The organism is Xanthomonas translucens pv. undulosa, assembly GCF_017301775.1.
Lineage (GTDB): Bacteria > Pseudomonadota > Gammaproteobacteria > Xanthomonadales > Xanthomonadaceae > Xanthomonas_A > Xanthomonas_A translucens.
Map to the genome: position 1 here is coordinate 1,090,090 of NZ_CP063993.1, position 111,996 is coordinate 1,202,085.

Genomic DNA, 111,996 nt, shown 5'->3' on the forward strand with positions numbered 1-111,996 from the left:
CGGCGCGATGCGTTACGGAGATCGGCACGCGCCTTCCGGGAGGCCGACAACACGCAGCATGCGTACAGCGCCCGCGCCAATTCCGCGCGTCACGGCAGCCACCACACCAGCAGCGCGCTGATGGCGGCCAGCGCCAACAGCGACAGCGCGCCCGCGGCCAGCACCCTGCCGCCGGACGCGAGCACCGAACGCAGGTTCACAGACAGGCCCAGCGCCGCCATCGCCAGCAGGGTCAGCAGCACCGAAACACGCTGCGCCGCGTCCGCCAGCGCCAGCGGCAACAGACCTGAGGAGCGCAGCAGCATCATGCCGACGAAGCCCAGCACGAACCACGGCAATACACGGTGCAGCGGCAGCCGCGCAGCGCCCGGGCGGCCACCGAGCAGCCCGAGCAGCAGCAGCACTGGTCCCAGCATCAGCACCCGCATCAGTTTGACCAGCGCGCCGACCTGCGCGCTGATGGCACCCACCGGCAGCGTCGCCGCCAGCACCTGCGGCACCGCGTACACGGTCATGCCGGCGAGGATGCCGTAGTGCCGCTGATCCAGTCCGAACAGCGGCAGCGCCAAGGGCAAGGCCAGCACCACCACGATCCCCAATGCCGCGGTGAACGCGATCGAGGCCGCCACCTCGTCCGAATCGGCGTCGATCACCGGCGCGGCGGCGACGATCGCCGAGTTGCCGCAGATCGCATTGCCGCAGGCCACCAGCGTGGCCAGCCGTGCCGGCAACCCGAGCAGGCGGCCAATGCCGTAGCCGATGCCGATCGCCAGCAACACGGTGGCCGCGATCAAGCCCAGCAGCACGCCGCCAGCCGCACCGACCGCACTGAAGCTGACCGATGCGCCGAGCAGCACGATCGCTACTTCCAGTGGCAACTTGGCAGCGAAAGCGATGCCGGCGTCGGCATGCGCCGGCAGCGGCGACGCGGTGCGCAGCAGCGTGCCGAGCGCGATCGCGAACACCAGCGCATCGATCCACGGCCGGCCCAGCCAGCGCAGTTGCATGCGTTCCACCAGCATGGCCAGCGCCGCGACCGCAACCGCCAGCAGCAGCCCCGGCAGCAGCGCCATGAGGTTACCCGATGTCTTGTGCATGGCCGCCCCCCTGTCGAAGTGGTCGCAGGATGCACCCGCCGATCCTGTCATTCCATCGCATAATGCTGGATAGTTCGTTCGGTCCAATCGAACGATCCCGCCGTGACCCTGGAACAACTCGCCCTGTTCGTCGCCGTCGCCGAACGCCAGCACCTGACGCTTGGCGCGCAGGCCGCGCATCGCACGCCGTCGGCGGCCAGCGCCGCGATCAAGGCCCTGGAAGCCCAGTACGGCGTGCCGCTGTTCCACCGGGTCGGCCGCGGCATCGTGTTGACCGCTGCCGGTACGGCATTCTTCGAGGAAGCCAAGGCGATCCTGGCGCGTACCCGCGCCGCGCAGTTGGCCTTGAGCGAGTGGCGCGGCGTGCCGCGCGGCACCCTCGACCTGCACGCCAGCCAGACTGTGGCCAGCTACTGGCTACCGATGCGGCTGATGGCATTCCATGCGCGCTTCCCGCAGATCGAAATCCGCCTGAGCGTCGGCAACACCGAAAGCGTGGCGCGCGCGGTCGCCGCAGGACGTGCGGAACTGGGGTTCGTCGAGGGCGGCGTGCACGACCCGCAGCTGCAGTTGTCCGTGCTCTGCCAGGACCGCCTGGTGCTGGTCGCCGCGCCGACGCACCCGCTGGCCGGACGCCTGCGCCTGGGCCTGGCGCGACTGGCCGAGGCCAGCACCTGGATCATGCGCGAACCCGGCTCGGGCACGCGCTCGGAATTCGAGGCGGCGCTGCGCGCGGCCGGGGTCGCGCCGGAACGCCTGCGCGTGGCGCTGACCCTGCCCTCGAACGAAGCGGTGCTGTCGGCGGTGCGCGCCGGCCACAGCCTGGCGGCGATCTCGCAACTGGCCGCGGCGCCCTGGCTGGAGAGCGGCCGCCTGCAGCGCGTCGGCGCGGCGCTGGGCGCGCGTGCGTTCCATGCGCTACGCCATCGCGAACGCAGCCTCGGCGCCGCCGCCGCAGCCCTGCTCGACAGCGGCGGCGAGAGCGCCGCACGCGGCTGACGGCGATCGCGCACCGGCAGCAAATGCTTCATTCGCAATGTCCTCATGGTGATAACCCTGCGACCTTCCAGCGCGGCCCCGCCGATTGCGTGGCGGAACGATGGCGACGCATGCAGAGGGGGAGGCGCTGACGCTTCACCCGAAACCGATCTTCAACGCCTCCGCCGCATCTCCAGCACGCGAAACTGCATCGCACCAGCGATGCATGCCCCCCCACCGCGCATGGCGGTGAGGGATCGCAAGCCGTCAGCGCAAGCGCGAGAATGCACCGATCCCGGCGATCGCCAGCCGCTCGGCGGGCAGCGCGGTTTCGGCGAACGATAGCCGCAGGTAGCGGACCTGGCGGACCTCGGGGAAATTCAGCCGCTGGGTCGAGAGCGCATAAGCGATATTGGCCAACTCACCGGCGCCGGCCGACTGCCAGTGCTGGCCATCTTCGCTGCTTTCGGCGCGATAGCCTTTCGGCGGCGCCGCGCCCTTCAGCACCGTGCGCAAGGGGGTGAGGCTGAAGCCGGCGACCTGGCGCAGCGTGCCGAGGTCGATGGTCACCTGCGCCGGATGGTCAGGCGTGGGCGCGGGCGCGATCCAGACCGTGCCGGCATCGTCGTCGAGCAACGTGTCCGCCCCCGGCGCGCTGGCCTCGACGATTCGCCAACCCGCAGTGGACAGCACGTCCGGCGCGTTCGCCGTCGGCCGCGCGACCGCAACTGGGGCGACCGCGCGGAACAGCGCGACTTCGCTGATCGCCGGGCAGACCGGCGCCTCGAGCACGAGCAGGCGTACACGGCGCGCGGCGACCGGGCGATCGAGCCGCAGGATCCGCTGCGCACCGATGCATTGCGCTTCGGCCAACCGCCGCCATTGCCCATCGACCTCGGCTTCGATCGCGAAGCGGGTGACGCGCACACCCAGCGGCAGGTATTCGCGCAGCCGGATCAGGTCGAAGCTGCGAACAGCCGACAGTTCCAGCGTCAACGTCGGCGTGGTGACGTCGTCCGGCGTGGACCAGTAGCTGTCCGGCTGGCGGTCGAGCACGCGCGCCGGCTCGAATCCGGGACCGCGAGACGCGCTGGCGCTGGCCTTGGCGCCCTTGGCCAGATCGATGGCGAAGCTGGCACGGATCGCGTCGCCGAAGCTGCGCAGCACCGCCACGTCGTGGTCGGCGATGCGGCCGCGCCGGTCCGGCGGAAGATTGAGGTTCATGGTGGTGCCGCGCGCGACGGAGGTGTCGAAATAGCGCACCAGATTCTCCGGGCTGCGCACCTTGCCGTCTTCATCGGCATGGTAGAACCAGCCCGGGCGGATCGAGGTGTTGGTTTCGGCGGGCCACCACAGGGCCGCCCCGCGCACGCCGGCGTTGCCGTTTTCCTGGGTATAAGGCGTATTGGGCATGGTCGGCCAGCACGGATCGCCGGCAACGCCGTCCTCATTGCCAACCCAGCGGATATCCGCGCCAAGCGGGTCGAACGTGCAGGCCATTGGCTGGTGCTGGTGGACCAGCTCGATCATCCGCGGCCAGTCGTAGTAGGCGGGCGCATCGAGCTTGCGCGTTTCGCGCGCGCCGCCATAGTAGCCATCGCCGCCATTGGCACCGTCGAACCAGAACTCGAACAAGTCGCCATAGCCCGTGCACAGTTCGACGATCTGCTTACGGAAATAGTCGAGATAGGCAGGACGACCATACTCGGCGTGGTTGCGATCCCAAGGCGACAGGTAGACACCGAAGGCCAAACCGGCGCGTCGGCACGCCGCTGCCATTTCGCCGACGATGTCGCCCTTGCCGTTCTTGTAGGGCGAATTGCGAATGCAATGCTCGGTCAGGCGTGTCGGCCAGAGGCAGAACCCGTCGTGGTGCTTGGCGGTAAAAATGATCCCTTTCAGATTGCCGGACTTGGCAGCGGCAACGATTTGATCGGCGGAGAAATCGCTGGGATCGAACTTGCGCGGATCTTCGTCGCCGTAGCCCCATTCCTTGTCGGTAAAGGTGTTCATCGCAAAATGCACGAACGCATATTGCTCCCACCGATGCCAGCGCAGCTGCCGCGCGCTGGGCACGGCGCCCCACGGCGCCGGCCCCTTCGGGCGCGGCGCAGCCGCGATCTGGGCGGCGGATGCGCTGAAACCTGCGGCGACGGCCACAACACCCGTGGCAAGAAAGGTACGACGATCGATCATTGGCGCCTCCGACTCTACACAAGCGCGGATCTTAGCTTTTCCGACGGCGCAAGGGTTCTGCCGCGAAGCCATGGATGGTGACGCTACGCCGGAGTGGCGCCACCCTGTCATTTGGTGGCTGCACACGTCCATACTTGCCCACAGTCAGTCATCCCGAAATCCTTCAAGCCATTGAATTCGATGCAAAATAGAGAGAAACCCCAAGTCCCTGGAAGCGCGGTGGAACATACTCCGCTGATGAAGCAGTTCTTCGCCGCCAAGTCCGAGTACCCGGACCTGCTGCTGTTCTTCCGCATGGGCGATTTCTACGAACTGTTCTACGACGACGCGCGCAAGGCGGCGCGGCTGCTGGACATCACCCTGACCCAGCGCGGCAGCTCCGGCGGCGCGCCGATCCCGATGGCCGGGGTGCCGGTGCATGCCTACGAAGGCTATCTGGCACGGCTGGTGGCGCTGGGCGAGTCGGTGGCGATCTGCGAGCAGATCGGCGATCCGGCGCTGGCCAAGGGCCTGGTCGAGCGCAAGGTGGTGCGCGTGGTCACGCCGGGCACGGTCACCGACGAGGCACTGCTCGACGAGCGCCGCGACACCTTGCTGATGGCGATCGCGCGCAACAAACACGGCTACGGCCTGGCCTGGGCCGATCTGGCCGGCGGCCGCTTCCTGGTCAACGAGGTCGACAGCGAGGACGCACTGGAAGCGGAGCTGGCGCGATTGGAGCCGGCCGAGCTGTTGGTACCCGACGAGGACCAATGGCCGGAGTTCCTGCGCGAGCGCCGCGGCGTGCGCCGCCGCGCGCCGTGGCTGTTCGACGCCGACAGCGGACGCCGCCAGTTGCTGCACTTTTTCCAGCTGCACGACCTCAGCGGCTTCGGCATCGACGACAAGCCGCGCGCCACCGCCGCCGCCGGCGCCCTGCTCGGCTATGTGGAGGAGACGCAGAAGCAGCGCCTGCCGCACCTGACCGCAATCGCGATGGAAACCGCCGCCGAGGCGATCGCGATGAACGCGGCCACGCGCCGCCACCTGGAGCTGGACACGCGCGTGGACGGCGATACGCGCAACACCTTGCTCGGCGTGCTCGACAGCACGGTCACGCCGATGGGCGGGCGCCTGCTGCGGCGCTGGCTGCACCGCCCGCTGCGCCTGCGCGAGGTGCTGGTGCAGCGTCACCACGCGGTCGGCACACTGATCGATCGCGGCGCCGATGCCGATCTGCGCGATGCGTTCCGCGCGCTCGGCGATATCGAACGCATCCTCACTCGCGTGGCGCTGCGCTCGGCGCGGCCGCGCGATTTCTCCACGCTGCGCGACGGCCTGGGTCTGTTGCCGGCAGTGCGCACGATCCTGGCGCCGCTGGATTCGCCACGGCTGGCCGCGCTGGCCGCGGAACTGGGCCAGCACGACGAGATCGCGCACCTGCTGGCCTCGGCGATCGCCGAGCAGCCGCCGCTCAAGCTCAGCGACGGTGGCGTCATCGCCGCCGACTACGACGCCGAACTGGACGAACTGCGCCGGCTCAGCACCCACGCCGACCAGTTCCTGATCGACCTGGAAGCGCGCGAGCGCGCCAGCAGCGGCATCGCCACGCTGAAGGTCGGCTACAACCGCGTGCATGGCTACTACATCGAGATCAGCAAGGGCCAGGCGGACAAGGCGCCGGTGCACTACACGCGGCGGCAGACGTTGACCAACGCCGAGCGCTACATCACCGAGGAACTGAAGAACTTCGAGGACAAGGTGCTGTCGGCGCGCGAGCGCGCGCTGTCGCGCGAGAAGCTGCTCTACGAAGCCTTGCTGGATACCTTGGGCGATCGCCTGGAACCGCTCAAGCGCGCCGCCGCCGCGCTCAGCGAACTGGACGTGCTGGCCGGCTTCGCCGAACGCGCGCAGGCGCTGGACTGGGCGCAGCCGGAACTGCACACCGCGCCATGCCTGCGCATCGAACGCGGCCGCCATCCGGTGGTGGAAGCGGTGCGCGAGCAGCCGTTCGAACCCAACGACCTGGACCTGCATCCGGACCGGCGCATGCTGGTGATCACCGGCCCGAACATGGGCGGTAAATCCACCTACATGCGCCAGAACGCATTGATCGTGCTGCTGGCGCACATCGGCAGCTACGTGCCGGCCACGCGCGCGGTGATCGGCCCGATCGACCGCATCCTGACCCGCATCGGCGCCGGCGACGACCTGGCGCGCGGCCAGTCCACCTTCATGGTCGAGATGGCCGAGACCAGCTACATCCTGCACCACGCCAGCGCGCAGTCGCTGGTGCTGATGGACGAGATCGGCCGCGGCACCTCCACCTACGACGGCCTGGCCCTGGCCGACGCGGTGGCGCGCCACCTGGCCCACCACAACCGCTGCTACACCTTGTTCGCCACGCATTATTTCGAGCTGACCGCATTGGCCGACGAATCGGTCCAAGGCGGTGCCAGCGGCATCGCCAACGTGCACCTGGACGCGGTCGAGCACGGCGACAAACTGGTGTTCATGCACGCGGTCAAGGACGGCCCGGCCAATCGCAGTTTCGGCCTGCAGGTGGCGGCGCTGGCCGGCTTGCCGAAGTCCACTGTCGCGCAGGCGCGGCGGCGGCTGGCGGAACTGGAACAACGCGGCGGCGAGAGCCACGCCTCGCAGATGGCGCCGCAGGCGCTGGACGCGCCGCAGCAGTTCGGCCTGTTCGCCGCCGCCCCATCGGCGGCGCAGGACGCGCTGGCGGCGCTGGATCCGGACGAACTGACGCCCAAGCAGGCACTGGAAGCGCTGTACCGGCTCAAGTCGCTGCTGTAGCGCGGCGCGTCTTCAGCCCCTCTCCCTTCGGAGAGATGGGTTTGGGTGAGGGTACGGCGCGAAGCGTCTCGCGGCGTTTGGGTGCACGAGGCTGCGCCCGGACCCTCACCCGCGCCTGCTGGGCACCGTCCACCGAAAGGAGGCCATGGTCGCGACGGGAGAAGGAACAGCCGCTAGGTGGCCGCTGGCGCCACGCGGGGCGGCATGTCCGGCTTCGGATGCGCCGCGATCAATGCAGCGTCGATCGCACTGGCGCGCAGCAATGCAGGACGATCGCCATGGCGCTGCGCGAACGCGGTGAATGCCGGGCGCGGTTCGAGCAGGCCGATGCGCATGTAGTACGCCAGGCATGCGGCGGTATACAGGTCGGCCGCGCTGAAGCGGTCGCCGGCCAGGTACTCGCGGTCCGCGACCGCCTGTTCCAGGGTCTGCATCAGGTCGGCCTCGCGGCCATAGCCGGCGCTGCGTGCTGGTGCCAGCGCGCCACCGTCCTTCGCGGTCAACAGTCCCTCTACCGGCCCGGACATGAAGAACAGCCAGCGGTAGTAGTCGGCGCGCGCCGGCGATCCCGGCGGCGGCGTCAGTTGCCGCTCCGGCACCAGATCGGCCAGGTAGGCGCAGATCGCCGCGTTCTCGGTGACCACGGTGTCGCCGTGGCGCAGCGCCGGCACCTTGCCCATCGGATTGATCGCCAGATACTCCGGCGCCTTCATCGTGGTGTCGTAGTCGAGGATGACCGCCTGGTATGGCAGGCCGGTTTCCTCCAGCATCCAGCGGGCAACGCGGCCGCGCGACAGGGGGTGGGTGTAGAGCACGAGTTCGGTGGACATGGGCAGATTTCCGTGGTGAACAGCCTGCAGTCTGGCCCTGCCATGCTGACAGGTGTTGTCAGTGGTCGGCGCCGTAGCCGGTGGCCGCGCGCCAGCGCTTGATCAACAGATGCCGGCGCGAAGGATAGCGTTCGCCGTCGTCGGCCAGGGCCAGTACCCGGTCGGCGCGGAAGTGGCGGAAATCGCGGCGCAGTTCGCACCACGCGGCGATCATGCCGTAGCCGCCAAAGAAGGCCATCGCGAACGGCCAGATCAAGCGTTGCGAGGCCGTGCCGTTGGCATCGGTGTAGTCCATGCGCAGCACGTGCTCGAGGCGGATGCCATGGCGCAGCACCGGCAGCCACGGCGCCGGCGGCGGCAGGTCTGCGGCGGCGGGCACCAGCAGCCCGCTGGTCTCGATCGACAGGCGCAGATTGCCGGGCAGCGTGGCCGCGATCCGCGCCACCGCGCGCTGCGCCGCCTGCGCCAGTTCCGGATCGGCCTGGCACGCCACCCAACGCGCGCCCAGGGTCAACGCCTCCAGTTCGTCCTCGGTGAAATTCAACGCCGGCAGCAGGAAGCCGGGACGCAGCACGTAGCCGACGCCGGGATCGCCGAGGATGTCGGCGCCCTGCTCGCGCAAGGTCGCGATATCGCGGTACAGCGTGCGCAGGCTGACGCCCAGCGCGGTGGCGAGCTCGGCGCCCGCCACCGGCCGGCGGCGTCCGCGCAGGGCGTCGAGCAGGTGCAGCAAACGGGTCGCACGAATGGTCATCGCCACAGGATAATGGGCTTTGCCGTTTCCGATCGCCGTGGAGGTTCGCCGTCGCGCCGCACAATGCATCCGATACGCGAGTCGCCCCCGCGCTGCAGATCACCGATCCCCACACCGGCAGGCGACATATGTGCGCGGGCGAGTTATCCGGCGAGTGCCAAGGCGGGTCGGTAAAAGCCGGTCAAAACCCGGACATGCTCCACCGCGATCCTCGAACCGCTACGCACCGCCATCCCATAGGCGCCACCTATCGATTCCGTAGAATCATTCGAATTCCCTACCGCAACGTCCCCGCCTATCGTGTCCTCCAATCGCCGCGCGTCCTGCCTGCACTCCTTGCATCCAACCGCCCGGCCCCCGCAATCACGCGCACCGCACGATCACGGCGCGCGGCCACCCAGCGTCCATCAAGGTAGCCCTAGCCATGACCAGCGAATCGAAGTGCCCGTTCCACAGCGCCGCCAGCAGCGGCACCACGAACAAGGACTGGTGGCCGAAGCAATTGCGCGTGGACCTGCTCAGCCAGCACTCGTCCAGATCCAATCCGCTGGGTGAGACGTTCGATTACGCCAAGGCCTTCAACGCGCTCGATCTGCAGGCGCTGAAGCAGGACCTGCACGCGTTGATGACCGATTCGCAGGACTGGTGGCCAGCCGACTTCGGCCACTACGGCCCGTTGTTCATCCGCATGGCCTGGCATAGCGCCGGCACCTACCGCACCGGCGACGGCCGTGGTGGCGGCGGCCGCGGCCAACAGCGCTTCGCCCCGCTCAACAGCTGGCCGGACAACGTGAACCTAGACAAGGCGCGGCGCCTGCTGTGGCCGATCAAGCAGAAGTACGGGCAGGCGATTTCCTGGGCCGACCTGATGATCCTCACCGGCAACGTCGCACTGGAATCGATGGGCTTCAAGACCTTCGGTTTCGCCGGCGGCCGCGAAGACACCTGGGAGCCGGACCAGGACGTGTACTGGGGCCGCGAAACCAGCTGGCTGGGCGGCGACGTGCGCTATGCGCATGGCTCGGACGGCGTGGACAAGGCCGGCGGCGTGCTGGTGTCCGACGACGACGCCGATGGCGACGTGCACACCCGCAATCTGGAGAACCCGCTGGCCGCGGTGCAGATGGGCCTGATCTACGTCAATCCGGAAGGCCCGGACGGCAATCCGGATCCGCTGCTCGCCGCAAAGGACATCCGCGACACCTTCGCGCGTATGGCGATGAACGACGAAGAGACGGTGGCGCTGATCGCCGGCGGCCACACCTTCGGCAAGACCCATGGCGCCGGCCCGGCCGACCACGTCGGCGCCGAACCGGAAGCCAGCGACCTGGGCGCGCAAGGCCTGGGCTGGCACAACAGCTTCGGCAGCGGCAAGGGCGGCGACACCATCACCAGCGGCCTGGAGGTCACCTGGACCACCACGCCGGCGCAGTGGAGCAACGATTTCTTCGAACACCTGTTCAAGTTCGAGTGGGAGCTGAGCAAAAGCCCGGCCGGCGCGCACCAGTGGGTAGCGAAGAATGCCGAGGCGCTGATCCCGGACGCGCACGATGCGGCGAAGAAGCATCTGCCGACCATGCTCACCACCGACTTGGCGCTGCGCTTCGACCCGGCCTACGCCGCGATCTCGCGCCGCTTCCTCGAGCACCCCGAGCAGTTCGCCGATGCCTTCGCCCGCGCCTGGTTCAAGTTGACACACCGCGACATGGGCCCGCGTGCGCGCTACCTCGGCGCGGACGTGCCGGCCGAAGAACTGCTGTGGCAGGATCCGATCCCCACGCTGGACCACGCGCTGGTCGATGCGCAGGACATCGCCGCGCTCAAGCAGACGCTGCTCGGCTCGGGCCTGAGCATCGCGCAACTGGTCTCGACCGCGTGGGCCGCGGCCTCCTCCTTCCGCGGCTCGGACAAGCGCGGCGGCGCCAACGGCGCGCGCATTCGCCTGGCGCCGCAAAAGGATTGGGAGGTCAACCAGCCCGAACAGCTGGCGCAGGTGCTGGCCACGCTGGAGCGCATCCAGGCGCAGTTCAACGGTGCGCAGCGCGGCGGCAAGAAGATCTCGCTGGCCGACCTGATCGTGCTCGGCGGTGCGGCGGCGGTCGAGCAGGCGGCCAAGAATGCGGGACAGACGCTGACCGTGCCGTTCGTGCCGGGGCGCATGGATGCCACGCAGGCGCAGACCGACGTCGCATCGTTCGCGGTGCTGGAGCCGATCGCCGATGGCTTCCGCAACTACAGCAAGCGCCGCTATGCGGTGCCGGCCGAGGCGCTGCTGATCGACAAGGCGCAGTTGCTGACCCTGACCGCACCGGAGATGACCGTGCTGGTCGGCGGGCTGCGCGTGCTCGGCGCCAATGTCGGGCAGTCGGCGCATGGCGTCTTCACCAAGCGCAGCGACACGCTGAGCAACGACTTCTTCGCCAACCTGCTGGACATGGGCATCGAGTGGAAAGCGACATCGGACACCAGGGAGGTGTACGCAGGCCGCGACCGCGCCAGCGGCGAACAGAAGTGGACCGGCACCCGCGCGGACCTGGTGTTCGGTTCCAACGCGATCCTGCGCGCGCTGGCCGAAGTGTATGCCAGTGCCGATGCGCAGGAGAAGTTTGTGCGCGACTTCGTCGCCGCGTGGAGCAAGGTGATGCAGCTGGACCGTTTCGATCTGGCCGCGTGAAGTCGACGGCCTGCCTGGTGCATCGGGCAGGCTGATGGTCGGTCGGGTCTGCCAAGGATGATCCGGGGCCGGTCGGCGGCCGCATTTTCTGCGCCACGCGACACACGCGAACGCTCTGGCTTGCCGGGGCGGTTTTGCGTGAGCGTCGTGGCATGGATATCACGACGGTACGACTGATGCGAAGCTGGTTTGTGGAAGTGACTTGGGATTAATCTCAAACCATTGCGTCCCGACGCTCTCCAACACTGACAGGCTCACCGCTTCGTTCGTCACTGCTGAAGCCGCTCCTACAGGGGATCTGCGGCGTGCTGGCTGGGTGCACTGTAGGAGGGACTTCAGTCCCGACACTCTCCAACACCGATCGGTTCACCGCTGCGTTCGTCGCGGCTGAAGCCGCTCCTACAAAGGGGTAGGCGCGGTAAGGGCACACCGGCCCTTCGATCGTACTCCGCTTCTACAGCGCGTCCAGATCGCCCAGCGCGCGGATCAGGCGCCGTGCGCGCTTGTCAGGCTTGCCATCGGGGGCCCGGTAGCCGTTGCGTTCGGCGTGGCGTTGCGCGCGTTGCTGCGCGCGCCGCTCGCGCGAGGCGTCGCTTTCCAGGTACAGCGTCTGCGCGACGCTGGCCGGGCCGCGGTCGTCGCTGAGCGCCAGCACCTGGATCTCGAACACCTCCTCGCCGCGCTCCACGCGCAACTGCTCGCCCACGCGCACCGCGCGCGAGGATTTCGGCCGCTGCCCGGCCACGCCGACCTTGCCGGTTTCCACCGCCTGCTTGGCCACGCTGCGGGTCTTGAAGAAGCGCGCGGCCCACAGCCAGACATCCAGCCGGACCACGCTCGGTTGCGCTAACGGTTCATTCATCGTGCTGACGGAAATCCACCTGCATGGGTTGGGTGTCGGGTCGCTCGCCGGACCACCGCAGCGACGGCTGCGGATGGCGGCGCTGCCGGCGCTGGCTGAGCGCCAGGCCGTCGGCGCGCGGCGGCAGCGCGCTATCGTCCTCGCCGACCAGGCATTGCGGGCGCTCGCCGGGCCGCACCTTGGCATCGCCCCAGCGCGCGCTGTCGGCGCAGCCAGCCAGGACCAGCACCAGCGCGCTGCATCCGATCCACTGCAGATGGCGGCGCGATTTGGGCATTGCAAGTTCCTCTGCTTGGTCATGTGTGCCGCCAGCTGTGCCAGCCACTGCAAGCCGCCCCCCCGCATCGACGCATTCAGCCTAGGACGTTGCCGGCCACGCCACACCTGCCATGCGTTGCCTCCCCGGAGGCGCGTGCAGGTGTTAATGTGCGCTGCTTCACGTTCCCGTCCTGCAGGCACGCGATGCCCAAGTCCGCCGCGCTCACCGAAGGCCCGATCGGCCGGCAGTTGCTGCTGTTCGCGCTGCCGATCCTGGCCGGCAACATCGCGCAGTCGCTGAACGGGTCGGTCAATGCGATCTGGGTGGGCCGCTACCTCGGCGAGGCGGCGCTAACCGCGGCGGCCAACGCCAACAGCATCATGTTCTTCCTGATCGGCTCGGTGTTCGGCATCGGCATGGCCGCCACCATCCTGATCGGCCAGGCGATGGGCCGTGGCGACGTGCTGCAGGCGCGACGCGTGATGGGTACCAGCGCCACATTCTTCCTCGGCATCTCGGTGTTGATCGCGGCCGGCGGCTGTTGGCTGGCGCGGCACCTGCTGGCGGCGATGGGCACCCCGGCCACCTCGCTGCCGCTGGCCGAGGCCTATCTGCGGGTGATCTTCCTGGCGATGCCGCTGCTGTACGCGTTCGCGTTCCTGTCGGCGGCGCTGCGCGGCACCGGCGACTCGCGCACGCCGTTCCGCTTCCTGCTGCTGTCGGTGGCGCTGGACATCGGCTTCAATCCGCTGCTGCTGTTTGGGCTGGGGCCGTTCCCGAAACTGGGCATCGCCGGCGCCGCCTGGGCCACGCTGATCGCGCAGGCCATCGCCCTGAGCGGGCTGCTACTGTACCTGCGGCACAAACGCCATGTGCTGTGGCTGGGCCGGCAGGACGCGGGGCTGTTCCGCATCGATACGACGATCCTGCGCGCACTGGTGGTCAAGGGCGTGCCGATGGGCCTGCAGATGGTGCTGATCTCGCTGGCGATGATCGTGATGATTTCGATGGTCAACGGCTACGGCACCGATACCTCGGCCGCCTACGGCGCAGCGATGCAGTTGTGGACCTATGTGCAGATGCCGGCGATGGCGATCGGCGCGGCGTGCTCGTCGATGGCCGCGCAGAACGTCGGCGCGCAGCGCTGGGACCGGGTCGCGGCGACCGTGCGGCAGGGCGTGCTGTTCAACTTCCTGCTGACCGGCGCGCTGATCGCGCCACTGATCCTGCTCGACCGCTGGACTCTGTCCCTGTTCCTGCCGCCGCACAGCGCGGCGCTGGAGATCGCGCGCCATCTCAACCACATCGCGGTGTGGTCGTTCCTGTTCTTCGGCGTGACCTTCGTGATCTCCGGCGTGGTCCGCGCCACCGGCGCGGTGATCCCGCCGCTGCTGATCCTGGCGCTGTCGCTGTGGGGCATCCGCGTGCCGTTCGCGCAGCTGCTGCAGCCGCAGTTCGGCGCCGATGCGGTGTGGTGGAGCTTCCCGACCAGTTCGATCTGCGCGATGTCCTTGTCGCTGGCCTATTACCGCTGGGGCAACTGGCGCAAGGCGCGCATGCTGAGCCAACCGCGCGCGGAGGAAATGGCGCATCCGGCGGAAGTGCCGGCGGCGCCGCCGGCCGCGGTCGCGGATGTGTCGATCGCGCAGGATCCGGCGCGCTGAGCGCCCGCCTTTCGATCGAGGCAGTCGCCTGTGGGAGCGGCTTCAATGGCGACGGACTCTCTCGGGAAGTCCCGTCGCCACTGAAGCCGCTCCCACATACAGCTTGCGGCGACTCCGGGAAAGCGCTCTCGCTTCGTTTCGGCCGAAGCGGCATCGAGGGAACGCGGTCGGCATTGAAGCACCCGACGCTCTAGCTGCGTGGATGGTCCGCGGCTGCGCTCGGTCGCGGTTGAAAACCGCTCCTACAGGGACTTACGGCGGGCTGTCTGGAGCACTGTAGGAGGGGCTTCAGCCCCGACCGGAACCTCCAGCCCGCATCATGCCCAGCGCGCAAGCCCGACACATCGAGCGCAGCCACCGCGCATCGCAGACACCCCGCCCACAAACGCAAACGGCCGCCCGAAGGCGGCCGTCGCGGCAGCGACCGGAGTCGCTGTGGGATTACTCGGCCTTGGCGGCGGCCGCAGCGGCCTGGCGCGCGACCTTGGCCTGCGCAGCGGCGGCCAGATCTTCCTTGATGCGGGCGGCCTTGCCTTCCAGGCCACGCAGATAGTACAGCTTGCCGGCGCGGACCTTGCCGCGGCGCTTCACTTCGACCGAGTCGATGATGGCGCTGTGGCTCTGGAACACGCGCTCCACGCCGAAGCCGTGCGAGATCTTGCGCACGGTGAACGAGGAGTTCAGGCCGGCGTTCTTGGTGCCGATCACCACGCCTTCGTAGGCCTGGACGCGCTCGCGGTTGCCTTCCTTCACCTTGACGTTGACGACGATGGTGTCGCCCTGGTTGAACTCCGGCAGCTTGCGCTGGATCTGGGCGGCTTCGAAGTCGGCCAGGATGGTCTTGTTGAGCTTGCTCATGGTGGGCACCGCTTGTGTCTGGTGAGGTGGTCCGGCAGTCGCCGCACGGCGATTGCGCGAGGCGATTACGCGATATCGGGGATGGGCCAAGACGCAGAGGACTTGACCGGAAAGCCGGGCATTTTAACCCAGTCGTGCGGCCATGGCTAGGGCTTGGAGGGATTTTCCTGCACAGGGGCCGGATCGGCCTGCAGGCCCTGGCGGAATTCCTGCAGCAGGCAGCGGTCGGCCGCGCTCAGCGCCGCTTCGTCCAGGAGGTCCGGGCGCCGCAGCCAGGTCCGGCCCAGCGCCTGCATGCGCCGCCAGCGCGCGATCGCGGCATGGTTGCCAGAGCGCAGGATGGCCGGCGCTTCGCCCAGCGCGTGTTCGCGCGGATGGGTGTAGTGCGGGCAGTCGAGCAGCCCGTCCGGGCCTTCGAAGCTGTCCTGGGCGGCGGACTCGGCATCGTTCAGCGCGCCCTCCTGCAGCCGGGTGACCGCATCGACCAGCACCGCCGCGGCCAGCTCGCCGCCGGACAGCACGTAGTCGCCGATCGAGATCTCCTCGTCCACCGCGGCGGCGACGAAGCGCTCGTCCACCCCCTCGTAGCGCCCGCACAGCAGCACCAGCCGCGGCAGCGCCGCCAGTTGGCGGGCCTTGGCCTGGGTCAGCGGCGCGCCCTGCGGGCTGAGGTAGATCACCGGCGCCGGTTGCGGGTCGGCCTCGCGCACCGCCTGCAGGCAGGCCTGCAGCGGCTCGATCATCATCACCATGCCCGGGCCGCCGCCGAACGGACGGTCGTCCACCTTGCGGTAGCCGCCGCTGGCGTAGTCGCGCGGGTTCCAGCCATGCAGCGCCAGCAGCGCGCGCTCCTGCGCACGGCCGACCACGCCGAACGCGGCGCACTGGGCGACGAACTCCGGAAACAGGCTGATGACGTCGATGCGCATGGGCGGACTCGGGACTCGGGACTCGGGACTGGCAGAGCGTGGGCGGCCGCTGGATCGGCGCAAGCCCCGGCACCCTCAGAATTCTGGATCCCAGTCGACCACGATCAGATTGGCATCGAAATCCACCGACTTGACGCAGTCCGGCTGCACGAACGGCAGCAGCCGCTCGCGGTCGCCGCGCACCACCAGCACGTCGTTGGCGCCATTGGAGAACAGGTGCGAGACCTGCCCCAGAGCCACGCCGTCGACGGTGCGCACGTCCAGACCTTCCAGGTCCACCCAGTAGTATTCGTCGGGCTTGGGCGGCGGCAAGGTATCGCGCGCCACGTAGATCTCGGTGCCGCGCAGCGCCTCGACCGCATCGCGATCGGTGACGTCGGGCAAGGTGACCACCAGATGCTTGCTGGATTCGCGGCCACGCACGCCGCTGAGGCTGCTTTCGCTGCCGTCGGGCTTGCGCACGATCCAGGGCTGATAGCGAAAAATGGCGAGGCGCGGCTCGGTCCACGACTCGAGCTTGGCCTCGCCACGTACGCCGAAGGCGCCCAGGATCCTGCCCAGTAGGATACGGCGCTGACTGTCTTTCATAGGTGCAAAAACCGAAGGACCGCGCCAGGCGCGGCCCGCAGGATCAGGCCGCGGTGGCCTGGGCCTTGGTCGCTTCGCGATACAGGTTGCGCACCTTGTCGGTCAGCTGCGCGCCGTTGGACACCCAATGGTCCACGCGCGGCAGGTCGAGCACGATGCGCGGCTCGGCGCCCTGCGCGACCGGGTTGTAGTAGCCCAGGCGCTCGATGTTGCGGCCGTCGCGCGCGCTGCGCACGTCGGTGACGATGATGTGGTAAAAGGGACGCTTCTTGGCGCCGCCACGGGTAAGGCGAATCTTGACCATGGTTGAGTTTCCGGTGTTGCCCAGTCGCCAGGATGGCGCGGTAAGCCGGCGATTATAGCGGGCGGGTGGAACGCTGCCAAGTCGCTCCCCCCGACCCGTCAGATGGCTTGCCAGGCTTGGGTCTCGAGCGCCGCGTCCAGCATTTGCAACAGCTCCGCGACCGGCCCCAGTGCCTGCCCGTCCACCGCGGCGATGGCCTGCTGGCCGCGCGCGTTGCAGGCGAAGGCGGCCACAGGCCCGGCCAGTTCGCGCAGATGCAGCGGCCGCACCTGCTGGGCCACGCCGAGCGCGGCCAGACCGACCTGCAGCAGCCGCTCCTGGGTGCCGCGCAGGGCCGGCGCCTGCGGCCACAGCACGCTCCGCCCGTCCCAGGCGCCCAGGTTCCAGGTCGAGCCCTCGGCGACCAGGCCCTGCGCATCCACGAACAGCGCATCGTCGAAACCGGCTTGCAGCGCCAGCCGGCGCTGGTGGAACAGGGCAAAGCTGCCGGCGTGCTTGATCTGCGGCAGTTCACGCGCGAACACCGCACTGCGCAGCCGCAATGGCGTGGCGTCCGCCTGTACGGGCGCGGCCAGCGACACCAGCAGTTCCGGCGTGCAGGCCGCATCGGCACGGCGGAAATCGAAGTCGCGCGCGAACACGCTGGCGCGCAGCGACGCAGCGCCGCTGCCGAATGCCTGCAGCGCCGCGCGCAACTCGGCGCGGATCCGATCGGCCGGCAGTTCGCTGCCGAACAACGTGCGGGTGGCCTCATCGAGCCGCTGCAGATGCAGGTCGAAGCCGCGCACCGCGCCGTCGCGCACCTGCATCGTGCTGAAGTGGCCGTAGTTGACCAGCGCCGGCGCGGCCAATGCTTCCGCGCTCGCTGGCCTCCCGTGACAGAACAGCCTGGCGCTCACAGCAGCGCCTGCGCCTGGTCCCACCAACTGTCGAGCAGGGTCGCCGCCGGCTGCGCCGGCGCCATCCATGCCGACTGCCCTGCCCAGGCCTGCATCGCCGCCAGGCGGCCTTGCCGCGCGGCGGCCTGACGCATCGGCGCTGTCAGCCCGCGCTGCACCGGGTAGGGCCGCGGCGGCGGCGCGGCGGGTTCGGCCGCGGCACGCACGTAGTCGGTGACCAGCGCGCGGCCGAGGCGGCCGGAAAAGGCGCGGGTCAGCGCGGTCTGTTCCGGCCCGGCACCTGCCAGCGCCTCGGCCCAGGCTGGCGCCAGCGCCGCTTCCGGGGTGCGCAGGAACGCGGTGCCGATCTGCACCGCGCTGGCGCCCAGGGTCAGCGCCGCGGCGATGCCGCGGCCATCGCCGATGCCGCCGGCGGCGATCACCGGCACGTCAAGCCGGTCGGCCAGCCGCGGCAGCAGCGCGAACAGGCCGCTCAGCTGCTGCTCGGCGCGCGCCGCATTGAATACACCGCGGTGGCCGCCGGCCTCGGCGCCTTGCGCGACCACCGCATCGGCACCCGCCGCCTGCGCCGCCAGCGCCTCGTCCAGCGTGGTGGCGCAGGCGAACCAGGCGATGCCGGCCTGCTTCAGCTGGGCGACGAAGGCGGGCGGGAACAAGCCCATGATCGAGGACGCCACTGCCGGGCGCGCGTCCAGCAGTGCGGCGCATTGCGCGGCGAAATCGGCAGGACCGGCATCGCCGGCCGTGGCCTCGACCGGCGGCCCCCATTGCGCGAGGAACGCGCGGGTGGCCGCCTCGGCGGCGGCATCGCGCAGCGGCGGCGGATCGGGCACCCACAGGTTGACCTGCGCCGGCCCGTCGCTGCCGTGGCGGAACGCCTGCATCCAGGTGCCGATGTCCGCGGCCGAGGACAGCACAGCGCCCATTGCGCCCATGCCGCCTGCCTGCGCGACCGCCACCGACAACGGTACCGGACAGGTGCCGGCCATCGGCGACAGCAGGATCGGCAGGCGCAGGGCGAAGCGCGTGCAGAACGCGGTGACGCGGTGGTGCAGCGAATCGTTCATGGCGGGTCGATGCCGCGGTGGCGGCGTGGCGGATGGCGCAGCGGATGATGCCAGTTTCTGCGCGGCGGCTGCGGGGTGCGGCAAGCAGGGCGCACGCGGGGTGAAGGCTGCACTCGGGACGGGTGACGAGGTGGCTTCGCCACCTCCCCACACCCTCGCCTCTCCATGCATGGCGAGGTGGCTGTTCCTTCTCCCGTCGGGACCATGGCCGCCTTTTCGGGTGAAGGTGCCCCGCAGGGGCGGATGCGGGTACGGGGCCTCGTGCGCCCAAACTCCGCGAGACGCTTTCCCGCCCGCCCCTCCCCCAACCCCTCTCCCGGGGGAAAGGGGCTACTTTCCAAGCGCTGTGAGGGGGCTCAGCGGAACGGCAGGCCGCCGCGGCCGCCCATGCCGCCCATGCCGCCCATCATGCCTTTCATGCCGCGCATCAGGCCCTTCATGCCGCCACCGGCCATCTTCGACATCATCTTCTCCATCTGCTGGTACTGCTTCATCAGCTTGTTGACGTCGGCCGGCTGGGTGCCGGAACCGCGTGCGATGCGGGCGCGGCGCGAGCCGTTGAGCAGGGTCGGATTGCGCCGCTCCTTCTTGGTCATCGAACCGATGATCGCGATCATCCGCGGCACGTCCTTGTTGCCGGCGACCTGCTGCTTGAGGTGCTCAGGGATCTGGCCCATGCCCGGCAGCTTGTCCATCAGCCCGGAAATGCCGCCCATGTTCTGCATCTGCTCGAGCTGGTCGCGCATGTCGTTGAGGTCGAACTTCTTGCCCTTGGCGACCTTCTCGGCCAGCTTCTGCGCCTTGTCCTTGTCGACCTGGTGCTCGACCTGCTCGACCAGCGACAGCACGTCGCCCATATCCAGGATACGGCTGGCCAGGCGGTCGGGATGGAATACGTCCAGGCCGTCGGGCTTCTCGCCCACGCCGATGAACTTGATCGGCTTGCCGGTGATGTAGCGCACGCTCAGCGCCGCGCCGCCGCGGGCGTCGCCGTCGGTCTTGGTCAGCACCACGCCGGTCAGCGGCAGCGCCTCGCTGAACGCCTTGGCGGTGTTGGCCGCGTCCTGGCCGGTCATCGCATCGACCACGAACAGGGTCTCGGCCGGGTTGATCGCGGCGTGCAGCGCCTTGATCTCGGCCATCATCGCCGCGTCGATGGCGAGGCGGCCGGCGGTGTCGACCAGCAGCACGTCGACGAAGGACTTGCGCGCGTCGGCGATCGCGGCGCGGACGATGTCCACCGGCTGCTGCGAGGCTTCGGACGGGAAGAACAGCACCCCGACCTGCTCGGCCAGGGTCTTGAGCTGCTCGATCGCGGCCGGGCGGTAGACGTCGGCCGAGACCACCATCACCTTCTTCTTGCGCTTTTCCTTCAGGTGCTTGGCCAGCTTGCCGACCGTGGTGGTCTTGCCCGCGCCCTGCAGGCCGGCCATCAGCACGATCGCCGGCGCCGGCACGTTGAGGTTGAGGTCGCTGGCGGCCGAACCCATCACCGTGGTCAGCTCGTCGCGCACGACCTTGATCAGCGCCTGGCCCGGGGTCAGGCTCTTGAGCACTTCCTGGCCGACCGCGCGCACCTTGATGCGTTCGATCAGCGCCTGCACCACCGGCAGCGCGACGTCGGCCTCGAGCAGCGCGATGCGCACCTCGCGGGTGGCTTCGCGGATGTTCTCCTCGGTCAGGCGGCCGCGGCCGCGCAGACGCTGCATGGTGCCGGAGAGGCGTTGGGTGAGGGATTCGAACATGCGGGCGGGTCGCAGACGGGAAACGGTCGCCGATTATAGCCGCGCCCGTTGTAGCCGCGCCCGCCGGCGATCGCGGAGACGGCGGCGTCCCGGGTCCGCCGCCGCGCGCGCAGCACGGCACCCGCGCCACCAGTGCCGGCCCGATATGCGAAACTGACGCGATGTTCCTGATCCTCGTCGCGACCCTGCTGTACCTGAGCGCCACCGGCCTGCTGGTCGGCTCGGTGGTGCGCGACCGGGTCGAGCGCAGCCGCGCCTGGCTGTGGGCGGCGCTGCCGGCGGTGGCGCTGCATGCCGGCTATCACGTGCAGGTGGCGCTGCACACCGCCGGCGGGCCGGACATGCATTTCTTCGCCGCGCTGTCGCTGGTCAGCCTGGGCATGGCGCTGATGACCGCGCTGGTCGGCGCCAGCGGGCGCATGGCGGCGCTGGGCGTGGTGGTGTTCCCGCTGTCGGCGGCGCTGCTGCTGGCCTACCACTCGCACGGCCACGAACCGGCGCCGGTGCTGGACTGGCGGCTGCAGCTGCACGCGTGGATGGCGCTGCTGGCCTACGCCACGCTGGGCATCGCTGCGCTGCTGGCGGTGATGCTGTGGCTGCAGGAGCGCGCGCTGCGGCGCCGCGATTTCCACCCGTGGCTGCGCGCGCTGCCGCCGCTGACCGCGCTGGAGACGCTGCTGTTCCGCACCATCGTGGTCGGCTTCATCCTGCTGACCCTGACCCTGCTGACCGGGGTGCTGTTCGTGCAGGATTTCCTGGCGCAGCGGCTGGTGCAGAAGACCGTGCTCAGCGTGCTGTCGTGGATCGTGTTCGGCGCGCTGCTGTTCGGCCGCTGGCGCTACGGCTGGCGCGGGATCAAGGCGGTGCACTGGACCCTGGCGGCGATGCTGTTGCTGCTGCTGGCGTTCTTCGGCAGCAAGTTCGTCATCGAACTGGTGCTGGGCCACCCGCAGTAGCGGCTGCGCGGTAGCCCCGGAAGCGCCCTGCTTCCTCTTTAGGAGCGGCTTCAGCCGCGACAGGACCTCCGGTTAGAACCTGTCGCGGCTGAAGCCGCTCCTACAGGGAGCGCGATGTCTGCCGGCAGACCGGTATCGCGCCTCAATCGGCCAATGCCGCCTCCACCGCGGCCCAATCGGCATGCGCGCCGACCTCGGCGAAGCGGTATTCGATGCGGTGCCGGTAGATCTGGCCGGGGCGCAGGATGGTGTCGGGAAAGCCCGGCTGGTTCGGCGCATCCGGATAGCCCTGCGGCTCCAGGCACACGCCGCGGCCCAGGCCGGGATGCTGGCGGTCCAGCCAATGCCCTTCGTACAGTTGCAGCGCCGGCATCGCACTGGCGATGCGCATGGCCACGCCGCTGTGCGGCGAATACAGGATGGCGCTGCAGTCGCGCGGTTCGGCCAGCACCAGGCAATGGTCGTAGCCGCCGCTCAGGCGCAGCTGCGGATCGGCGGCGCTGTCCTTGTCGGCGATCGCGCGCGGGCTGCGGAAGTCGAACGGCGTGCCGGCCACCGCGGCGACCTCGCCGGTGGGCAGCAACGCGGCGTCGGCCACCGGCAGGTAACGGTCGGCCGGCACCCGCAGCCATTGCGCGGCGGCCGCCACACTGGCGTCGCCGGCCAGGTTGAAATACGGATGATGGGTGAGATTGAGCGGGGTCGGCGCGTCGGTCTGCGCGGCGAACTGCAGTTCCAGGGTGCGGCCGTGCAGGGTGAATTCGGCACTGACTCGCAGCGTGCCCGGATAGCCTTCCTCGCCGGCCGGCGAGTCGTAGTGCAGTTGCAGGTGGTGCTCGGACTGCGCCTGCACCGACCACACCCGGCGCCCGAATCCGCGCGCGCCGCCATGCAGATGATTGGTGCCCTCGTTGGCGGCGACCGCGTAGCGTTGTCCGTCCAGGTCGAAGGCCGCGCCGGCGATGCGGTTGCCGAAGCGGCCGACCAACACGCCGAGATAAGCCGGATCGTGCAAATAGGCGTCCAGCGTCGGCAGGCCGAGCACCAACTCGGTACGGCCGCGCGCGGTGTCCAGGCTGAGGCTGCGCAACAGGCCGCCGTAGGTCAGCAGCTCCGCGCACAGGCCTGCGCCGCTGTACAGCACCACGCGTTGGATAGCGGTACCGTCGGGAAGCTGGCCGAAGATCGATGACATGCAGGGTTCCTGGTTGGGTGGGCGCGTTCCACGCATGCCGCGCAGCATAACCAGCACAGCCGCCCGCAAGCCATCGTCGCGCACGCTGCTGCAGCGATGCAGCACGCCGCGCGCTTGCCGCTGCCATTGCACGGCGCTGCGCGGCGCAATCCCCGCACGCAATCTGCGGCATCGCATCATTGCAATCCCCATATCGCCAGGCCGATTTAAATCATTGGTCGGCGATCTGTCGCGCGCCTATCCTCGCTGCGCGCATCGGGAGCGCAACGGCAACGCACGACGCCGGACCGCCGCCGCAGCAATGCGAATCGGCTATAGCAGCGAGGATTTAAGTGATTGGTCGCAATGTGCCGGCCTGCCTATGCTCGAACCATGGCCGGGACCCGCTGCCGTGCCGCCGCACCCTCACCGGTCACAAGGATTGCGATCTGCACCGCTACCGCCCCCCCTGCCGCGCACTGCCAGCCTCCACCGCCACCGCCGCCGTTCGCCATGCGTGCGCCAGCCTCCATCGGATTACATGCGCCGCACACGGCGAATGCCGCCCTTCACCGACGCGGCGCCCTTGCGGGCCGCCGCCGCCCCACCGACCCAGGAGACCCACGATGCTCTCGACCCGCTCATTGAAGAACGCCGCGCTGCGCTGGCGGCGACGCCTGCCGCTGGCCGCCGCGGTGGCCGCGCTGACGCTCGGCGCCGGACTGGCGCAGGCCGCCGACGTGGAGGTGCGCGGCACGCTGCATGTCGACCAGCCGGGCGCGCAGGTTTCGCGCAACCTGTTCGGGCAGTTCGCCGAACACCTGGGCAACGGCATCTACGGCGGCGTGTGGGTCGGGCCGGACTCGAAGATCCCCAACACCCGCGGCTACCGCAACGACGTGGTCGCGGCGCTGAAGGCGCTGGACGTGCCCAACATCCGCTGGCCCGGCGGCTGCTTCGCCGACGAATACCACTGGCGCGACGGCATCGGCCCGCGCGCCAAGCGCCCGACCAGCATCAACACGCACTGGGGCGGCGTCGAGGAACCGAACAGCTTCGGCACCCATGAGTTCATGGACTTCACCGAGCTGCTCGGCACCCAGGCCTACGTGGCCGGCAACGTCGGCGACGCCGCGCCGGACGAAATGGCGCAATGGGTGGAGTACATGACCGCGCCGACCAAGTCCACGCTGGCCAACCAGCGCCGCGGCAACGGCCGCCAGGCGCCGTGGAAGGTGCCGTACTTCGGCGTGGGCAACGAGCTGTGGGGCTGCGGCGGCAACATGCGCGCGGAATACGCCGCCGACGTGTACCGCCGCTACCAGACCTTCGTCAAGGCGCCGGCCGACCAGAAGATCATGAAGATCGCGCCCGGCCCCAACGATTCGGACTATCACTGGACCGAAGTAATGATGCGCGAGGCCACCAAGTTCATGGACGGCCTGAGCCTGCACTACTACACCTTCCCAGGCGGCTGGCCGCCGCGCGCGTCCTCCACCGATTTCAACGAGAACGACTGGATCGAGACCCTGTCGCGCACGCTGGTGATGGATGAGCTGCTGACCAAGCACAGCGCGATCATGGACAGGTACGACCCCGACAAGAAGGTCGCGCTGGTGGTGGACGAATGGGGCACCTGGTACAAGGGCTTGCCCGATGTCAATCCGGGCTTCCTGCGCCAGCAGAACACCTTGCGCGATGCGCTGGTGGCTTCGCTCAACCTGGACATCTTCGTCCAGCACGCCGACCGCGTGCGCATGGCCAACATCGCGCAGATGGTCAACGTACTGCAGGCGATGATCCTCACCGACGGCGACAAGATGCTGCTGACCCCGACCTACCACGTGTTCGCGATGTACAAGCCCTACCAGGACGCGACCGCGCTGCCGCTGCAGATCAAGGCGCCCGACTACACGCTCGGCAAATACACGGTGCCGTCGGTGCACGGTTCGGCGGTCAAGGCCAAGGACGGCCACGTCTATGTGGCGCTGACCAACCTGGATCCGAACCACACCGCCGAGGTCGTGGTGCAGGTCGGCGGCGTGCAGGCCGGCGGCGTCAGCGGGCAGATCCTCACCGCACCGAAGATCACCGCACTCAACACCTTCGAGCAACCACAGGCGCTGCAGCCGGCCGCGTTCAACGGCGCCAGCCTGCAGGGCGGCACGCTGAAGGTGGCGCTGCCGGCCAAGGCGATCGTGATGCTCAAGCTGCAATAGACGCGATAGTCGCGGACGTCTTCGCGCCTACCCTCCCGCTGCAGGGCGCGGGCTGGTCGTCCAAACCACGTCGACGCAGGTCGGCGTGGTTTTTTTATGCGCCGCGTTTATTCCGGCGTGTTGGACAGCCGCGCGAACAGCGAGTCGCCGTCCGGCGAGATCAGGTCGCTGACCGCCCAGCAGCCGTTGCCGCGGCGCTGCAGTTCGATCTTCACCGAGCCGGGTCTGCTGGCCGTGCCGTGCAGCGCCAGCCGGTAGTCCATGCGCACCTCCAGCACGGTCGCCAGGGAGCCGCCGGACACCAGGGTGAAGCGTGGCGCGCCCTGGATGGCGCCGTCCTGCGCATGGGTCCACGGGTCGTCCGGACGCCGTCGCGCTCGGCGCAGGTGAGTTCGGTCTTGATCGCGTAGGCGAAGGATGGGGTCAGCAGCCCGTCCAGATTCTGCGGCCGCCGATAGAAATCGCGTGCCTGGTACAGCCGCTGCGCCACCTGCAGCGCCGTCGCGCATGGCGGCGCCTGCGCCGCGGCGAGCGCAGGCAGCAAGGCGAGAATGGCAACGAATCGAGGCATGCGCGGCTCCGGGGTCGGGGCTCCCATCAAGCCCGGATCGCGGCGCGCGCGCATGCGCCGGGCAAAAAACCGGCGCCGGCGAACCGGCACCTCGACCTGCCGCGATCCGGCCTGGCGGTAACGCGCCCGGCGGGCACCCACAGCCCCGCCACGCCGCTTCGCATGGCACTGCATCCGGCGCGCAACGGTCGCCGCCTAAACTAACAGCGGCGGTTCGCCGCAGCGACCGGCGCGCATGGCGGGGCGGACGGCATCCATGGATTTATGCGCGATGCGCTCCTATCATCCGCCGACCTATCGAGGATGCGTACCCAATGACCACCCCGCAGATGTCGGTGTATTTTTTTCTGCAGGCGGCGGCGATCCTGTTGATATGCCGCCTGGTCGGCCTGCTCGCCAGGCGCGTGGGCCAGCCGCAGGTGGTGGGCGAGATGATCGCCGGCGTGGCGCTGGGGCCGTCGCTGTTCGGCCTGGTGCTGCCGGAGTTGCAGCAGGCGCTGTTCCCCAAGCAGACCCTGGACATGCTGTACGTGGTCGCGCAGTTCGGCGTGGGCCTGTACATGTTCCTGGTCGGCACCGACTTCCGCAGCGAGCATTTCCGTGCGCGCTACCGCAGCGCGCTGAGCGTGTCGCTGGCCGGCATCGCGATGCCGTTCGTGCTGGCGTTCGCGCTGGTGCCGTGGCTGCTGCATACCCCCGGCCTGTTCTCGGCCAAGGCCAAGATCCTGGAAGCCTCGCTGTTCCTGGGCGCGGCCATCGCCATCACCGCGTTCCCGATGCTGGCGCGGATCATCCACGAGCGCGGCCTCACCGGCAGTTCCCTGGGCACCCTGGCGCTCACCGCCGGCGCGGTGGACGATGCGGCAGCGTGGTGCATCCTGGCCATCGTGCTGGCCAGCTTCGGCGGCAGTTGGAACAGCGCCTACCTGGCGATCGGCGGCGGCGTGGGCTACGCATTGTTCATGATGCTGGTCGGCCGTCATTGGCTGCGCCGCCTGGCCGACCACGTGCGTCCCGACCAGCCGCTCAGCGCCAGCGTGCTGGCGGTGGTGCTGATGCTCTTCTGCACGAGCGCCTGGGCGATGGACGCGATCGGCATCCATGCGGTGTTCGGCGGCTTCCTGCTGGGCGCCTGCCTGCCCAAGGGCGCGCTGACAGAAAAGCTGCGCGAGCAGTTGCAACCGTTCGTGGTGGTGTTCCTGCTGCCGATGTTCTTCACCTTCTCTGGGCTAAAGACCCAGCTCAGCGTGCTGCTGGACCCGCAGATCCTGATCGCCGCGGTGGCGATCCTGCTCGCCTCGTTCCTGGGCAAGGGCATGGCCTGCTGGGCCGCGGCGCGCGTCAGCGGCGAGAACAATCGCGATGCGATGGCGATCGGCGCGCTGATGAACGCACGCGGGCTGATGGAGCTGATCATCATCAACATCGGCCTGCAGGCCGGGGTCATCGAGCAGGGCCTGTTCTCGATCCTGGTGCTGATGGCGATCGTGTCCACCTTGCTGGCCACGCCGCTGTTCAACTGGGTGATGCGCCGCGCCGCCGCGCGCGAGGCGGCGCCGGCAGCGGCCGGCGGCCGGCTGTAGCGCGCCGCGCTGAGGATTTGGGTACCGTCTGTGCGCCTAGCGTGTCATGAAGCGTGTTGGCGATGGGACTTGCCGGTGCAGTCCTGTCGCGGCTGAAGCCGCTCCTACAGGTGCGGTTGCACGGAAGAGAGTGTCGGCCTCACAACGGCGTCAGCCGCCATAGCCCGTAGGGATTGGCGAACAGGTCGCCGGGCTGGAACTGGGCGCTGGGTTCGGCATCGAGCCGGTAGCGCGGCGCATCCTCCGCGACAGCAAAGGTGTGGCCCTCGCGCATCGGCGGCGCTTCGGTGAACAGATACCAGGTGAAGGTGTGCAGCAGCGCGACCGGGTCGTCTGCCGCCTGCGCCGCGACGATCGCGTCCTTCATGCCGAAATGGTGCATGCCGCAGGAATGCACCTGCTCGCCGGTGAGGTTCGATACATACGCACGATGGGCGCTGAAGAAGGCCAGGTCCGCGCACAGCTGACGCCACGCGCCCGGGCCGTGCGCCACGCCGCTGCTCTCGACCTTCACCCCAAGGCCGCCGGCATCCAGCAGCGCCGCGGCCGCCCGCATCATCGCCTCGGCGCGCACCCTGGAACCGCCATCGCCGATCAGATACACGACCGAGGCATGCGCGTGGATGCGCGCCATGTCGTCGGAATCGAGCCAATGCGGCCCGGCGGCGGCGAACGCGTCCGCCATGCCCGGGTCGCGCGGCTCGTATTGCAGTTCGAAGGCGTCGCCGCTTTCCGTGTGCAGCAGAACCTGCCCGGCGAACAGATAGCCGCCGCTGTCGCGGACGATGCACGCGAGCAGATCCGGGCGGTCCGGCCATGGGCCGGGAATGCACAACACGATTTTGGGAGTGTCGATCAAGGTGGCGGCTCCTTGCCGTCAGGTAGCGGATGCGCGCGAGCGGAATGGCCGCTGCAGCGAAACAGGCGCGGCAACGCTGGCCGCAGGCCACACCATACTCAGGTCAGCGCCGTCATCACGCCCTTGCGGTAGGCCGGACGCTGCTGCAGGCGTGCGTACCAGTCCTGCAGATGCGGCAGCGCCGGCCGTTCGATCGGCATCTCGAACCAGGCGTAGGCGAAGCTGCCCAGCGGGATGTCGCCCATCGCGAACTGCGCGCCCGACAGCCACGGCTGCTGCGCCAGCGCCGCATCGGCCATGCCCAGCAATTCGCCGCAACGCGCCAATGCGGCGGCGATCTTAGCCGCGTCGCGCGCTTCGGGCGCGGTGCGCAGCGTGCCCCAGAACAGATCGCGGAACGCGCCGGCGAAGCTGGAGGTGGTCCAGTCCATCCACTTGTCGCCACGCGCGCGCGCGGCCGGATCATGCGGATACAGCGTGTCCGGCGCATAGCGCGCGGCCAGGTAGCGCACGATGGCGTTGGATTCCCACAGCGCCAGGCCGTGGTCCTCGATCGCCGGTACCAGGCCGTTGGGATTCAATGCGCGGTAGGCCGGATCGGCGGTCTTGCCGAACGCGCCGCCGGCCTCGATCGACGCGTAAGGCACGCCGATTTCCTCGGCGCACCACAGCACCTTGCGCACGTTGCTCGAATTGTGACGGCCCCAGATCTTCAGCATGGCAGCGCTCCTGTCGCGAGCGCCAATTCTATGCTGGCGCGTGCCGGCCTGCGCCGCCGGCAGCGGCGCGCGCGCTCAGTCGAACTGCAGCAAGAAGCCGCCGCGCGCCGGCACTGCCACGTCCACGGTCTGCGCCGGCCCTACCTCGATGCGACGACTGGCCAGCCCCAGCGGGCCGTCGCCATCGGCGATCAGGCGGGCGCCACGGCCGGCCACGCCCAGCTCCGCCAGGTTCAGGCGCAGCGTGCGCGGTTGCGCATCGGCGGTGATGCCGGCCACGTACCAGCGCGTGCCGCCGCGCCGCGCGAGCACCGCGAAGCGGCCGGGATAGCCGTCCACATAGCGGCTGTCGTCCCACACCGCCGGCAATTCGCGCAACAACGCGCGCACCTCCGGCGCGGCCTTCTCCAGATTCTCCGGGGTCTCGGCGTAATGCTGGATGCCGGACACGAACAGCACCGTCTCGGCCAGCTCGAAGCCCGGCGTGGTGCGGCGCTGCACCTTGTCGTTGAGCTTGACCAGGGCCAGCGGGGTGAAGTCCATCGGGTCGAACACGTTGCGCGCGAACGGCAGCATCGCCGCATGCGCCGGCACCTGGTCGGCATTGGCCTGCTCGAAGGTGGCGAATTCAAGGCCACGCACCGCCTCCATCGTCATCAGGTCCGGCCAGGTGCGCTGCCAGCCGCGCGGCAAGGTGGCGCCGTGGAAGTTGAGCATCAGCCCGTACGGCGCGGCATCTTCCATGATGTCCAGGTAGTAGCCGATCATCGACTGCCCGTCGCCGCCGAAGAAGTCGATCTTCACCCCGGCCACGCCCATCGCCTTGAGCCGCGCGAACGCGCGGATGCGGCTGGCGTGGGTCAGCATGCGGTCGCGCGGGGTCTGCGGCGCGTCGTTCCAGCTGCCGGCCGAGTTGTACCAGAGCAGGATGGCCACGTGCTTGCTGCGCGCGTAAGCGATCAGCTCGCGCATCCTGTCTTCGCCGATCTGCGAGTCCCACAGGGCGTCGATCAAGGTATAGCGCCAGCCCATGCGCGCGGCGAAGTCGATGTAGCGCTTCTGCACGGCGAAGGTGGTGGCGCCGTCGCCGAGCAGCGGCCAGCTCCACGCCGCCTTGCCCGGCTGCGGCGGCGCGACCGGCGCGACCGCGGGCGGGTCGGCCAGGTCGGTACCGAGGGTGGACTCGGCGATGGTCTTCAGGCTGCCGACCGCGACGATGCGCCACGGCGAGCGCCATGGCAGCGCGAAGCGCGGATTGGCGGCGCCGCCGGGCAGCACCTCGCGCGGATCGGGCATGCCGATCGCGTACTCGCCGGGCACGTCGGCGACCTCGCGCAGGCGGCTGCCGGCATGGCCGCGGCCGAGCGAGCCCTCGCTGAGCAGGACCCAGTCCGCCGCATGGCGGAACAGGGCCGGATACACCCAGCCGGCTGCGAGCGGCGACGGCGTGCCGACGCCGATGTCCTGCAGGTAATACTCCTCGTACGAGGGATTGGTCCTGCCGAAGCCGGTCTTGGCCGGCGACATCGGCTGCAGCCAGGCGCGCGTGGCGGCGGCGAAGCGGAACGTGGTGGCGTCCTCGCGCAACTCGCGGATCGTCGGGTCGCGCTGCGGGAAAGCGTAGCGGAACGCGACGCCGTCGTCGGAGACCTGGAATTCGATCTGCAGGCGCTCGCCGTTGGCGCCGCGCCAGGAGAACATGCGGCGGTTGGCGTAGTAGTCGTTGATGCGCCGCTTGCCGGTCAGCAGTTCGTAGCGATCGTGCACTGGCGCGACCGGCGACACCGCGAGCAGGCGCAGGCCCTTGGAGAAATCGGCATCATCGCGGATCAGGCCCAGTCGCGAGCGCAACAGCACCTCGCGGCCTGCGCGCAGCACGCGGTAGTGCGCGCTGCCGGCCGCGTCCACACTCACTTGCGCGCGCAGCGTGGCGTCCGGGCTGAGCACTTCGCCGACCATGCGCTCGGCGGCCAGCGCCGGCAGCGCGCACAGCAGCAAGGCGCAGGCCGCAGCGATCATCGCCGACGCCCTGCGCCAGCGGCTCAGAACTGCGGATTCTTTTCCCATACCGGCCTCGCTCGGCAATAGACCGCATAACGCTCGTGGGCGATGCGATAGAACGGTATCAGCGTGATCGGGCCTTGGATGCCGTCGGCCTCGAACACCTGCTCGTGGCCTTCGCACTTGCGCGCCCACAGCTTTTCCGGCGCGAAATACACCGCCGGCAGCTGGCGGCCGACGATCCGGTTCAACGACGGCCGCTGGTCGGACACGTGCAGTTGCGCCGGATCGATGCCGTCGCTGCCCAGTTGCGCGGCCAGCACCAGCGGGCCGTACATCATCGCCTGCAGACTGGGTTCGTCGGGCAGCGGCGCGGCATGCAGCGCCATTGGCAGATCCAGTTCGATGCGGTCGCCGTCGGCGAAGCGCCGCTGCAGCGCCAGGTAGCTGCCCGGGGTCGCTTTTATCGCCTGCGCCTTGCCGTTGATGCGCAGGCGCACGCCCTGGGTGGCCCAGTACGGGATGCGCAGACGCAGCGTCATCTGCTGCGGGCGCTTGCACTGGAACACCAGCGCGGTGCCTTCCTGCTGCGGGAAGCGGGTGCGCTGCACCACGCGCAGGCCGCGCTCGGGCCAGTCCAGCTGCGAGGCGATGAACAGGTTGACGGTGAGGCCGGCAGCGTCGCGGAAATAGATGCTGTCGTTGCTCTTGGCGAACTCTTCCACGCCGGTGCCGGTGCAGCACCAGAACGAGGCGAACGGCGTGTTGTAGAGCTTCCAGTAACCGGCATCCATCGGCACGAAATACATCAGCATGCCGGCTTCGTCCTGGGTGCCCAGGCGCGCGTTGAACAGCACGCGCTCGTAGTAGTCCATCAGCGCCGCGTCCGGCTGCCAGGTGTACAGGTGCCGGGTCAGCTTGAGCATGTTGTAGCTGCAGCAGCACTCGTGGCTGTGCCCGCTCAGGCGCCCGGCGAAGTGGTCGGGCTTGCCGAACAGCTCGTAGTCGCTGGTGCCGCCGGTGCAGTAGGCATGGTGGCCGCTGACCGTGCGCCAGAAGAAAGCGGCGATGTCGCGCTGGCGGGGGTCGCGGCCGATCTCGTAGGCGCGCGCGGCAGCGACGATCTTCGGGATCTGGGTGTTGGCGTGCAGGCCGGCCAATGCGTCGCGCTGCTGCGCCAGCGGCTCAAGCAGCGCAGGTTGCGCGTAGCGCGCGGCCCAGCGCTGGTACTTGGGGTCGCCGCTGAGCAGGTATAGCTCGAGCAGCGACTCTTGCACGCCGCCGAACTCCACGCCGAGGATGTGCTGCCACTGTGCGTCGTCGCAGCCGTCCATCCACGCGCCCAGCCAGTCGGCGAAGCGCTGCGCGCTGCGCAGCGCCTGGGCGTTGCCGGCATGGCGGGCCATGTCCAGATGCCCGGCCAGTATCTTGTGCGCGGTGTAGAGCGGCACCCACACGTCCTCGCCGCGGCGCAGCCGCGCGTAGAACGCGGCCGGATAGGCACCGAGATAACCGTCCTGGCGCTGGCAACGCGCCAGTTCGGCGACCAGCGCATCGGCCTTGTCCTTCAATGCGGCATCGCCAGTGGCGGCGTACAGCAGTGCGCAGGCGGACAGGTAATGCCCCCCGGCGAAATGCCCGCGCAGTTCGCACTTAGGCGATTCCCAACCGCCCAGCGGTTCGGCATCCGAGGAAAGGCCCGCGACAAGCCGAAAGTTGTGCAGCAGGCGCGCATTGGGAATCGACATCAGGTAGCGGCGGTTGCGCTCGCGCGCCTGCAGGAACGGGCCGTCGAGCAATTGCACCTGGCCCAGCGCGAACGGTTGCTCGCGCAGTTGCACGAACGGCTGCCGCTTCGGCTGCTCCGGCATGGCGGCCGATGCTGCCGCGCCCAGCGCCTCGCCCTGCGTCAACAGGCCCAGCGCAGCCAGCGAGGCGCCGCCGTAGTGCAGGAAATCGCGGCGTGTGCAGGCCAGGCCTGCGTCTTCATGCTCCGTCATGGGTCCGCTCCCGCATCCGGCGTGCGCCGGGTCAACAACCGCTGCATCAGGCAGAACAGCAGCAGCAGCGCGCCGATCACAATGCGCGTCCACCACGAGCTGAGCGTGCCGTCGAACACGATCAAGGTCTGGATCACGCCCAGCATCAGCACGCCGAACAGCGTGCCGATCACATAGCCGCTGCCGCCGGCCAGCAAGCTGCCGCCGATCACCACCGCGGCGATCGCATCCAGTTCCAGGCCCAGCGCATGCAGGCTGTAGCCGGACAGCATGTAGAACGTGCACACCACCCCGGCCAGCGCCGAACAGAACCCGCTGAAGGCGTACACCTTGATTTGCGTGGCCGCCACCGGCAGCCCCATCAGCCGCGCCGAGGCCTCGCTGCCGCCTAGCGCGTACACGCAGCGACCGAAGCGCGTGCAGTGCGCCAGCCACATGCCCAGCGCCACCGTGACCAGCGCGATCAGCGCGCCGATCGACAGCGAGGCGCCGGCGCCGATCGGCACGCGGAACTGGGCGATGGCCACGTACAGCGCATCGTCGATCGGGATCGAATCGACGCTGATCAGGTAGCTGGCGCCACGCGCCAGGAACATGCCGGCCAGGGTCACCACGAACGGCTGCAGCCGGTAGCGCTGGATCAGCGTGCCCATGAACGCGCCGAACAGCGCCCCGAGCAGCATCAGCAGCGGGATCGCCGCCAGCGGCGACCAGCCATGGCGCTGCACCAGCGACGCCGACAGCACCGTGGTGAAGGCGATCACCGCGCCCACCGACAGGTCGATACCGCCGCTCAGAATCACGAAGGTCATGCCGACCGCGGCGATGCACAGGAAGGCGTTGTCGATCAGCAGATTGGCGAACACCTGCGGCGACAGGAAACCGTCGTAGAGCACGCCGCCGGCGCCGACCATGGCCACGAACAAGGCCACGGTGATCGCCAGCGGCAGGCGCGCGCCGTGCAGCAGCGTGCCGGCGCGGCGCAGGCCGCGTGCGGTCTGGATCGGCGCCCCGGCCGCGCTCATCGCCGCGCTCCCGGCTCGGCACGCCGCACCCAGCCGCGCACGCTGGCGCGGAACTGCGGCGATTGCAGCAGCATCACCGCGAACACCAGCAGCGCCTTGATCAACATGTTGACCTGCGCCGGCACGCCGATCGCGTAGATCGTGGCGGTCAGGGTCTGGATGATCAGCGCGCCGATCAGGCTGCCGGCCAGGCTGAAGCGGCCGCCGTCGAGCAGCGTGCCGCCGAGGGTGACCGCCAGGATCGCGTCCAGCTCCATCAGCTGGCCAGCATTGTTGGCGTCGGCGCTCTTGACGTTGGAGCTGATCAGCAAACCGGCCAGGCCGGCGCTGAACGCGCAGAACACGTACAGCAGCACCGCGATCAGCCGCGCCTTGATCCCGGCCACGCGCGCCGCGCGCGGGTTGTGCCCGATCGCGCGCACGAACAGGCCCAGCGCGGTGCGCCCGAGCAGCAGCTGCAACACCGCGAACACCGCCGCGACCACGAACAGCGCGAACGGCAGGCCGAGCAGGAAGCCGTTGCCGAGATAGAAATACGGCGGGTAGTAGATGGTCAGGATCTGGCCGTCGCCGATCAGCTGCGCCACGCCGCGCCCGGCCACCATCAGGATCAGCGTGGCGATGATCGGCTGCATGCCGACCTTGACCACCAGCAAGCCGTTCCACAAACCGCATGCGGCGGCAACCAGCAACGGCGCCACGATCACCGCCCACAGCGGGAAGCGGCTGTGTTCGCCGCCGCCGATCATCCACGCCGCCACCGTCGCGGCGATCGCTACCACTGCGCCGACGGAGATGTCCAGGCCGCGCACCGCGATCACCAGGGTCATGCCCAGCGCGACCAACGCCAGCGGCGCGGCGCGGTTGCCGATATCCACCAGGTTGCCGTACAGGTGCCCGTCGCGCCATTGCAGCGCCAGGAAGCCGGGATTCCACAGGCCGTTGCCGAGCAGCAGCAGCGCCAGCGTCGCCAGCGGCCAGAACAGCGGATGGGCGACGATGCGTGCCGGCAGCCGCGGCGCGCTCGGCGATGACGTGGCCGCCGCGCTCATGCCGCCGTGCTCCCGGCGATCAGTTGGAACACCGCGCGTTCGCCGCAGCCGCCCGGCAGTTCGCCGACCAGGCGGCGTTCGCGCAGCACCGCGATGCGGTCGGCGATGCGCTCGATCTCGGCGACCTCGGCGGAAATGAACAACACCGCCATGCCCTCGCGGGCCAGCGCCAGGATGCGGGTCATGATGTCCTGCTTGGCGGCGATGTCGATGCCGCGGGTGGGTTCGTCGAGGATCAGCAGCCGCGGCCGCGTCGCCAGCCAGCGCGCCAGCACCACTTTCTGCTGGTTGCCGCCGGACAGCAGGCCGACCGGCGTTTCCACGCTGGCGGTCTTGATGCCCAGCGCGTCCACGTAGCCCTGCGCGATGCGCACCTGTTCGGCCAGCGGCAGGAACCGGCGCAGGCCCATGCGCGCCTGCAGCGCCAGCACGATGTTCTCGCGCACCGACAGCTCGGCGACGATGCCGTCGGTCTTGCGCTCTTCCGGACACAGCGCCAGGCCGTGGCGGATCGCGTCGGGCGGGCCGAGCAGCGCCACGGCGTGGCCGTCGATGGACACCCGGCCGCAATCGGCGCGGTCCAGGCCGAACAGCAGCCGCGCCAGTTCGGTGCGGCCGGCGCCGAGCAGGCCGGCCAGGCCCAGCACCTGGCCGCGGCGCAGTTGCAGGTCGATCGGGTGCAACTGGCCGCGCCGGCCCAGGCCCTGCGTCTGCAGCAGCACCGGCGCGTCCTCGGCCGGCGCGGCGTCCACCGCGGCGGCGGCCGCGGCGGCCACGTCCAGTTCGCGTCCGACCATCGCCGCGATCAGCCGCGGCGCCGGCAGCTCCGCGGCCAGGTATTCGCCGACCAAGCGGCCGTTGCGCAGCACGCTGATGCGGTCGGAGACCGCATACACCTGGTCGAGGAAGTGGGTCACGAACAGGATCGCCATGCCCTGCTCGCGCAGGCCGCGCATCACCCGGAACAGCTCGGCGACCTCGCCTTCGTCGAGGCTGGAGGTGGGTTCGTCGAGAATCAGCACCCGCGCCGACACGCTCAGCGCGCGCGCGATCGCCACCATCTGCTGCACCGCCACCGGATAGGCGCACAGCGCGCGGCGCACGTCGATGTCCACGCCCAGCCGCTGCAGGCACTCGCGCGCTTCGCGCTCGACCCGGCGCCAGTCGATGCGCCGCGGCCAGCCCTGCAGCGGATAGCGGCCGGCGAAGATGTTCTCGGCCACCGACAGGTTCGGGCACAGGTTCACTTCCTGGTACACGGTACTGATGCCCAGCTGCTGCGCCTGCAGCGGCGAGGCCGGCGCGATCGCCTCGCCGCCCAGCGCCATCCGCCCGGCATCGGCGGCGACCGCGCCGGTCAGCAGCTTGATCAGGGTGGATTTGCCGGCGCCGTTCTGGCCCATCAGCGCGTGGATCTCCCCGCCGCGCAGGCACAGCGCCACGTCGTCCAGCGCGGCGACGCCGGCGTAGGCCTTGCTCAGTCCCTGCGCATGCAGCACCACCGGCGTCATCGGCAGGCTCCGTCAGTACTTGCGCTTGGGCAGCTCGGCGGCGGCCTGCGCCTGGGTGTACACCGATTCCTCGACCACGATGCGCTTGGGCAGCGGCTTGCCGGCCTTGGCATCGCGGATCGCCTGCACCAGTTGCGGGCCGAGCAGCGGATTGCACTCCACGGTGACGTTGAGCTTGCCGGCCTGCATCGCCTCGAACGCGCCCTTCACCCCGTCGATCGAAATCACCAGGATGTCCTTGCCCGGCTTCAGCCCGGCTTCCTCGATCGCCTGGATCGCACCGATCGCCATGTCGTCGTTGTGCGCGTAGAGCACGTCGATGTTGCGCCCTTCCGACTTCAGGAACGCCTCCATCACTTCTTTGCCCTTGGCGCGGGTGAAGTCGCCGCTCTGCGAGCGCACCACCTGGAAGCGCGGGTTGGCCGCGATGATGTCCTTGAAGCCCTTCATCCGGTCGATCGCCGGCGCCGAGCCGACCGTGCCCTGCAGTTCGACGATGCGCACCGGCTTGTCGCCGTCCTTCAGCGGCGACTGTTCGAGCAGCCAGCGCCCGGCCTTGCGCCCTTCCTCGACGAAGTCCGAGCCGATCAGCGTGGTGTACAGGCTGTCGTCGGAGACCTTGACCGCGCGGTCGGTCAGCACCACCGGGATGTTCGCCGCCTTGGCTTCGCGCAGCACGGTTTCCCAGCCGGATTCGACCACCGGCGAGAACGCGATCACGTCCACGCGCTGGGCGATGAACGAGCGCAGCGCCTTGATCTGGTTCTCCTGCTTCTGCTGCGCATCGGAGAATTTCAGTTTCATTCCCGCCTGCTCGATCGCCTGCTTGACCGAGGCGGTGTTGGCGGTGCGCCACTCGCTCTCGGCGCCGACTTGGCTGAAGCCGACCGTGATCTGGCCCGGCTTGGCGGCCGCGTCCTTGCCGCCGCCGGAACACGCGCTCAACGCCGCGCCCAGCAGCACCACCATTCCCAGCACCGCCGCACGCATACCTGACTTTCGCATAACCCCTCCTCGTTGATTGCACGCTGGCGGTCGCGCGGCGCTAGTGCCGCGGCGGCCGCCCACCCTCCCAGGCAGGCGCGCGAATGGATCGATCAGTTCATCCCGCGAATGTATAGGCCGTCTTGACCGTCGTGTAGAACTCCACCGCATAGCGGCCCTGCTCGCGCGGGCCGTAGCTGGAGGCCTTGCGCCCGCCGAACGGCACGTGCGGATCGACCCCGGCGGTGGGCAGGTTGACCATCACCATGCCGGCCTGCGCATGCCGCTTGAAATGCGAGGCGTGCTGCAGCGAGCGCGTGGCGATGCCGGCGCACAGGCCGAACTCGGTGTCGTTGGCCAGCGCCAGCGCGTGCTCGTAGTCGTCGGCCGGCATCACCGCCGCGACCGGGCCGAACACTTCCTCGCGCGCGATGCGGTGCTGCGGCTGCGCAGCGATCAGCGCCGGGCGCATGTAGTGGCCCCGGTGCTCGCACTCCAGCGCCTCGCCGCCGTAGACCAGCTCGGCGCCTTCTTCCTGGGCGATGCGCACGTAGTCGCGGTCCTGCGCGAACTGGCTGGCGCTGGCGACCGGGCCGATGTCGATGCCGGGGGTCAGCGCATGGCCGATCTTCAGCGTGGCCAGGCGCTTGCTCACGCGTGCGACGAATTCGTCGTACACCGCGCGCTCCACGATCAGCCGGCTCGATGCGGTGCAGCGCTGACCGGTGGAGAAGTACGCGCCGTTGACCGCGATCTCCACCGCCAGGTCCAGGTCCGCATCGGCCAGCACCACCAGCGGATTCTTGCCGCCCATTTCCAACTGGATCTTCAGCCCGCGCGCGGCGGCCTGCGTGAGCAGATGATTGCCGGTGGGCACCGAGCCGGTAAAGCTCAGCGCGTCGATGCCGCGGTCCTCGACCAGCGCCTGGCCGACGGTGCGGCCGCTGCCGATCACCAGGTTGAACGCGCCGCTGGGCAGGCCGGCGCGGCTGAGGATCTCGGCCAGCGCCCAGGCGCAGCCGGGCACGATCTCGGCCGGCTTGAACACTACCGTGTTCCCGTAGGCCAGCGCCGGGGCGATCTTCCACGCCGGAATCGCCAGCGGGAAATTCCACGGCGCGATGATGCCGACCGTGCCGACCGGCTCGCGGGTGATCTCCACGTCCACGCCGGGGCGGGTGGAGGCGAGTTTTTCGCCGGGAATGCGCAGCGCCTCGCCGGCGAAGAACTTGAAGATCTGCCCGGCGCGGGCGGCCTCGCCGATGCTCTCCGGCAGGGTCTTGCCTTCTTCGGAAGCCAGCAGCGTACCCAGCTCCTGTTTGCGCGCCAGGATCTCGCTGCCGACGAAGTCCAGCGCGTCGGCGCGCTGCTGCGGCGTGCTCGCCGCCCACTTGGCCTGCGCCGCGTTGGCCGCGGCGATCGCGCCACGCACCGCGTCGGCATCGACGCTGCCGACCTCGCCCACCGGCGCGGACAGGTCGGACGGATTCTCGTCCGCCGTGATGTCGCTGCCGGCCACCCACTGGCCGTCGATATAGCTCTGGAAACGCTGGCTCATGCCGTTCTCCTGTTCGGTTACAGCGCGCGCACGCCGCCCAGGTCGAACCCGGCCGACACCCGCTGCAGCGGATTGACCAAGGCCGCGCCCAGTTCCGGCAGTTCGATCTCGAAGCGGTCGCCCGGCTCGGCCTGCACGCCGTCGGCGAAGCTCAGCGTGGCGGTGCCGAAGAAGTGCAGATGCACGTCGCCGGGCACGCGATGCGCGGCGTATTTGAAGTGGTGGTATTCCAGATTGGCCAGCGAGTGGCACATGTTGGCCTCGCCGGTGACGAAAGGCTTCTCCCAGATCAGGGCATCGCCGCGGCGGATGCGGCTGCTGCCGCGCAGGTCGCGCGGCAGCTCGCCGCTGCGCAGCTCCGGCCCCACCGCGCAGGCGCGCAGCTTGGAATGGGCCAGGTACAGGTAGTTCTGGCGTTCGGTGATGTGGTCGGAGAACTCGTTGCCGAGCGCGAAGCCGAGCCGGTACGGCACGCCGTCGGCACCGATCACGTACAGCCCGACCAGCTCCGGCTCCTCGCCGCCGTCCAGCGCGAACTCCGGCGACGGCAACGGCGCGCCCGGCGCGACCAGGATGCTGCCGTCGCCCTTGTAGAACCATTCCGGCTGCGCACCGGGCTGGCCGTCGCACGGGATGCCGCCTTCCACGCCGAGCTGGAAGATCTTCATCGAATCGGTGAGCGTGCCCTGGTCGGCCTGCTGCTGCAGGTTCTGGTGCATCGCGTCGCGGGTGGCGGCGCTGCCTAGGTGGGTCAGGCCGGTGCCGGTGACGCGGCAGTGCGCCGGGTCCGGATGGGTCAGCGGCGACAGCACGCGGTGGTTGGCCAGCAGTTCGGCGTAGTCGAGCACGATGTCGCCGAGCTGATGCGTGGCGTAGGCGTCCAGGCCGAGGCCGGCGGCGAGCGCGGCGTTGGCCAGCGCATAGGTCGAGCCGACTTCGCGCAGCAGGCGCACCTGGGTGCCGTCCGCCTCTACGGCGCCCACGCTGGGGATGCCGGACTCGTCGAGCAGTTGGATCAATCGCATGAATCGGTCGCCTGTCGGAATACGAAAGAGCGGCGCGGCAACACAGACCGCCGGTGCCGCGGATGCGGTTCTATTCTGGCCGGATGACCTATATGCAACAAATATCGTTTTTGGCTTAATGTATACGAACATTCATATGCATAGGGCCGACATGCCTGCCGCCACGCCCTGGTTCGTCCGCGCCCGCCTGAAGACCCGGCAATTGATGCTGCTACTGGCGATCGAGGAGGAAGGCAACATCCATCGCGCCGCCGAGACCTTGAATATGTCGCAGCCGGCCGCGTCCAAGCTGCTCAAGGACCTGGAAGACATGATGGAGGTGCCGCTGTTCGAGCGGCTGCCGCGCGGCATGCGCCCGACCTGGTACGGCGAGGCGATGATCCGCCATGCGCGCATCGCCCTGTCCAGCCTGGGCGAGGCCGGCGCCGAGATCGAGGCGTTGAAGGCCGGCTATTTCGGCAACGTCAGCGTCGGCGCGATCGCCGGGCCGGCGATGACCCTGCTGCCGGCCGCGCTGGCCCGGGTCACCGAGCAGCATCCGCTGCTGCGGGTGACGCTGCGCGTGGACGGCAGCGACGTGCTGCTGGAGCAACTGGCGCAGAACAAGCTCGACATCGTGGTGGCACGGCTGTTCGCGCGCCACGACAAGCGCAACCTGCACTACCAGGCGCTGGCCGAGGAAGAGGTGTGCGCGATCGCCCGTCCCGGCCATCCGCTGCTGGCGATGCCGCGGCCGGCGCTGCGCGAGCTGGCCGCGGCCGGCTGGATCGTGCCGCCGGACGGCAGCGTGCTGCGTCACCGCTTCGAACTGATGTTCCAGAACGCCGGGCTGGAGCCGCCCAAGCGGGTGGTGGAGACCTCGGCGCTGGTGGTGCTCCCGCAACTACTGCGCCATGGCGACTACCTGGCAGTGGTCCCGGTGGACGTGGCCCGGCATTTCGCCGACCACGGCAGCGTGGCGATCGTGCCGGTGGAGCTGTCGTGCCGGATGGACGCCTTCGGCATCGTCACCCGCACCGACTGGCTGCTGTCGCCGGGCGCGCGGATCATGCTGCAGGCGCTGCAGGCCGCCGCCGGGCCGGTGTACGGCTACGTCGCGCCGGCCGAGGATGCGGTGACACCGGCAGATGCGCGAACCGAAGAGTGAGGTCGGGGCTGAAGCCCCTCCCACAGTGCACCCAGCCGGCCAACCGCAAGCCCCTGTAGGAGCGGCTTCAGCCGCGACCGAACGCAGAAATCAACATTCCGTCTTCGGACACCGTCGGGGCTGACGCCCCTCCTACAGTGCACCCAGTCGGCCTGCCGCAAGTCCTTGTGGGAGCGACTTCAGTCGCGACGAGCGGAGCCCGGAATCGCGACCGTTTCAGTGACCGGTCGGGGCCGAGGCCCCTCCCGCATGGCAGCAACGCATCCGCCGCTCAGGTCCAACCCGCATCCACCACGAACTCTTGCGCGGTGATCGCGCGCGCCTCGTCCGAGGCCAGGAACAGCGCCATGCGCGCGATGTCCTCGGGCATCACCTTGTCCGGCAGGCACTGATTGCGCGCCAGTTCGCGCTCGCCGGCCTCGTCCAGCCACAGCGTGACCTGGCGTTCGGTCATCACCCAGCCCGGGGTCAGCACGTTGATGCGGATCCGCGCCGCGCCCAGTTCGCGCGCCAGGCCGCGGGTCAGCCCGTTCACCGACGACTTGGCGGTGGCGTAGACCGGATAGCCGCCGGTCTTGGTCTGCCAGCCGGTGGAGCCGAGGTTGACGATCGAACCGCCGCCGAGCCGCTTCATGCCCGGCACCACCGCCTGGATGGCGAAGAACGCGGCGCGCTGATTGATCGCCACGCAGCGCTCCCAGTAAGCCGGGGTCACCGCGTCCAGCGCGTGCCGGTCGTCGCTGCCGACGTTGTTGAGCAGCACATGGAAATCGCCCAGCTCGGCGGCGGCCGGGCCCAGCGCCGCCTGCAGCGCGGCCACGTCGGTGACGTCGCAGCGGCGCCACCACGGCCTGGCCAGGCCGGCCGCGGCCAGCCGCTCGGCCAGAGCCGCACTGGCCTCGGCCGCCACATCGACGAAGGCGACCTGCGCGCCCTGCCCGGCGAAGGCCTCGACCAGCGCAGCGCCGATGCCCGACCCGCCGCCGGTGATGAAGACCCGGCGTCCGTGCAGGCTGCCGTAGGTTGCGTTGCCGGTGCCGGGAGACGCCGCGTTTGCCGTGTTGTCCATGCCGTTTCGCTCTAGGTGGATGAGATTTTGATATATGAAAACAAATATCAATAGTCAGATATTTGTTATTTTTCATGTATCAATATGCCCGCTAGCATCGCCGACGTAAAGCACCCCGGGCGACGCCGTGCAGGCACCGATCCGGGCCGATCAGGTCTCGAGGAATCCGCCAGCATGGGCTCACCCACCAAACCGGTCCGCCGCAGCCAGGCGTGGTTCGGTCGCGAAGGCAAGCAAGGTTTCTACTACCGCAGCTGGCTCAAGAGCGCGGGCCACCCGCACGACATGTTCGACGGGCGCCCGGTGATCGGCATCTGCAACACCTGGTCGGAACTGACTCCGTGCAACGGCCACCTGCGCGAGCTGGCCGAGCACGTCAAACGCGGCGTCTACGAGGCCGGCGGCTTCCCGCTGGAATTTCCGGTGATGTCGCTGGGCGAGACGCAGATGCTGCCCACCGCGATGCTGTTCCGCAACCTGGCCAGCATGGACGTGGAGGAGTCGATCCGCGCCAATCCGCTGGACGGCGTGGTGCTGCTGATGGGCTGCGACAAGACCACCCCGTCGCTGCTGATGGGCGCGGCCAGCGTCGACCTGCCGACCATCGGCCTGTCCGGCGGCCCGTCGCTGTCCGGCAACTGGCGCGGACAGCCGCTGGGTTCGGGCACCGGGGTGATCCAGATGTCGGAGATGGTCCGCGCCGGCACCCTGAGCCAGGACGAGTTCGTCGAGGCCGAGGCCTGCATGCAGCGCTCCAAGGGCAGCTGCATGACCATGGGCACCGCTTCGACCATGGCCAGCATGGTCGAAGCGTTGGGCATTTCCTTGCCGGAAAACGCGGCGATCCCCGCGGTCGATGCGCGCCGCGCGCGGCTGGCGCGGCTCAGCGGCCGGCGCATCGTGCAGATGGTCGAGGACGACCTGCGCATGTCGCAGGTGCTGACCCGCTCGGCGTTCGCCAACGCGATCAAGGTCAATGCGGCGATCGGCGGCTCCACCAACGCGGTGATCCACCTGCTGGCCATCGCCGGGCGCCTGGGCGTGCCGCTGAGCCTGGACGACTGGGACCAGTTGGGATCGCGGCTGCCGTGCCTGGTCAACCTGAAACCGTCCGGCCAGTACCTGATGGAAGATTTCTACTACGCCGGCGGACTGCCGGCGGTGATGCGCGAACTCGGCGCCGAGTTGGAGCTGGACGCGCTCACCGTCAACGGCCGCACCCTGGGCGAGAACGTGGCCGACGCGCCGTGCTGGAACCGCGAGGTGATCCACGCGCTGGACACGCCGTTCCGCGAGCAGGCCGGCATCGCCGTGCTGCGCGGCAACCTGGCCCCGGACGGCGCGGTGATCAAGCCCTCGGCGGCCTCGCCGCACCTGCTGCAGCACCGCGGCCGCGCGGTGGTGTTCGAGAGCATCGAGGACATGAAGGCGCGCATCGACGACGAGGCGCTGGACATCGACGCCGACAGCATCATGGTGCTGAAGAACTGCGGCCCGCGCGGCTACCCGGGCATGGCCGAGGTGGGCAACATGCCGCTGCCGCCGAAGCTGTTGCGCGCTGGCGTCACCGACATGGTGCGCATCTCCGACGCGCGCATGAGCGGCACCGCCTACGGCACCGTGGTCCTGCATGCCTCGCCCGAAGCCGCCACCGGCGGCACCCTGGCGCTGGTGCGCGACGGCGACATGATCGAACTGGACGTGCCCGGACGCTCGCTGCACCTGGAAGTCAGCGACGAGGAACTGCTGCGCCGGCGCAGCGAATGGACCCCGCTGCCGACGCCGCTACGCGGCTGGAGCAAGCTGTACGTGGAACACGTGCAGCAGGCGCACCTGGGCGCGGACCTGGATTTCCTGGTCGGCGGCAGCGGCGCCGACGTGGCCCGCGACTCGCATTGAATCCGAATCGCAACGCGCCGGCGCCCGGCTCGAACGCTCGCACAGCAGAGCAACCGATACAGGTACCGCAGGCGGATATGCTACCTGCGGTACCACGCGGGACAGAGCGCAGATGCCCAGCTTGCGCGCGCCAAGGCATGCCTCAGCGCGCTGTTCAACACGCAGCAAGATCCTCGAACAGGCAGCGATCGTCTTCCGGAGGCGGCCGCTGCCGTAGCATCTGCTCGGCGATCTGCACCGGATCGCTCCCGACCGCCGACTGACGCCTTACTGGCGCCTGCTGCGCCTGCTGTGGCTGCGACTGCTGCTGCGCGCGGTCAGGCTGGACATCCGCACGCGCCATGCGCATGTCCTGTCCTTGCGTCAGCGGCCCCGACGACTGTTCGAAGCGCGCGAACCGCTGGTCCGATTCCAGGATCTGGCGTACCGAACGCGCGTAGCGATCGCGCTCGGCCGGCGTCTCCGAGTGGTAGGCGCCCACCGCCGCCCAGCTATTGCCGTACTTGTTCATCATCTGCCGCAGATGCCAGGCCGCCACATAGGTGCTTTCGCAGGGATCCATCAGCTCGCGCACCGAGACCCCGTACTGCGACAGGCGCCGCAGATGGATCGAATTGATCTGCATCTGCCCATAGTCGATGCTGCCGTTGGCGTTGCGATGCACCGTCTGCGGCCGGGCGCGCGACTCCTGCCAGGCGATGGCCTTGAGCACGCGCGCATTGACCTGCTGATAGGCAGCGGCCTGCTCAAAGCAACCGGCATGTGCCAGCGGCGTGGCTAGCCATGCCGCAAGCAGCCATCCTATCCGTCGCATACGGGCTACACCGCACGGAGCTGGAACGACACGTCCGCCGAGGCGGAAAGCGCCGGTTCGCCGAAGAGTGAAGCCAGCAAGCCTTCTTCCAGGCCGGATTGCTTGTCCTTCCCTTCCATGGCATCCGCCAACTGGCGCGCAATCGCATCCTCCTGAGCCTCGGACAGCAACGGCGTATCGCCGCTCCCGTTCTGTGTCGAGAGATTGACCTGCCCGCCGGATTGCTCATCCTTCCTTTCCATGGCATCGGCCAACTGGCGCGCAATCGCATCCTCCTGAGCCTCGGACAGCGGCGGCGTATCGCCGCTCCCGTCCTGTGTCGACAGATTGCCCTGCAGGGCATCGGCCAACTGGCCCGCAATCGAATCCTCCTGAGCCTCGGACAGCAACGGCGTATCGCCGCGCCCGTCCTGTGTCGACAGATTGTCCTGCAGGGCATCGGCCAACTGGCCCGCAATCGAATCCTCCTGAGCCTCGGACAGCAACGGCGTATCGCCGCGCCCGTCCTGTGTCGATTGCTTGTCCTTCCTTTCCATGGCATCGGCCAACTGGCGCGCAATCGCATCCTCCTGAGCCTCGGACAGCGGCGGCGTCTGCGATTGCGCCGTCATGTCGCCCTGGACCGCCAAGCCCGAGGCAACGGCCGCTTCGGCCAACGTGCGGCTGATGCCGTTCTCCGCTTTGTCCAAAGTGCGGTCGACGGCGGCGTCGGCAGAGGCCAGATCCTTTTTCAGCGGATCCAGCAACGGCTCGGCCACGTCCTTGGCGCCGTCGCGCAGCATCCACAGCGGCTTGCGCGCCATCGTGTCGCCGACGACATCGGCGTACTTGGACAGGGACGTGCCATCCATAAACGAACGGGTGAGATTGGCGCCGACATTGGCGGCCATGCCTTCCGGCGTCAGCGAGGTGCACACGTTGAACGCATTGCTCGCCACGGACAGGCTATCTTTGCCCAAGCGATCGAAACGGCCATGTACCGCGTCATCGGCGAAACGCGCGCCGCCGGCCACCACGCCTTCAGCGGAATCGACGACTTGGTCCACGCTTTTATCGACCGCGTCGCGGGCCTTGTCCATGCCGCGCTTGGCAGACTGGGCGAGCTTGGTGAGACCCTTGCTCAGATGCGCATCGGCCACGGTGCCCAGGGCCAGATCGGTCATCGCCCCGCCAACGGCCAAGCCGAGCTTGAACTCGGCCTTGGCGGTATCGCCCACGGCCTTGCCCGCCTGTCCCAATTCATGAAGGCTGCCCTTGAAATCCCCCTGCATGACATCGCCTACGGCATTGACACCATGCTCTACCACACCTTCCACACCTTTGGCTACGTCTTTTGCCCCCTGCTCGACGCCGTGCGCGACATCTTCGGCGGCATGGGCGATGCCATGCCCGACGCTTTTAAAGAAACTTTTAAAGCTCATCGCAAAGTCCTCTTGTTTGTCGGAGTGAACCGGTGCCGGCCCGGCCCAGCGACCGACCAGACGGCCGCGATCGAACACTAAGCCCACGCACGCGTGCGCTGGCCGCTGCAACCGAACCAATCGCTCCCTCTGCGAAACAAGGCTGAAAGATCCGCGCATCGATGCCCAGTGGCACGATCTTTCTTCGCTCACGGCGGTCCGATTTCGTACATCGACAGCAAGACCGCGGATCAGGCGTCTAACTTAGGACCGGGCTAGATGCCCAGACCATCGTGGTCGATATCACTCAACCATAGCCATGAGATAGTCACTATGAGCCTTCTAGACGTTAACTTCGGTGCTTCCGCTCAGCGCGTCCCTTCCGATCACAACATTGACCAATCTTCCTGCAACGCCAACGGCGGCGGCAGTAACAGCATGTCTGCCGAGCTCGATCAGCTGATGATGGCGTTGATCATGGTGCTGCAGCAGATGCAGCAGTCACAGCGGGGACAGCAGGATCAGGGCGGCGACTCGGGCGGCGGCGCGCAGGGCCCCGGCCAGGGCGGCGGCGCGCAGGGCGCCGGCCAGGGCGGCGGCGCGCAGGGCGCCGACCAGGGCGGCGGCGCACAGGGCGCCGGCCAGGGCCAGGGCCAGGGGCAGGGCCAGGGCATCGACTTCATCGGTCAGGTGCTGATGTCCATACTGATGAATATGATGCAGCAGATGCAGGGCGGCGGCAGCGGCGGCGGCGGCTTCGGCGGCGGCTTCGGCAGCAACAGCTTCGAGCAAGGCCCCGGCCCCCAGATCAACTGAGTGCCATCTGCGCCTCGCTCGCGACTGCGAGCGAGGCGCTACCGCGCGGCAAACTCAGGGCGAGACCACGTGCGGCGTCAGCAGGAACAAACGTTGTACGCTACTGCGCTGCTTGGAGCGGTGCTGGAATAGACGGCCCAACACCGGCACCTTCGACAATCCCGGCACGCCGGTCACGCCGCTCTCGTCGTCGTTACTCTCGTAGCCGGCAATCAGCAGGCTCTCGCCGTCGTTTATGAAGGCCTCGGTATTGATCTGACTGGAAGAAATCACCGGAATCTGGTCCACCGTCTTCGACGTCAACTGCCCGTCCTCGATATGCACGTCGAGGCGAATCTGTTTGGCCTCTGAATCGGGCACCACCGTGGGCAACACCCGCAGCGAAATGCCGGCCGACAACCCGTAAAGATCCGCGCTCTGATAGCCTGCCACACGCACGAAGAAGCGTTGCCGCTGGTCCATGATCGCCTCGACGTTGTCCAGCGTCGCCACTTTCGGCGTGGACACGATCTTGGCGCGATTGCTCTGCTCCAGCGCCGACACCCGCGTCATCAGAAAACGACCGGCATCGCCGAGCACGGCAGTGAGCATGCCGCCGCCGGGAGTCAGCCCGTCGGCACTGTCGCCCAGCCCCGGGTTGGCGCCGGGAGCACGGTAGCCCAGCGCGTCGCCCTTTCCGTCGCCGTTCTGCAGGTCCAGATGGCGATTGTGCAATCGCCAGTCCACGCCGAGATCGCGCAGTGCACCGTCCTGTACCTCGATGATCGTCGCATCGATCTGCAGCAGTTGCGGACGCGAGTCCAATTGCTGGATCAGCGCCGCGTAACCGGCCATGCGTTCCGGGCGATCGCGGATCACCACGGCGTTAACGCGCGGATCGGCCTGGATGAAGGGAAGCTGCTCCGAGGCGCCCCCGGCGCCCTGCTCCGCGCTACGCGCAGGAGCGCCGGCGCCGGCGCCATAGTCCGCGCCAGCCTGGGCGGGTGCGGATGCGGCAGTGGAATCGGGGATCGGCCCGCCGCTAGGCAACGGGGGCCGCACCGGCGCCTGCCCTCCGCCCAGACCGAACCAGTTGTTGGGCAGCCCCACGCCGGATGCTCCGCCGCCGGGATCGCTGCGCGCCCCGTTATTGATACTGTCTTCCAACGAGCGCAATCGCTGCTTGTTGGCGAGCGCACGCTGGATGAGGTCGGTCGAAAACGGCAGTCCGCCGAGGCTCTGCGAGGTATGTGTGTACATGCCGCGCAGCAAGGTGACCATCCCGGGGATCTGCACGCTCTGGCCATCCATCTGAACGGTGCGATCGGCGGCACGGGCATAATGCAACGGGAAGACGCGCATCTCCGTACCGTCATGCATCGCACTGCTGTGATCCACCGACCGCACCACGGCCGACACGGTTTCCACATAGCCGGGCGGGCCGGAGACAAGCAGCGTTCGCGCTTTGTCGTCATAGCGGATCGGAAAGCGCCGATCGGCGACACCCATGCGCTCCAGCGCCTCCTTCGCCTGGTCGGTGGTGGCAGCGGACAGGGTCAAGGTCGTGCTGGTGACTTCGTTGCCTCCCCACACGCGCAACACCGTACCGTCGTAATACCAGACGAATCCGTAGCTGGACGCCAGCGTGTCCAGGAACTTCTGCGGCGGGGTGGCGAACTTGCCGCTGACCGTGCCACTGACCTCGGGCGAAATCCAGGTCATCACCCCCTGGCTGGAGGCGAAGTCGCGCAAGACATCCTTCAAGTCCTTGTTTTCGACCACATATTGGAAGTTGCCGCGATGCCATGGCACCTCGGCCGCCGTCGCCGAAGTGGCGGCGGCGTGCACCGCGATCGCCAACGCCACTGCCAAACACGCGCGCGGCATTGCCGCCGATCGCGAACGATTCTGTTTCATTGATCCTCCTGTCAACGCTGCAAGGTTTCGGCCGGGACTTCGTCGAACTGCCGCCGATAGCACTTGACCAGCGCCGAACGGCTCACCACGCCCCAATGCTCGGCTGCCTGCAGCACCCCGCCGCAGCCGGATTCGGACAGCAGTTCGTCGCGAATGCCCTGCATGCGGTAACGGCGCAGCACCTGGGTCGGCGACATGCCCGTGGCGGCCTTGAAGGCCAACTGCAAGGCGCGCCCAGTCACCCCGATCTGCGCTGCAACTTCGTTGATCGACAGGTCGGGGCGATGGACGTTTTCCAGCATGTAGGCATAGGCACGACGGTACTTGGCAGGCAAGCGCGCCGAAATGTCGTCGCTGCACTGCGCCGCAGAGCCGTCTTCCAGCGATCGCGCAACCTGCACTTCGCTGCGCAGGCATTGCACCGCATCCAGCGCATAGCGATTGTACAGGCGCAGGGCTTGCTCGGTACGCCCAGCCGCATGGCAGATCTTGGCCTGGCAATATTCCAGTTCCAGATCCCAGCGCATCGATACCTGCCTGACCACGCCGGCCAATGCGCGCTCGGCCAGGTCGGCGCGACCGGCGGCCAGAGCGGCCAGGGCAAGCTCCAGCTTGGGGCCATGGCGCGAGTTGCGGCCGCACGTGGCCGCGGGCTGCGGAATCGCGTCGTAGACCGCGTCGAAGCTGTTGACATCTCCGCTGGCGATCCGCAGCAGGGAACGCACGAAATGCAGCCGCCGCGCCAGGATCGGCATCGCGGCGGCGACCTCGGCGGCGCAACGGTCGATCTCGTCCGCATCGAAGGTGCCGGTCCATTTCTCGTTGCACGCCGCCGCCTGCCAGAAGACATGGTCGATCAGCCGCTCGGAGCGGCGGATGCTCAGCTGCGCGAGCATGTCCAGGCGCAGGGCATGAACGACCGGAAGCAGAAGCTTGGCAATATCGGCCTCCATCGCGGCTTCGTGGGCACGATCCACGACCTGCAGCGCCTGCATGCTCTGGCCCAGATGGAAGTGCGACAGCGCCTTGCCCATCAGGCTCTCCACGCGCAGCAGCTGATCGGCATCGCGGTCCACCACCAATTGGCCGAAACAGTTCAACGCTGCACTGAGCCTGCGCTGCTGCAGCATCTGCCAGGCGGTGTTGCGACAGGAGAGCAGGCGCAGGTCCGCGCCGCCGTTGCGCATGCGCTTCTGGGCCAGGCGGTAGGACTCCTCGGCTTCCTCTTCGTATTCCATCATCAACAACCCATCGCCGATGGCGCACAACAGGCTCGCCTCGCCGACGCCGTCCTCATGCTCCTGATCGCGACGATGATGCAGGTATTGCAACGCCTGCGGCCAAGCTCCGTCCAAAACCTTCTTCGAATAATTCGGTAAATTTTCGTTGTGGGTTAATGCAGAGATCGCAGCGAGATAAGTAGTCAAAAACATAACGTTTTCTCTCCGGGGGAATGAGAGGAAGAACCGCAGGAAACTTCTGAAAGCACATGCGGTGCGATGGCGCAATTCATTGTAGGTAGACGCCGCAACAGAATCCCTTAATTAACCCCAGGACGATGATCAAAAAATCTCATTCTGTCGTCGTTCGCAGACAAATATGCCCAACCCATTGATTTCTCAAGGCGACTAACGATAAAGAGCGCAACTCGTACATTTGGCGATGATCAATAATTGAATAATCTGCAAAATACAGGCTTGATTCATCGAGCGCCGCGATGCAGGCCGCGAGCGCAGCCTGACGGTACTGGTGGGGTGGCGGCGAAGGCCGAGGCGGCAGCGACGATGCTGCGCACGCGCGGCGGCGTGCGCTCAATGGGTCGCGGCGGACCCGCTCAGGAACTGGCCGATCTTGGCCTGGAAATGCACGAAGGACAGCTCGTCCAGCAACTGCGAAACGAACACTTGCATCAGCAACGCCAGCATCAGCAAGGCCAACGCCCCGCGCACCGGCTGGCTCAGATTGGACGGCTCGAGCTTGTCGGCGCTGCGCGCGACAAGGCCGAAACCCAGGTCAACCAGCACCAGCACCAGCATCACCGGTGCCGATAGCTTGACCGTCGCCGTCATCATGTTGTCGGTACTCTGCAGCACGAACTGGGTGGCGAGCTGCCTCGTATCGGGCTGCAGCGTCGCCAGCGGCCACAAGCGGTAGGATTCGAACACCGCCCCCAGCAACATGATCATTCCACCCAGCACATAGAACAGGGTGATGGAGGTCTGCAGGATCGTGTTGGAGACCGGGGTGCTCTGGTCTCCATGCAGCGGATTGCTCATCTGCACGTTGTTGAAACCGGCCAGGTCGTCGATCACCGTGCCCACGTTCTGCGCGACCCAGAAGATGGTCGATGCGGCGTAGCCGATCATCAGGCCGACGAACGCCTCCTTGCCGACCAGCCCAAACAGGGTCAGCGGATCGATCCGTGCCAGCAGATCCGGCGGCTGGCCATAGGCGACGAAGCCTCCCAACAGGTACACCACGCCGTTGCGTGCGGCTCCCGGAATGGCATCTTGCCCGGTCGCCGGCAGCACCATGAACAGCACGAAGCAACGCACGCTCGCCAGGACCAGCAAGAACACCAACCCGATACCCTGCGAGTGCAGCCATACCAGCGCTTGGCCGGCATCGGACACGTTCATCGGCGCCCCGCACGCATGCCTGGGTGCAGGCGCGCACGCGCCACCACGGCCTCGGCGATCTCCTCGTCCTCGGCAAGTTCGCGCTGTTCGGCGCATTGCCGCGCGAGGCGATCGGCGCGCTCCTGGTATTGCTCTGCCTGGGATGTATGGCGCGCCAGGCGGCGGCGCACCGCCGCCACCTGCTCCTGTTGCGCCTCGCATGCGTTCTGCGCTTGCTGTAACGCCTGCTCGGCAGCGTGCAGTTGCCGGGCGAGATCCTCGCGATGGCGCTCGCCCTCCAGCCACGACGCAATGCACAGGCGCGGCGCGGCGATCAGCTGGGCCTGTTGCTGCGCCTGCTGTTCGCACTGCTGCAGTCGCTGCGCTCGCTGCTCGCGTTGACTGTCAAGCGCATCCTCGAGCGATTGCAGCTCGCGCAAAGCCTGGCGCAACTCCGCCTCCACCGCCTCGCCACGGCGACGATGCAGCCCCGCCAGCAACCGCCACGGCGCCCGCTTCTCACTCATACAGCGCCTGCTGCAAGTGCCACAGCGACTGCTGGAAATCGGCCACATCGGCGGTTTCCTGGGCAAGGAAGGCGCGGATCGCATCGATGCGCGACACCGCCTCGTCGGCCACCGCGTCGCTCCCGGCACGGTATTCGCCGACCTGCAGCAGCGGTTCGATCTCCTGGTATTTGGCGAGCAGCCGACGCAGCTGTCCGGCCAGATCGAGATGCTCGCGGCCGACGATCTGGGTCATCACCCGGCTCAGGCTGTTCAGCACGTCCACTGCCGGATACTGGTTGCGCGCGGCCAATTCGCGCGACAGCAGCAAATGGCCATCGAGCAGACCCCGCACCTCTTCGGCAACGGGGTCGGAACCCGACTCGTCTTCGGCCAGGACGGTATACAGCGCGGTGATGGAACCGTTGTCGCCCATCCCGGCGCGCTCCACCAGCCGCGGCAACTCGGCGAACACCGACGGCGGGAAGCCGCGCCGCGTCGGCGGCTCTCCGCTCGCCAGGCCGATCTCGCGCTGCGCGCGTGCGAAGCGGGTCAGCGAATCCATCATCAGCAACACGCGCATGCCTTGGTCGCGGAAATGCTCGGCGATCGCGGTACCGACATAGGCGGCCTTGGCGCGCTCCACCGCCGAACGATCGGAGGTGGCGCAGACGATGACGCTACGCGCCATGCCCTGCTCGCCCAGGATGAACTCGATGAATTCGCGCACTTCGCGGCCGCGCTCGCCGATCAGCACGATGACGTTGACGTCGCAGCTGGTGCCGCGCGCGAACATGCCCAACAAGGTGCTTTTGCCGACCCCGGCCGGCGCGAAGATGCCCAGGCGCTGGCCCTCTCCCAGGGTGGTCAGCGCATCCACCAGGCGGATGCCGGTGGATAGCGGCGCATCGATCAGGCGCCGCCGCATCGGGTCCGGCGCTGAGGCATGGATCGGCACCTGCGCGTCGCACTGCACCGGGCCACGCCCATCGGCCGGCTCGCCCAGGCCATCCAGCACCCGCCCCAACAACTGTTCTCCCACCGGCACCGACAACGGGCGCCCCTGGCCGATCACCCGGGTGCTCGCGGACAATCCGAGCATCGCCCCGAATGGCGCCAGCACCGCCTGATCGCGCGCGAAACCCACTACCTCGGCGCGTTGCAGCAAACGGCCATCGGGATTGCGCAATTCGCACACTTCGCCCACGGTGACGGCCAACCCCTCCACGCGCAGCAGGGTGCCGACCAATTCCACCACCTTGCCGTAGCGCACTCCCGGCGCCAGCGTCTCCAGCTCGCGCTGCAGCACGCTGCGGTCCAGGTTCAGCACGTGACCGCCTCTGCGTCAGCCTCCTCGGCCGCTGCGCATTCCACCGCCGCGTCGTTGCCCAGCACTTTGTGCAGCACATCGCGCAAGCTGTCCAGTTGCAATTGCAATCCGGTTTCGAATACGCCGCTGTCCCACTCGCAGCGGCATTCGCCCTGTGCAAGCGTCGTGCATTCGGCCACCTCCACGCGCAACCCGCCGGACTGCGCGGCGAACCGGGCGAATGCCTGCTGCGCCGACGCGAGTTCGCCGGGCGCAACCTGCACCTGCAGGAATTTCGCCTCGGCGCAAGCCTGCTCCAGGGCATGCGCCGCCCGTCGATACAGCGCACCGCGGTCTTCGCCCAGCATCGCGGCGCACGCATCGACGACGACCTGCAGCAGCCGCTCGCGGCCGCGAAGCCATTGCTGGCGCTCGTCGTGCATCGCGCGCACCGACCGCATGTTCCATTCGCGCAACGCGCTACGCCTGCCGGCGGCATAGCCGAGCCGAGCAACGCGCTGGAAGCGTGCGCGCGCAGCGCTGCGCAGGCGCTCGGCTTCCCGCTGCGCGTTGTGCACCAAGGCCTGCGCCTGGTTGTGTGCGCGTTCGGCGTCTTCCAGCAACCGCTGCCGGTGCTGGGCCTCGGCACGGTCCAGCTCCAGCACCGTGGACAATTCCTCGCGCCGCACGATGTCGTCGTCTATCGCAACGTGGCTTTCTGTACGCAACCGCATCATGCCGCGTTCTCCCATATCGTGTTGTACTGCGCGAAAATGCGCCATTGAGCAATGAAATCGCGGCTACCGCCATCGCCCGCCAGCACCGCACTGTCCGGGTCCAGGCCGGCGCTGGCGGCGGCCAGACGCGCCAGGCCCGGCCACGGCCACAGGCCGTCGGCGACCAGGCGACACCAGCCGTCCTGGCACCACGCATGCGCGTGGGCATCGTTGCCGCATTCCAGCAACGGCACCCACGTGGGCGATGCCGGGCAGCCACGCAACCACTGCCACACGGACGGGCCAAGGCGCTCGGCGAGCCACTGCCGCCGTGCGCGCTCGATGCAGTGGCGCAACGCATCCGACCGCGCATAGAGCGCGCGCGCCAACAGCAGTTGCTGCAGCGGCGCAGGTTCCAGTAGCGCCAGTTCGCTATCCGCATCGTCGAAGCACGCCGCCGGCAGCCCATCCAGCTGCAGGGCCGCGACCACGAGCTCCTGACGGCGCAATGGCACCGCGCCGGCCCATGCCCGTCGAAACGCGGCCTGATCGCACAACGGCGGCGGCGGGGACGCCTGCCCCGCCAGCGCCTGCACCCGCGCCCGATAGCGCAGCAGGCGCTGCGCTGGCGCCGCCAGCGCGTTCATTGCGCCGCGTCCCTGGACCTGGGCGGCCGCAGGCGTTGCAGCAACGCTCGCCAGCCGCCATCGCGACGCGCCAGCCAGAACGCGGCGGCGCCGGCCGCGGCCAGCAGCAGCGCGCCCAGGCCCAGCGGCAGCCACCCCATTCCATGCATGGGCGTGGCTTGCGTCGCATCCAGCAGTTGCGACGGCACCATGGTAACGCTGACGTTGTCGTAGCTGAGTCCCTCGACGCTGTGCACCACCAGGTTCTTGATGCTCGGCACCAGCGGCTCCACATCGGTCCCCGGCCGGTACTTGACGAACACCGCGGCACTGGAAGGCTTGACCACATTCGACAGCGGATCGTTGTTGGGCAGCACGATCTGCACATCGGCCACGACCACGCCGTCGATCTCCGACAATGTCTGCGACAGCTGTTGCGAGACGCCGTAGATGAACCGCACCCGCTCCTCGGTGGGCGTGGAGATCAGGCCGTCCTTCTTGAACATGTCGCCGAGATTGGCGTGCTTTTCGCGCGGCAACCCGTGTGCGCGCAAGACTTCCAGCGCGTCGGCCATTTGTTCCTGTGGTGCAGACACCGTCCAGGTCTTGCCGTCGTCGGGACTTTCTTTTTCCGCTTGCACGCCCTTGCGCAGCAGCACCACCAGCATTTCGTTGGCGTCGTTTTCGGTCAGGCCGCTGTACAGCGCAGAACCGCAACTGCTCAGGCACAACGCCAGCAGCGCCACGCACAGCCACCTGCAGACGCCCCGGCAAGGCACGGCAGCACCCATCATTGGTTCTTGAAGAGAGTCTGCACCGCGGACTTGCCGCCCTGCGCCACGGCGGTGCCGATGTTGAGCTGCATCATCGTCATGGTCATGCGGTCCATCATCTGGATCTGCCCGGCCGCCAACTGGGCCATGTCCATGGTCGGTGCGCGCGCGGCGAACTCCTCGGCTTGGTCCATCACGCTTTGCATCGCCTTGTCTTCAGCCCTGACCAGCCGACCGATGGCCGTAGGGTGCTGGGAGATCTGCAGATCCGGCGCGACCCGATGGCCTTGCTGCATCAGCGCTTGAAAGTTATGGACGGAAGCGGCCGACGGGGCCGCCTGGACCGGCGTTGCGGCGCTGCCCGTCATGGCGGCAGTCACCGGACTGATTGGCGCGATAGGCGTCATCTGACTTCTCCTCAGGCGCGAACATAGCCGAGCGTTGAGATGTCCACGGCGGCACTGGCTGCTGGTTCGCCGTCGGCCGCACTGCGCTCGCGCGGCTCCACCGGCTGCCCGCTGAGCATCTTGACCAGCGCCACCGCATCGGGGTCGTTGTTCTCAAGAATCACCTCGTTGGCGCTGATGGTCCAGTCGGAGTCGCCGATCGCGAACAGGCAACACGCACGCAGCGCCTTGCTCATGGGCGGCGCGCTCTTGTCTCCGTCGAAATTGCGCAACATGCGTGCCGCTTCGGCGAAGCGACCGTGCTTGATCGCCAGCCAGGCATCGATGCCGTCCAGCGCCGTGATATTGGGGCGAAGCAAGCGTACGGCGGCCAGCACCGCCTCGGCTTCGACCAATTGGTTGCGCTGCATTGCCACGGTAATGATTTCGATCAGACCGTTGGTGAGCTGGTCGTTGGCCTTGAACGTACTCATCGTCGGTATTTCCTGCAGGATTGGTCGAGCCTGCAGACTAGCGCAGCCACTTCCGGCACTCTCCAGGCAAGGCGAAATCCACGACACGTTGGCGAAACGATTCACGACCGCGACCGCATTTCGGCTTCGCGTACGCGTCAGCGCGTTCGCGGCATGCAAGGCCGGGCCGCCGACAGCGCCGCACAATGCATTGCCCCAGCTTGGCCTCAAGGCAATGTCCGAAGAGAAGACCGAACAACCGACGGAAAAGAAGCTGCAGGACGCTCGACGGGACGGTGAGGTCGCGTTCAGCCAGGATGTGGGCATGGCCGCCAGTGCGATCTGCGCAGTGCTGGCCATGCAGATCTCCTCAGGCTTCCTAGGCGCGCATCTGCGCGCCTTGCTGCACCTGGCGCTGGACATGGGCAACAGCCGCAACGATACCGCCATGCGCCAGGGGATGCTGCGCATGGGCGTGGAAGCCGTCTGGTTGGCACTTCCACTGATGCTGGCGATCGTCGCAGGCCCGCTGTTACTCGGCCTGTTGCAAACGCGCTTCAACCTGTCCTTCAAGAAACTCGAACCGAAACTGGACGCACTGAATCCGGTAACCGGCATCAAACGCATCTTTTCGGCCCGCACGCTGACCGACTTGATCAAGATGCTGGTCAAGGCGGTGGCGATCGGCGCGGTCATGTGGAAAGGCGTGGAAGGGCTGATGCCGCTGCTGTTGGGCACAGCCTACCTCCCGCTGCTGGATATCGCCCAGATCGGCTGGGAGGTGCTGGTGCGCCTGCTAGCCATCACCTGCGTGATCCTGCTGATCATCGCCGGCATCGACATAGGACTGCAGCAGTGGCTGTTCATCCGCGATCACCGGATGAGCAAGGACGAGGTCAAGCGCGAGCACAAGGACGTGGAAGGCGACCCGGAGATCAAGGGCCAGCGCAAGCAGTTCGCGCAAGAGCTGCTGTTCTCCGACCCGCGCCAGCGTCTGTCCAAGGCCAAGGCGGTGGTGGTCAACCCGACCCATTACGCGGTAGCGATCGCCTATTCGCAGGAGTTCGGCGTGCCGCAGGTGGTCGCCAAAGGCGAGGACGAGGCCGCGCTGGTGATACGCGAGGCGGCAATGGCGCAGGGCCTGCCGATCATCGCCAATCCGCCATTGGCGCGCGCGCTCTACAAGGTCGAGCTGGACGCAGCCATTCCCGACGAACTGTTCGCGGTCGTGGCGGCCGTCCTACGCTGGGTCGATGGCCTGGTGCAGACGCCGCCCGACGCCGCGCCCGACCTTCACTAACCACATAGGACCTTCCGCATGCAACTGACTCGTGGACTACGCTACGGCGGCGAGGCGGCGATCGCGCTGTTGGTCGTGGCGGTGGTGGCGTTGATGATCTTGCCGCTCCCCACCACATTGATCGACGCGCTGCTCGCCGTCAACATCGGACTCAGCGTGGTGCTGCTGATGGCCACAATGTACGTGCCGGACTCGCTGGCGCTGTCCTCTTTCCCGTCGCTGCTGCTGTTCACCACCTTGTTGCGGTTGTCGCTGAACATCGCCTCCACCAAGTCGATCCTGCTGCACGCCAACGCCGGCCACATCATCGACAGCTTCGGCAAACTGGTGGTCGGCGGCAATCTGGTGGTCGGCCTGGTGATCTTCCTGATCATCACGACGGTACAGTTCATCGTCATCGCCAAGGGATCTGAACGCGTCGCCGAAGTCGGTGCGCGCTTCACCCTGGACGCGATGCCCGGCAAACAGATGAGCATCGACGCGGACCTGCGCAACGGCAGCCTCACCGCCGACGATGCGCGCGTCAAGCGCGCGCGGCTTGCCATGGAGAGCCAGCTGCACGGCGGCATGGATGGCGCGATGAAGTTCGTCAAGGGCGATGCCATCGCCGGCCTGGTCATCACCTTGGTCAACATCGTGGCCGGCATCATCATCGGCGTCACCTACCACGGCATGAGCGCAGCAGAAGCGGCAAACCGCTTTGCGATCCTGTCGATCGGCGATGCGATGGTGTCGCAGATCGCGTCGCTGTTGATCTCGGTCTCGGCCGGCATCATGATCACCCGCGCCAGCGGCGAAGACGACGACAGCTCGCTGGGCAACGAAATCGGCAAGCAGCTCACCCGCAGCACCCAGGCGCTGTTCTGCGCCGCCGGCATGCTGGCCTGCTTCGCGCTGGTGCCAGGCTTCCCGGCGATGCTGTTCCTGCTGCTGGCCACGGCCATTGCCGGCGGCGGCTTCTGGTTGCGGCACAAGCGCCGCGCCGCCACCGGTCCGGTGCGCGCGCCGGTGACCGGCGCCGCGCGCCGCGGCAGCAAGGGACAGACGCCGACGATCGCCGATCATGCACCGGACTTCGCCGCAGCCTTGTCGGTCCGGCTCGCGCCGGACCTGGCCGACCGCCTTGAAGCGGACACGCTCAGTCGCGCCATCGAGCACGAACGCACGCTGCTGGTCGAGGAGCTGGGGCTGCCGTTCCCCGGGGTGAGCCTGTGGCGCGCGGCGGAATTGCAGGCGCATGAGTTTGAAGTACTGGTGCACGACGTGCCGGTGCAGCGCGCCTCCCTGCCGCCGAGCGCGCAGCCGGAAACCGAACTGGCGCAGCAGGCGACGCGTCCGCTGCGCGAGCGGGCACACCAGTTCCTCGGTCTGCAGGAAACCCAGTGGGTACTGGAGCAGATCAGCGGCGACTATCCGGGCCTGGTCGCGGAAGTGCAGAAGGTCGTGCCACTGCAGCGCATCGCCGATGTGTTGCGGCGCCTGCTCGAGGAGCGGGTTCCGATCCGCAACATCAAGCTGATCCTGGAAAGCCTGGTGATCTGGGGTCCGAAAGAGAAGGATCCGGTGATGCTCACCGAGTACGTCCGCGGCGATCTGGGCGCCTTCTTGGCGCACCGGGTCAGCGGTGGCGCCCCGCAGTTGCCGGCATTGTTGCTGGAGCAGGCGCTCGAGCAGATGATCCGCCAGGCGATCAAGCCGACCCCGGCGGGCAATTTCCTGACCATGGCGCCGGAAGACGCGAAAATGGTGACCGACCGCATCATCGCCATGGCCGGCGACACGCCGAGCGCACCGCTGGCGCTGATCACCTCGATGGACATCCGCCGCTATATCCGGCGGATGATTGAACCGCGAATCGACTGGCTGCCGGTCCACTCCTACCAGGAGTTGAATGGGCATGTCGAACTGGCGCCGATCGGGCGCATCGGTGTATAGCGATGCGCCGCCCGCTGCGCCCCACCATCATCGGTAGCGCGCCACTGGCGGCGCCAGGTGGAAAGTGTGCGCCGCCATCAGCCGCGCGTATGCGCTGGTCACTGTATGGCACGCGCTCCCGCAGTACATGCCGCAACGAGAAGGAAGATCGGGAATGCGAGGACGAGAATGCGCCCGCCATCCTGTCCATGCTTGCGCCGGAACCGGACATGGCAGAAGAACGCGTCCAGACAGATGCGCCTGAGCAGGCATCTCCCGATGCAGCGGCACCGGATCATCACGATCTCGCCCAGCCAGTCCTCCCGCCGCCAACCGCGCCCGCAAATATCGAACGCCGCATCGCAAACGCCGTGCTGCACGACAGCCACGCACGCCTGGCGATGCAACGGGTGGCCAACCACGTAAGCGAGTTCTGCAATGCCGCACCGGTACGCGAAGGCGGCCTATGGGAAGCGCAGCTGGACCTGCGCGAGGACGTCCTGCCGGCCACCAACCTGTGGATGCGCCTTTCGCCTGGCTCGCTGTTACTTCGCTTCCGCTGCGGTACGCCGCTCGCGCAGCAGCTAGTGTGCACCGGTCGACAAAGCCTGCACAAAGCGCTGGATGCTGTGCTGGATGAGCCTTGCGACGTGGATATAGAAGTCGTTTGATCCCCTCCCCCTGTCGATGCCCATGTCCAGCCCAGCGATCGCACCCATCTCGCAGCTGCAGACCCGTCTGCCGCGCATCGCGCGCTCCGCGGTCCGGCTGGGACGCTTGTTGTGTCGCCAGCCGCTGGCCGACGCGGCGGCACTGACGCTGCAGCACGGCCTGCCCGAGTCGGGAATCTACGCACGGCTGGCCGTGGAGCTTGGCAGCGCTGGACGCTTGACGCTGTGCATGGACGTCGGTGCCGACCCCGCTTTGCGCGCGCTGCTGGTCGATGGCGGCGCGACGCAAACCGCCTTGGCCGCGCTGTTGCTGGACACGCCGTTGGCGGCGCTGGATAGGCTTGGTCTGGGCCAGCCGCGGGTCGTCGACTTCGCCGCCTGGCCGGCCCCCTTGCCTAGCGCATGCGGTCCGCTTCTGGTCCTGGGCGATACGGCGTTGCCATTGCCGTGCATGCCGGTGGATGCCTGCGCCAGCGCCATGCAGGCGCTGGAGTCGGCCTGTGGCGGCATCGACGCAGGGGCGGTGACCACCGCAACGCTGCGGTCGCTTCGGCTGTGCGCGTATCCGTGCCTCGGCGAGCGCCGCTATCGCAGCGAGCGACTGGCCTCGCTGCGCCCCGGCGATGCGCTGATCGCGCCGCTGCAACGCCGCCATGGCGGCTATCGCGCCTGGCTGCGCTGCGGCATGGCCAGCGGCCGGCAGTGGCGGCTGCCAGGCCATATCGAATGCAACACCTTCCACATAGAGGACAGCGCAGACATGGCACAGATGAGCGATGCCACCACGGCGGCCGAACCTGGGCAATCCGTCCCTCCGTCCGCGCCCGTGCCGGTCGAACAGGTGGATGTTCCGGTCCAGCTGGAACTGGATCCGCTGGTGCTACCACTGGGCGAACTGGGCACGCTGCACCCTGGCCATGTGCTCGAGTTGAACACCTCGCTGGAAGACGCACGCGTGCACCTGATGGTCTACGGGCAGAGCATCGGCAACGGGCGCCTGATCGCCATCGGCGACCATCTCGGCGTGCAGCTGCTCAGCGTGAACGGACATCCGCATGCAGACGCCTGACTTCGGCTCGCTGCTGCTGTTGGTGGTGCTGCTGGCACTGCTGCCGTTCGCAGCCATGGTGATCACCTCCTACACTAAGATCGTGGTGGTCCTGGGCCTGCTGCGCAACGCCATCGGCGTGCAGCAGGTACCGCCGAACATGGTGCTCAACGGCGTGGCCCTGATCATGTCCTGCTTCGTGATGGCGCCGGTGGGCATGGAGGCGATGCGCATCGCCCGCGCCGGCGGCGGCACCGCACCCGGCACCAGCGAGGTGGTGGTGATGATGGACGCGGCACGGCAACCATTCAAACGCTTCCTGCTGGCGCATACCCGCGAGCGCGAAAAGGCGTTTTTCATGCACTCGGCACGGCAGATCTGGCCCAAGGACCAGGCCGACGCGCTCAAGCCGGACGACCTGATCGTGCTGGCCCCGGCCTTCACCATGACCGAGCTCACCGACGCCTTCAGGATCGGCTTCCTGATCTACCTGGCCTTCATCGTGGTCGATCTGGTCATCGCCAATGCGCTGATGGCGCTCGGGTTGAATCAGGTCACCCCGACCAACGTGGCGATTCCCTTCAAACTGCTGTTGTTCGTGGCGCTGGACGGCTGGTCCACGCTGCTGCACGGCCTGATCCTGACCTATAGGTGATGCCATGGGTGCCGACGATCTGGTCCGCTTCACCTCCGATGCGCTGATGTTGTGCCTGATGGTCTCGCTGCCGGTGGTTCTGGTCGCCGCGGCCTCCGGCCTGGTGATCGCCTTTTTTCAAGCGGTGCTGTCGCTGCAGGACGCATCGATCTCCTTCGCATTGAAGTTGATCGTGGTCGTCGTCAGCCTGCTCATCGCCGCGCCATGGGGCGCCGGCGCGGTGCTGGAGTTCGCCAAGACCATGTTCGGAGCAGCCTTCCCATGATCAAGCCCCGTTTCGGCCGCATCACCAGATTCGGCACGCAGATCGACTCGGCGGACGGGACGCCGCCAGAGTGCCCCGCGTCCGACGCGCATGCGCAAGAATCCGGCGAGAGCGAGAGCCCCTGGTCGGGGGCCGTAACCTCGTCGGCGCGGTTTCCGCCGAGCTGGCGCAAGCGCAGGCGCCTGGTCGGCGGCCGCCATGTAGAAGAAGAAGGCGAATTGCCGGAACCGCCCTCGCTGGCGCTCGAAACCGAACGCGACATCGATGCCGCCTCGCTCAAGGTCCATGCCGGCGCCCAGCAGCAACCGAACCAGGAATCGGACGCACGCCACAACCCAGGCGGCGGACCTGCGCACGATGCCACGAACGAGGCCGTACCGTCCTCTCAGGCGGACGAAGTGCCGGCGCCAGCCGCGGCCGCGGCGGCGGCGGCGCAACTTTCCGAGAGCGATTCGGCCTTCGAGCAGATCCTGAACGGCTATCGCAGCGCCGCCGGCGATCAGGCCCCGCCAGCACTGGCACGCGCGCTGCTGCAGGTGCGCGACCGCGTCCTCGATCGCTCGTTGCCGACGTCCTTCAACATCGCCAGCTGGATCCTGCTGCGCGAACACATCGCCCGAACCACACCGGCCAACGCGACAGCGACGCCGAGCAAGTCGCTGGAACAGGTGCGTACGCAGCTGAGGGAGCTGGTAAAGCCCACCTCGAAGATGCCGGAGCCGGCTACGCAGACGTTGCACCTGCTGCTGCCGCTGCTGTTACTGCATGCGGACCGACCGCGTAACGCAAGGCACCGGCAACGCGCCATCGCAATGCTTGACATCGCCTGTACCGGAATGGGAGGAGTTCGCGCATGAACGCCGAGATTCGCATCTTGACCGGGCGCCACGCCGGCGCGCGGATACCGTTGTCACCAGGACGTTACCAGCTCGGCCCGGAAGACAACGCCGACCTGCAACTGACCGATTGGACCGGCCCCTCGCTGACCTTGGAGATCGACGCAGATGCAAACGTACGCTATGCCGACGACACCCAGGCGGATGTGGCGCAAGCGCTGCAGCCCTACGTGCCGGTGTGCTTCGACGCTATCGTGCTGTGCACCGGGCCGTCGGACCAGCCATGGCCGGACGAGCTGCAACTGCTCCGCGATGCGCTGCAACCGCGACCGGCCAGCCCGCCTGCCAGCGCTCCCGCCGCAGCGCCGCCTTCGCAGCGCAAGCGGCGCTTCGCATGGATCGCGGCAGTGACCGTGCTGGCCCTGTCCTTGACCGCCTGGCGCTACGATGCGCCAAGGGCGAATGCCAAGTCCGCGGCGCAGACGCAAATGGCGCAGGCGCAGCAGGCCTTCGCGCGGATGGGACAGACGGAGCTGCGTCTGCGCGCTGCCCAGGATCGGGTGGAGATCGAGGGTATGGTGCGCAGCACGTCCGATGCGCAGCGCGTGGAGCATTGGCTGGAGCGGCATCCAGGTCCATGGCAGACGCATTTTGGCGTTGCCCAGACCCTGATCGAATCGATGAACGAATCGCTGCACGAGCCGAACCTGAAGATCCGTTACCGCGGGCATGGCGTGTACGAGGTCAACGGCGCAAGCGAACACCCCGACACCGTGGCGCAGCGACTGGAGCAGCTGCGCCACGACATGGGGCCGCATGTGGTGCGGATCGACGCCAGACTGCGCGCGCTGGACCCGCGCGACGCGTTGCCCAGCACCTACGACACGGCCCTGTCCGTGGACGAATTGCACTACGTGGAGACGCCTGACGGCTCCAAGCATTTCACCGACATCTCCCCCTGACACTGGACGACACCGCCATGTTCGAGACATTCGATAGCAGCATCGGCAACGATCTGAACAAACTGCTGGAGACGCGCCGCGAGGATCCTTCGGGTCAACGCCTGAACCGGGCCATCACTGCACTGCGCGACGCAGCAGAGCAAGCCAACCAGCACAGGATCTCGGCGGCAGACGCCAACGAGCGCAATGAGGCGAAGGTATTGCACGAGGGATTGCTAGCAGCCGCTGAGGTAGTGACTCAAGTGCTCGAAGCCGACGCTTAGAGAATGTGCGGTCGCCATAACGTGAAGCCACTTGAAATCTGTACATAGACGCTGACGAGTGCAGAGGTAAACAGCGTTAACGAGCCAATGGCGTCCGCTCTTTGGCCCTAACGGGCCAGCAACGATCCGCGCGGCAGATGCCGTGGGGAGCCACGCGCAAGCGTGTTCATTAACCGCGACAACCTCCAGGAGAAAACTTATGTCATTCCCCTTTAGCGCTTTAGGCCACGGATCCAGCACAGGTATTGCAGCTGGCTCCTTCGGTATGGGTCTTAAGGACCTTGGCATCTCCGGCATGTCCGGCATGGGCAACAACCTCATAGCCGGAGGCCAGATGGGCGGCATGATTGGAAACATGAGGACAAACGTAAGCGAGCAGGAAGCGATGATGGATCAAGTCACCGCACTGCAAAACGAATTGAATTTTCATATGGCGATGGATTCGCTCGCGAAGCAGGCCGGCTCCAATGCAAAGCAGCTGACCTCTGGTTCGTGATAGATAGCCGCACTGCGATATGCAAGCGGCGGCGAGGCTTCCACCGGATGCCTCGCCGCCTATACAACTCCAATTGAACACCGGTTCGCGCAACGATGAACCAACCGGCTTTTTCGAGGCTGATAGACGATCTTTGCGCGGAACTAGGCATGGTCCCGGCCAATGTGGCTGGGACCCATTTTTCGTTCGAGAACGACGGTTTCCAGGTTACCCTGCGCTATCCGGACGAGGCCGCTCTGGCCGAACCCGATGCGGCGATGTACCTGCTGATCGGGTTCGGCGTGATGCCGCCCGGGCGCACACTGCAGGTCTTCCGGCTCATGCTGGAGGCCAATCTTTCCGTCTATGCGCAGGACCAGGCACAGCTGGGGCTGGAGCCGGCCAGCGGTGAAGTGGTGCTGATCGCCAGGGTGGGTCTGGACGCCGACATCCATGGCGGCTGGCTCGCCGATCTGGTCACCCACTATGTCCAACACGGGCGCTACTGGCGCGACACCATCTTTGCCTGTACGGACGAGATGTACTCGGCGCTGTGCACCGGCGAGTATCTCTGGATCCGCGCCTGACCCATTCGCCTGGCCCGTGCTGCCAGACCACGCCCGCGCCTGAATCGCCCATGGCGCGCACTGCATTGGCCGGTCGCCGGCGCCCCTCCCCCCGCCCCCCACCCTGAAACGCTCTACGGCACACGGGCGCCGCGATCGCCGCCCGGGCGCACCGCCCTGAGGCCCGTCATCGCGTGCGCATCGGCCTGTGCGATGCCGCAAAAAGTGATCGTCGGCACATAAAATCCCCTCAGCACTTCGTTCATCCCGTCTGCTGTGCTCGACAGCGCGAGCCACCATGCCTCGCCCCTTCCTGGCTCCCGTGCTGACGGCGACTGCATGCCGGCCGGCCCGCGCGGCGACGCCGATGTAGAAGCCGGCAGGAGTCAGCTTGCAGGCACCGGAGCGGCCGCGGCATCGCATCACCCGTCCCTCAATCGACCCGGCAAGTGCCGCCGTTACCGCTACCACCATGGCTACCAACACGACCGACCCGCACACCATCGGCCGCGCACTGGCGGCTGAATCTACGCCGTTCGGAAAGGCCGAACCACAGTCGGAGGCTGACCGCAAGCTAAAGCAATCGATGTCATAAACAGAAATTTGAGACAGAGTGTTGCTTATTTCTTGTCTTTCTCGCGATTATGTCAAGCCAGTGTTGCTAGGACGCGCCATTGTCTACCTCCCCCGATAGCGACTTCGCGATATTTTCTATGCGCCCTGACCCCATCCTCTGCCCCCGCTCTTGCGCCTCACCACGTCCCGCCGCAATGGCCACCTGCCCGTCCGGCGGCACCGCTGCCGACGCACCTTGGAGAACGCGATGATGAGTCCGGATTGGGCACCTCGGGGACAGCACTACGCGCTGCTGAGCCGCGACCCGGCGCTGATCGCCCAGGTCTCCGAAAGCCTGCGCTGCCTGCGTCCGGAACTTCAGGTCTTCAGCGAAGAGCTCGAGGTGTTGCGCGCCCTGCGCCAGTCTCCGTGCGAATTGATCCTGTTCGACGCGAACTGTGCCTCGCCGGTGGACAGCGCGGTGCTGGCCTGGCAGCACTGCCATCAGGGCCGGCCGATCCCGCTGATCGTGATCGGCCGCTTTCCGACGTGCACGGCGATCTTCGACTGGTACCGTGCCGGCGCGCTGGATGTGCTCAGCATTCCGTTCAACACCAACGAACTGCACGTACGCGCCGCGCTGGCCACGCGCATGCTGGAGCCGGCCGCCAACGACGACCAGCGCATCCGTGTGGGAGCCTATCTGCTGGATCGCCCCAGCAGCACGGTCTATCTGAACGATGAGCCGATCAAGCTCACCGCGCGCGAGTTCTGTATCGCGTGGCTGCTGTTCTCCAATGCGGGCGTCTGCCTGCGTCGCTGCCAGCTGGCCAAGACCATCTGGGGCAGCGTCAGCGACTTCACCGACCGCACCCTGGAGCAGCACATCTACAAGTTGCGCAAGAAATTGCAGCTATGCAGTACCGGCAGCGTGCGCATCCGCACCATCTATTCGCATGGCTACCAGCTCGAGCTGATCGAAGGCGAGCGCCCGTGCGAGCCACCCTTGCCGCCCTTGGCGCCGCTGCCGGCAACCCTGGCCAGCGCGTGAGCCCCCGCGCTGGACGCCTCCGCATCCAGCGCGGCTGCAGCCGTGCGTAACTGCAACGGCCTGCGCGCACCGCACCTTCGCTGACGGCGGCGGTAGCATGCGACCGCGCGGCTCACGCCCGCCCGCTGTCGGCCAGCACGTGCACGCATCGGCGCCTGGCGCGCGCGCCGCAACCGCTCGCTAGCGCGCACTGCGATCCGCGCATGACGCCGGTATTGCAAAAGTGATGAAGTCCACACTTTTTTCCAGCGCCGGCCGTCGCCGCGCGGTTTGCTTCGCTTGTCCGACATCGGCTTCGCCTGCAGCGGTTCCGATCCTCGAGGACACGACTCAAATGTTCTTCAGCGGCCACAAGGCATGCACCCCAGCATCAGCTCATCACCAACTGATGACTGCATACGCTATCCATCCCAGGTGAACGCTCCATGTCGAGTGAAAGCGAAGTACCCCCGCCATCCGTTCCGCTGGATGCTGTGTTCGCGCAAATCGGTTTGCACCTTGGCATCGATGCACAGCTCATGCAGGCGGCCGCAGGCGGCGAGCCGTTCGTCGCTCCGTCCGGATTGCTGTGCCGGCTGCACAGCGAACCGCACGGGGCGACGTGGCGCGTTTATCCCGAAGCGCTGCTGCCGCTGACCGGAGCCGAACTGGGCGGCGCGGACGTCGTCCGTCTGCTGGCGATCCAGGACCTCATGCTGACCGAGCATGGCCTGCGCCTGGGCCTGGCCGATGAAGGCATGTTGTCGCTGCGCCCGCTGCTTTATGCGGACGGCATCGACCAGGTGGTCACGCAGCTGGATCAGGTCCAGGCGCTGGGCCGGGCGATCCTGTTCGCGCTGCTGGACGACGCCCCGGCCGCGCACGCGCAGGAGGCGACGCAATGAGAACGTCGTCACCCATCTCCGCCACCACCTCGCCGACGCGCGTTGCGCACGAGATGGCGTCCACGCCCCCGCAGGAATCGATCCAGCCCTCACCGCCCGCCGACATCCAGACCGAGGCGCTCTCGCAGCGCGCGCCGCGCCCAGGGTCGCAGCGCAGCGGCCGCCTTCAGACAGGCGGTTCGCCCACGGCGGAGGGTGCGACGCCGTCAACCGCAAGCAGCTCCGTCCCAGAGATTCGCCTGTGGATCGGATCGCAGGACCCAGATCGCGCCGCCACGCTGCCTGTTGCCGCCCGTCTTCAAGAGCAGCCGGAACCGTCCTCTCGTTCCGACGTCGCGTCGCTGTCGCAGCTGCAGCGCCCCGCTTCGACGCAGGCTTCGGGCGCCAGCCGCAGCCAGCCGCCCCCTGCATTGCAGCGTCGGGCGTTCGTCAACCAATTGCGTATTTACCTGAACGAGTACCCCGCAACCGCGGACACAGACGATGCGCCGGAAACCCAGGAGCAACTGGAAGAGGAATACGTGGAGTGGGCGGCCGACCGATTGCAGCAGCGGCACGAAGCTTACGGCCCGAACGGCGGCTATCGCTTCAACGAAAACATGAGCGCGGCGGGCACCGCGGCGGCGTTGCCGGCAGCCTATGAGACGCTGAAGGGATTTCTCTCCTCCGCACTGCGAACGCCTCCCGGCAGCGCCACTGCGACCAAGTACGACCAGCAAGACGGCAGCCTCACCACCAAGGTCGGCCCGACAGCGGTCGGCGGGGCCACCTCCGGAATCACCTCCTACTTCACAGAGCAGATCCTGTTGAGCGCCATCGAACGCCGCGCGCGCCTGGCCAACATGCCCGCGTTCAAGCCCATTGCGCCGTCCATTCTCAGCCCGGAGCCCGGACCGGTGCAAATGGAGATCACCGCGGAGGGGAACAAGCACTTTTGGCGGCCACTGCGCGACGAGGAGGTCTCGCACCTCGAACACGAAAGCGACCGACCGACCTTCGGGAAACTGCAGAGCATCGCACGCAACCGGCAACGGCAGCTGTTGGAGCGACAGAAGTTGATGGACGGCAAGGCCGAGGCAACCTTCCTGAAACCGGTGCTGACCGGCACGCTCAACGGGGTACGGCGCAGCCTGAGCAGCACCGCAACCCTGCTGTCACCGCCCCTTGTGTTGGGCACATCGATGATCGGCTCCGGCACCTCCGGTGCGCTCGGCAAGGCCATCCTCGAAACCGGCAAGGCGCTACCTCGGATCGGCCAGACCCAGGTGGACAATCTGGTCGGCGGCACCCAGACGGTCAATCTGTTCCGGCTCGCCCGCCACGACGAATCGGCGCCGGCGCTGCGCTGGAGCGACGCGCGGCGGTTGCATCACACGCTTGTGGAGATCGCGCAGGAAGCAGGCGCCCTGGCAACGCTACCGTTCACGTCGCCGCTGATGGCGGTGCGCAGCGTACGCGACCTGCTGCTGCGCCATATGGGCGGTAATATCTTGACCAGTTGGGTCGCCACCGGCGGAGGCCTGGTCCTGGCGTCGCTGGTGCGCGGCAGCTACGGCACGCCTGCGACCAATGAATCCCTGTCCTCGCCCGGCAGCGTCGTCCAGCAATTCGGCCAGTCCTTCTCCAACGACGCGGTCTGGAATGCGACCAATAGCGCACTGAGCGATACCAAGCACGACCTGGCCGTCAACCTGGACGGGCATCGCGACAACAAACAGGCCAGGCTGAGGTCGAGGGCATTGACCATCCAGGCCGGGTTGCAGCCGGAGATCGACCTCATTCGCAATGCAGCCGAGCAGACCCAGAATGCGCGCCTGCAGCAGGTCGCTGCCGCGCTGGAGCAGTCGCTGCAGCATGGGACGGGCGTGCTCGAACGAAGCAGATTCGAGACAGCCCTCGCCACCATCGGCGCCACCATCGGCCAGGTGCTCGACGCGCCGGACGGCATCGAGCAGCAGACCCTGAATCGGCTGCGCACACTGCAAGACCAGGTCACCGACGTGCGTGGGCTGCTGATGCAGCGCCAAGCGCTGCTCGATTGGCGCAATGGGCGGCCGCGGGCCAGCACGTAGCGCCCAGCGGCGATCGCCCTGGAGCGCCCTGCCACACTGCGTTGTGTTTCCTAAAAGAAAGGCCTATGCGCCGTTGAACACGCCCTCTAACGCGCCCGCATCGTGGGGGCAGCACGTGCAATCTTCGGCCGGCCCCATCAGCTTCCTGCGCGAAATCAGCGGCGAGGCGCTGTTCGCCGCCCTGCGCAAACTTGCGCCGGAAGCGGTGATTCCACCCACTGAGGGGAAAGGCGCAAGACCAATCGTCGCATCATGCGCCTGGCGTGTCGTGGCGCGCTGGACCGCGCTGGGCAGCCAGCTCGATCGGCAGCGCCGACCGCCACCGAAGCTCGGTGGCGGCAGAACGACTCAGCGCAGCGCGAAAGAACCCGAGTGCAGCGAACCGCTGTATCCGAAGTTCGTGCCCGGCTCCATCGCTGCTCGATTGAACTCGTTGAACTTCTCGCGCACTGCTTCGATTTCTGCAAGATAGTCGTCAGGACCGCGGCTTCCAAGCGAGCCTGCCAACTTGCCGCGGATTTTCCGGATAGTTGTCTCCAATGACTCCAGGGTCGATTGCAGACCCGGCTCCCCCTGCTGGACCTGTTCATCGATCTGACTATGCAATTCTTCCGCCTGGCGAAGCGCCCCCTGCAGACCGGCCACGTTAATTGCCTGGCCCCTCTGATGTACCGGCGCGTTCGAGACGCGGGGTCGCAGGCCGGCAAGCGCCTGATCGTTCGATACAATCGGCTGGTAGGGATCGCGCTCATGTGGCGCGCCCGGCGTGGCAGACCCTTGTGCGTGCTCATCTTGCTGGTAACGCGCACTGGACGACCCACCGGAACCAAAACAGCGATTTATATTTCCCATCATTGTTTCCTTCGTAGAAATCGAAACAGGACATCCATTTTGGATCGGCGTGAAACCGCGCGCGCCATGAACCACGAATTTCCGGAAAGCAAACCGAATACAGGCGACCGGCGAGCGGGCTTGCAGGCGGCAGGGCCGGCCCGCACCGCCACGTCATCGTCATGTCATCTGCGCCAGCGAGGCTGACCCGCCGTGCGCCGAACGCAGGCGATGACCGGCAACGCCAGACGCGCGTGGACGCAGATGGTCGACCAGCACGGTCCGGTGCTGCGCGGCTTCTTCGTGCGCCGCGGCGCCAGCGAGGACGCTCTGAGGACATGGTGCAGGAGACCTGCCGATGCATGCCTGGTGGCAGCGGCCGCATCGTGTTCCGCGACGAACCGCTGGCCAACGTGGCCGAAGATTTCAATCGGCTCAATCGCACCCGCCTGCTGATCGACGATACCGCCGCCGGCGCGATGCGCCTGACCGGCAACCTCCGCGGCGACGATGTCGCCTCGCTGCGCGCGTTCCTCGCCGAGCAGCGGACGCTGCGCGTCAGCGCCAGCGCCAGCGCCGATGTCATCCGCGTTGGCAGCCGCGCCGCCGGGCGCGCACTAGCCACATCGCCGGTGCCAGACACGGCGATCAGCACTGTCACGCCGATGGCGAACGCTGCGTGCAATGGCGAACGCTCGCATACTGCTGCCGACGACGCACTGCGCGCCGCACGATCGGCGCGCGCCCCGATCACGCCGCGCCGTTCCGATCGCGCAGGCGTGGACCGCAGCGAACAACCTCCACCCGCGCTCGCCCACCACACCTGTCACAGAAAATTCATCGAAAACCGGTGCCCGATCGTCGCTGTCGATCCTCGTAGTCCAGGCACAACGCAGCATTGCGCCCTTCGCGGCGGCGCTGCGCCCGCACCTTCTGCTCCCAAGAAGGACTGACGCATCGCGGCGGCGCGCGCGTTCGCGCACAAACGAGAACGGCGCTCGCAAAAGCGAGCGCCGTTTCAGCTACGCGGATTGTCTCTGCGCGCTGCACGCCGGCGAACGCCGCTACGCCGCTACGTCCCACCGCTACGCTCCGGATCGGGGTGCCGCGATTTGCAGCGTCGATGCCCGGCATCACCGCAAGCAGCGCATGCACGCCAATGCATCGATCGGCAGCGGCCGGGTCGCGGGACCCGGCCGCTACAGGATCGGACGCGGCTCAGGCCTGCTTCGGATCCGGGCCGTAAACGTTGGCGCCCCTGGTGCCCTCCATCAACATGAAGACCAGCACCACGACACCGCCCAGCCAGGGGATCAGGCCCAGCAGCACGTACCAGCCGGACTTGCCCTGATCGTGGAAACGGCGCACCTGCACAGCAAACGACGGCACCAGCATGGCGAGCGAATACAGGCATACCAGCACGAACGCAGCCATCGACAACGCACTGGTCCCGTCCTGGCCGCCGAAGCCGCCGCCGATGCCGACCAGCACCATCAACACCGTGATCACGATGATGTTCAACAGCGTGAACATCCAGTACTCCTTGCGCCGCGAACGCCCGGAAAAATCCGCGTAGCGCTTGAGCGGCATCAACATCCATTCCATTGTGTTTCCTTTTCTCGAACCGCTGCGTCACTGCAGCGGCGGCATGGTGGCATAAACCCTGCCGCAGGGAAACGCTTGCAGCTACTCGCTCGCCGCCTCCAGCGCCTGCGACAGGCGCTCCACCGCGATCACCTCCATGCCCTTGACCACGCCGGTCTTGGGCGCATTGGCCTTGGGCACGATGGCGCGCTTGAAGCCGTGCGTGGCCGCCTCGCGCAATCGGTCCTCGCCGTTGGGCACCGGGCGGATCTCGCCGGACAGACCGACCTCGCCAAAGGCGATGGTCTTCTCCGCCAGCGGCTTGTCGCGCAGCGAGGACAGCACCGCCAGCAGCACCGGCAGGTCGGCCGCGGTCTCCTGCACGCGGATGCCGCCGACCACGTTGACGAACACGTCCTGGTCGCCGACCACGATGCCGCCGTGCCGATGCAGCACCGCCAGCAGCATCGCCAGGCGGTTCTGTTCCAGGCCCACCGCCACGCGACGCGGATTGGACAGCGGCGAGGCATCGACCAGCGCCTGCACTTCCACCATCAGCGGCCGCGTGCCCTCGCGCGTGACCATCACGCAGCTGCCGGGCTGGTTGGCGCTGCTGCCGGACAGGAAGATCGCCGACGGATTGGAGACTTCCTTCAGTCCCTTCTCGCCCATCGCGAACACGCCCAGCTCGTTGACCGCGCCGAAGCGGTTCTTGAACGCGCGCAGCAGGCGGAAGCGGCTGCCGCTCTCGCCCTCGAAATACAGCACCGCATCGACCATGTGCTCGAGCACGCGCGGCCCGGCAATCCCGCCTTCCTTGGTCACGTGGCCGACCAGGAACACCGCGGTGCCGGTCTCCTTGGCGTAGCGCACCAGCCGCGCCGCGCTCTCGCGCACCTGGCTGACCGAACCGGGCGCGGCGGTCAGCGACTCGGTCCACAGGGTCTGCACCGAGTCGGCCACGATCAGCTTGGGCCGCGCCGCGCTGGCCTGCTGCAGGATCTGCTCGATGCCGGTCTCGGCCAATGCGTTGAGACCGTCCAGCGGCAGGTCCAGGCGTACCGCGCGGCCGGCGACCTGGGCCAGCGATTCCTCGCCGGTCACGTACAGCACCGGCAGCGTGCTGGCCATCTTCGCCAACGCCTGCAGCAGCAGCGTCGACTTGCCGATGCCCGGGTCGCCGCCGATCAGCACCACCGCACCTTCGACCAGGCCGCCGCCGAGCACCCGGTCGAACTCGCCGATGCCGGTGGACACGCGCGCCTGGTCGCGATGCTCCACGTCCTTGAGCGCGGTGATCTTCGGCGCCTCGGTCTTGCCGGCCCAGCCGCTGCGCCGCGCCGCGGCCGGCGCCTTGGCCGCCGCCGCGCTCTCCAGCACGATCTCGCTCAGCGAATTCCACGCCCCGCATTCGGTGCACTGGCCCTGCCATTTGTTGTACTCGGCACCGCACTCGCCGCAGACGTAGGCGGTTCTGGCTTTGCTGGCGGCGCTCTTGGCCATCGGAACTTCCGGAAAAGCGGTGGGAGCGCTACTGTAGCCGCGCGGCGTCTCGCCGGGCGAGAACGGCGCCGTGCGCAGGTGCCGCGGCGCTATGCCTGCGCGCGCAGGCGCGCATCGCCATGCGCGTGCTCGCCCCAGATCCGGTCGATGCCCTCGGCCAGCCGATCCAGGTCCTGCTCGGTATGCGTGGCCATCACACTGATACGCAGGCGCTCCTGGCCGCGCGGCACCGCAGGGAAGTGCACCGGATTGACGAACAGCCCCAACTGCTCCAGGCGCATCGCCGCCGCCTTGGCATCCATGCCCGGCGGGGTATGCACGATCAGGATCGCCGAGGGCGTGGACACCTCCAGTCCCCAGGGCAGCGCATTGAGCCGCGCGCACAGGCCGGCGGCATTGGCGTGCAGCTGGCGCATCCGCTCAGGCTCGGCGGCGATGACGTCCAATGCGCCATGCGCTGCCGCGATCGTGGCCGGCGGCAATGCGGCGGAGAACATGTACGAGCGCGAGATCCAGCGCAGATACTCGATCAGCGGACGCGAAGCGCACACGAAGCCGCCATTGACCGCCAAGGTCTTGCTGAAGGTGCCCATCAATACATCGATCCCCTGCGCCACGCCGAAGTGCTCGCCGCTGCCGCCGCCATGCGCGCCGAGCACCCCGGTGCCGTGCGCATCGTCGACCACCAGCAGCGCCGAATGGCGCTTGCATAGCGGCACCAGCTGATCCAGCGGCGCAAGGTCGCCATCCATCGAGTACACCCCTTCCACCGCGACGAAGGTGTCCTGCTCGCAGCGGCCGCTGCGCTCCAGCCAATGCGCCAGACGCTGCAGGTCGTTGTGCGGGAACCGGCGCGAGGAAAGCCCGGCCAGTTTCAACCCGTCGAACCAGGACGCGTGCGAATAGGCGTCGTAGTAGATGCGGTCGCCGTTGCGCGCCAGCGCGCCGGGCAACGCCAGGTTCGCGGAAAACCCACTTGGGAAGATCATCGCGTCCTCCTGGCCCTTGTGCGCGGCCAGCCGCTCTTCCAGTTCGCGGGTGATGCGCAGGTAGCCATTGAGGAACGGCGGCCCGCCGATACCCGTGCCGTATTCGGCGATGGCACGCCCTACCCGCTCGCGCACGTGCGGGTGATTGGCCAGGCCCAGATAATTGTTGGAACCGAACATCAGCACTGGACGCGCCGCGCCGCCGGCATCATCGCGCAGCAGCACTTGGCGATCGGCCGGAGAGCAAATCTGCCGGTGATACGGCATGCGCCCTTGCTCGCGGTCATGCGCAACCAGCGTCGCGACATACTGCGCGCGCTGCCGCAGGCGCATGCCGCGGTTGTCGAACAGCAACGCCGGATCGAAGTTCTCCCCGCTTTGGGGGAGCGGATCGCATTGACCAACGGCGTCGGCTGCGAGAGAAACGGTAGGCAAAGAAGGCTTCATCGTGGGGGCCGTGGCAGGTTGATCGAGGGTCGAAAGGCCGCTGGCTAGCGGCCCACCTACGATCGCGCGCGCCCCCGTAAAGGCGCCATGCCTGTGCGCGTAAACAACCGCGCCGACGGGATAAAACTTGCGTAACCGCGCATGCGCTACGCGGCGCGACGGCCTGGCCACCGCCAGCGCCGCGCCGTCCATGCAGCGCGGCGCAACGGCGTCCCCGACGGCTTATCTGGCCTTGTACAACGCGCTCAAGCGGTCCGGCTTGCCGGCGATGCGTTCCAGGTGCGGATACTGCAGGCCGCCGTGGTAGGCGATGCGCAGCGTGTCGTAGCGGTTGCCGCGCTTGACCAGCAGTTCGATCGGCGCGGCGGCGCCCTTGGCCGCGGTAATCGCCTCCTTGATCGCGTCGGCGCTGTACTCGCGGCCGTTGACCGCGACGATGCTGTTGTCGGCGACGATGCCGGCGTCGAACGCCGGGCCGTCCCACAACACGTCCTGCACGCTGCCGTTGTCGTCCAGGCTCAGGCCCAGCGAATAGGTCAGGCTGACGCCCTTCTTGGTCGCCTCGTAGGTCTTGATCGCCTCGTTCGGCTGGTCGGTATAGACCAGCTTCCAGCCGCTGGCCTCGATGCCGCCGACCAGCGGGCCGTGGCCATCGACGCGGCTGCGCAGGAACGGCGCCCAGTCGTACCTGGCCACGCCGTCGAGCGTGGCGACGATGTCCTCGAAGGTATACGGATTCACGTCCCAGGCGCCGTCGTGCATGCCGAAGAAGGCCTTGGCGAAGTCGTCGATCGAGCGCTTGTTGCCGCTGAGTTCGCGCAGCTTGGCATCGATCTCCAGCCACAGCATCTGCCCGCCGGAATAATAGTCCTCGCTCATCTGGTAGCTGCGGTAGGCGCGCGGCCGGCGCAGCGACATGGTCGGATCGTTGGTGGTGTCCTGCAGCGCGCGCCAGGCCAGGCCGGGACGGCCGCGCTGGTAGGTGGCAGCGACGTCGGCGAGCACGTCGCGCGCCTGGGGCTGCGTCCACAAGCCGGAGCGCGCGGCCAGCACTTCGCCCCAGAACTGGGTCTGGCCCTCGTACAGCCACAGCAGACTGTCGCCCATCGGCACGTTGAAGTTCGGCGTGGCCAGGTCGGCGCCGCGGCGGTACTTGCCGTTCCAGGAATGGTTGAACTCGTGCGAAAGCAGGTCGCGCCGGTCCCAGCTCTTGTCCCACTCGGTGAAGTAGTTGAGCGGGCCGCTGTTCTCGCTGGAGCGGTGATGCTCCAGGCCGATCCCGCCGAGCTTCTCGGTCAGCGCCAGCAGGAAGTCGTAGTGGTCGAAATGGCGCGCGCCGTACAGCTTGTCCATCTGCTGCACCAGCGCCGCGTGCGCCTTGATCTGCTGGGGCTTGGCGTCCAGCGACTTGGCCTCGTCGGCGAACACGTTCAGATATACCGGCGCCTTGCCGTCGGCATCCAGCGCGATGCGCTTGTAGTACTTGCCGGCGAACATCGGCGAATCGACCAGGTCGTCGAAGTCGATCGGCTTGAAGGTCACCGTGTCGCCAACCCGGGTGGCGGTTTCCAGCGCGGTGGCATAGCTCCAGCCCGGCGGCAGGGTCACGCTGGCCTGGGCCTTGATGTTGCGCGCGTAGGTGCCGGCCGGGTACAGCGCGGTGGTGTTCCACTGCAGGTTGAGCATCTCCGGGGTCATCATCACCCGGCCCTGGCCGTCGCCCTGCGAGGACAGGAACTGGAACTCGGCGACGATCTCGCTGGCGCCCTGCGGTACCTCGACCTTGAACGCGTACACATCGAACTGGTCGCGCTTCCACGGCAGCACCTGGCCGTTGGCCTTGATCACCAGCCCGGCCAGCTTGTCGATCGGCCCGGTCGGCGAATGGTTGCCCGGGATCCACTGCGGGTACAGCAGGGTCATCGGCCCCGGCGTGGCCGGGATCGTGGTGCGCACGCGGAAGATGCGATGCGCCAGGTCGGTGGCATCGACATCGATCTTCAGCGTGCCGGCGAACGGCACGTCTTGCGGCGGCGCGGTCTGCGCCGAGGCCTGGAACGCGGCGGTGGCCGCCAGCAGCAGCGGCGCCATCCAGGCGGTGGACTTGGTCATGGGGTCTCCAGTGGTACGGCGAACAGACAATCTGTGATGCTATGCCGGCTGCGGCGTGGCGTTCCATGCCATTGGTCATGCATGGGCGACATCGCCGGCGACACCGGCCGACATTGCGCGCCGATGCGAGCGCCGCAACGCAAAAGGCCGCCCGAAGGCGACCTTTTGCGTTGCGGCGACTGCGCGCCCTCAATGCATCATGTTGACGTTGAGGTTGTGCATGACCCACAGCGAGCCGACCACCACGATGCCGATGATCAGCAGCGAGAACAGGCCCACGTGCACGTTGGAGCGCTGCTCGGCGGAGCGGTCCATGTGCAGGAAGTAGATCAGGTGCACCAGCATCTGCACCGCAGCCAGCACCGCGATGACGATGACGGTCACGCCCTTGGGGAACGCGCCGCTCATGACCATGCCGAACGGGATCACGGTGAGCACCACCGCCATCACGAAGCCGATCAGGTACGACTTCAGGCCGCTGCCGTGCGACTCGGCGTGTGCGTCGGAAGGAGAGTGGTTGGCCATTACAGCGCTCCCAGCAGGTAGACGATGGTGAACACGCCGATCCAGATCACGTCCAGGAAGTGCCAGAACAGGCTCAGGCATGCCAGGCGGGTGGTGGTGCGCGGGGTCAGGCCGTTCTTGGCGATCTGGATCACCAGCACCGTCATCCACAGCAGGCCCGAGGCCACGTGCAGGCCGTGGGTGCCGACCAGGGTGAAGAACGCGGACAGGAACGCGCTGCGGCCGGGACCGGCGCCCTCTTCGATCAGATGGTGGAACTCGTAGATTTCCATGCCCAAAAAGCCCAGGCCCAGCGCCGCGGTGACCGCCAGCCAGCCATACAGGCCGCCCAGGCTGCGCTTGTGCGCAGAGATCATCGCCAGGCCGAAGCTCAGGCTGCTGAACAGCAGCAGGAAGGTTTCCACCAGCACGAACTTCAGGTCGAACAGTTCCTTGGCGGTGGGGCCGTCCACCGTCGCGCCGGCCAGCACCGCGTAAGTCGCGAACAGGCCCGCGAAGATGAGGCAGTCGCTCATCAGGTAGACCCAGAACCCGAACACGGTGTTGCCGCCGCTGTCGTGGTGGGCGTGGTCGTCATGACCGTCGCCGTGGACGGCGTGGTGGTTGTCGAGCGTCGTGGAGGACATGGTTCAGACCGCCTTTGCGGCATGCGCCGCCTGTTGCTGTTCCAGCAGGGCGAAACGCGCGTTCTCGATGCGTTCCACTTCCTCCGCCGGGACCCAGTAATCGACGTCGTCGTCGAACGTGCGCGCGATGAAGCTGCCGATCATGCCGACCAGGCCGATGATCGCCATCCACCAGATGTGCCAGATCAAGCCGAAGCCCAGCACCACGCTGAAGGCGCCGATCCAGACCCCGGCCGCGGTGTTGCGCGGCATGTGGATCGGTTCGTACCTGGCCGGACGCGTCCAACCCTTGCCCTTGAGCTTGTCCTCCCAGAACTGGTCGCGGTCGTCGATGTGCGGCAGCACGGCGAAGTTATAGAACGGCGGCGGCGAGGACGTGGCCCACTCCAGCGTGCGCCCGCCCCACGGGTCGCCGGTCAGGTCCAGGTTGTCCTTGCGCTTCCAGATGCTGTAGCCGATCTGCACCAGGTTCAGGAAGATGCCCATGCCGACGATCGCCGCGCCGGCCGCGGCCACCATCAGCCACGGCGCCCACTCCGGATGGTTGTAGCTGTTCATGCGCCGGGTCATGCCCATGAAGCCGAGCACGTACAGCGGCATGAAGGCGACGAAGAAGCCGACGATCCAGCACCAGAACGAGGCCTTGCCCAGCGTCTCGTTGAGCTTGAAACCGAACGCCTTCGGGAACCAGTAGGTCAAGCCGGCCAGGTAGCCGAACACCACGCCGCCGATGATCACGTTATGGAAGTGCGCGATCAGGAACAAGCTGTTGTGCAGCACGAAGTCCACCGCCGGGATCGCCAGCATCACCCCGGTCATGCCTCCGATGGTGAAGGTGATCATGAAGCCGATCGTCCACAGCACCGGCGCGGTCATACGCACGCGGCCGCGGAACATGGTGAACAGCCAATTGAAGATCTTCACCCCGGTGGGAATGGAGATGATCATCGTGGTGATGCCGAAGAACGCGTTGACGTTGGCGCCCGAGCCCATGGTGAAGAAGTGGTGCAGCCACACCACGAACGACAGCACGCCGATGCACGAGGTGGCGTAAACCATCGAGGTGTAGCCGAACAGGCGCTTGCTGCTGAAAGTGGCGACCAGCTCGGAGAAGATGCCGAACGCCGGCAGGATCAGGATGTACACCTCCGGATGGCCCCAGATCCAGATCAGGTTGACGTACATCATGGCGTTGCCGCCGCCGTCGTTGGTGAAGAAGTGCGTGCCCAGGTAACGGTCCGCGCCCAGCAGCGCCAGCGCCACGGTCAGGATCGGGAACGCGGCGATGATCAGGATGTTGGTGATCAGCGCCGTCCAGGTGAAGATCGGCATACGCATCAGGGTCATGCCCGGCGTGCGCATGCGCAGGATCGTCACGAAGAAGTTGATGCCGGTCAGCAATGTGCCCAGGCCCGATATCTGCAAGGCCCAGATGTAGTAATCGACGCCGACCCCAGGGCTGTATTCCAGCCCCGACAGCGGCGGATACGCCAGCCAGCCGGTCTGAGCGAATTCGCCCACGCCCAGCGAGATGTTGACCAGCGCCGCGCCGGCCACGAACAGCCAGAAGCTCAGCGAGTTCAGGAACGGGAAGGCCACGTCGCGCGCGCCGATCTGCAGCGGCACGATCAGGTTCAGCAGGCCGGTCATGAACGGCATGGCCATGAAGAAGATCATGATCACGCCATGCGCGGTGAAGATCTGGTCGTAGTGGTGCGGCGGGAAGATGCCCTCGTTGCCGCCGTGCGCCATCGCCTGCTGGGTGCGCATCATCGCCGCGTCGGCGAAGCCGCGCAGCAGCATCACCAGCGCCACCACGATGTACATCACGCCGATGCGCTTGTGGTCGACCGAGGTCAGCCACTCGCGCCACAGGTAGCCCCACTGCTTGTACTTGGTGACCGCCGCCACGACCAGCAGGCCGAGCAGGCCGGCGCCGCCGAGGGCGCCCATGACGATCGGCTCGTGGAACGGAATCGCCTCGAGCGTGAGTTTGCCTAGCATCACTTGTCTCCAGAAGTGCACATGGCGACCGGCTCAGCAGCCGATGCCGGATGGTCATCGTGGCCTTCCATATGCTGACCCTTGCCCATCATGTATTTGTGAATCAACGACTTGAACATGCCGTCCTGCACCGACGCGTAGTAGGTCACCGGGTACGGCGCCTTGTCGTTGCGGTTGGCCGCCAGGATCTGGAACTCGGCCTGGTCCAGCGCCTTCGGCGCGGCCTTGACCTTGGCCACCCACGCGTCGAAACCGGCGCGGTCGGTGGCGTGGGCGGTGAAGCCCATCTTCGAGAAGCCGTGGCCGCTGTAGTTCGCCGACAGGCCGAAGTAGTCGCCAGGCTCGTTGGCGATCAGGTGCAGCTTGGTCTCCATGCCGGCCATCGCGTAGATCTGCGTGCCCAGGTGCGGGATGAAGAAGGAGTTCATCACCGTGTCGGAGGTGATCCTGAAATTCAGCGGCGTATCCACTGGGAATGCGATCTCGTTGACCGTGGCGATGCCCTGCTCGGGGTAGATGAACATCCACTTCCAGTCCAGCGCCACCGCCTCGATGGTGATCGGCTTGACCTTGGAATCCAGCGGCTTGTAAGGGTCAAGCGCATGCGAGGAGCGCCAGGTCAGCACCGCCAGCACCAGGATGATCATGCACGGGATCGACCACACCACCACCTCGATCGCGGTGGAATGCGACCAGTTCGGCTCGTAGCGGGCCGTGGTGTTGGACGCGCGATAGCGCCAGGCGAAGGCCAGGGTCATCACGATGACCGGGATCACCACCAGCAGCATCAGCACCACCGAGGTGATCAGCAACGTCTTTTCGTCGTGGCCGATCTGCCCCTTGGGGTTGAGGATGGCCGCATCGCACCCGGCCAGCAGCAGCACTGGCAGAAGCGACAGACCGGAGCGCAGCGAGCGCCGGAGTTGTTTCAACGGAATCATCGAACGATCCAATTGCGTAAGGGATGCGGACCGCACAGTGGCGAACGGGAAGCGGCCCACATGGGCGTTTCCGCGTTTCCTGCGGCATCCTAGCCGGCATGCGCGATCGACCGCCCATTTTATGCTGCCGTGCGGCATCTCCGAAAGCCATTGACAAGACCGAGCGTGCGCCCAGGCGTGCTTTTATGTGCGACACATTGCCGCACCCGCGTGCGACGGATCGCCGCATCCAGCCCGCGGCGCACAGCCGGCGCCTTCGATCTCGTTACAACCTGAGATGACATCGGGCGCGACCGGCACCGCTTTGGCACGGCATTTCTTCTTTCGACCAGGATCGCCGTCGCCACTGACCACGGCGAGCGCGCCGCCACGCCCCCGGCCACACCCGCTCCGCCGCTACGGCGACGTACCCCCAATTTTGAGTAGCATCCCGGTTTGGAGTCCAATTCCCTACCCAAGGAGATTGGACGTGAAGAAGCGGGATCGCATAAGTTCGCTCGGAGCAAAGTTCTCGGCTAGGCAACGAAATGATCAGTGTGTGGAACACTCATGAAACCACGAGCGGCATCTGTACTTCTTATTGCTATTGGTTTGGGAGCCGGGACTGTGACTGCATCGCACTTAGCGAATGAGTCTGGTGACGTCGCGGGCCATCCAACTGACAAACCTTCATTTGCTGCGATCGCGCAGCAATTGATTGCTCTCGGCGAAGAAGATCAGCGTGATCGCAAGAAGGCCATGACCCCTGGATTCAATGACGCGCGACTTGCCGAGGCAGACCGGCGCCGCGAGGCAGCATGGCTTGAGATGACGTCCGGAAGGCTGCTGGGCCTGAGCGAAGTTGGCGAGGGCGCGGTGTCCGCGCAGTTTCTTATGCTCCAGCACTCTGGCGACCGCGCCCTACAAGCGAATATGGCTCGCCAGATGCAAGAGCTTGTAGAGAAGGGAGACTTCCCGAAGGATGCCTTCGCTACATTCATTGATCGCCAGCTGGTCTACGATGGAAAGCCGCAACGATTTGGCACCCAAGCAAATGAATCTTTTGAGCTATATCCAATTGAAGACGAAAGCAGCGTAGACAAGCGGCGTGAATCCATGGGGCTGCCACCTATCGCTCAGTTGCGCGCAAAGCTGCAGCAAGTCAAGAACGCCGTGGCGTCCGGTAAAGGTCTTGGCGAATAGCTTTGTGTCATGAGGCACTCCTGGTATCACTGCCCTGCTTGAAGATAGCGCTGCGCCTAAACAGCCTCACGAACCGACGCGCCCGTCTGCGGTAGAGTGCGGAGCACCCATAGGTTCATGGACGGCGGCCAGCCGTCCATGAACCTAGTCAAGCAGCACGAAGTTCGCGGGCGACCCACACCTTCGGTTTGATGAGTTGCAGCACATACCCAGCGACGCCGCTCTTCATCCTTTCTGCAAGCATTGACTTGTCTCGCTCAACGGGCCTCTTGGATTAAACGAAACGGTGGATGGGCGATCTGTTCGCCCCATTGTCCGCGCTCCAAAGCCCTGATGGAGGCCAAGGGCAGAACAAAGATCCCTGGAAATCCCTGTTTTTCCCGGGAGAGGGTTGGCGGGCATGAAAAAGGGCTGGACGGAAACCCGGCCAACCCCTTGATCCTAATGCATTATTGTCAGCTTATCTTGGTGCCGGAAATAGGAATCGAACCTACGACCTACGCATTACGAATGCGCCGCTCTACCAACTGAGCTATTCCGGCTGAACCGCCAATTCTAGGGGCGCGCCGGCCGCCGGTCAATTGACCAGGCGCAGGCGCAGTTCCTTGGGCAGGGCGAACACCATCGACTCCGGTTCGCCGGCCAGTTCGCCGACGCCGTCGGCGCCTAGTTCGCGCAGCCGCGCGATGACCCCGTCCACCAGCACCTGCGGCGCCGAGGCGCCGGCGGTCAGGCCGATGCGGCGCTTGCCGGCGATCCAGGCCGGGTCGATCTCGTCGGCGCCGTCGATCAGGTAGGACTCCACCCCGTCGCGCCGCGCCAGCTCGCTGAGCCGGTTGGAATTGGAGCTGTTCGGCGAGCCGACCACCAGCACCAGGTCGCACTGCCTGGCCAGGTCGCGCACCGCGTCCTGGCGGTTCTGGGTGGCGTAGCAGATGTCGTCGTTCTTCGGCCCCTGCAGCGCCGGGTAGCGTGCGCGCAGCGCGTCGATGATGCCGCGGGTGTCGTCTACCGACAGCGTGGTCTGGGTGGTGTAGGCCAGGTTATCCGGCTGCTGGATATCCAGCGTGGCGACCTGCTCGATGTCCTCGACCAGGTAGATGCGCCCGGCGCCGCGTTCGCGGTTCCACTGGCCCATCGTGCCCTCCACCTCGGGGTGGCCGGCGTGGCCGATCAGCACCACGTCGCGGCCGGCGCGGCAGTGCCGGGCCACTTCGAAATGGACCTTGGTGACCAGCGGGCAGGTCGCATCGAACACCTTCAGCCCGCGCCGCTCGGCTTCCTGGCGGACCGCCTGGGACACGCCGTGGGCGCTGAAGATGACCGTGTTGCCGTCGGGCACCTCGTCCAGTTCCTCAACGAAGATCGCGCCGCGCTGCTTCAGGTCGTCGACCACGAAGCGGTTGTGCACCACCTCGTGGCGCACGTAGATCGGCGCGCCCAGGGTCTCGATGGCGCGCTTGACGATCTCGATCGCACGGTCGACGCCGGCACAGAAACCACGGGGATTGGCGAGCAGGACGTCCATTGCCCAATTATCCCGCTTTTCGCTTCGACTTGCCGTCGAACACGCCGAACACGGCGATGCCCACGGCCCCGGCGACGATCGCCGAGTCGGCGATGTTGAACGAGGGCCAGTAATGGTCGCCCACATACCACTGGATGAAATCGACCACGTGGCCGTGCATCAGCCGGTCGATCACGTTGCCGATCGCGCCACCGATGACCAACGCGTAAGGCATGGCGCCGCGCCAGTCGCCGCGCGGAGTGCGTGCCAGCCACCAGGCCAACAGCGCGCTGATGCCCACCGCCAGCGCGGTGAAGAACCACAGCTGCCAACCGCCGGCATGGCTCAGGAAGCTGAACGCAGCGCCGGTGTTGTAGGTGCGGTACCAGTTCCAGAAGCCGGGGATCACCGGCACCGCGGTGAACTCGGGCAGGCTGGACAGCACCCAGGCCTTGCTCCACTGGTCCAGGCCGATCACCAGCACGGACAGCAGCAGCCAGCTCAGGGCGGAGGGTTTGGATCGTACGGTCATGCGCGGGGTCCGGCTCGGGCGAAGGGTGGGTGTGAAAGGCAGCGACGCGGCGAAAACCACGACGGCGACGGCGAATGCGTGCCGCCGCTGCCGCGCGGGGACGGATCAGAACCAGGTGCGCTCCTCGCCCGGTCCGTCGATGTTGCCGACGCAGCGGCCGCACAGTTCCGGGTGCGCCGGATCCACGCCCACGTCGGCGCGGTGGTGCCAGCAGCGCACACACTTCTGCTTGCTGGTGGCCTGGGCGCTGACGAAGATCTCGTCGGTGCTTGCCTCGCGCACCACCACGTCGCCGCTGATGAACAGGAAGCGCAGTTCCTCCTGCAGCGGCTTGAGCTTGGCGGCCGTGGCCGCATCGGCGGCGACGGTGATCTCCGCCTCCAGCGCCGCGCCGATCACGCTGTTGCCGCGCATCGGCTCCAGCACCTTGGCCACCTGCTCGCGCAGCGCCAGCAATTGCTCGAAATCGGCCGCGCTCAGCGGCGCATCGTCCGGCATCGGCGCCAGGCCTTCGTACCAGGTCGCGAACAGCACGTTGCCGACGTGCGCGCCGGGCAGATAGCCCCACAGTTCGTCGGCGGTGAAGCTCAGGATCGGCGCGATCCAGCGTACGAACGCTTCGGCGACATGGAACATCGCGCTCTGCGCCGAACGCCGGCCGTGCGAGTCCTCCGGCATGGTGTACAGCCGGTCCTTGGTCACGTCCAGGTACAGCGAGCCCAGGTCCACGCTGCAGAAGTTCAGCAACGCCTGCACGATCGCGGCGAAGTCGTAGCGCGCGTAGGCGGCCTTGATCTGCTCCTGCACCTCGTAGGCGCGATGCACGATCCAGCGGTCCAGCGCCACCAGCTCCGGCAGCGTGCGCAGGTGCACGGCCGGATTGAAGCCGTGCAGGTTGCCGAGCAGGAAGCGCGCGGTGTTGCGCAGGCGCCGGTAGGCGTCGGAGTTGCGCTTGAGGATCTCCTGCGACAGCGACATCTCGTTGCTGTAGTCGCTGGAGGCGATCCACAGGCGCAGGATGTCCGCGCCCAGGGTCTTCATGATGTCCTGCGGCTCGATGCCGTTGCCCAGCGACTTGGACATCTTGCGGCCGTGCTCGTCCACGGTGAAGCCGTGAGTCAGGCATTGCCGGTACGGCGCCGCCTGGTCCAGCGCCACGCCGGTCAGCAGCGAGGACTGGAACCAGCCGCGGTGCTGGTCCGAGCCTTCCAGGTACAGGTCGGCCGGCTTGGGGATGCCGCGCTCGGCCAGCACCGTTTCGTGGGTGACGCCCGAGTCGAACCACACGTCGAGTATGTCGGTGATCTTGTCGTAGTCGGCGGCTTCGTCGCCGAGCAGTTCGGCGGCATCGAGCGTGTACCACACGTCCACCCCGCTCTCTTCGACGCGGTCGGCGACCTGGCGCATCAGCTCGGTGCTGCGCGGATGCGGCTCGCCGGTCTCGCGATGCACGAACAGCGCGATCGGCACGCCCCAGGTGCGCTGCCGCGAGATGGTCCAGTCCGGACGCCCGGCGATCATGCCGGCGATGCGCGCCTGGCCCCAGGACGGATACCAGTGCACGCCCTCGATCGCCTGCAGCGCATCGGCGCGCAGCTTGGCCTGTTCCATCGAGATGAACCACTGCGGGGTGGCGCGGAACGCGATCGGGGTCTTGTGCCGCCAGCAGTGCGGGTAGCTGTGCACCATGCTCGCGTGCGCCAGCAGCGCGCCGCGCGCGGCCAGCACCTCGGCGATGGTGTCGTTGGCCTTCCAGATGTGCAGCCCGGCCAGCGCCACGCCGTCGGCAGGCGGGGTCGAAGACAGGTACACGCCGCGGCCATCGATCGGGTTGATCTGTGCGGCGGTATAGCGCTCGATCAGCCCGTACTGCCTGGCCGCCACATAGTCTTCCTGGCCGTGCCCGGGGGCGGTGTGCACCGCGCCGGTGCCCTCCTCGTCGGACACATGGTCGCCGAGGATCAGCGGGATGTCGCGCTCGTCGTAAACATCCCCCTTTACAGCAAAGGGATGCGCCAGCAACTGGTTTTCCAGCGCCGCGCCGGCGACGCGGCCATGCACCACCACCTCGCTCACGCCGTAGCGTTGCAGCGCGCGCTCGGCCAGCGCATCGGCCAGCACCAGCCAGCGGCGGCGACCGTCGCGTGCCGGGCCTTCGACCAGCGCGTAGCTAAGATCCGGCCCCAGCGACACCGCCAGCGAGGCCGGCAGCGTCCACGGCGTGGTGGTCCAGATCGGCACCGCGACTTCGACACCGTCCGGCAACTGCACACCGAACGCGGCCGCCAGCGCCGCGCCGTCGCGCGCGGTGTAGGCCACGTCCACGGTCGGCGACTGCTTGTCGGCGTATTCGATCTCCGCCTCGGCCAGCGCCGAGCCGCAATCGAAGCACCAGTGCACCGGCTTCACCCCGCGGGTCAGGTGGCCATTGTCGATGATCCTGGCCAGCGCGCGCATCTCGTTGGCTTCGAAATGGAAGTCGAGCGTGCGGTACGGGTTGTCCCAGTCGCCGATCACGCCCAGGCGCTTGAAATCGCGGCGCTGGATGTCGATCTGCTCGTTGGCGTATTCGCGGCATTTCTGCCGGAACTGCGCTGCATCCAGCTTGACCCCGACCTTGCCGTACTTCTTCTCGATCGCGATCTCGATCGGCAGGCCATGGCAGTCCCAGCCCGGGATGTACGGCGCATCGAAGCCGGCCAGGTACTTGGACTTGACGATGATGTCCTTGAGGATCTTGTTGACCGCGTGGCCGAGGTGGATCGCGCCGTTGGCGTACGGCGGGCCGTCGTGCAGCACGAACAGCGGCCGGCCCTGGGCGTTGTCGCGCAGCTGCGCGTACAGCCCCTCGCTCTCCCAGCGGGCCAGCGTATCGGGCTCGCGCTTGGGCAGATCGCCGCGCATCGGGAAGTCCGTCGCCGGCAGATGGAGGGTGGCTTTGTAGTCCTGGGTCACTGGGATTTACCGGTCGATGATCTTCATGGGGGAGTCCGCGCGCAAAGGCGCGGGCTGGTGCGCGTGGCCCGCGCCATCGGCGTGCGCGCGCGGCGGCGCGGACGCGAGCAGACGGCGGGCCAGGGCGGCGTCGCGGTGCATCTGTTCGGTCAGCGCCGGCAGATCGGAGAACGTTTCTTCGTCGCGCAACTTGGCGACGAATTCCACGGCGATGTGGCGCCCATACAGGTCGCCATGGAAATCGAACAGGTGCGCTTCCAGCAGCGGCTCCACGCCCTGCACCGTCGGCCGGGTGCCGAAGCTGGACACCGCCGGCCACGGCTGCGCGGTCACCCCGTGCACCCAGCTCGCGTAGATGCCCGACAGCGCCGGGGTGCGCGGGAAACGCAGGTTGGCGGTGGGATAACCGAGGGTGCGCCCGAGCTGCTTGCCGCGCACCACGCGGCCGTCGATCGCGTACGGGCGGCCGAGCAGTTCGGCGGCATGCGCGAATGCGCCGGCCACCAGCAGTTCGCGGATGCGGGTGCTGGAGATGCGTTCGTCGCGCAGGTGCACCGGCTCGATCTCGCCGGCGGAAAAGCCCAGTTGCGCGCCCATCTCGCGCAGCAGCGCGATGTCGCCGCCGCGCTTGTGGCCGAAACGGAACGCCGGGCCGATCCACACCTCGCGCGCCTGCAGCCGATCGACCAGGGTGCGCCGCACGAAATCCTGCGCGCTCATCGACGACAGGCGCAGATCGAAGCGCAGCAGGCCCACGCTGTCCGCGCCCAGCTGCTGCAGGCCTTCGACCTTGGTCCGTGCCAGGGTCAGCCGCGGCGGCGGCGCTGCCGGCGCGAAGAACTCGCGCGGCAGCGGCTCGAAGCTCAACGCCACCGCCGGCACGCCCAGCGCGCGCGCGCGCGCCAGCGCATGGCGCACCAGCGCACGGTGGCCCAGATGCAGGCCATCGAAGGCGCCGATGCAGACCACGCTTCCCTGCGGGAACAAAATCCCGCCCTCGACGTCTCTAAACAGCCTGCTCATTCCTCGGTCCGAAGCGTCGGCGCTGGGGCGCCGGTCGATGATGATGCGTAACCGGCGAGTATAGCGACTGAGGGGTGGGTTCGGGGTTCGGGGTCGGGATTAGGGTCGCGGAGAAGTGAAGATGGGGCCCTTCCAAGACCTGAATCGACCGATAAAACAGCAGACGTCGGCGATGGTTGCCGATCATGCGCTGCATTCGAGCAGTATTGTCGGCCGAATCACCGAGACGTGTTCGTGGCCAGGACCGGCAGGATCACGGCCAAGTTCGACTCCATGATCAGCGCCTCTCTATCACGCTCGGCAAACTTGACAACGACGCAACCCAATGCTAAAAAAATCGAACGCTAAAGAAATGGAATCTCATAGCAAATGAGTGAAAATCTCATGAATGAGGAAAAGGCTTATTACGCTCGCCTGATTGATCCGCAGACTTTGACGATTTTGTGCACATATACTTGCACAGCTGCATGCAGGCAATACTGTTTCGAATCAAGTCCAAAAGTCGTAGGAAGGCTCGAGCGTGAAGCGCTCCTGGATCGCATCAAGGAAGCCAAGAGCAAGTTTCAGAACCTCAAGATAGTTGTATTCAGCGGTGGCGAGGCTACTCTTCTGAAAGAGGACCTCTATGAAGCCGTTGCTTTGTGTACGAGTTTAGGGCTCTTGACACGCATTGTGTAGAACGGCTCCTGGGGTAAGACAGAACGATCTGCTAATCATGTTGCCTCAAAGCTGGCTGCTTCACGCCTCTCAGAACTCAACATCAGCACCGGAAAAGATCATCAGGAATTTGTCTCTCAGGATTGCGTCATCAACGCGGCCCAAGCGGTCAACGGCTGCATGATTCCGGCACTGATCACCGTCGAGGCTGATGAAAAAAAACAGGCACTATCGCCACCTTGCGTCGGATCCGCGTGTACAGAAGTGACTCAGGGAGGGATTTCTACGCATTCAGTCCAACAGTTGGATGCCCTTTCACAACGATGCCGACGAGCGCGGCCAGGAAATCGACCACGAAAGCTTGAGAAATGGCTGCGACCAGATCTTCTCAAACGTCGTTGTCACGCCTCACGACAACCTGTCCGCGTGCTGCGGGTTGACACTCGAGCATATTCCAGAGATGCGCCTTGGTCGTTGTGATGGCAGCAATATGGATGCACTCTGCTACAGCCAGTCTCAAGACTTCCTAAAATTCTGGATACACACGGACGGCCCATACGCGATCATTGAAAGTGTTCTAGGCAAGGAATATGCCAAGATCCTTGATGGCGTAGTCCATATATGCCAAGCCTGCGCAATCCTCCATAAAGATGACGAGGTCAGGTGTATCGAGACCTGATCTCACGTGAAGTGGATGCATTCATGCGCGCCAGGGCCAGTGCAGGCCTCTTCCGATTCGACGAGACCAAACCCAGCACAGCCATATCCGCGGTTCAGGCCTATTCACTCAGGATCTCTGGCCTAGCACCTCAGAGTGAGAGCCGGAGCAAGTTATGACGTTCAGATCGAAGATCGACTGGTGGTTAGCGGCTATCATGTTGTTAGTGATCGCGGTCTCTCTCGTAACTGTCGTAGCTGCGTCGCATGGGCGATCCAATGGAGGCTTGCTAACCGCGGCAGCCGTCTTTGTTATAGGTACCGTATTGCCCGCCTGGCCCCTGCTTTCCACGGCATACACCATTGAATCAGAAGTCCTCATCGTTCGCAGCGGCCCGATCAGGCAACGTATACCGCTAGATCAGATTAGTGACATAAGGCCTTCATCAAATCCAATTTCCAGCCCGGCCCTCTCTCTTGATCGCCTTGAAATACACTATGGCCAGAAGAGAATCCTGATTTCCCCTAAGGACAAACAAGGATTTATAAAGGCCATCCGAGACGCACAAAGAGCCTTAGAGCAACGCTGATCGAGTGTGTGTCGATAGCTGTGAAGAGAGCTACTTCCGAAAGAAGCGCCGGCGCGGGTGCGTCGGCCGATGATGCTTAGCCTTTAAGTATAGCGCACGGGACTCGGGACACGTAAAAGCAGACGCTTCTCGCACCAATGCGATCCAGCAGACTTTGGATTCGACTCATTCACCCATGAGACCCGTCCCGAGTCCCGAGTCCCGAGTCCCGAGTCCCGAGTCCCGAGTCCCGAGTCCCGAGTCCCGAGTCCCGAGTCCCGAGTCCCGAGTCCCGAGTCCCGAGTCCCGAGTCCCGAGTCCCGAGTCCCGAGTCCCGAGTCCCGAGTCCCGAGTCCCGAGTCCCGAGTCCTCACTGCTCGCGCAAATCCCGCGGCCTGAACCCCAACACCAGCAACGCCAGCAGGTACACCACCCCGCCGCCGCCGACCAGCGCCAGCAGGCTGCCGATGCGGTGCCACTTGTCCATCGCGGTGAAGCCCGGCAGCCAGTGCAGGCCCAGCCCCAGCACCGCGGCCATCGCCGCGCAGGCCACGCCCAGCCGCAGCAGGTAGCCGGCCCAGCCCGGCCGCGGCCGGTACACCTCGGCGCGGCGCAGCCAGCGCCACAGCAGCGACAGGTTGATGTAGCTGGCCACCGCGCTGGCCAGGCCCAGTGCCAGATGCAGGCCCGGCACCGCCTCCAATGCCGCGCGCACGCCCTGCGCACGCAGCGCGGCCGGCACCCACAGGTGGTACAGGATCGCCAGGAACAGCAGGTTCAGCACCATGTTGGCGACCAGCGCGACCACGCCGGCGCGCACCGGGGTGCGCGTGTCCTGGCGCGAATAGAACGCCGGCAGCAGCACCTTCAGCAGCGCGAACGCGGGCAGGCCGAAACTCAGCCCGAACATCGACATCGCCGCCATGCGCGTGTCGAACGCGGTGAACTTGCCGTACTGGAACAGCGTGGCCACCAGCGGCTGGCTCAGCAGCATCAGCCCCAGCATCGCCGGCACCGCGATCAGCAGCGTGGTGCGCAGGCCCCAGTCCAACGCGTTGGAGAAGCCGGCATGGTCGGTCTTGACGTGGTGCCGCGACAGCGCCGGCAGAATCACCGTGCCCAGCGCCACGCCGAACACGCCCAGCGGCAATTCCAGGAAGCGGTCGGCCTGCGACAGCCAGCTCTGCGAGCCGGCGTACAGGAACGAGGCGATCACCGTGTCCAGCAGCAGGTTGATCTGCGCGATCGAGGAGCCGAACAGGGTCGGCACCATCAGCGTCAGCACCCGGCGCACGTCCGGATGGCTCCAGCCCCAGCGCGGCAGGGTCAGCAGGTCGATGCCGCGCAGCGCCGGCAGCTGGAACAGCAACTGCAGCAGCCCGGCGACAAGCACCGCCCAACCCAATGCCAGGATCGGCACCTCCAGCTTCGGCGCCAGCCACAGCGCGCCGGCGATCATGCACAGGTTGAGGATCACCGGGGTCAGCGCCGGCAGACCGAAGCGATGGAAGCTGTTCAAGGCGCCGCCGGCCAGCGCGGTCAGCGACACGAACAGCAGGAACGGGAAGGTCAGCCGCAGCAGGTGCACGATCAGGCCGAACTTGGCCGGATCGTCGCTGGAGCCGGGATTGAATAGCAGCGCCACCTGCGGGGTGAAGATCAGCCCCAGCGCAGTGACCAGCAGCAAAATCCCGCCCAGGGTGCCGGACACCCGCGACATCAGCGCGCGCAGGTCGGCATGCGGCCGGGTTTCCTTGACCTCGGTGAACACCGGCACGAAGGCGGTGGCGAAGGAGCCTTCCGCGAACAGCCGGCGCAGGAAGTTCGGAATGCGGAACGCGACCCAGAAAGCGTCGGTGGTCGCGTTGGCGCCGAACGAAATGGTGATAGCCTGATCGCGTACCAGCCCCAGCACGCGCGAGACCATGGTCATGCTGCTGAACGAGAGCAGCCCGCGGAGCATGCGCGGCGTGCTCATGCAGCGACCCTCTTGACAATTGGCTTGACGCAGTTGTTTAGAACCTTCATACTCTCCCGCTTGTTTTTATCCACCACACAGCTTTCCAGGAAACCACCACCGTGGCCAATATCAAGTCCGCCAAGAAGCGCGCCAAGCAGACCGTCGTGCGCAATGCGCGCAACACGGCTCAGCGTTCGATGCTGCGCACCGCCGTCAAGAAGGTCATCAAGGCCCTGGACGCCAACGACGCCGCCGGCGCCGAAGCCGCTTTCGCCGTTGCCCAGCCGATCCTCGACCGTTTCAGCTCGCGCGGTCTGATCCACAAGAACAAGGCGGCGCGCCACAAGAGCCGCCTGACCGCCCGCATCAAGGCGATCAAGACCGCCGCCTAACCGGCTGCGGTTGTTGCCGGAAGCGCCCGCGCTTCCGGCACTACGAAAAAGCCCGGCTTCGGCCGGGTTTTTCGTGTGCGTGCGATCCGCTGGCGACAAGCGCACGGCGGACCGGCCGCCGCGCTCAGACCGCATCGGCGGCGGGGGCATTGGCGGCCGCTTCCAGCGCATCCTCGCGCTGGCGGTCGAAGAACGCCATCACGTCCTTCATGATCGGCCAGGTGCCGTCGCGGCTCAGCGCCGAGACCAGGTACCACGGCTGGGTCCAGCCGAGTTCGGCCACGACCTGCTCGGCCAGCGTGCGCGCCTCGTCCTCGAACAACAGGTCGGCCTTGTTCAGCACCAGCCAGCGCGGCTTGGCCAGCAGCGCCGGGTCGTGCTTTTCCAGCTCGCGCTCGATCGCGCGCACCTGCTCGACCGGCGATACGCCATCCACGCCGCCTTCCATCGGCGCCAGATCCACCAGGTGCAGCAGCAAGCGCGTGCGCTGCAGATGGCGCAGGAACTGCGCCCCCAGGCCGGCGCCGTCGGCCGCGCCTTCGATCAGGCCGGGGATGTCGGCGATCACGAAGCTGCGGTAGGCCTCGACGCTGACCACGCCCAGATTCGGATACAGCGTGGTGAACGGATAGTCGGCGACCTTCGGCGTGGCCGCGGACACTGCGCGGATGAAGGTGCTCTTGCCGGCATTGGGGAAACCGAGCAGGCCGACATCGGCGAGCAGCTTCAGCTCCAGCTTCAGCGTGCGCTCCTCGCCCTCCTCGCCCGGCGTCGCCTTGCGCGGCGCGCGCGTCACCGAGCTCTTGAAATGCATGTTGCCCAGGCCGCCCTTGCCGCCCTGCGCAACCAGCAGCCTGTCGCCGTGGGCGACCAGGTCGCCGATGGTCTCGTCGGTATCGACGTTGATCACCACGGTGCCGACCGGCACGGTGATGACCAGGTCTTCGCCGCCCTTGCCGTACATCTGCCGGCCCATGCCGTTCTCGCCACGCTGCGCACGGAATGCGCGCTGATGGCGGAAATCGACCAGGGTATTGAGGTTCTCGTCGGCGACCAGCCACACGCTGCCGCCGTTGCCGCCATCGCCACCGTCCGGCCCGCCCAGCGGGATGAACTTCTCGCGGCGGAAGCCGATGCAGCCGTTGCCGCCATTGCCGGCACTGACCTGGATTTCTGCTTCGTCTACGAGTTTCATGGGGTACGGCCTGATAGAGAGTGAAAAGTGTAGCGGGGACTCGGGACTCGGGACTCGGGACTCGGGACTCGGGACTCGGGACTCGGGACTCGGGACTCGGGACTCGGGACTCGGGACTCGGGACTCGGGACTCGGGACTCGGGACTCGGGACTCGGGACTCGGGACGGCAGGATGATGTCCCGGGGCATCTCGATGTCAAGCGATTTGATGCAAAAAGGGCCGATTTTTTAAAAAAAAAAAACGGCTTTTTTTGCAGCTCCGGCATAGCTGCTTTTTTTGTAGGAGGAGCTTCAGCCCCGACGCCTTACCGGTAACGCGTCGGGGCTGAAGCCCCTCCTACAGAAAGGCACACAAGCTGCGAACTTGCGAAAGTCCCGAGTCCCGAGTCCCGAGTCCCGAGTCCCGAGTCCCGAGTCCCGAGTCCCGAGTCCCGAGTCCCGAGTCCCGAGTCCCGAGTCCCGAGTCCCGGCTCCACCAAACGAAAAACCCCGCCGAAGCGGGGCTTTCGTCAGCAAGCCTGCGCCGTGGCGCAGACCCTGGAGGCGAAACGCTTACGCCTCGGCGGTGGCCGCTTCGGCAACCACGCTCACGGTGCGACGCTTCTTGGCGCCCTTCACCGAGAACTCGACCTTGCCGTTGACCAGCGCGAACAGGGTGTGGTCGCGGCCCAGGCCGACGCCCGAACCCGGGTGGAACTGGGTGCCGCGCTGACGCACGATGATGTTGCCCGCCTCGATCGCCTGGCCGCCGAAGATCTTCACGCCCAGGTATTTCGGGTTGGAGTCGCGGCCGTTGCGCGAGGAACCTACGCCTTTTTTATGTGCCATGACTGCTGCTCCTTACTTTTTTTCGCCACCGGCAATGCCGGTGATCTCGATTTCGGTGTAATGCTGACGATGTCCCTGACGCTTCATGTGGTGCTTGCGGCGACGGAACTTGATGATGCGCACCTTGTCGGCACGGCCATGGGCCACGACCTTCGCGGTGACGGTGGCGCCGTTCAGCGCGTCACCGAGCTTGATGCCGTCGCTGTCGCCCAGCATCAGGATGTTGTCGAACTTGATCTCGTTGCCGGCTTCGACTTCGAGCTTTTCCACGCGGAGCGTTTCGCCCTGCGCGACGCGGTATTGCTTACCGCCGGTTACCAGTACTGCGTACATGACCAGACTTCCTCTGTAGTTATTGTGGTCGCCCCTGACGTGCCTCTTCGGGCAGACAGGAGCGGAATTGTAATGGCTTCAGCGGCTTAGGGTCAAGTCCCGACCCCGGCGCGGATGCGGCCCGGGCGCCCCGCCACGATTGGCTGAACCAGCCAGCCGCGGCAGGCCCGCAATCCTGGCAAATCCGGCAATTGCCCCCACCTGACAAGCTGGGTACGCTGATCGATTGCCGTCCCCTCTCCGGCCCCACGCTGGCACGGGCTGACGCCCGGCCGGCACAACACGGACTTCTCATGGCGATGGATTTCATCCGCATCCGCGGCGCGCGGACGCACAACCTCAAGAACCTCGACCTCGACCTGCCGCGCGACAAGCTGATCGTGATCACCGGCCTGTCCGGCTCGGGCAAGTCGTCGCTGGCGTTCGACACCATCTACGCCGAAGGCCAGCGCCGCTACGTGGAGTCGCTGTCGGCGTACGCGCGGCAGTTCCTCAGCGTGATGGAAAAGCCCGACATCGACCACATCGAAGGCCTGTCGCCGGCGATCGCAATTGAGCAGAAATCGACCTCGCACAACCCGCGCTCCACGGTCGGCACCATCACCGAGATCTACGACTACCTGCGCCTGCTGTACGCACGCGTGGGCCAGCCGCGCTGCCCCGACCACGGCTATCCGCTGGAGGCGCAGACGGTCAGCCAGATGGTGGACCATATCCTGAGCCTGGATCCCGAGCAGCGCTACATGCTGCTGGCGCCGGTGATCCGCGAGCGCAAGGGCGAGCATGCGCAGGTGTTCGAGCAGCTGCGCGCGCAGGGCTTCGTGCGCGTGCGCGTGGACGGCGCGCTGTACGAAATCGACGCGGTGCCGGCGCTGGCGCTGCGCCAGAAGCACACCATCGAGGCGGTGATCGACCGCTTCCGCCCGCGCGCGGACATCAAGCAGCGCCTGGCCGAGAGCTTCGAGACCGCGCTGAAGCTGGCCGACGGCATGGTCTCGGTGCAATCGCTGGACGACACCGCGGCCGCGCCGCACCTGTTCTCCTCCAAGTACAGCTGCCCGGTCTGCGACTACTCGCTGCCGGAGCTGGAACCGCGGCTGTTCTCGTTCAACGCGCCGATGGGCGCCTGCCCGAGCTGCGACGGCCTGGGCGTGGCCGAGTTCTTCGATCCCGAGCGCGTGGTGGTGCATCCGGAGCTGTCGCTGTCGGCCGGCGCGGTGCGCGGCTGGGACCGGCGCAATGCCTACTATTTCCAGCTGATCGCCTCGCTGGCCAAGCACTACAAGTTCGACGTGGACGCGCCGTGGCAATCGCTGCCGGCGAGCGTGCGCCAGGCGGTGCTGTACGGCAGCGGCGACGAAACCATCACCTTCACCTACTTCACCGACGCCGGCGGCCGCAGCCAGCGCAAGCACCGCTTCGAAGGCATCATCCCCAACCTGGAGCGCCGCTACCGCGAGACCGAATCGCCGGCGGTGCGCGAGGAACTGGCCAAGTACATCAGCCAGCGGCCGTGCCCGGACTGCAAGGGCGCGCGCCTGAACAAGGCCGCGCGCAACGTGTTCGTCGCCGACCGCCCGCTGCCGGACCTGGTGGTGCTGCCGATCGACGACGCGCTGCGCTTCTTCCGCCAGCTCGACCTGCCCGGCTGGCGCGGCGAGATCGCCAGCAAGATCGTCAAGGAGATCGGCGAGCGGCTCGGCTTCCTGGTCGATGTGGGCCTGGATTACCTGACCCTGGAACGCAAGGCCGACACCCTGTCCGGCGGCGAGGCGCAGCGCATCCGCCTGGCCAGCCAGATCGGCGCCGGCCTGGTCGGGGTGATGTACGTGCTCGACGAACCGTCGATCGGCCTGCACCAGCGCGACAACGAACGCCTGCTCGGCACGCTGACGCGGCTGCGCGACCTGGGCAACACGGTGATCGTGGTCGAACACGACGAGGACGCGATCCGCCTGGCCGACTACGTGCTGGACATCGGCCCCGGCGCCGGCGTGCACGGCGGCGAGATCGTCGGCCAGGGCACGGTGGCGGACCTGCTGAAGGCGCCGCGCTCGCTGACCGGCCAGTACCTGTCGGGCAAGCGCCGCATCGAGATCCCGGCCAAGCGGCACAAGGCCAATCCGAAGATGACCCTGCACCTGCGCGGGGCCACCGGCAACAACCTCAAGAACGTGGACCTGGACATCCCGGCCGGGCTGCTGACCTGCATCACCGGCGTGTCCGGCTCGGGCAAGTCGACGCTGATCAACGACACCTTGTTCACCCTGGCCGCCAACGAGATCAACGGCGCCTCGCATGCGGTGGCGCCGTACCGCGAGATCGAACACCTGGACCTGTTCGACAAGGTGGTGGACATCGACCAGTCGCCGATCGGGCGCACCCCGCGCTCCAACCCGGCCACCTATACCGGCCTGTTCACGCCGCTGCGCGAGCTGTTCGCGCAGGTGCCAGAATCGCGTGCACGCGGCTATTCGCCGGGCCGTTTCAGCTTCAACGTGCGCGGCGGCCGCTGCGAGGCGTGCCAGGGCGATGGCCTGATCAAGGTCGAGATGCATTTCCTGCCCGATGTATACGTGCCCTGCGACGTGTGCCATGGCAAGCGCTACAACCGCGAGACGCTGGAGATCCTGTACAAGGGCTTCAACATCAACGACGTGCTGCAGATGACCGTGGAGGACGCGCTGCGCCTGTTCGAGCCGGTGCCGACCATCGCCCGCAAGCTGGAGACGCTGGTCGATGTCGGCCTGAGCTACATCAAGCTCGGGCAGAGCGCGACCACGCTTTCGGGCGGCGAAGCGCAGCGGGTGAAGCTGTCCAAGGAACTGTCGCGGCGCGACACCGGCCGCACCCTGTACATCCTCGACGAGCCGACCACCGGCCTGCACTTCCACGACATCGAGGCGCTGCTGGGCGTGCTGCACAAGCTGCGCGACGAAGGCAACACCGTGGTCGTGATCGAGCACAACCTGGACGTGATCAAGACCGCGGACTGGGTGGTAGACCTGGGCCCGGAGGGCGGCCATCGCGGCGGCACCATCCTCGCCACCGGCACCCCGGAGGACATCGCCGCGCATCCGGATTCCTACACCGGCCAGTTCCTGGCCAGGCTGCTGCCCGCCGGCACCGTGGCCAAGCCGACCAAACCGGCAGCGATGGCCAACAAGCCCGACGCGCTGCCGCCGCGCAAGAGCAAAGCCGAGAAGGCCGCCGCCAAGAAGGCGGCCAAGAAGACCACGACCAAGAAGAAGGCCGCACGATGAGCGCATCTCCCGCCGATTCCGCCTTCCCCTCGCACAAGCCGCTGGCGCGCGTGCCGATCAGCGTGCGCTGGCGCGACATGGACAGCATGGGCCACGTCAACAACGCCAAGTACATCTCCTACCTGGAAGAGGCGCGCCTGCGCTGGCTGCTGCAGGTGGAGGGCTTCTCGATGCGCAACCGCATCGCCCCGGTGGTGGCCGCGACCAACGTCAACTACCGGCGCCCGATCGTGTGGCCGAACGACATCGTGGTGGAACTGTTCGTCGAGCGCATGGGCAGCAGCAGCATCACCGTCGGCCACCGCATCGTCGACCAGACCGACGACAGCGTGCTGCATTCGGACGGCAACGTGGTCGTGGTGTGGATCGACACCGAAACCGGCAAGAGCGCGCCGCTGCCGGACGAGATCCGCGCGGCCTGCGGCTGAAAGGCCGGGGCTCGGGACTCGGGGCTCGGGGCTCGGGGCTCGGGGCTCGGGGCTCGGGGCTCGGGGCTCGGGGTGATGTACCTGGGCAAATCGATGTCAAGCGATTTGATGCAAAAAGAGCCGATTTTTAAAAAAAAAAGCGGCTTTTTTCAGCTCCGGCGCAGCTGCTTTTCTGTAGGAGGGGCTTCAGCCCCGACGCCTTACCGGTAACGCGTCGGGGCTGAAGCCCCTCCTACAGAAAAGCGCAGAAGCTGCGGACTTGCGAAAATCCCGAGTCCCGAGTCCCGAGTCCCGAAAAAACTACGGCTTGCCAGCACTCACCTTCAACGCGCCCCGCACTTCGCGCCCGTCCTCCAGCACGAAGCTGATCGGCACGCTCGCCCCCTCGCGCAGCGGCTGCGCCGGCTGCATCAGCATCAGGTGCAGGCCGCCGGGCTGCAGCACCGCGTCGGCGCCGGCGGTAAGCGGCAGGCGCTCGAGCTCGCGCATCTTGCTGACCCCGTCCACCTGCGTGGTCTGGTGCAGGCTCACCTCGGCGAACGCCGGGCTGCGCACAAGCACCACCGCCAGCGTCTGCCCGCACGGGTTGTGCAGGCGGCCGAAGCCGGCAGCCATCGGCATCGCCGCGCTCGGCGGCAGCCGCACCCAGCCGGCCTGCCATTGCGGCAAACAGCCAGCCGCCTTGCTCGCGGCGGGCGCCGCGAAGATGGCCCCCGGCGCCAACCCGGCCAAACACGCTAGCCCGATGGCCAGCCCCCGTACGCATGCGGATGGTTTGAGCTTCATGGCTCTATGATAGCCGTCCCGCGACCCGCCGCCTTCGGAAGCTGCACATGACTTCGCTGATCCAGGTTCTCGACCACGGCCCCATCCGCCAGCTGCGCCTGGCGCGCGCGCCGGCCAATGCGCTCGATACCGCCCTGTGCACCGAACTGGCCGCGGCGATCGCGCAGGCGCAGGCCGACGCGGTGTCCGCGCTGGTCCTGTCCGGCAGCGAACGCATCTTCTCCGCCGGCATGGACGTGCCGGACCTGCTCGGGCACGGCAGCGACCGCGCCAAGCTGCTCGGCAGCTGGAAGGCGTTCTTCGCCGCGGCGCGCGCGCTGGCCAACAGCGCGATCCCGGTGGTGGCGGCGCTGACCGGCCATGCGCCGGCCGGCGGCTGCGTGCTGGCGCTGTGCTGCGACTACCGGGTGATGGCACGCAGCCCGGAGCCGGCGCACCCGGTCACGATCGGACTCAACGAGACCCAGGTCGGCCTGGCCGCGCCGGAAGGCATCCAGCGCCTGCTGCGGCGCGTGGTCGGCGCGCACCGCGCAGAGCGGCTGCTGGTCGGCGGCGAACTGGTCAGCGCCGAGCGTGCGCTGCAGATCGGCCTGGTCGACGAACTGGTGGACGCCGAACAGGTGGTCGCGCGTGCGCTGGCCTGGCTGCAGGACCTGTCGAGGCTTCCACGGCAGCCGATGCTGCAGACCCGCGCGATCGCCCGCGCCGACCTGCGCGCCGCGCTGGCCGACGAGCACATCCAGCTCGAGCGCCTCGTCGACGGCTGGCAGGCGCCGGACACCCAGGCCGCGCTGCACGCGCTGGTGGCCAGGCTGGGCAAGCGCTGAGCGGCGCCTGCACGCAGGCCGGCGCGGGCCGCCCGCTATAATCGTGGACAGTCCTCGTCCAGGCCCCGCCTCTTGTCCGCCAAGCCACCCGACCCCGTCGTCTCCGAACTGATCGAACTGCTGTCGCTGGAACGGCTGGAGGACAACCTGTTCCGCGGCAAGAGCCGCGACATCGGCACCAAGTACGTGTTCGGCGGGCAGGTGCTGGGGCAGGCGTTGTCGGCAGCGCATGCGACGGTGGACAACGGCCGCCGCGCGCATTCGCTGCATGCCTATTTCCTGCGCGCCGGCGACATCGACCATCCCCTCGTGTACGAGGTGGACCGCACCCGCGATGGCGGCAGTTTCTCGGTGCGCCGGGTCACCGCGCTCCAGCACGGCAAGGTGATCTTCTTCTGCGCCGCATCGTTCCAGGAGCAGGAAGACGGGGCCACCCACCAGCTGAAGATGCCGGAAGTGCCGCAGCCGGAAGACATCGAGCCGACCCAGGCCGCGCGCCCGGAGGTGCTGGCGACGCTGCCGACCAAGGTGCAGCGCTGGCTCTCGCGCGGCGGCCCGTTCGAGTTCCGCCACGTCTACCCGCGCGACGAACTGAACCCGCCCAAGCGCCCGCCGTTCCAGCAGATGTGGCTGCGCCTGAGCGAGCCGGTCGGCGACGCGCCGGAACTGCACCAGGCGCTGCTGGCCTATGCCTCGGATTTCCACCTGCTCGGCACTGCGACCTTCCCGCACGGCATCAGCTACTACACGCCGAACGTGCAGATGGCCTCGCTCGACCATGCGCTGTGGTTCCACCGCCCGTTCCGCGCCGACGACTGGCTGCTGTATGCGCTGGACAGTCCCAGCGCGCAGGGCTCACGCGGGCTGGCGCGCGGCCAGTTCTTCACCCGCGACGGGGTGCTGGTCGCGAGCACCGTGCAGGAAGGCCTGATCCGCGTGGTGCCCGATGTCGGCGCCGCGGCGCAGGTCCCGGCCAAGCACTGAGGCGGCGACGATGCGGCAGATCTTCAGCAGTCAACGCGTGGAAACCGCCGAAGGCGTGGCCAAGTTGTTGCGCGAGCAAGGCATCGAGGTGCGGCTGAGCAACGGCCGCTCCTACCGCAGCCGGCGCAGCGGCCAGTTCAGCTACATCGACCCGGTGGCGACGCAGGTGCAGCCGACGGTGTGGGTGGTGCATGCCGACGACCAGCCGCGCGCGCGCGCCGTGCTGCGCGAGTCCGGCCTGATCGACAGCACCCGCCAGGACCCGGCGCAGACGCTGCCGTACCTGAGCGAATTCCGCTCGCAGGCGGTGCCGGATAGCGGCAAGCGCTGGGCGTGGCGGCTGCGTGTCGCGCTGCTGCTGGCGATCGGCGCGGTGGCGCTGGTGACGGTGCTGCGCCATCGCGGCAATCAGGCCACCGTCCCCACTCCGGCGGTGGCACCAGCCGCCGCGCCGGCGCCGCAACCGGCACGGGACAACGACGAAGAAGTGCGGGTACGCGTGCAACCGGCGCAACGCGGCAACTGAGTCGGCGGCGGCAAAGGCATGCTGTTTCTTGCAGGGTTTGGGGTGGCCGTTGACGGCCGCCGAAGCCGGAGATTTCCTCACCGCGCCTGTGGGGGTTGAAGCCGCTGGCGATCGGCTGGCTGAGTGCAATGCTGGCTGGCTGCACTGTAGGAGGGGCTTCAGCCCCGACAGGCTGCCGAAGTTCGCGACTTCGCCGATGGGCCTGTCGCGGTTGAAACCGCTCCTGCAGGAGCATGGCGATCGGCCAGGTGCATTGCGGAGCGCTGCCAACAAATAAAAACGCCCCTGCGCATTGCTGCGCAGGAGCGGCTGTCGATCGGCGCCTTGTTGCTTGTTACGGGGTGAAACGGTCAGTTCGCGTCGGGTGCGGCAGGCATCGGCTTCGCGCCATGGTTCTGGCCGGGCTTGTGCATCCACATCGACTGCGCCGCGTCGAACTCGGCGCGGCTGAGCATGCCGTCCTTGTTGGTGTCGGCCTTGGCGAACCAGGCGTCGCGATGCTGCTTGGCGCGCAGTTCGAAATCGGCACGATCGACGAAGCCGTCCTTGTTCACGTCCATCTTGTCGAAGCGCGCGGCGAACGTCGGATCGGCCTTGGCCTCGTCGCGGCTGATGCGGCCGTCCTTGTTGGCGTCCAGCTTGGCCAGCATGGCGCCATGCCAGCCACGTCCGCCGCGCTCGCCGTGGCGGCCATGGCGCGGGAACTCGTCGGGACTCAGCTTGCCGTCGTGGTTCTTGTCCAGCGCGTCGAAATGCTCGGCCAGGCGCGGATTGGCCGCGGCCTCGCTACGGTCGACGACGCCGTCGCCGTTCTTGTCCAGCCGGGCGAAGCCGCCGGCAGCGGCCGACGCGGCCGGATCCGACGGCGGCGGGTTGGCGGCATAGGCGCCGCCGGACAGCACGGCAAGCATGGCCAGGGCGAGCAGCGGGTTGCGGTAATTCATGGAAAACTCCCTGAGGGAAAGGAAGACACCTGCCGGTGCGGCAAGCGCGTGCGGCAGTCGCCAGCGCAGCAGGAACGGACCGACAGGCGGGCCGGCGCAGCGGCGCCTTCACTGCAATCAACGCCCCGTTGCGGGCGCGGCTGACCCGCGCCGGGGCGCATTCATGCGGCGGACAGTCGCGGCCGCTGCGATCGCGAAGCGCTATGCTCGGTGCATGGTCATCCCCACCGACGCCAGCGACGACCTGCGCCTGTTCCAGACCGGCCAGCACGCCTGCGGCTATTGGCCCGAGCGGCAGGCGCGCGACCTGGTGCTGGACCCGCACGATCCGCGCGTGGGCGCGCTGTATCCGCTGGCGCTGAGCTGGGGCTTCCGCCGCTCCGGCGACCTGGTCTACCGGCCGCATTGCGACCACTGCCGCGCCTGCGTGGCGGTGCGCATTCCGGTCGCCGAGTTCGTGCCCGACCGCAGCCAGCGCCGCTGCCTGGCGCGCAACGCCGATATCGACATACGCATCGTCGCCGCCGAACGCAACGAGGAACAGCTGGCGCTGTACCAGCGCTACCTGCGCATGCGCCATCCCGGCGGCGGCATGGACACCCATGGCGCGCACGAGTTCGACCAGTTCCTGATCGGCGGTTGGTCGCATGGGCGTTTCCTGGAGATGCGGCAGAAGAGCGCGGACGGACAGCGCGGGCCGCTGCTCGGGGTGGCGGTCACCGACATCGCCGAGCAGGCCCTGTCGGCGGTGTACACCTTCTACGATCCCGACGTCGCCGCGCGCGGGCTGGGCACGCTGGCGATCCTGCAGCAGATCGCATGGGCCAGACGCGAAGGCCTGAGCCATCTGTACCTGGGCTACTGGATCCGCGGCCACCAGAAGATGGACTACAAGCGCCGCTTCCGGCCATTGCAGGCCTACGACGGGCGCAGCTGGCGCGATTTCGACGACGACGCGGGCCGCCTCGCCGACTAGCCCGGCAGCACTCGCCTGCGGCCTGCGTGCGCCGCCGCGCGGCACCCAAACCCTGCCATGCGCTCCCGCTCGATCCGCCGCGCTCCGCGCGCCGCCATGGCGCCATCGTTCGGACATGCACCGCATGCGAATATGCGCGCATGAACCCACGCGCCCTGTTGCTTGCCCTGACCCTGCTGTGCGGCGCCTGCTCGCACACCGGCTCCGCCCCGACCGCGGCCACGCCGGCAGCGCCCACCCGCGCGGCGCTGCGCGTGGCCACCTACAATACCTCGCTGAATGCGGACGAGGACGGCGGCCTGATCGCCGCCCTGCAGGGCGGCAGCGCGCAGGCGCGCAAGATCGCCGCGGTGCTGCAGCAGGTGCGCCCGGACCTGGTGCTGCTCAACGAATTCGACTACGACGACGCACACCGCGCCGCCGATCTGTTCCAGCAGCGCTACCTGGACGTCGCCCAGCCCCTAGGCGGCGCCGCGCTGCACTACCCATACCGCTACCTGGCGCCGGTCAACACCGGCGTGCCCAGCGGCCTGGACCTGGACAACAACGGCAGCGCCGGCGGCGATGGACGCGCGCGCGGCAACGACGCCTGGGGCTACGGCCTGCATCCCGGCCAGTACGGCATGCTGCTGCTGTCCAGGTACCCGATCGACGCCGCCGCGGTGCGCAGCTTCCGCCTGCTGAAGTGGAGCGCGCTGCCCGGCGCGCTGCGACCGATCGATCCGGCCAGCGGCCACCCGTTCCACAGCGACGCGGTCTGGGCGCAACTGCGGCTATCGTCGAAATCGCATTGGGACGTGCCGGTCCGCACGCCGCTGGGCTTGGTCCATGCCTTGGTCGCGCATCCCACGCCGCCGGTGTTCGACGGTCCCGAGAAGCGCAACCTGGCGCGCAACCACGACGAGCTGCGGCTGTGGCACGAGTATCTGGACAACCGCGCCGGCACGGCATGGCTGTGCGACGACGCCGGCCGCTGCGGCGGCCTCGCCGCCGATGCGCGCTTCGTGATCCTCGGCGATCTCAACAACGACATCATCGACGGCGATGGCCGCCATGACGCGATCCGCGCCCTTGTCGAACACCCGCGCGTGCTGCGCTACCCGACCCCGCACAGCGCCGGCGGCGAAGAAACCGCACGCGCCTACGCCGCACACGGCATCGCCCACCGCGGCCCGCCGCAGCAGGTGACTGGCGATTTCGGGCCGAAGGCCGGTGCGATGCGGCTGGACTACGTGTTGCCGTCGAACGATTTCCGCTACCTGGACAGCGGCGTGTTCTGGCCGGCCTCCAGCGTGCCGGCCGCGGCGATCGCCGACGGCAGCGACCATCACCTGGTATGGGTGGATGTGGCGCTGCAGCCGCGATCGGGGACTAAGGACTAGGCAGTCGGAAAGGCGGTCCGCTCAGGCCTGCAATTCGATGGTCAATGCGGTGGCGGCGGCGCGGGCGATTTGCCGCGCTTCGTCGATGCTGGCGCCGCGCGCCAGGGTCACGCCGACGCGGCGGTGGCCGTGCACGCCGGGCTTGCCGAACAGGCGCAGCGCGGTGTCCGGGGCCTGCAGCGCGGCGGCGACGTTGCCGAACAGCGGCACGCCTTCGCCGTGCGCCAGCAACGCGCACGAGGCCGATGGACCGCTCTGGCGGATGACCGGGATCGGCAGGCCCAGGATCGCGCGCGCATGCAGCGCGAACTCGCTCAGTTCCTGCGACACCAGGGTGACCAGGCCGGTGTCGTGCGGCCGCGGCGACACTTCGCTGAACCAGACATCGTCGCCCTTGACGAACAGTTCCACGCCGAACAAGCCCCAGCCGCCGAGGTCGTCGGTGACCGCGCGCGCGATCTGCTGCGCGCGCTGCAGCGCCAGCGCCGACATCGGCTGCGGCTGCCAGCTCTCGCGGTAGTCGCCGTCCTTCTGCCAGTGCCCGATCGGATCGCAGAACGCCGTACCGGCGGCATGGCGCACGGTCAGCAGGGTGATTTCGTAATCGAAGTCGATGAAGCCTTCGACGATGCAGCGGCCGGCGCCGGCGCGGCCGCCGGTCTGCGCGTAGTCCCAGGCGGCGTCGATGTCGGCCTCGCTGCGCAGCGTGCTCTGGCCCTTGCCCGAGGACGACATCACCGGCTTGACCACGCACGGCAGGCCGACCGCGGCGATCGCGGCGCGGTATTCCTCCGGCGTGTCGACGAAGCGGTACGGCGAGGTCGGCAGGCCCAGGGTTTCGGCGGCCAGGCGGCGGATGCCCTCGCGGTCCATGGTCAGCCGTGCCGCGCGCGCGGTCGGGATCACGCGCTGGCCGTGCTCGCGTTCCAATGCCACCAGCGTCTCGGTGTGGATCGCCTCGATCTCCGGCACGATCAGGTGCGGCTGCTCGCGCGCGATCAGTTCGCGCAGCGCCATCGCATCAAGCATGTCCAGCACGTGCGAGCGGTGCGCCACCTGCATCGCCGGCGCGTCGGCATAGCGGTCGGCGGCAATCACCTCCACGCCGAAGCGCTGCAGCTCGATCGCCACTTCCTTGCCCAGTTCGCCCGAGCCCAGCAACAGCACGCGGGTGGCGGAAGCGGACAGCGGGGTTCCCAGGGTGGTCATGGCGGCGGTGCCTGCGCGAATAGAGAGAAGACACCATTCTAGCTGCCGCCCGCTGACGGCAGTCCTGCGCCGGCGCCGCGCGCGCAGGACGGGATGCTATCTTCATCGTCCACGCCTGGGACGCTGCCATGAAGCGACGCACTGCCGAGTGCACCTACCGATCGTCGCGCGCCCGCGCGACACCTGCAGACGGCTGCCGCCATGCGCCGGCAGCGCTGCCGGCTGGCGTCTGCGGAAACCTCCACGCCGCAGCGCCCCGCCCATGCACTCGCTGATACCGGCCGAGGCCTACATCGACGAGGCCTAGTTCGCCCGCGAGCGCGAGCGGCTGATGCGGCCGCTGTGACAGTTCGTCGCCCCGCGCATGCTGCTGGACAAGCACAACGCCTTCGTGCGCCGCTCGGTGTGCGGGGTGGATGTGGTGGTGCAGAACGTCGATGGCGAGCTGCGCGCGTTCCACAACCTGTGCCTGCATCGCCAGAACCCGCTGCAGCAACAGCCGCAGGGCGTGCGGCCGCTGGTCTGCGGCTATCACGGCTGGCGCTACGGCGCCGAGGGCGGGATCGAGAACATCCCGTTCCACGACGACGCCTATCGCCTGCCGCCGCAGCAACGCGCATGCCTGCGGCTCAAGCGCTTCGCCGTGGCCTGCATCGGCAACCTGGTGTTCGTGAATGTTTCCGCAGATCCGCTGCCGCTGGAAGCGCAGTTCTCGCTGCCGGCGCTGGACATGCTGTGGCGGGCGTCCGAACAGTTCGACAGCGAAGTGTTGGTCGCGACCTTCGAGGCCAACTTCAACTGGAAGCTGGCCTACGAGAACCTGCGCGATGCGCTGCACCCGCGCTTCGTGCATGCACGCACCCTGGCCCGGCAGGTGAAGTTCCAGGTGCAGATGGACGACGCCCGCATCGCCGATGCGCACCGCTATCACGCGCAAGGCAGCGCCGCGCAGGCCGAACACCTGGCGCGCCAGCGTAGTTTCAGCAACGACGGCTTGAACGAACCGCTGCAGTCGCTGCCGCACTACGCCTGGCACGACAAGGTCGAGCGCTTCGGCAACGACGACTGGTACATGAACTGGCTACTGTACCCCACTCTGCACATCGCCTCGGGGTCGGGCGGCTATTCCTTCATCATCGAGCACCACCAGCCGCTGTCCGCGCAGCGCACCGATCTCACCGTGTATTACGTCACCGCACGCAAGAAGCACCGCTACGCGACCTCCGATACGGTGCTGCTGGCGCATCTGCAAGGCGCCGAGATGGTCGGCGCCGGCGCGATCGTCGGCGCACACTGCGACATCGCCTACAACGCCTGGATCAGAACCGCGGCCGTGCTGGAACACGGCGCGAAGATCGGCGCGTCGGCATGGATCGACGCCGGGGTTTTCATCGGTGCGCAAGCGGTGATCGGCAGCCACGCGACGCTGGGCCGGCGAGTGGACATCGCCGCAGGCGTGCGCGTCGGCAAACGCTGCACCGTCGATGTCCCCGGTTGCTACCGCAGCGACATCGCCGTCGGCACCCATCACCTGGCCACGCTGCGCACGCCGGTGGTCATCATCGACGGCTGATCGCCGCGTCTGCCGCAGCGCACGCCGTGTCCTCTGCCCGCAGCGGTGCCGGGCGGCAACGCCGTGCCTGTACGGGCGACGCATCGTGCCTGAGGCAGCAGCCACCAGCGCGCAGCGCACTCCCCGGCAGCCATGACGGCAATGCCTTCGCCAAGCGGCGCCGCTCGATCGGCGCCGCAGCAACATGGCACCCCTTGCAAAACGATATCAAAGTGATATCTTTTGCTCACACCCCTTTGGGAACCCCGCCATGAAAGAACGCACGCTTCGCTCGCTGCCCGGCATTCCGCTCCTGCTCGGCGTCCTGGTCCTGGCCGGACTGGCGCTGTGGCTGTTTGGCGTCGGCATCACCAAGGACCCGGTCGGCGACGGGCCAAGCTCGCTGCCGCTGCCGCTGGTGCTGCTGTCGCTGCTGCTCGGCGCCGTCGCACTGTCCAGCCTGTGCGGCCTGTACACGGTGCAGCCGAACCAGGCCGCGGTACTGAGCCTGTTCGGCAAGTACGTGGGCACGGTCAAGGACAACGGCCTGCGCTGGAACAATCCCTTCTATTCCAAGAAAAAAGTCAGCCAGCGCGTGCGCAACTTCGAGAGCGGCCGGCTCAAGGTCAACGAACTGGACGGTAGCCCGATCGAGATCGCCGCGGTGATCGTGTGGCAGGTGATCGATGCGTCCGAGGCGGTGTACAACGTCGACGACTATGAGAGCTTCGTGCACATCCAGTCCGAATCGGCGCTGCGCGCGATGGCCACCAGCTATCCCTACGACCAGCACGAGGACGGCCAGATCTCGCTGCGCAGCCACCCCACCGAGATCAGCGAGCAGCTCAAACGCCACCTCGACGAGCGCCTGACCCAGGCCGGCGTGGACGTGATCGAAGCGCGCATCAGCCACCTCGCCTACGCGCCGGAAATCGCCCAGGCGATGCTGCAGCGACAACAAGCCAATGCGGTGATCGCCGCACGCACGCGCATCGTCGCCGGCGCGGTGGGCATGGTCGAGATGGCGCTGACCGAACTGGAGAAGAACGGCACCGTGCAACTGGACGAGGAACGCAAGGCGCATATGGTCAGCAACCTGCTGACCGTGCTGTGCTCGGACCGCGGCGCGCAACCGATCGTCAACGCCGGCTCGCTGTACTGATGCGCGAGCCCCGCCACTTCCGTGCGGCAGCGGCCGCACGGATGCACAGGAGCCATCCCGCATGAGCGAGAAGAAGGCCTATCCGCTGCGCATCAACGCCGACGTGCTGGCGGCGGTGCAGCGCTGGGCCGACGACGAGCTGCGCAGCCTCAACGCGCAGATCGAATATGTGTTGCGCGACGCGCTGCGCAAGGCCGGCCGGCTGCCCAAGCCCGGCGACGACAAGGAACCCAAGCCATGAGCACACGTTGGACCTACCTCACCGTCGAAGTGAAGTTCAAGCTCACCTTCCTCGGCAGAGCGGACCCCGAACCGATCCAAGCCGAACTGAACAAGCACGGCGCCCTGGGCTGGGAACTGGTCAGCGTGATCAACTCGCCACGTCTGCAGCCGATACTGCTGGTCTTCAAGAAGCAGAGCTGACATGCGCGGGCGCCGCTGCTTCATCCCGTTCCTGGCATTGCTGCTGCCCCCGGCCGCCGCGCTGGCCACCTCGCCGCGACAGACTGCCGATACGCTGCTGGATCGCCTGCAGGCCGGCGACATCGCTGCGGCCGAACGCGACTTCACGCCGGCGATGGCGCAAGCGGTGCCGGCTGAGAAACTGGCCGAGGCCTGGCACAGCGTGTCCGCGCAGATGGGCGCGTTGCAGCAGCGCGGCACCGCCAGCGAACGCCAGCAACAGGGCCTGAGCCTGATCCAGCAACGCCTGCAGTTCGAACGCGGGGCGATGCTGTTGCATGTCTCGGTGAACGCCGACGGCAAGATCGCCGGCCTGCTGATGACCCCGGCGGCGCCACCGGCACCGCCGCCACCCGCCGCCGATGCCGGCTTCGCCGAACAGGCGTTCGCGGCCGGTCCGCTGCCCGGCACCCTGGCCCTGCCGGCCGGCAAGGGACCGTTCCCGGTCGTGGTGCTGGTGCAGGGCTCCGGCCCGCTGGACCGCGACGAGAGTATCGGCCCGAACCGGCCGTTCCTCGATGTCGCGCGTGGCCTCGCCGCGCAAGGCATCGCAGTGCTGCGCTACGACAAACGCAGCTTCGCCCTGCCGGAAAGCTTCGCCGGGCGCATGGAGGACGGCTTCACCATGGACGACGAAACCACCGACGATGCCGTCGCCGCGGTCGCGGCGCTGGCGCGCACGCCGGGCATCGACCCCAGGCGCATCTTCGTGATGGGCCACAGCCAGGGCGGCATGCTCGCCGCGCGCATCGCGCGCATGTCCGGCAAGACCGCCGGCATCGTCCTGTGGGCGGCACCGGCGCGCGCGCTGCTGGACCTGCTGCTCGACCAGAACCGCTATCTGCTCGGCCTGCAAGGCACGCCGTCCGCCGAGGGCAAGGCACGCGTGGCCGAGATCGAGCGGCGCGTGGCCAAGGTCCGTGGCGACGGTGCGGTGGCGCGGACCGATTCGCCGCAGGAGCTGCCAGCCGCGTACTGGCGTGCGTTCGACAAGGTGGATCCGGTGGCCGACGTCCTCGCCCTGCGCCAGCCGGTGCTGTGGCTGCAGGGCGAGCGCGACTTCCAGGTCACCGCGCCGGACTGGCAGCGCTGGCAGCAGGCGCTGGGCGACAACCCGCGTGCGACCCTGCACCGCTATGCGCAGCTCAACCATCTCGGCATCGCCGGCAGCGGCGCGCCCGGGCCGGCCGAGTACGCGCACCCCGGACATGTCGACCCGCAGCTGATCGCCGACACCGCGCAGTGGATCCGCGCACAACGGATCCACGCACACCAGTGACCGCCATGCACAGCGATTCCCGCGCCGCACCGACCTGCCGCGACTACCGCGTGGCCACGCCCGGGCGCCTGCCGCTGCTGGGCCTGTGGCTGCCGCTGCTGCTCGCCGCCGGGCTGGTCGCCGCCGTGGGCCTGTCCAGCCCGGACCGCGGCCATCGCCTGCACTGGGCCACGCTGGCGCTGCTGCCCACGATCGGCACGGTGCTGAGTCTGTTCTACCTGCGGCGCTGCATCCGCCTGCAAGGAGCAACGCTGCTGGTCCGCTCCAGCCTGTTCGCCGCGCGCACCGACATCGCGCAGATCGATCTGGCGCAGGCACGCGTGCTGGACCTGGCCGAGCACGGCGAATTCGCGCCGACCCGTAGGAGCATCGCTTACAGCTTGCCCGGCTTCAAATCCGGCTGTTTCCGCATGCGCAACGGCCAGCGCGCGTTCTGCCTGCTCACCGATGCCAGCCGCGTGCTGGCGCTGCCGTTGCGCGACGGGCGCTGGCTGCTACTGAGCCCCGAACAACCGCGGCAACTGCTGCAGGACCTGCAACGGCTGGCCGCGCACCACGCTTAGCCCTACCCTGTGCGGATGCGCCCCGCTCCCGCCCTGCTGCTCAATACCCAATGCATCGAACTGCTGCCGGCCAGGTTGCTGCGCGCGCGCAGCAACCTCGATGCGCGTTTGCTCGCGCAGGCGACCTGGCTATTGCGGCGCAAGTGCGACGGCCGCTATCTGGCGGCCGCCTCCGCGCACGGCGTGCACGCGCTGCTGCCGCGGCTGATGCACGAACCCGGCATCGATGCGGCGCTGGATCGCCTCGACGCCCTGCCCGCGCGCCGGCAGCCCGATGCCGCCGCACGGCTGCCGCTGAGCGCGCTGCACGAACGCCTGGCCGGCCTCGGCCTGGACGCCGAGGACTACGCGCGCAGCACCGGCCTGCCGCTGCAGGCCGAACCCGCCACCCTGCATGCCGCCGGCCGCGACCGCTACCGGCGCCCGCTGTGGCTGAGCGCCGCCGCCGCGCGCGCCTGGCAGGCGCTGCAGCGCGCCGCCGCGCGCGACGGCGTGGTGCTGGAGGCGATCTCCGGCTACCGCAGCCACGATTACCAACTGAGCATCTTCGCGCGCAAGTTCGCGCGCGGGCAGACCGTGCAGCAGATCCTGCAGGTCAATGC

At 67.5% G+C, this 111,996-nt stretch carries 103 protein-coding genes, 1 tRNA gene and 2 pseudogenes (1 of these 106 only partly in view); 46 read left to right on the top strand and 60 right to left on the bottom strand.

Annotation, left to right across the window (positions count from 1 at the left end; all coding sequences use genetic code 11):
- Nucleotides 1–89 precede the first annotated feature (89 nt).
- Nucleotides 90–1,097, bottom strand: a complete 1,008-nt coding sequence (locus ISN38_RS04465) for a YeiH family protein (RefSeq protein WP_038238932.1) — start codon at nt 1,095–1,097, stop codon at nt 90–92.
- A 102-nt stretch (nt 1,098–1,199) separates the two neighbouring features.
- Here ISN38_RS04465 and ISN38_RS04470 point away from each other — a divergent pair, with 102 nt between their 5' ends.
- Nucleotides 1,200–2,096, top strand: a complete 897-nt coding sequence (locus tag ISN38_RS04470) for a LysR family transcriptional regulator (protein WP_058364219.1) — start codon at nt 1,200–1,202, stop codon at nt 2,094–2,096.
- 246 nt (nt 2,097–2,342) lie between these two features.
- Here the strand turns inward: ISN38_RS04470 and ISN38_RS04475 are convergent, their stop codons facing one another.
- On the bottom strand, nt 2,343–4,271 hold the full coding sequence (locus ISN38_RS04475) for an alpha-L-fucosidase (protein WP_206712083.1): 1,929 nt from the start codon (nt 4,269–4,271) through the stop codon (nt 2,343–2,345).
- 180 nt (nt 4,272–4,451) lie between these two features.
- Between ISN38_RS04475 and mutS the strand changes: the two genes are divergently transcribed.
- Nucleotides 4,452–7,064, top strand: coding sequence for a DNA mismatch repair protein MutS (gene mutS / locus ISN38_RS04480; protein WP_047324680.1), 2,613 nt, complete (start codon nt 4,452–4,454; stop codon nt 7,062–7,064).
- Nucleotides 7,065–7,237: 173 nt separating this feature from the next.
- Here the strand turns inward: mutS and ISN38_RS04485 are convergent, their stop codons facing one another.
- Nucleotides 7,238–7,894 carry a glutathione S-transferase family protein gene (locus ISN38_RS04485; RefSeq protein ID WP_003470872.1) on the bottom strand — a complete coding sequence of 219 codons (657 nt, stop codon included), beginning with the start codon at nt 7,892–7,894 and terminating at the stop codon, nt 7,238–7,240.
- 58 nt (nt 7,895–7,952) lie between these two features.
- On the bottom strand, nt 7,953–8,648 hold the full coding sequence (locus ISN38_RS04490) for a helix-turn-helix transcriptional regulator (RefSeq protein ID WP_038238915.1): 696 nt from the start codon (nt 8,646–8,648) through the stop codon (nt 7,953–7,955).
- A 424-nt stretch (nt 8,649–9,072) separates the two neighbouring features.
- On the opposite strand from ISN38_RS04490, the gene katG reads away from it, so the two are divergent.
- Entirely contained in the window at nt 9,073–11,322 is a 2,250-nt protein-coding gene (katG, locus tag ISN38_RS04495) for a catalase/peroxidase HPI (RefSeq protein WP_003470870.1), read from the top strand.
- Nucleotides 11,323–11,776: 454 nt separating this feature from the next.
- Here the strand turns inward: katG and ISN38_RS04500 are convergent, their stop codons facing one another.
- Both ISN38_RS04500 and ISN38_RS04505 read right to left on the bottom strand, forming a co-directional pair.
- Entirely contained in the window at nt 11,777–12,184 is a 408-nt protein-coding gene (locus ISN38_RS04500; protein WP_003470869.1) for an RNA-binding S4 domain-containing protein, read from the bottom strand.
- Nucleotides 12,177–12,461, bottom strand: coding sequence for a hypothetical protein (locus ISN38_RS04505; protein ID WP_003470868.1), 285 nt, complete (start codon nt 12,459–12,461; stop codon nt 12,177–12,179). Before ISN38_RS04505 ends, ISN38_RS04500 begins: the two co-directional genes overlap by 8 nt.
- A gap of 185 nt (nt 12,462–12,646) precedes the next feature.
- On the opposite strand from ISN38_RS04505, the gene ISN38_RS04510 reads away from it, so the two are divergent.
- Entirely contained in the window at nt 12,647–14,107 is a 1,461-nt protein-coding gene (locus ISN38_RS04510; protein ID WP_047324679.1) for an MATE family efflux transporter, read from the top strand.
- Between the two features lie 441 nt (nt 14,108–14,548).
- Here the strand turns inward: ISN38_RS04510 and rplS are convergent, their stop codons facing one another.
- The 7 genes from rplS to ffh all read right to left on the bottom strand — a co-directional run bounded on the left by rplS (nt 14,549) and on the right by ffh (nt 20,497).
- Nucleotides 14,549–14,965 carry a 50S ribosomal protein L19 gene (gene rplS / locus ISN38_RS04515; protein WP_003470862.1) on the bottom strand — a complete coding sequence of 139 codons (417 nt, stop codon included), beginning with the start codon at nt 14,963–14,965 and terminating at the stop codon, nt 14,549–14,551.
- A gap of 146 nt (nt 14,966–15,111) precedes the next feature.
- Nucleotides 15,112–15,894, bottom strand: a complete 783-nt coding sequence (gene trmD, locus ISN38_RS04520; RefSeq protein WP_003470859.1) for a tRNA (guanosine(37)-N1)-methyltransferase TrmD — start codon at nt 15,892–15,894, stop codon at nt 15,112–15,114.
- Between the two features lie 75 nt (nt 15,895–15,969).
- Complete coding sequence (gene rimM / locus ISN38_RS04525) at nt 15,970–16,482, bottom strand: ribosome maturation factor RimM (RefSeq protein WP_003470856.1); 513 nt, start codon at nt 16,480–16,482, stop codon at nt 15,970–15,972.
- A gap of 43 nt (nt 16,483–16,525) precedes the next feature.
- Nucleotides 16,526–16,786 carry a 30S ribosomal protein S16 gene (gene rpsP / locus ISN38_RS04530; RefSeq protein WP_039005630.1) on the bottom strand — a complete coding sequence of 87 codons (261 nt, stop codon included), beginning with the start codon at nt 16,784–16,786 and terminating at the stop codon, nt 16,526–16,528.
- A 98-nt stretch (nt 16,787–16,884) separates the two neighbouring features.
- Nucleotides 16,885–17,685, bottom strand: a complete 801-nt coding sequence (locus ISN38_RS04535; RefSeq protein ID WP_108085118.1) for an aminotransferase class IV family protein — start codon at nt 17,683–17,685, stop codon at nt 16,885–16,887.
- The gene (locus ISN38_RS04540; protein ID WP_047324678.1) at nt 17,682–18,752 is read right to left on the bottom strand and encodes an NAD(P)H-dependent flavin oxidoreductase; all 1,071 of its coding nucleotides are present in this window, start codon (nt 18,750–18,752) and stop codon (nt 17,682–17,684) included. The genes ISN38_RS04535 and ISN38_RS04540 overlap by 4 nt, the downstream gene beginning before the upstream one ends.
- A gap of 356 nt (nt 18,753–19,108) precedes the next feature.
- Nucleotides 19,109–20,497, bottom strand: coding sequence for a signal recognition particle protein (gene ffh / locus ISN38_RS04545; RefSeq protein WP_003470690.1), 1,389 nt, complete (start codon nt 20,495–20,497; stop codon nt 19,109–19,111).
- A 161-nt stretch (nt 20,498–20,658) separates the two neighbouring features.
- On the opposite strand from ffh, the gene ISN38_RS04550 reads away from it, so the two are divergent.
- Complete coding sequence (locus ISN38_RS04550) at nt 20,659–21,453, top strand: cytochrome C assembly family protein (RefSeq protein ID WP_003470691.1); 795 nt, start codon at nt 20,659–20,661, stop codon at nt 21,451–21,453.
- Between the two features lie 142 nt (nt 21,454–21,595).
- Here ISN38_RS04550 and ISN38_RS04555 read toward each other — a convergent pair whose 3' ends face one another.
- Complete coding sequence (locus ISN38_RS04555; protein ID WP_058358400.1) at nt 21,596–22,648, bottom strand: aldose epimerase family protein; 1,053 nt, start codon at nt 22,646–22,648, stop codon at nt 21,596–21,598.
- A gap of 605 nt (nt 22,649–23,253) precedes the next feature.
- On the opposite strand from ISN38_RS04555, the gene ISN38_RS04560 reads away from it, so the two are divergent.
- Nucleotides 23,254–24,846, top strand: a complete 1,593-nt coding sequence (locus ISN38_RS04560; protein ID WP_003470698.1) for an alpha-N-arabinofuranosidase — start codon at nt 23,254–23,256, stop codon at nt 24,844–24,846.
- A 107-nt stretch (nt 24,847–24,953) separates the two neighbouring features.
- Here the strand turns inward: ISN38_RS04560 and ISN38_RS20125 are convergent, their stop codons facing one another.
- Nucleotides 24,954–25,148: a hypothetical protein gene (locus ISN38_RS20125; protein ID WP_003470700.1), complete on the bottom strand. Its 195-nt coding sequence runs from the start codon at nt 25,146–25,148 to the stop codon at nt 24,954–24,956.
- 583 nt (nt 25,149–25,731) lie between these two features.
- Here ISN38_RS20125 and ISN38_RS04570 point away from each other — a divergent pair.
- Nucleotides 25,732–27,000: a cation:proton antiporter gene (locus ISN38_RS04570; RefSeq protein WP_058358358.1), complete on the top strand. Its 1,269-nt coding sequence runs from the start codon at nt 25,732–25,734 to the stop codon at nt 26,998–27,000.
- A gap of 139 nt (nt 27,001–27,139) precedes the next feature.
- On the opposite strand, the gene ISN38_RS04575 is transcribed toward ISN38_RS04570, so the two are convergent.
- The 10 genes from ISN38_RS04575 to araD1 all read right to left on the bottom strand — a co-directional run bounded on the left by ISN38_RS04575 (nt 27,140) and on the right by araD1 (nt 39,734).
- A complete protein-coding gene (locus ISN38_RS04575) occupies nt 27,140–27,859 on the bottom strand; it encodes a hypothetical protein (RefSeq protein WP_003470705.1) in 720 nt (239 codons plus the stop codon).
- Nucleotides 27,860–27,957: 98 nt separating this feature from the next.
- Nucleotides 27,958–28,578 (bottom strand): glutathione S-transferase family protein, encoded by a 621-nt coding sequence (locus ISN38_RS04580; RefSeq protein WP_003470707.1) that lies wholly within the window; start codon nt 28,576–28,578, stop codon nt 27,958–27,960.
- Between the two features lie 75 nt (nt 28,579–28,653).
- The gene (locus tag ISN38_RS04585; RefSeq protein ID WP_003470709.1) at nt 28,654–30,597 is read right to left on the bottom strand and encodes a glycoside hydrolase family 97 protein; all 1,944 of its coding nucleotides are present in this window, start codon (nt 30,595–30,597) and stop codon (nt 28,654–28,656) included.
- Nucleotides 30,598–30,620: 23 nt separating this feature from the next.
- Nucleotides 30,621–32,579, bottom strand: coding sequence for a glycoside hydrolase family 127 protein (locus ISN38_RS04590; RefSeq protein ID WP_058363150.1), 1,959 nt, complete (start codon nt 32,577–32,579; stop codon nt 30,621–30,623).
- Nucleotides 32,576–33,604, bottom strand: coding sequence for a galactofuranose ABC transporter, permease protein YjfF (gene yjfF / locus ISN38_RS04595; RefSeq protein WP_058358357.1), 1,029 nt, complete (start codon nt 33,602–33,604; stop codon nt 32,576–32,578). The genes ISN38_RS04590 and yjfF overlap by 4 nt, the downstream gene beginning before the upstream one ends.
- Nucleotides 33,601–34,656, bottom strand: coding sequence for an ABC transporter permease (locus ISN38_RS04600; protein WP_058195661.1), 1,056 nt, complete (start codon nt 34,654–34,656; stop codon nt 33,601–33,603). The genes yjfF and ISN38_RS04600 overlap by 4 nt, the downstream gene beginning before the upstream one ends.
- Nucleotides 34,653–36,167 (bottom strand): sugar ABC transporter ATP-binding protein, encoded by a 1,515-nt coding sequence (locus ISN38_RS04605; RefSeq protein WP_047324674.1) that lies wholly within the window; start codon nt 36,165–36,167, stop codon nt 34,653–34,655. The genes ISN38_RS04600 and ISN38_RS04605 overlap by 4 nt, the downstream gene beginning before the upstream one ends.
- Nucleotides 36,168–36,179: 12 nt before the next feature.
- The gene (locus ISN38_RS04610) at nt 36,180–37,172 is read right to left on the bottom strand and encodes an ABC transporter substrate-binding protein (protein ID WP_230811818.1); all 993 of its coding nucleotides are present in this window, start codon (nt 37,170–37,172) and stop codon (nt 36,180–36,182) included.
- Between the two features lie 97 nt (nt 37,173–37,269).
- Entirely contained in the window at nt 37,270–38,709 is a 1,440-nt protein-coding gene (locus ISN38_RS04615) for an aldehyde dehydrogenase family protein (protein ID WP_058362542.1), read from the bottom strand.
- Between the two features lie 17 nt (nt 38,710–38,726).
- Nucleotides 38,727–39,734, bottom strand: coding sequence for an AraD1 family protein (araD1, locus tag ISN38_RS04620; RefSeq protein ID WP_038240201.1), 1,008 nt, complete (start codon nt 39,732–39,734; stop codon nt 38,727–38,729).
- Nucleotides 39,735–39,885: 151 nt separating this feature from the next.
- On the opposite strand from araD1, the gene ISN38_RS04625 reads away from it, so the two are divergent.
- A complete protein-coding gene (locus tag ISN38_RS04625) occupies nt 39,886–40,881 on the top strand; it encodes a LysR substrate-binding domain-containing protein (RefSeq protein WP_003472999.1) in 996 nt (331 codons plus the stop codon).
- 271 nt (nt 40,882–41,152) lie between these two features.
- Here the strand turns inward: ISN38_RS04625 and ISN38_RS04630 are convergent, their stop codons facing one another.
- Nucleotides 41,153–41,950, bottom strand: a complete 798-nt coding sequence (locus ISN38_RS04630; RefSeq protein ID WP_206712084.1) for an SDR family NAD(P)-dependent oxidoreductase — start codon at nt 41,948–41,950, stop codon at nt 41,153–41,155.
- 174 nt (nt 41,951–42,124) lie between these two features.
- Between ISN38_RS04630 and ISN38_RS04635 the strand changes: the two genes are divergently transcribed.
- Nucleotides 42,125–43,849 (top strand): IlvD/Edd family dehydratase, encoded by a 1,725-nt coding sequence (locus ISN38_RS04635; protein WP_003469724.1) that lies wholly within the window; start codon nt 42,125–42,127, stop codon nt 43,847–43,849.
- A 154-nt stretch (nt 43,850–44,003) separates the two neighbouring features.
- Here ISN38_RS04635 and ISN38_RS04640 read toward each other — a convergent pair whose 3' ends face one another.
- Both ISN38_RS04640 and ISN38_RS20130 read right to left on the bottom strand, forming a co-directional pair.
- Entirely contained in the window at nt 44,004–44,663 is a 660-nt protein-coding gene (locus ISN38_RS04640) for a lytic transglycosylase domain-containing protein (protein ID WP_206712085.1), read from the bottom strand.
- 5 nt (nt 44,664–44,668) lie between these two features.
- The gene (locus ISN38_RS20130) at nt 44,669–46,162 is read right to left on the bottom strand and encodes a hypothetical protein (protein ID WP_241753984.1); all 1,494 of its coding nucleotides are present in this window, start codon (nt 46,160–46,162) and stop codon (nt 44,669–44,671) included.
- A gap of 339 nt (nt 46,163–46,501) precedes the next feature.
- On the opposite strand from ISN38_RS20130, the gene ISN38_RS04650 reads away from it, so the two are divergent.
- Nucleotides 46,502–46,879: a hypothetical protein gene (locus ISN38_RS04650; protein WP_206712086.1), complete on the top strand. Its 378-nt coding sequence runs from the start codon at nt 46,502–46,504 to the stop codon at nt 46,877–46,879.
- Between the two features lie 54 nt (nt 46,880–46,933).
- On the opposite strand, the gene sctC is transcribed toward ISN38_RS04650, so the two are convergent.
- From sctC to ISN38_RS04700, 10 genes are all read right to left on the bottom strand, one after another.
- On the bottom strand, nt 46,934–48,775 hold the full coding sequence (sctC, locus tag ISN38_RS04655; protein WP_399507238.1) for a type III secretion system outer membrane ring subunit SctC: 1,842 nt from the start codon (nt 48,773–48,775) through the stop codon (nt 46,934–46,936).
- A gap of 11 nt (nt 48,776–48,786) precedes the next feature.
- Entirely contained in the window at nt 48,787–50,208 is a 1,422-nt protein-coding gene (locus tag ISN38_RS04660; protein ID WP_047324668.1) for a helix-turn-helix transcriptional regulator, read from the bottom strand.
- 378 nt (nt 50,209–50,586) lie between these two features.
- Nucleotides 50,587–51,408, bottom strand: coding sequence for a type III secretion system export apparatus subunit SctT (sctT, locus tag ISN38_RS04665; protein ID WP_038238263.1), 822 nt, complete (start codon nt 51,406–51,408; stop codon nt 50,587–50,589).
- A gap of 2 nt (nt 51,409–51,410) precedes the next feature.
- Complete coding sequence (locus tag ISN38_RS04670) at nt 51,411–51,968, bottom strand: type III secretory pathway component (protein WP_230939179.1); 558 nt, start codon at nt 51,966–51,968, stop codon at nt 51,411–51,413.
- A complete protein-coding gene (gene sctN / locus ISN38_RS04675; protein ID WP_003469714.1) occupies nt 51,913–53,229 on the bottom strand; it encodes a type III secretion system ATPase SctN in 1,317 nt (438 codons plus the stop codon). The genes ISN38_RS04670 and sctN overlap by 56 nt, the downstream gene beginning before the upstream one ends.
- Nucleotides 53,223–53,873, bottom strand: coding sequence for a type III secretion system stator protein SctL (gene sctL, locus ISN38_RS04680; protein ID WP_241753985.1), 651 nt, complete (start codon nt 53,871–53,873; stop codon nt 53,223–53,225). Before sctL ends, sctN begins: the two co-directional genes overlap by 7 nt.
- Before the next feature lie 68 nt (nt 53,874–53,941).
- Complete coding sequence (locus tag ISN38_RS04685) at nt 53,942–54,571, bottom strand: type III secretion protein HrpB4 (protein ID WP_047324666.1); 630 nt, start codon at nt 54,569–54,571, stop codon at nt 53,942–53,944.
- Nucleotides 54,568–55,344, bottom strand: coding sequence for a type III secretion system inner membrane ring lipoprotein SctJ (sctJ, locus tag ISN38_RS04690; RefSeq protein ID WP_047324665.1), 777 nt, complete (start codon nt 55,342–55,344; stop codon nt 54,568–54,570). Before sctJ ends, ISN38_RS04685 begins: the two co-directional genes overlap by 4 nt.
- Nucleotides 55,341–55,730: a type III secretion protein HrpB2 gene (locus ISN38_RS04695; RefSeq protein WP_003469707.1), complete on the bottom strand. Its 390-nt coding sequence runs from the start codon at nt 55,728–55,730 to the stop codon at nt 55,341–55,343. Before ISN38_RS04695 ends, sctJ begins: the two co-directional genes overlap by 4 nt.
- Nucleotides 55,731–55,741: 11 nt before the next feature.
- Nucleotides 55,742–56,203 carry an HrpB1 family type III secretion system apparatus protein gene (locus tag ISN38_RS04700; protein ID WP_003469705.1) on the bottom strand — a complete coding sequence of 154 codons (462 nt, stop codon included), beginning with the start codon at nt 56,201–56,203 and terminating at the stop codon, nt 55,742–55,744.
- Between the two features lie 214 nt (nt 56,204–56,417).
- On the opposite strand from ISN38_RS04700, the gene sctU reads away from it, so the two are divergent.
- The 11 genes from sctU to ISN38_RS04755 all read left to right on the top strand — a co-directional run bounded on the left by sctU (nt 56,418) and on the right by ISN38_RS04755 (nt 65,158).
- The gene (sctU, locus tag ISN38_RS04705; RefSeq protein WP_003469703.1) at nt 56,418–57,482 is read left to right on the top strand and encodes a type III secretion system export apparatus subunit SctU; all 1,065 of its coding nucleotides are present in this window, start codon (nt 56,418–56,420) and stop codon (nt 57,480–57,482) included.
- A gap of 18 nt (nt 57,483–57,500) precedes the next feature.
- Complete coding sequence (locus ISN38_RS04710) at nt 57,501–59,417, top strand: FHIPEP family type III secretion protein (protein ID WP_047324664.1); 1,917 nt, start codon at nt 57,501–57,503, stop codon at nt 59,415–59,417.
- A gap of 89 nt (nt 59,418–59,506) precedes the next feature.
- Entirely contained in the window at nt 59,507–60,067 is a 561-nt protein-coding gene (gene sctP, locus ISN38_RS04715) for a type III secretion system protein SctP (protein ID WP_047324663.1), read from the top strand.
- 22 nt (nt 60,068–60,089) lie between these two features.
- Nucleotides 60,090–61,136: a type III secretion system cytoplasmic ring protein SctQ gene (gene sctQ, locus ISN38_RS04720; RefSeq protein WP_058358351.1), complete on the top strand. Its 1,047-nt coding sequence runs from the start codon at nt 60,090–60,092 to the stop codon at nt 61,134–61,136.
- Nucleotides 61,123–61,770 carry a type III secretion system export apparatus subunit SctR gene (sctR, locus tag ISN38_RS04725; RefSeq protein ID WP_003469695.1) on the top strand — a complete coding sequence of 216 codons (648 nt, stop codon included), beginning with the start codon at nt 61,123–61,125 and terminating at the stop codon, nt 61,768–61,770. The genes sctQ and sctR overlap by 14 nt, the downstream gene beginning before the upstream one ends.
- A 4-nt stretch (nt 61,771–61,774) precedes the next feature.
- Nucleotides 61,775–62,035, top strand: coding sequence for a type III secretion system export apparatus subunit SctS (gene sctS, locus ISN38_RS04730; RefSeq protein ID WP_003469694.1), 261 nt, complete (start codon nt 61,775–61,777; stop codon nt 62,033–62,035).
- Entirely contained in the window at nt 62,032–62,892 is an 861-nt protein-coding gene (locus ISN38_RS04735) for a hypothetical protein (protein ID WP_003469688.1), read from the top strand. The genes sctS and ISN38_RS04735 overlap by 4 nt, the downstream gene beginning before the upstream one ends.
- A complete protein-coding gene (gene hrpD5, locus ISN38_RS04740) occupies nt 62,889–63,833 on the top strand; it encodes an HrpD5 family protein (protein ID WP_058358350.1) in 945 nt (314 codons plus the stop codon). The genes ISN38_RS04735 and hrpD5 overlap by 4 nt, the downstream gene beginning before the upstream one ends.
- Before the next feature lie 17 nt (nt 63,834–63,850).
- Entirely contained in the window at nt 63,851–64,096 is a 246-nt protein-coding gene (hrpD6, locus tag ISN38_RS04745) for an HrpD6 family protein (protein WP_003469678.1), read from the top strand.
- A 199-nt stretch (nt 64,097–64,295) separates the two neighbouring features.
- On the top strand, nt 64,296–64,592 hold the full coding sequence (locus tag ISN38_RS04750; protein ID WP_058358349.1) for a hypothetical protein: 297 nt from the start codon (nt 64,296–64,298) through the stop codon (nt 64,590–64,592).
- A 95-nt stretch (nt 64,593–64,687) separates the two neighbouring features.
- Nucleotides 64,688–65,158, top strand: a complete 471-nt coding sequence (locus ISN38_RS04755; RefSeq protein ID WP_080603112.1) for a CesT family type III secretion system chaperone — start codon at nt 64,688–64,690, stop codon at nt 65,156–65,158.
- Nucleotides 65,159–65,271: 113 nt separating this feature from the next.
- Here ISN38_RS04755 and ISN38_RS20565 read toward each other — a convergent pair whose 3' ends face one another.
- Complete coding sequence (locus ISN38_RS20565; RefSeq protein ID WP_256045832.1) at nt 65,272–65,403, bottom strand: hypothetical protein; 132 nt, start codon at nt 65,401–65,403, stop codon at nt 65,272–65,274.
- Nucleotides 65,404–65,963: 560 nt separating this feature from the next.
- Here ISN38_RS20565 and ISN38_RS04760 point away from each other — a divergent pair.
- The 3 genes from ISN38_RS04760 to xopF2 all read left to right on the top strand — a co-directional run bounded on the left by ISN38_RS04760 (nt 65,964) and on the right by xopF2 (nt 69,699).
- Entirely contained in the window at nt 65,964–66,743 is a 780-nt protein-coding gene (locus tag ISN38_RS04760; RefSeq protein ID WP_003469671.1) for a winged helix-turn-helix transcriptional regulator, read from the top strand.
- A 473-nt stretch (nt 66,744–67,216) separates the two neighbouring features.
- Nucleotides 67,217–67,627, top strand: a complete 411-nt coding sequence (locus ISN38_RS04765; RefSeq protein ID WP_003469668.1) for a hypothetical protein — start codon at nt 67,217–67,219, stop codon at nt 67,625–67,627.
- Entirely contained in the window at nt 67,624–69,699 is a 2,076-nt protein-coding gene (xopF2, locus tag ISN38_RS04770; protein ID WP_038238228.1) for a type III secretion system effector XopF2, read from the top strand. The genes ISN38_RS04765 and xopF2 overlap by 4 nt, the downstream gene beginning before the upstream one ends.
- A gap of 348 nt (nt 69,700–70,047) precedes the next feature.
- On the opposite strand, the gene ISN38_RS20135 is transcribed toward xopF2, so the two are convergent.
- Nucleotides 70,048–70,344: a hypothetical protein gene (locus ISN38_RS20135; protein WP_003469663.1), complete on the bottom strand. Its 297-nt coding sequence runs from the start codon at nt 70,342–70,344 to the stop codon at nt 70,048–70,050.
- Between the two features lie 417 nt (nt 70,345–70,761).
- On the opposite strand from ISN38_RS20135, the pseudogene ISN38_RS04780 reads away from it, so the two are divergent.
- Together ISN38_RS04780 and ISN38_RS04785 are read left to right on the top strand one after the other, a co-directional pair.
- Nucleotides 70,762–70,883, top strand: a pseudogene (locus tag ISN38_RS04780) (RNA polymerase subunit sigma-70); the annotation flags it as partial.
- Between the two features lie 5 nt (nt 70,884–70,888).
- Nucleotides 70,889–71,117, top strand: a pseudogene (locus ISN38_RS04785) (iron dicitrate transport regulator FecR); the annotation flags it as partial.
- Between the two features lie 631 nt (nt 71,118–71,748).
- Here the strand turns inward: ISN38_RS04785 and ISN38_RS04790 are convergent.
- The 8 genes from ISN38_RS04790 to cyoA form a co-directional block, all read right to left on the bottom strand.
- A complete protein-coding gene (locus tag ISN38_RS04790; RefSeq protein WP_206712087.1) occupies nt 71,749–72,135 on the bottom strand; it encodes a DUF805 domain-containing protein in 387 nt (128 codons plus the stop codon).
- Nucleotides 72,136–72,216: 81 nt separating this feature from the next.
- Nucleotides 72,217–73,617 (bottom strand): DNA repair protein RadA, encoded by a 1,401-nt coding sequence (radA, locus tag ISN38_RS04795; protein ID WP_003469654.1) that lies wholly within the window; start codon nt 73,615–73,617, stop codon nt 72,217–72,219.
- An 89-nt stretch (nt 73,618–73,706) separates the two neighbouring features.
- Nucleotides 73,707–75,053, bottom strand: a complete 1,347-nt coding sequence (locus ISN38_RS04800; RefSeq protein ID WP_051036320.1) for an aminotransferase class I/II-fold pyridoxal phosphate-dependent enzyme — start codon at nt 75,051–75,053, stop codon at nt 73,707–73,709.
- A gap of 222 nt (nt 75,054–75,275) precedes the next feature.
- Nucleotides 75,276–77,165 (bottom strand): M61 family metallopeptidase, encoded by a 1,890-nt coding sequence (locus ISN38_RS04805; protein ID WP_038238222.1) that lies wholly within the window; start codon nt 77,163–77,165, stop codon nt 75,276–75,278.
- Between the two features lie 189 nt (nt 77,166–77,354).
- Nucleotides 77,355–77,690 (bottom strand): cytochrome o ubiquinol oxidase subunit IV, encoded by a 336-nt coding sequence (gene cyoD, locus ISN38_RS04810; protein ID WP_003469647.1) that lies wholly within the window; start codon nt 77,688–77,690, stop codon nt 77,355–77,357.
- On the bottom strand, nt 77,690–78,316 hold the full coding sequence (gene cyoC / locus ISN38_RS04815; RefSeq protein ID WP_003469645.1) for a cytochrome o ubiquinol oxidase subunit III: 627 nt from the start codon (nt 78,314–78,316) through the stop codon (nt 77,690–77,692). The genes cyoD and cyoC overlap by 1 nt, the downstream gene beginning before the upstream one ends.
- A 3-nt stretch (nt 78,317–78,319) precedes the next feature.
- The gene (gene cyoB, locus ISN38_RS04820) at nt 78,320–80,320 is read right to left on the bottom strand and encodes a cytochrome o ubiquinol oxidase subunit I (RefSeq protein WP_003469643.1); all 2,001 of its coding nucleotides are present in this window, start codon (nt 80,318–80,320) and stop codon (nt 78,320–78,322) included.
- A complete protein-coding gene (gene cyoA, locus ISN38_RS04825; protein WP_003469641.1) occupies nt 80,320–81,261 on the bottom strand; it encodes a ubiquinol oxidase subunit II in 942 nt (313 codons plus the stop codon). Before cyoA ends, cyoB begins: the two co-directional genes overlap by 1 nt.
- Nucleotides 81,262–81,810: 549 nt before the next feature.
- Between cyoA and ISN38_RS04830 the strand changes: the two genes are divergently transcribed.
- Nucleotides 81,811–82,443, top strand: a complete 633-nt coding sequence (locus ISN38_RS04830) for a DUF6624 domain-containing protein (protein ID WP_230811682.1) — start codon at nt 81,811–81,813, stop codon at nt 82,441–82,443.
- A 466-nt stretch (nt 82,444–82,909) separates the two neighbouring features.
- On the opposite strand, the gene ISN38_RS04835 is transcribed toward ISN38_RS04830, so the two are convergent.
- The 5 genes from ISN38_RS04835 to ISN38_RS04855 all read right to left on the bottom strand — a co-directional run bounded on the left by ISN38_RS04835 (nt 82,910) and on the right by ISN38_RS04855 (nt 88,460).
- Nucleotides 82,910–82,985, bottom strand: a tRNA-Thr gene (locus ISN38_RS04835).
- Nucleotides 82,986–83,020: 35 nt separating this feature from the next.
- Nucleotides 83,021–83,971: a 4-hydroxy-3-methylbut-2-enyl diphosphate reductase gene (gene ispH / locus ISN38_RS04840; RefSeq protein WP_003469628.1), complete on the bottom strand. Its 951-nt coding sequence runs from the start codon at nt 83,969–83,971 to the stop codon at nt 83,021–83,023.
- A 7-nt stretch (nt 83,972–83,978) separates the two neighbouring features.
- The gene (lspA, locus tag ISN38_RS04845) at nt 83,979–84,482 is read right to left on the bottom strand and encodes a signal peptidase II (protein ID WP_003469627.1); all 504 of its coding nucleotides are present in this window, start codon (nt 84,480–84,482) and stop codon (nt 83,979–83,981) included.
- A 105-nt stretch (nt 84,483–84,587) separates the two neighbouring features.
- Nucleotides 84,588–87,437 (bottom strand): isoleucine--tRNA ligase, encoded by a 2,850-nt coding sequence (gene ileS / locus ISN38_RS04850; protein ID WP_003469626.1) that lies wholly within the window; start codon nt 87,435–87,437, stop codon nt 84,588–84,590.
- Between the two features lie 6 nt (nt 87,438–87,443).
- On the bottom strand, nt 87,444–88,460 hold the full coding sequence (locus tag ISN38_RS04855; protein ID WP_051036318.1) for a bifunctional riboflavin kinase/FAD synthetase: 1,017 nt from the start codon (nt 88,458–88,460) through the stop codon (nt 87,444–87,446).
- Between the two features lie 369 nt (nt 88,461–88,829).
- Between ISN38_RS04855 and ISN38_RS04860 the strand changes: the two genes are divergently transcribed.
- From ISN38_RS04860 to ISN38_RS20785, 3 genes are all read left to right on the top strand, one after another.
- Entirely contained in the window at nt 88,830–89,138 is a 309-nt protein-coding gene (locus ISN38_RS04860; protein ID WP_139115967.1) for a hypothetical protein, read from the top strand.
- A gap of 286 nt (nt 89,139–89,424) precedes the next feature.
- Nucleotides 89,425–89,796 carry a hypothetical protein gene (locus tag ISN38_RS04865; RefSeq protein WP_068817198.1) on the top strand — a complete coding sequence of 124 codons (372 nt, stop codon included), beginning with the start codon at nt 89,425–89,427 and terminating at the stop codon, nt 89,794–89,796.
- Between the two features lie 196 nt (nt 89,797–89,992).
- On the top strand, nt 89,993–90,364 hold the full coding sequence (locus ISN38_RS20785) for a PH domain-containing protein (RefSeq protein WP_407071137.1): 372 nt from the start codon (nt 89,993–89,995) through the stop codon (nt 90,362–90,364).
- A 349-nt stretch (nt 90,365–90,713) separates the two neighbouring features.
- Here ISN38_RS20785 and murJ read toward each other — a convergent pair whose 3' ends face one another.
- Nucleotides 90,714–92,306 (bottom strand): murein biosynthesis integral membrane protein MurJ, encoded by a 1,593-nt coding sequence (gene murJ / locus ISN38_RS04875; protein WP_187829043.1) that lies wholly within the window; start codon nt 92,304–92,306, stop codon nt 90,714–90,716.
- 116 nt (nt 92,307–92,422) lie between these two features.
- On the opposite strand from murJ, the gene rpsT reads away from it, so the two are divergent.
- Nucleotides 92,423–92,695, top strand: coding sequence for a 30S ribosomal protein S20 (gene rpsT / locus ISN38_RS04880; RefSeq protein WP_003469619.1), 273 nt, complete (start codon nt 92,423–92,425; stop codon nt 92,693–92,695).
- Between the two features lie 124 nt (nt 92,696–92,819).
- Here the strand turns inward: rpsT and cgtA are convergent, their stop codons facing one another.
- Nucleotides 92,820–93,890, bottom strand: a complete 1,071-nt coding sequence (cgtA, locus tag ISN38_RS04885; RefSeq protein WP_003469617.1) for an Obg family GTPase CgtA — start codon at nt 93,888–93,890, stop codon at nt 92,820–92,822.
- A gap of 20 nt (nt 93,891–93,910) precedes the next feature.
- Here cgtA and ISN38_RS04890 point away from each other — a divergent pair, with 20 nt between their 5' ends.
- A complete protein-coding gene (locus ISN38_RS04890) occupies nt 93,911–94,066 on the top strand; it encodes a hypothetical protein (protein ID WP_206709998.1) in 156 nt (51 codons plus the stop codon).
- Nucleotides 94,067–94,442: 376 nt separating this feature from the next.
- Here the strand turns inward: ISN38_RS04890 and rpmA are convergent, their stop codons facing one another.
- Together rpmA and rplU are read right to left on the bottom strand one after the other, a co-directional pair.
- Nucleotides 94,443–94,718: a 50S ribosomal protein L27 gene (rpmA, locus tag ISN38_RS04895; RefSeq protein WP_003468912.1), complete on the bottom strand. Its 276-nt coding sequence runs from the start codon at nt 94,716–94,718 to the stop codon at nt 94,443–94,445.
- Nucleotides 94,719–94,730: 12 nt separating this feature from the next.
- On the bottom strand, nt 94,731–95,051 hold the full coding sequence (rplU, locus tag ISN38_RS04900) for a 50S ribosomal protein L21 (protein WP_003468913.1): 321 nt from the start codon (nt 95,049–95,051) through the stop codon (nt 94,731–94,733).
- 293 nt (nt 95,052–95,344) lie between these two features.
- On the opposite strand from rplU, the gene uvrA reads away from it, so the two are divergent.
- Nucleotides 95,345–98,314: an excinuclease ABC subunit UvrA gene (gene uvrA / locus ISN38_RS04905; protein WP_003468914.1), complete on the top strand. Its 2,970-nt coding sequence runs from the start codon at nt 95,345–95,347 to the stop codon at nt 98,312–98,314.
- On the top strand, nt 98,311–98,742 hold the full coding sequence (locus tag ISN38_RS04910; protein WP_003468915.1) for an acyl-CoA thioesterase: 432 nt from the start codon (nt 98,311–98,313) through the stop codon (nt 98,740–98,742). The genes uvrA and ISN38_RS04910 overlap by 4 nt, the downstream gene beginning before the upstream one ends.
- A gap of 300 nt (nt 98,743–99,042) precedes the next feature.
- Here ISN38_RS04910 and ISN38_RS04915 read toward each other — a convergent pair whose 3' ends face one another.
- Nucleotides 99,043–99,528, bottom strand: a complete 486-nt coding sequence (locus tag ISN38_RS04915; protein WP_038237833.1) for a copper chaperone PCu(A)C — start codon at nt 99,526–99,528, stop codon at nt 99,043–99,045.
- A gap of 47 nt (nt 99,529–99,575) precedes the next feature.
- Here ISN38_RS04915 and ISN38_RS04920 point away from each other — a divergent pair, with 47 nt between their 5' ends.
- From ISN38_RS04920 to ISN38_RS04930, 3 genes are all read left to right on the top strand, one after another.
- On the top strand, nt 99,576–100,355 hold the full coding sequence (locus ISN38_RS04920; protein ID WP_058358497.1) for an enoyl-CoA hydratase/isomerase family protein: 780 nt from the start codon (nt 99,576–99,578) through the stop codon (nt 100,353–100,355).
- 72 nt (nt 100,356–100,427) lie between these two features.
- Complete coding sequence (gene tesB, locus ISN38_RS04925; protein ID WP_003468922.1) at nt 100,428–101,339, top strand: acyl-CoA thioesterase II; 912 nt, start codon at nt 100,428–100,430, stop codon at nt 101,337–101,339.
- A gap of 10 nt (nt 101,340–101,349) precedes the next feature.
- Entirely contained in the window at nt 101,350–101,865 is a 516-nt protein-coding gene (locus ISN38_RS04930; protein ID WP_003468925.1) for a putative signal transducing protein, read from the top strand.
- 350 nt (nt 101,866–102,215) lie between these two features.
- Here ISN38_RS04930 and ISN38_RS04935 read toward each other — a convergent pair whose 3' ends face one another.
- Nucleotides 102,216–102,809, bottom strand: a complete 594-nt coding sequence (locus tag ISN38_RS04935; protein ID WP_003468928.1) for an EF-hand domain-containing protein — start codon at nt 102,807–102,809, stop codon at nt 102,216–102,218.
- A 163-nt stretch (nt 102,810–102,972) separates the two neighbouring features.
- On the opposite strand from ISN38_RS04935, the gene ISN38_RS04940 reads away from it, so the two are divergent.
- Nucleotides 102,973–103,785, top strand: coding sequence for an arginyltransferase (locus ISN38_RS04940; protein ID WP_230811756.1), 813 nt, complete (start codon nt 102,973–102,975; stop codon nt 103,783–103,785).
- A gap of 140 nt (nt 103,786–103,925) precedes the next feature.
- Nucleotides 103,926–105,167, top strand: coding sequence for an endonuclease/exonuclease/phosphatase family protein (locus ISN38_RS04945; protein ID WP_047324656.1), 1,242 nt, complete (start codon nt 103,926–103,928; stop codon nt 105,165–105,167).
- 21 nt (nt 105,168–105,188) lie between these two features.
- On the opposite strand, the gene purT is transcribed toward ISN38_RS04945, so the two are convergent.
- On the bottom strand, nt 105,189–106,376 hold the full coding sequence (purT, locus tag ISN38_RS04950; RefSeq protein ID WP_003468937.1) for a formate-dependent phosphoribosylglycinamide formyltransferase: 1,188 nt from the start codon (nt 106,374–106,376) through the stop codon (nt 105,189–105,191).
- A gap of 364 nt (nt 106,377–106,740) precedes the next feature.
- Here purT and ISN38_RS04955 point away from each other — a divergent pair, with 364 nt between their 5' ends.
- The 7 genes from ISN38_RS04955 to ISN38_RS04985 all read left to right on the top strand — a co-directional run.
- Complete coding sequence (locus ISN38_RS04955; RefSeq protein ID WP_058362510.1) at nt 106,741–107,949, top strand: Rieske 2Fe-2S domain-containing protein; 1,209 nt, start codon at nt 106,741–106,743, stop codon at nt 107,947–107,949.
- Between the two features lie 250 nt (nt 107,950–108,199).
- Nucleotides 108,200–109,090 (top strand): SPFH domain-containing protein, encoded by an 891-nt coding sequence (locus ISN38_RS04960; protein ID WP_108085125.1) that lies wholly within the window; start codon nt 108,200–108,202, stop codon nt 109,088–109,090.
- Between the two features lie 61 nt (nt 109,091–109,151).
- Nucleotides 109,152–109,331 carry a type II toxin-antitoxin system antitoxin gene (locus ISN38_RS04965; RefSeq protein WP_003468944.1) on the top strand — a complete coding sequence of 60 codons (180 nt, stop codon included), beginning with the start codon at nt 109,152–109,154 and terminating at the stop codon, nt 109,329–109,331.
- Nucleotides 109,328–109,513 carry a DUF4177 domain-containing protein gene (locus ISN38_RS04970; protein ID WP_003468945.1) on the top strand — a complete coding sequence of 62 codons (186 nt, stop codon included), beginning with the start codon at nt 109,328–109,330 and terminating at the stop codon, nt 109,511–109,513. The genes ISN38_RS04965 and ISN38_RS04970 overlap by 4 nt, the downstream gene beginning before the upstream one ends.
- A gap of 1 nt (nt 109,514) precedes the next feature.
- Complete coding sequence (locus tag ISN38_RS04975; protein ID WP_108085126.1) at nt 109,515–110,831, top strand: alpha/beta hydrolase; 1,317 nt, start codon at nt 109,515–109,517, stop codon at nt 110,829–110,831.
- Nucleotides 110,832–110,836: 5 nt separating this feature from the next.
- Nucleotides 110,837–111,394, top strand: a complete 558-nt coding sequence (locus tag ISN38_RS04980; protein ID WP_108085357.1) for a PH domain-containing protein — start codon at nt 110,837–110,839, stop codon at nt 111,392–111,394.
- Between the two features lie 15 nt (nt 111,395–111,409).
- A protein-coding gene (locus ISN38_RS04985; RefSeq protein ID WP_058195577.1) for a M15 family metallopeptidase crosses the window boundary here: on the top strand, nt 111,410–111,996 show its 5' portion. The gene runs 220 nt beyond the window's last position; the window shows 587 of its 807 coding nt (coding positions 1–587); its start codon is at nt 111,410–111,412; its stop codon lies beyond the right edge, outside the window.

What these genes read in the sequence shown, in the direction of transcription:
- ISN38_RS04465 (WP_038238932.1), bottom strand. Translation starts at nt 1,097, where the DNA reads ATGCACAAGACATCGGGTAACCTCATGGCGCTGCTGCCGGGGCTGCTG.
- ISN38_RS04475 (WP_206712083.1), bottom strand. Translation starts at nt 4,271, where the DNA reads ATGATCGATCGTCGTACCTTTCTTGCCACGGGTGTTGTGGCCGTCGCC.
- mutS (WP_047324680.1), top strand. Translation starts at nt 4,452, where the DNA reads ATGCAAAATAGAGAGAAACCCCAAGTCCCTGGAAGCGCGGTGGAACAT.
- ISN38_RS04485 (WP_003470872.1), bottom strand. Translation starts at nt 7,894, where the DNA reads ATGTCCACCGAACTCGTGCTCTACACCCACCCCCTGTCGCGCGGCCGC.
- ISN38_RS04490 (WP_038238915.1), bottom strand. Translation starts at nt 8,648, where the DNA reads ATGACCATTCGTGCGACCCGTTTGCTGCACCTGCTCGACGCCCTGCGC.
- katG (WP_003470870.1), top strand. Translation starts at nt 9,073, where the DNA reads ATGACCAGCGAATCGAAGTGCCCGTTCCACAGCGCCGCCAGCAGCGGC.
- ISN38_RS04500 (WP_003470869.1), bottom strand. Translation starts at nt 12,184, where the DNA reads ATGAATGAACCGTTAGCGCAACCGAGCGTGGTCCGGCTGGATGTCTGG.
- ISN38_RS04505 (WP_003470868.1), bottom strand. Translation starts at nt 12,461, where the DNA reads ATGCCCAAATCGCGCCGCCATCTGCAGTGGATCGGATGCAGCGCGCTG.
- ISN38_RS04510 (WP_047324679.1), top strand. Translation starts at nt 12,647, where the DNA reads ATGCCCAAGTCCGCCGCGCTCACCGAAGGCCCGATCGGCCGGCAGTTG.
- rplS (WP_003470862.1), bottom strand. Translation starts at nt 14,965, where the DNA reads ATGAGCAAGCTCAACAAGACCATCCTGGCCGACTTCGAAGCCGCCCAG.
- trmD (WP_003470859.1), bottom strand. Translation starts at nt 15,894, where the DNA reads ATGCGCATCGACGTCATCAGCCTGTTTCCGGAGTTCGTCGCCCAGTGC.
- rimM (WP_003470856.1), bottom strand. Translation starts at nt 16,482, where the DNA reads ATGAAAGACAGTCAGCGCCGTATCCTACTGGGCAGGATCCTGGGCGCC.
- rpsP (WP_039005630.1), bottom strand. Translation starts at nt 16,786, where the DNA reads ATGGTCAAGATTCGCCTTACCCGTGGCGGCGCCAAGAAGCGTCCCTTT.
- ISN38_RS04540 (WP_047324678.1), bottom strand. Translation starts at nt 18,752, where the DNA reads ATGAACGATTCGCTGCACCACCGCGTCACCGCGTTCTGCACGCGCTTC.
- ffh (WP_003470690.1), bottom strand. Translation starts at nt 20,497, where the DNA reads ATGTTCGAATCCCTCACCCAACGCCTCTCCGGCACCATGCAGCGTCTG.
- ISN38_RS04550 (WP_003470691.1), top strand. Translation starts at nt 20,659, where the DNA reads ATGTTCCTGATCCTCGTCGCGACCCTGCTGTACCTGAGCGCCACCGGC.
- ISN38_RS04555 (WP_058358400.1), bottom strand. Translation starts at nt 22,648, where the DNA reads ATGTCATCGATCTTCGGCCAGCTTCCCGACGGTACCGCTATCCAACGC.
- ISN38_RS04560 (WP_003470698.1), top strand. Translation starts at nt 23,254, where the DNA reads ATGCTCTCGACCCGCTCATTGAAGAACGCCGCGCTGCGCTGGCGGCGA.
- ISN38_RS04570 (WP_058358358.1), top strand. Translation starts at nt 25,732, where the DNA reads ATGACCACCCCGCAGATGTCGGTGTATTTTTTTCTGCAGGCGGCGGCG.
- ISN38_RS04580 (WP_003470707.1), bottom strand. Translation starts at nt 28,578, where the DNA reads ATGCTGAAGATCTGGGGCCGTCACAATTCGAGCAACGTGCGCAAGGTG.
- ISN38_RS04585 (WP_003470709.1), bottom strand. Translation starts at nt 30,597, where the DNA reads ATGATCGCTGCGGCCTGCGCCTTGCTGCTGTGCGCGCTGCCGGCGCTG.
- ISN38_RS04590 (WP_058363150.1), bottom strand. Translation starts at nt 32,579, where the DNA reads ATGACGGAGCATGAAGACGCAGGCCTGGCCTGCACACGCCGCGATTTC.
- yjfF (WP_058358357.1), bottom strand. Translation starts at nt 33,604, where the DNA reads ATGAGCGCGGCCGGGGCGCCGATCCAGACCGCACGCGGCCTGCGCCGC.
- ISN38_RS04600 (WP_058195661.1), bottom strand. Translation starts at nt 34,656, where the DNA reads ATGAGCGCGGCGGCCACGTCATCGCCGAGCGCGCCGCGGCTGCCGGCA.
- ISN38_RS04605 (WP_047324674.1), bottom strand. Translation starts at nt 36,167, where the DNA reads ATGACGCCGGTGGTGCTGCATGCGCAGGGACTGAGCAAGGCCTACGCC.
- ISN38_RS04610 (WP_230811818.1), bottom strand. Translation starts at nt 37,172, where the DNA reads ATGCGAAAGTCAGGTATGCGTGCGGCGGTGCTGGGAATGGTGGTGCTG.
- ISN38_RS04615 (WP_058362542.1), bottom strand. Translation starts at nt 38,709, where the DNA reads ATGAGCCAGCGTTTCCAGAGCTATATCGACGGCCAGTGGGTGGCCGGC.
- araD1 (WP_038240201.1), bottom strand. Translation starts at nt 39,734, where the DNA reads ATGCGATTGATCCAACTGCTCGACGAGTCCGGCATCCCCAGCGTGGGC.
- ISN38_RS04625 (WP_003472999.1), top strand. Translation starts at nt 39,886, where the DNA reads ATGCCTGCCGCCACGCCCTGGTTCGTCCGCGCCCGCCTGAAGACCCGG.
- ISN38_RS04630 (WP_206712084.1), bottom strand. Translation starts at nt 41,950, where the DNA reads ATGGACAACACGGCAAACGCGGCGTCTCCCGGCACCGGCAACGCAACC.
- ISN38_RS04635 (WP_003469724.1), top strand. Translation starts at nt 42,125, where the DNA reads ATGGGCTCACCCACCAAACCGGTCCGCCGCAGCCAGGCGTGGTTCGGT.
- ISN38_RS04640 (WP_206712085.1), bottom strand. Translation starts at nt 44,663, where the DNA reads ATGCGACGGATAGGATGGCTGCTTGCGGCATGGCTAGCCACGCCGCTG.
- ISN38_RS04650 (WP_206712086.1), top strand. Translation starts at nt 46,502, where the DNA reads ATGTCTGCCGAGCTCGATCAGCTGATGATGGCGTTGATCATGGTGCTG.
- sctC (WP_399507238.1), bottom strand. Translation starts at nt 48,775, where the DNA reads ATGAAACAGAATCGTTCGCGATCGGCGGCAATGCCGCGCGCGTGTTTG.
- ISN38_RS04660 (WP_047324668.1), bottom strand. Translation starts at nt 50,208, where the DNA reads ATGTTTTTGACTACTTATCTCGCTGCGATCTCTGCATTAACCCACAAC.
- ISN38_RS04670 (WP_230939179.1), bottom strand. Translation starts at nt 51,968, where the DNA reads ATGTGGCCGATTTCCAGCAGTCGCTGTGGCACTTGCAGCAGGCGCTGT.
- ISN38_RS04685 (WP_047324666.1), bottom strand. Translation starts at nt 54,571, where the DNA reads ATGAACGCGCTGGCGGCGCCAGCGCAGCGCCTGCTGCGCTATCGGGCG.
- sctJ (WP_047324665.1), bottom strand. Translation starts at nt 55,344, where the DNA reads ATGATGGGTGCTGCCGTGCCTTGCCGGGGCGTCTGCAGGTGGCTGTGC.
- ISN38_RS04695 (WP_003469707.1), bottom strand. Translation starts at nt 55,730, where the DNA reads ATGACGCCTATCGCGCCAATCAGTCCGGTGACTGCCGCCATGACGGGC.
- ISN38_RS04700 (WP_003469705.1), bottom strand. Translation starts at nt 56,203, where the DNA reads ATGAGTACGTTCAAGGCCAACGACCAGCTCACCAACGGTCTGATCGAA.
- sctU (WP_003469703.1), top strand. Translation starts at nt 56,418, where the DNA reads ATGTCCGAAGAGAAGACCGAACAACCGACGGAAAAGAAGCTGCAGGAC.
- ISN38_RS04710 (WP_047324664.1), top strand. Translation starts at nt 57,501, where the DNA reads ATGCAACTGACTCGTGGACTACGCTACGGCGGCGAGGCGGCGATCGCG.
- sctP (WP_047324663.1), top strand. Translation starts at nt 59,507, where the DNA reads ATGCGCTGGTCACTGTATGGCACGCGCTCCCGCAGTACATGCCGCAAC.
- sctQ (WP_058358351.1), top strand. Translation starts at nt 60,090, where the DNA reads ATGTCCAGCCCAGCGATCGCACCCATCTCGCAGCTGCAGACCCGTCTG.
- sctR (WP_003469695.1), top strand. Translation starts at nt 61,123, where the DNA reads ATGCAGACGCCTGACTTCGGCTCGCTGCTGCTGTTGGTGGTGCTGCTG.
- sctS (WP_003469694.1), top strand. Translation starts at nt 61,775, where the DNA reads ATGGGTGCCGACGATCTGGTCCGCTTCACCTCCGATGCGCTGATGTTG.
- ISN38_RS04735 (WP_003469688.1), top strand. Translation starts at nt 62,032, where the DNA reads ATGATCAAGCCCCGTTTCGGCCGCATCACCAGATTCGGCACGCAGATC.
- hrpD5 (WP_058358350.1), top strand. Translation starts at nt 62,889, where the DNA reads ATGAACGCCGAGATTCGCATCTTGACCGGGCGCCACGCCGGCGCGCGG.
- hrpD6 (WP_003469678.1), top strand. Translation starts at nt 63,851, where the DNA reads ATGTTCGAGACATTCGATAGCAGCATCGGCAACGATCTGAACAAACTG.
- ISN38_RS04750 (WP_058358349.1), top strand. Translation starts at nt 64,296, where the DNA reads ATGTCATTCCCCTTTAGCGCTTTAGGCCACGGATCCAGCACAGGTATT.
- ISN38_RS04755 (WP_080603112.1), top strand. Translation starts at nt 64,688, where the DNA reads ATGAACCAACCGGCTTTTTCGAGGCTGATAGACGATCTTTGCGCGGAA.
- ISN38_RS20565 (WP_256045832.1), bottom strand. Translation starts at nt 65,403, where the DNA reads ATGAACGAAGTGCTGAGGGGATTTTATGTGCCGACGATCACTTTTTGC.
- ISN38_RS04760 (WP_003469671.1), top strand. Translation starts at nt 65,964, where the DNA reads ATGAGTCCGGATTGGGCACCTCGGGGACAGCACTACGCGCTGCTGAGC.
- xopF2 (WP_038238228.1), top strand. Translation starts at nt 67,624, where the DNA reads ATGAGAACGTCGTCACCCATCTCCGCCACCACCTCGCCGACGCGCGTT.
- ISN38_RS04790 (WP_206712087.1), bottom strand. Translation starts at nt 72,135, where the DNA reads ATGGAATGGATGTTGATGCCGCTCAAGCGCTACGCGGATTTTTCCGGG.
- radA (WP_003469654.1), bottom strand. Translation starts at nt 73,617, where the DNA reads ATGGCCAAGAGCGCCGCCAGCAAAGCCAGAACCGCCTACGTCTGCGGC.
- ISN38_RS04800 (WP_051036320.1), bottom strand. Translation starts at nt 75,053, where the DNA reads ATGAAGCCTTCTTTGCCTACCGTTTCTCTCGCAGCCGACGCCGTTGGT.
- ISN38_RS04805 (WP_038238222.1), bottom strand. Translation starts at nt 77,165, where the DNA reads ATGACCAAGTCCACCGCCTGGATGGCGCCGCTGCTGCTGGCGGCCACC.
- cyoD (WP_003469647.1), bottom strand. Translation starts at nt 77,690, where the DNA reads ATGGCCAACCACTCTCCTTCCGACGCACACGCCGAGTCGCACGGCAGC.
- cyoC (WP_003469645.1), bottom strand. Translation starts at nt 78,316, where the DNA reads ATGTCCTCCACGACGCTCGACAACCACCACGCCGTCCACGGCGACGGT.
- cyoB (WP_003469643.1), bottom strand. Translation starts at nt 80,320, where the DNA reads ATGCTAGGCAAACTCACGCTCGAGGCGATTCCGTTCCACGAGCCGATC.
- cyoA (WP_003469641.1), bottom strand. Translation starts at nt 81,261, where the DNA reads ATGATTCCGTTGAAACAACTCCGGCGCTCGCTGCGCTCCGGTCTGTCG.
- ISN38_RS04830 (WP_230811682.1), top strand. Translation starts at nt 81,811, where the DNA reads ATGAAACCACGAGCGGCATCTGTACTTCTTATTGCTATTGGTTTGGGA.
- ispH (WP_003469628.1), bottom strand. Translation starts at nt 83,971, where the DNA reads ATGGACGTCCTGCTCGCCAATCCCCGTGGTTTCTGTGCCGGCGTCGAC.
- lspA (WP_003469627.1), bottom strand. Translation starts at nt 84,482, where the DNA reads ATGACCGTACGATCCAAACCCTCCGCCCTGAGCTGGCTGCTGCTGTCC.
- ISN38_RS04855 (WP_051036318.1), bottom strand. Translation starts at nt 88,460, where the DNA reads ATGAGCAGGCTGTTTAGAGACGTCGAGGGCGGGATTTTGTTCCCGCAG.
- ISN38_RS04860 (WP_139115967.1), top strand. Translation starts at nt 88,830, where the DNA reads ATGAGTGAAAATCTCATGAATGAGGAAAAGGCTTATTACGCTCGCCTG.
- ISN38_RS04865 (WP_068817198.1), top strand. Translation starts at nt 89,425, where the DNA reads ATGCCCTTTCACAACGATGCCGACGAGCGCGGCCAGGAAATCGACCAC.
- ISN38_RS20785 (WP_407071137.1), top strand. Translation starts at nt 89,993, where the DNA reads ATGTTGTTAGTGATCGCGGTCTCTCTCGTAACTGTCGTAGCTGCGTCG.
- murJ (WP_187829043.1), bottom strand. Translation starts at nt 92,306, where the DNA reads ATGCTCCGCGGGCTGCTCTCGTTCAGCAGCATGACCATGGTCTCGCGC.
- cgtA (WP_003469617.1), bottom strand. Translation starts at nt 93,890, where the DNA reads ATGAAACTCGTAGACGAAGCAGAAATCCAGGTCAGTGCCGGCAATGGC.
- rpmA (WP_003468912.1), bottom strand. Translation starts at nt 94,718, where the DNA reads ATGGCACATAAAAAAGGCGTAGGTTCCTCGCGCAACGGCCGCGACTCC.
- rplU (WP_003468913.1), bottom strand. Translation starts at nt 95,051, where the DNA reads ATGTACGCAGTACTGGTAACCGGCGGTAAGCAATACCGCGTCGCGCAG.
- uvrA (WP_003468914.1), top strand. Translation starts at nt 95,345, where the DNA reads ATGGCGATGGATTTCATCCGCATCCGCGGCGCGCGGACGCACAACCTC.
- ISN38_RS04910 (WP_003468915.1), top strand. Translation starts at nt 98,311, where the DNA reads ATGAGCGCATCTCCCGCCGATTCCGCCTTCCCCTCGCACAAGCCGCTG.
- ISN38_RS04915 (WP_038237833.1), bottom strand. Translation starts at nt 99,528, where the DNA reads ATGAAGCTCAAACCATCCGCATGCGTACGGGGGCTGGCCATCGGGCTA.
- ISN38_RS04920 (WP_058358497.1), top strand. Translation starts at nt 99,576, where the DNA reads ATGACTTCGCTGATCCAGGTTCTCGACCACGGCCCCATCCGCCAGCTG.
- ISN38_RS04930 (WP_003468925.1), top strand. Translation starts at nt 101,350, where the DNA reads ATGCGGCAGATCTTCAGCAGTCAACGCGTGGAAACCGCCGAAGGCGTG.
- ISN38_RS04935 (WP_003468928.1), bottom strand. Translation starts at nt 102,809, where the DNA reads ATGAATTACCGCAACCCGCTGCTCGCCCTGGCCATGCTTGCCGTGCTG.
- ISN38_RS04940 (WP_230811756.1), top strand. Translation starts at nt 102,973, where the DNA reads ATGCGGCGGACAGTCGCGGCCGCTGCGATCGCGAAGCGCTATGCTCGG.
- ISN38_RS04945 (WP_047324656.1), top strand. Translation starts at nt 103,926, where the DNA reads ATGAACCCACGCGCCCTGTTGCTTGCCCTGACCCTGCTGTGCGGCGCC.
- purT (WP_003468937.1), bottom strand. Translation starts at nt 106,376, where the DNA reads ATGACCACCCTGGGAACCCCGCTGTCCGCTTCCGCCACCCGCGTGCTG.
- ISN38_RS04955 (WP_058362510.1), top strand. Translation starts at nt 106,741, where the DNA reads ATGCTGCTGGACAAGCACAACGCCTTCGTGCGCCGCTCGGTGTGCGGG.
- ISN38_RS04960 (WP_108085125.1), top strand. Translation starts at nt 108,200, where the DNA reads ATGAAAGAACGCACGCTTCGCTCGCTGCCCGGCATTCCGCTCCTGCTC.
- ISN38_RS04965 (WP_003468944.1), top strand. Translation starts at nt 109,152, where the DNA reads ATGAGCGAGAAGAAGGCCTATCCGCTGCGCATCAACGCCGACGTGCTG.
- ISN38_RS04970 (WP_003468945.1), top strand. Translation starts at nt 109,328, where the DNA reads ATGAGCACACGTTGGACCTACCTCACCGTCGAAGTGAAGTTCAAGCTC.
- ISN38_RS04975 (WP_108085126.1), top strand. Translation starts at nt 109,515, where the DNA reads ATGCGCGGGCGCCGCTGCTTCATCCCGTTCCTGGCATTGCTGCTGCCC.
- ISN38_RS04980 (WP_108085357.1), top strand. Translation starts at nt 110,837, where the DNA reads ATGCACAGCGATTCCCGCGCCGCACCGACCTGCCGCGACTACCGCGTG.